Source organism: Pseudomonas yangonensis (assembly GCF_009932725.1).
GTDB classification, from domain to species: Bacteria; Pseudomonadota; Gammaproteobacteria; order Pseudomonadales; family Pseudomonadaceae; genus Aquipseudomonas; species Aquipseudomonas yangonensis.
Map to the genome: position 1 here is coordinate 1 of NZ_BLJU01000027.1, position 111,656 is coordinate 111,656.

The 111,656-nt window shown below is 63.0% G+C and carries 104 protein-coding genes, 4 tRNA genes and 2 pseudogenes (1 of these 110 running past the window's edge); 48 read left to right on the forward strand and 62 right to left on the reverse strand.

From position 1 onward, the window contains the following. Positions 1-23: 23 nt before the first annotated feature. The 13 genes from nuoN to GYB81_RS21975 form a co-directional block, all read right to left on the reverse strand. Positions 24-1,508, reverse strand: a complete 1,485-nt coding sequence (gene nuoN / locus GYB81_RS21915) for an NADH-quinone oxidoreductase subunit NuoN (RefSeq protein ID WP_161866764.1) — start codon at positions 1,506-1,508, stop codon at positions 24-26. A gap of 19 nt (positions 1,509-1,527) precedes the next feature. Continuing rightward, entirely contained in the window at positions 1,528-3,057 is a 1,530-nt protein-coding gene (gene nuoM, locus GYB81_RS21920; RefSeq protein ID WP_161866765.1) for an NADH-quinone oxidoreductase subunit M, read from the reverse strand. A gap of 271 nt (positions 3,058-3,328) precedes the next feature. Further along, on the reverse strand, positions 3,329-5,188 hold the full coding sequence (gene nuoL / locus GYB81_RS21925) for an NADH-quinone oxidoreductase subunit L (RefSeq protein WP_161897948.1): 1,860 nt from the start codon (positions 5,186-5,188) through the stop codon (positions 3,329-3,331). Beyond that, positions 5,185-5,493 (reverse strand): NADH-quinone oxidoreductase subunit NuoK, encoded by a 309-nt coding sequence (gene nuoK, locus GYB81_RS21930; RefSeq protein WP_003460477.1) that lies wholly within the window; start codon positions 5,491-5,493, stop codon positions 5,185-5,187. The genes nuoL and nuoK overlap by 4 nt, the downstream gene beginning before the upstream one ends. Further along, positions 5,490-5,999 (reverse strand): NADH-quinone oxidoreductase subunit J, encoded by a 510-nt coding sequence (gene nuoJ / locus GYB81_RS21935; RefSeq protein WP_161866767.1) that lies wholly within the window; start codon positions 5,997-5,999, stop codon positions 5,490-5,492. The genes nuoK and nuoJ overlap by 4 nt, the downstream gene beginning before the upstream one ends. 67 nt (positions 6,000-6,066) lie before the next feature. After that, positions 6,067-6,615, reverse strand: coding sequence for an NADH-quinone oxidoreductase subunit NuoI (gene nuoI / locus GYB81_RS21940; protein ID WP_013715472.1), 549 nt, complete (start codon positions 6,613-6,615; stop codon positions 6,067-6,069). Between the two features lie 11 nt (positions 6,616-6,626). Further along, positions 6,627-7,619 (reverse strand): NADH-quinone oxidoreductase subunit NuoH, encoded by a 993-nt coding sequence (gene nuoH / locus GYB81_RS21945; RefSeq protein WP_161866768.1) that lies wholly within the window; start codon positions 7,617-7,619, stop codon positions 6,627-6,629. Continuing rightward, a complete protein-coding gene (nuoG, locus tag GYB81_RS21950) occupies positions 7,616-10,324 on the reverse strand; it encodes an NADH-quinone oxidoreductase subunit NuoG (RefSeq protein ID WP_161866769.1) in 2,709 nt (902 codons plus the stop codon). The genes nuoH and nuoG overlap by 4 nt, the downstream gene beginning before the upstream one ends. A gap of 59 nt (positions 10,325-10,383) precedes the next feature. Then, positions 10,384-11,745 carry an NADH-quinone oxidoreductase subunit NuoF gene (nuoF, locus tag GYB81_RS21955; RefSeq protein ID WP_161866904.1) on the reverse strand — a complete coding sequence of 454 codons (1,362 nt, stop codon included), beginning with the start codon at positions 11,743-11,745 and terminating at the stop codon, positions 10,384-10,386. Positions 11,746-11,759: 14 nt separating this feature from the next. Next, positions 11,760-12,260, reverse strand: a complete 501-nt coding sequence (gene nuoE, locus GYB81_RS21960) for an NADH-quinone oxidoreductase subunit NuoE (RefSeq protein WP_161866905.1) — start codon at positions 12,258-12,260, stop codon at positions 11,760-11,762. Continuing rightward, positions 12,257-14,038, reverse strand: a complete 1,782-nt coding sequence (nuoC, locus tag GYB81_RS21965; RefSeq protein WP_161866770.1) for an NADH-quinone oxidoreductase subunit C/D — start codon at positions 14,036-14,038, stop codon at positions 12,257-12,259. The genes nuoE and nuoC overlap by 4 nt, the downstream gene beginning before the upstream one ends. 63 nt (positions 14,039-14,101) lie before the next feature. After that, positions 14,102-14,779 carry a NuoB/complex I 20 kDa subunit family protein gene (locus GYB81_RS21970; protein ID WP_161866771.1) on the reverse strand — a complete coding sequence of 226 codons (678 nt, stop codon included), beginning with the start codon at positions 14,777-14,779 and terminating at the stop codon, positions 14,102-14,104. Between the two features lie 10 nt (positions 14,780-14,789). Beyond that, the gene (locus GYB81_RS21975; protein WP_024308132.1) at positions 14,790-15,203 is read right to left on the reverse strand and encodes an NADH-quinone oxidoreductase subunit A; all 414 of its coding nucleotides are present in this window, start codon (positions 15,201-15,203) and stop codon (positions 14,790-14,792) included. 576 nt (positions 15,204-15,779) lie between these two features. On the opposite strand from GYB81_RS21975, the gene GYB81_RS21980 reads away from it, so the two are divergent. Continuing rightward, a complete protein-coding gene (locus tag GYB81_RS21980; protein ID WP_161866772.1) occupies positions 15,780-17,177 on the forward strand; it encodes a pectin acetylesterase-family hydrolase in 1,398 nt (465 codons plus the stop codon). Between the two features lie 39 nt (positions 17,178-17,216). Here GYB81_RS21980 and GYB81_RS21985 read toward each other — a convergent pair whose 3' ends face one another. From GYB81_RS21985 to GYB81_RS22045, 13 genes are all read right to left on the reverse strand, one after another. Continuing rightward, complete coding sequence (locus GYB81_RS21985) at positions 17,217-17,873, reverse strand: hypothetical protein (protein WP_161866773.1); 657 nt, start codon at positions 17,871-17,873, stop codon at positions 17,217-17,219. Positions 17,874-17,983: 110 nt separating this feature from the next. Continuing rightward, a complete protein-coding gene (locus GYB81_RS21990; protein WP_161866774.1) occupies positions 17,984-19,987 on the reverse strand; it encodes a PhoX family protein in 2,004 nt (667 codons plus the stop codon). A 191-nt stretch (positions 19,988-20,178) separates the two neighbouring features. Then, a complete protein-coding gene (locus tag GYB81_RS21995) occupies positions 20,179-21,774 on the reverse strand; it encodes an isocitrate lyase (RefSeq protein ID WP_090429001.1) in 1,596 nt (531 codons plus the stop codon). A gap of 562 nt (positions 21,775-22,336) precedes the next feature. Then, a complete protein-coding gene (locus tag GYB81_RS22000; protein WP_161866776.1) occupies positions 22,337-23,146 on the reverse strand; it encodes a secretin N-terminal domain-containing protein in 810 nt (269 codons plus the stop codon). Continuing rightward, positions 23,143-23,784, reverse strand: a complete 642-nt coding sequence (locus GYB81_RS22005) for a DUF7931 domain-containing protein (protein WP_161866777.1) — start codon at positions 23,782-23,784, stop codon at positions 23,143-23,145. Before GYB81_RS22005 ends, GYB81_RS22000 begins: the two co-directional genes overlap by 4 nt. 8 nt (positions 23,785-23,792) lie before the next feature. Further along, entirely contained in the window at positions 23,793-24,218 is a 426-nt protein-coding gene (locus tag GYB81_RS22010; RefSeq protein WP_161866778.1) for a GNAT family N-acetyltransferase, read from the reverse strand. After that, positions 24,211-25,377, reverse strand: a complete 1,167-nt coding sequence (locus GYB81_RS22015; RefSeq protein ID WP_161866779.1) for a ribosomal protein uL16 3-hydroxylase — start codon at positions 25,375-25,377, stop codon at positions 24,211-24,213. The genes GYB81_RS22010 and GYB81_RS22015 overlap by 8 nt, the downstream gene beginning before the upstream one ends. A 220-nt stretch (positions 25,378-25,597) precedes the next feature. Beyond that, a complete protein-coding gene (gene purB / locus GYB81_RS22020; protein ID WP_161866780.1) occupies positions 25,598-26,968 on the reverse strand; it encodes an adenylosuccinate lyase in 1,371 nt (456 codons plus the stop codon). A 148-nt stretch (positions 26,969-27,116) separates the two neighbouring features. After that, positions 27,117-27,980: a DMT family transporter gene (locus GYB81_RS22025; protein ID WP_161866781.1), complete on the reverse strand. Its 864-nt coding sequence runs from the start codon at positions 27,978-27,980 to the stop codon at positions 27,117-27,119. Between the two features lie 2 nt (positions 27,981-27,982). Next, positions 27,983-28,603, reverse strand: a complete 621-nt coding sequence (hflD, locus tag GYB81_RS22030) for a high frequency lysogenization protein HflD (RefSeq protein ID WP_161866782.1) — start codon at positions 28,601-28,603, stop codon at positions 27,983-27,985. Then, the gene (mnmA, locus tag GYB81_RS22035; RefSeq protein ID WP_161866783.1) at positions 28,600-29,712 is read right to left on the reverse strand and encodes a tRNA 2-thiouridine(34) synthase MnmA; all 1,113 of its coding nucleotides are present in this window, start codon (positions 29,710-29,712) and stop codon (positions 28,600-28,602) included. The genes hflD and mnmA overlap by 4 nt, the downstream gene beginning before the upstream one ends. A gap of 126 nt (positions 29,713-29,838) precedes the next feature. Then, positions 29,839-30,279, reverse strand: coding sequence for an NUDIX hydrolase (locus GYB81_RS22040; RefSeq protein WP_161866784.1), 441 nt, complete (start codon positions 30,277-30,279; stop codon positions 29,839-29,841). Between the two features lie 150 nt (positions 30,280-30,429). Beyond that, entirely contained in the window at positions 30,430-32,658 is a 2,229-nt protein-coding gene (locus GYB81_RS22045; RefSeq protein WP_161866785.1) for an NADP-dependent isocitrate dehydrogenase, read from the reverse strand. 356 nt (positions 32,659-33,014) lie between these two features. On the opposite strand from GYB81_RS22045, the gene icd reads away from it, so the two are divergent. Further along, positions 33,015-34,271 carry an NADP-dependent isocitrate dehydrogenase gene (gene icd / locus GYB81_RS22050; RefSeq protein ID WP_017677068.1) on the forward strand — a complete coding sequence of 419 codons (1,257 nt, stop codon included), beginning with the start codon at positions 33,015-33,017 and terminating at the stop codon, positions 34,269-34,271. 72 nt (positions 34,272-34,343) lie between these two features. Here icd and cspD read toward each other — a convergent pair whose 3' ends face one another. Next, on the reverse strand, positions 34,344-34,613 hold the full coding sequence (cspD, locus tag GYB81_RS22055) for a cold shock domain-containing protein CspD (protein ID WP_161866786.1): 270 nt from the start codon (positions 34,611-34,613) through the stop codon (positions 34,344-34,346). Positions 34,614-34,844: 231 nt separating this feature from the next. On the opposite strand from cspD, the gene clpS reads away from it, so the two are divergent. Together clpS and clpA are read left to right on the forward strand one after the other, a co-directional pair. After that, positions 34,845-35,207, forward strand: coding sequence for an ATP-dependent Clp protease adapter ClpS (gene clpS, locus GYB81_RS22060; RefSeq protein ID WP_161866787.1), 363 nt, complete (start codon positions 34,845-34,847; stop codon positions 35,205-35,207). 29 nt (positions 35,208-35,236) lie between these two features. Further along, complete coding sequence (clpA, locus tag GYB81_RS22065) at positions 35,237-37,507, forward strand: ATP-dependent Clp protease ATP-binding subunit ClpA (RefSeq protein WP_161897949.1); 2,271 nt, start codon at positions 35,237-35,239, stop codon at positions 37,505-37,507. An 88-nt stretch (positions 37,508-37,595) separates the two neighbouring features. Here the strand turns inward: clpA and infA are convergent, their stop codons facing one another. From infA to trxB, 4 genes are all read right to left on the reverse strand, one after another. Next, complete coding sequence (infA, locus tag GYB81_RS22070) at positions 37,596-37,814, reverse strand: translation initiation factor IF-1 (RefSeq protein WP_002553999.1); 219 nt, start codon at positions 37,812-37,814, stop codon at positions 37,596-37,598. A 136-nt stretch (positions 37,815-37,950) separates the two neighbouring features. Next, positions 37,951-38,658, reverse strand: a complete 708-nt coding sequence (locus GYB81_RS22075; protein WP_161866789.1) for an arginyltransferase — start codon at positions 38,656-38,658, stop codon at positions 37,951-37,953. A 54-nt stretch (positions 38,659-38,712) separates the two neighbouring features. Then, positions 38,713-39,393 carry a leucyl/phenylalanyl-tRNA--protein transferase gene (aat, locus tag GYB81_RS22080; protein WP_161866790.1) on the reverse strand — a complete coding sequence of 227 codons (681 nt, stop codon included), beginning with the start codon at positions 39,391-39,393 and terminating at the stop codon, positions 38,713-38,715. A 47-nt stretch (positions 39,394-39,440) separates the two neighbouring features. Next, positions 39,441-40,391, reverse strand: coding sequence for a thioredoxin-disulfide reductase (gene trxB / locus GYB81_RS22085; protein WP_161866791.1), 951 nt, complete (start codon positions 40,389-40,391; stop codon positions 39,441-39,443). Positions 40,392-40,585: 194 nt separating this feature from the next. Here trxB and ftsK point away from each other — a divergent pair, with 194 nt between their 5' ends. The 6 genes from ftsK (at position 40,586) to cysG (ending at position 48,399) form a co-directional block, all read left to right on the forward strand. Continuing rightward, entirely contained in the window at positions 40,586-42,991 is a 2,406-nt protein-coding gene (gene ftsK, locus GYB81_RS22090; protein ID WP_438810728.1) for a DNA translocase FtsK, read from the forward strand. A 115-nt stretch (positions 42,992-43,106) separates the two neighbouring features. Continuing rightward, positions 43,107-43,733, forward strand: coding sequence for an outer membrane lipoprotein periplasmic chaperone LolA (gene lolA / locus GYB81_RS22095; RefSeq protein WP_115297601.1), 627 nt, complete (start codon positions 43,107-43,109; stop codon positions 43,731-43,733). Positions 43,734-43,736: 3 nt separating this feature from the next. Continuing rightward, positions 43,737-45,062 carry a replication-associated recombination protein A gene (locus GYB81_RS22100; RefSeq protein WP_161866793.1) on the forward strand — a complete coding sequence of 442 codons (1,326 nt, stop codon included), beginning with the start codon at positions 43,737-43,739 and terminating at the stop codon, positions 45,060-45,062. Further along, positions 45,059-45,439: a fluoride efflux transporter CrcB gene (crcB, locus tag GYB81_RS22105; protein WP_161866794.1), complete on the forward strand. Its 381-nt coding sequence runs from the start codon at positions 45,059-45,061 to the stop codon at positions 45,437-45,439. The genes GYB81_RS22100 and crcB overlap by 4 nt, the downstream gene beginning before the upstream one ends. A gap of 122 nt (positions 45,440-45,561) precedes the next feature. Next, entirely contained in the window at positions 45,562-46,842 is a 1,281-nt protein-coding gene (gene serS, locus GYB81_RS22110; protein WP_161866795.1) for a serine--tRNA ligase, read from the forward strand. Between the two features lie 168 nt (positions 46,843-47,010). After that, the gene (gene cysG / locus GYB81_RS22115) at positions 47,011-48,399 is read left to right on the forward strand and encodes a siroheme synthase CysG (protein ID WP_161866796.1); all 1,389 of its coding nucleotides are present in this window, start codon (positions 47,011-47,013) and stop codon (positions 48,397-48,399) included. A gap of 76 nt (positions 48,400-48,475) precedes the next feature. On the opposite strand, the gene GYB81_RS22120 is transcribed toward cysG, so the two are convergent. The 7 genes from GYB81_RS22120 to GYB81_RS22150 form a co-directional block, all read right to left on the reverse strand. After that, the gene (locus tag GYB81_RS22120; protein WP_161866797.1) at positions 48,476-49,474 is read right to left on the reverse strand and encodes a glutathione S-transferase family protein; all 999 of its coding nucleotides are present in this window, start codon (positions 49,472-49,474) and stop codon (positions 48,476-48,478) included. Between the two features lie 74 nt (positions 49,475-49,548). Further along, complete coding sequence (locus GYB81_RS22125) at positions 49,549-50,544, reverse strand: glycosyl transferase family protein (RefSeq protein ID WP_161866798.1); 996 nt, start codon at positions 50,542-50,544, stop codon at positions 49,549-49,551. Next, on the reverse strand, positions 50,541-50,876 hold the full coding sequence (locus GYB81_RS22130) for a TusE/DsrC/DsvC family sulfur relay protein (protein ID WP_161866799.1): 336 nt from the start codon (positions 50,874-50,876) through the stop codon (positions 50,541-50,543). Before GYB81_RS22130 ends, GYB81_RS22125 begins: the two co-directional genes overlap by 4 nt. Beyond that, positions 50,873-51,172, reverse strand: coding sequence for a sulfurtransferase complex subunit TusB (gene tusB, locus GYB81_RS22135; protein ID WP_161866800.1), 300 nt, complete (start codon positions 51,170-51,172; stop codon positions 50,873-50,875). Before tusB ends, GYB81_RS22130 begins: the two co-directional genes overlap by 4 nt. Beyond that, on the reverse strand, positions 51,172-51,531 hold the full coding sequence (tusC, locus tag GYB81_RS22140) for a sulfurtransferase complex subunit TusC (RefSeq protein WP_161866801.1): 360 nt from the start codon (positions 51,529-51,531) through the stop codon (positions 51,172-51,174). The genes tusB and tusC overlap by 1 nt, the downstream gene beginning before the upstream one ends. Continuing rightward, positions 51,531-51,923, reverse strand: a complete 393-nt coding sequence (tusD, locus tag GYB81_RS22145) for a sulfurtransferase complex subunit TusD (RefSeq protein ID WP_161866802.1) — start codon at positions 51,921-51,923, stop codon at positions 51,531-51,533. Before tusD ends, tusC begins: the two co-directional genes overlap by 1 nt. Positions 51,924-52,058: 135 nt before the next feature. Continuing rightward, positions 52,059-52,727, reverse strand: a complete 669-nt coding sequence (locus GYB81_RS22150) for a Bax inhibitor-1/YccA family protein (protein ID WP_161866803.1) — start codon at positions 52,725-52,727, stop codon at positions 52,059-52,061. A gap of 164 nt (positions 52,728-52,891) precedes the next feature. Here GYB81_RS22150 and GYB81_RS22155 point away from each other — a divergent pair. From GYB81_RS22155 to GYB81_RS22185, 7 genes are all read left to right on the forward strand, one after another. Continuing rightward, positions 52,892-52,979, forward strand: a tRNA-Ser gene (locus tag GYB81_RS22155). 164 nt (positions 52,980-53,143) lie between these two features. After that, positions 53,144-53,788 (forward strand): response regulator transcription factor GacA, encoded by a 645-nt coding sequence (gacA, locus tag GYB81_RS22160; protein WP_161866814.1) that lies wholly within the window; start codon positions 53,144-53,146, stop codon positions 53,786-53,788. A gap of 2 nt (positions 53,789-53,790) precedes the next feature. Further along, positions 53,791-55,614, forward strand: a complete 1,824-nt coding sequence (gene uvrC / locus GYB81_RS22165; RefSeq protein ID WP_161866815.1) for an excinuclease ABC subunit UvrC — start codon at positions 53,791-53,793, stop codon at positions 55,612-55,614. Between the two features lie 33 nt (positions 55,615-55,647). Beyond that, complete coding sequence (gene pgsA, locus GYB81_RS22170; RefSeq protein ID WP_161866816.1) at positions 55,648-56,208, forward strand: CDP-diacylglycerol--glycerol-3-phosphate 3-phosphatidyltransferase; 561 nt, start codon at positions 55,648-55,650, stop codon at positions 56,206-56,208. 67 nt (positions 56,209-56,275) lie between these two features. Continuing rightward, positions 56,276-56,351, forward strand: a tRNA-Gly gene (locus tag GYB81_RS22175). Between the two features lie 38 nt (positions 56,352-56,389). Further along, positions 56,390-56,463, forward strand: a tRNA-Cys gene (locus GYB81_RS22180). Positions 56,464-56,582: 119 nt separating this feature from the next. After that, positions 56,583-56,669, forward strand: a tRNA-Leu gene (locus GYB81_RS22185). Positions 56,670-56,837: 168 nt separating this feature from the next. Here the strand turns inward: GYB81_RS22185 and GYB81_RS22190 are convergent. Together GYB81_RS22190 and GYB81_RS22195 are read right to left on the reverse strand one after the other, a co-directional pair. Next, on the reverse strand, positions 56,838-57,533 hold the full coding sequence (locus tag GYB81_RS22190) for an RES family NAD+ phosphorylase (RefSeq protein WP_161866817.1): 696 nt from the start codon (positions 57,531-57,533) through the stop codon (positions 56,838-56,840). Further along, positions 57,533-57,940: an antitoxin Xre-like helix-turn-helix domain-containing protein gene (locus GYB81_RS22195; RefSeq protein ID WP_161866818.1), complete on the reverse strand. Its 408-nt coding sequence runs from the start codon at positions 57,938-57,940 to the stop codon at positions 57,533-57,535. The genes GYB81_RS22190 and GYB81_RS22195 overlap by 1 nt, the downstream gene beginning before the upstream one ends. A 214-nt stretch (positions 57,941-58,154) precedes the next feature. Between GYB81_RS22195 and GYB81_RS22200 the strand changes: the two genes are divergently transcribed. The 4 genes from GYB81_RS22200 (at position 58,155) to GYB81_RS22215 (ending at position 62,439) form a co-directional block, all read left to right on the forward strand. Next, positions 58,155-60,173, forward strand: a complete 2,019-nt coding sequence (locus GYB81_RS22200; protein WP_161866819.1) for a ribonucleoside triphosphate reductase — start codon at positions 58,155-58,157, stop codon at positions 60,171-60,173. Positions 60,174-60,204: 31 nt separating this feature from the next. Then, complete coding sequence (gene nrdD, locus GYB81_RS24980; RefSeq protein WP_013715521.1) at positions 60,205-60,354, forward strand: anaerobic ribonucleoside-triphosphate reductase; 150 nt, start codon at positions 60,205-60,207, stop codon at positions 60,352-60,354. 67 nt (positions 60,355-60,421) lie between these two features. Then, on the forward strand, positions 60,422-61,147 hold the full coding sequence (locus GYB81_RS22210; protein WP_178101869.1) for an anaerobic ribonucleoside-triphosphate reductase activating protein: 726 nt from the start codon (positions 60,422-60,424) through the stop codon (positions 61,145-61,147). A 107-nt stretch (positions 61,148-61,254) separates the two neighbouring features. After that, complete coding sequence (locus GYB81_RS22215) at positions 61,255-62,439, forward strand: NnrS family protein (RefSeq protein ID WP_161897950.1); 1,185 nt, start codon at positions 61,255-61,257, stop codon at positions 62,437-62,439. Positions 62,440-62,505: 66 nt separating this feature from the next. Here GYB81_RS22215 and ytfE read toward each other — a convergent pair whose 3' ends face one another. Next, on the reverse strand, positions 62,506-63,189 hold the full coding sequence (ytfE, locus tag GYB81_RS22220; RefSeq protein ID WP_161866822.1) for an iron-sulfur cluster repair protein YtfE: 684 nt from the start codon (positions 63,187-63,189) through the stop codon (positions 62,506-62,508). 137 nt (positions 63,190-63,326) lie between these two features. Here ytfE and norR point away from each other — a divergent pair, with 137 nt between their 5' ends. After that, a complete protein-coding gene (norR, locus tag GYB81_RS22225; RefSeq protein WP_161866823.1) occupies positions 63,327-64,856 on the forward strand; it encodes a nitric oxide reductase transcriptional regulator NorR in 1,530 nt (509 codons plus the stop codon). Positions 64,857-64,899: 43 nt separating this feature from the next. On the opposite strand, the gene GYB81_RS22230 is transcribed toward norR, so the two are convergent. Beyond that, entirely contained in the window at positions 64,900-65,136 is a 237-nt protein-coding gene (locus GYB81_RS22230) for a DUF3079 domain-containing protein (protein WP_161866824.1), read from the reverse strand. A gap of 192 nt (positions 65,137-65,328) precedes the next feature. Here GYB81_RS22230 and ubiU point away from each other — a divergent pair, with 192 nt between their 5' ends. From ubiU to ubiT, 3 genes are read left to right on the forward strand one after another with little or no spacing between them, the layout of a single operon-like run. Beyond that, positions 65,329-66,318 carry a ubiquinone anaerobic biosynthesis protein UbiU gene (gene ubiU, locus GYB81_RS22235; RefSeq protein ID WP_161866825.1) on the forward strand — a complete coding sequence of 330 codons (990 nt, stop codon included), beginning with the start codon at positions 65,329-65,331 and terminating at the stop codon, positions 66,316-66,318. Between the two features lie 7 nt (positions 66,319-66,325). Then, entirely contained in the window at positions 66,326-67,213 is an 888-nt protein-coding gene (locus GYB81_RS22240; protein WP_161866826.1) for a U32 family peptidase, read from the forward strand. Continuing rightward, positions 67,210-67,671: a ubiquinone anaerobic biosynthesis accessory factor UbiT gene (gene ubiT, locus GYB81_RS22245; protein ID WP_161866827.1), complete on the forward strand. Its 462-nt coding sequence runs from the start codon at positions 67,210-67,212 to the stop codon at positions 67,669-67,671. The genes GYB81_RS22240 and ubiT overlap by 4 nt, the downstream gene beginning before the upstream one ends. A gap of 22 nt (positions 67,672-67,693) precedes the next feature. On the opposite strand, the gene GYB81_RS22250 is transcribed toward ubiT, so the two are convergent. After that, positions 67,694-68,590: a DUF72 domain-containing protein gene (locus GYB81_RS22250; protein WP_161866828.1), complete on the reverse strand. Its 897-nt coding sequence runs from the start codon at positions 68,588-68,590 to the stop codon at positions 67,694-67,696. A 185-nt stretch (positions 68,591-68,775) separates the two neighbouring features. On the opposite strand from GYB81_RS22250, the gene GYB81_RS22255 reads away from it, so the two are divergent. From GYB81_RS22255 to ligD, 3 genes are all read left to right on the forward strand, one after another. After that, complete coding sequence (locus GYB81_RS22255; protein ID WP_115291611.1) at positions 68,776-69,000, forward strand: PLDc N-terminal domain-containing protein; 225 nt, start codon at positions 68,776-68,778, stop codon at positions 68,998-69,000. A gap of 93 nt (positions 69,001-69,093) precedes the next feature. Further along, a complete protein-coding gene (gene ku, locus GYB81_RS22260) occupies positions 69,094-69,954 on the forward strand; it encodes a non-homologous end joining protein Ku (RefSeq protein WP_161866829.1) in 861 nt (286 codons plus the stop codon). 15 nt (positions 69,955-69,969) lie between these two features. Next, positions 69,970-72,498 (forward strand): DNA ligase D, encoded by a 2,529-nt coding sequence (ligD, locus tag GYB81_RS22265; RefSeq protein ID WP_161897951.1) that lies wholly within the window; start codon positions 69,970-69,972, stop codon positions 72,496-72,498. A gap of 8 nt (positions 72,499-72,506) precedes the next feature. Here ligD and GYB81_RS22270 read toward each other — a convergent pair whose 3' ends face one another. From GYB81_RS22270 to fapA, 9 genes and pseudogenes are all read right to left on the reverse strand, one after another. Next, positions 72,507-73,481 (reverse strand): SDR family oxidoreductase, encoded by a 975-nt coding sequence (locus tag GYB81_RS22270; RefSeq protein WP_161897952.1) that lies wholly within the window; start codon positions 73,479-73,481, stop codon positions 72,507-72,509. 17 nt (positions 73,482-73,498) lie between these two features. Next, the gene (locus GYB81_RS22275) at positions 73,499-75,292 is read right to left on the reverse strand and encodes a thiamine pyrophosphate-requiring protein (RefSeq protein WP_161866832.1); all 1,794 of its coding nucleotides are present in this window, start codon (positions 75,290-75,292) and stop codon (positions 73,499-73,501) included. A 363-nt stretch (positions 75,293-75,655) separates the two neighbouring features. After that, the gene (gene fnr, locus GYB81_RS22280; RefSeq protein ID WP_161866833.1) at positions 75,656-76,405 is read right to left on the reverse strand and encodes a fumarate/nitrate reduction transcriptional regulator Fnr; all 750 of its coding nucleotides are present in this window, start codon (positions 76,403-76,405) and stop codon (positions 75,656-75,658) included. Positions 76,406-76,473: 68 nt separating this feature from the next. Continuing rightward, positions 76,474-77,364, reverse strand: a pseudogene (locus GYB81_RS22285) (hypothetical protein); the annotation flags it as partial. A 132-nt stretch (positions 77,365-77,496) separates the two neighbouring features. Continuing rightward, positions 77,497-78,225: a fibril amyloid subunit FapE gene (gene fapE / locus GYB81_RS22290; protein ID WP_161866835.1), complete on the reverse strand. Its 729-nt coding sequence runs from the start codon at positions 78,223-78,225 to the stop codon at positions 77,497-77,499. A gap of 36 nt (positions 78,226-78,261) precedes the next feature. Beyond that, positions 78,262-78,954: a fibril amyloid maturation endopeptidase FapD gene (gene fapD / locus GYB81_RS22295; protein WP_161866836.1), complete on the reverse strand. Its 693-nt coding sequence runs from the start codon at positions 78,952-78,954 to the stop codon at positions 78,262-78,264. A 63-nt stretch (positions 78,955-79,017) separates the two neighbouring features. Further along, complete coding sequence (gene fapC, locus GYB81_RS22300) at positions 79,018-79,809, reverse strand: amyloid-like fimbrin subunit FapC (RefSeq protein ID WP_161866837.1); 792 nt, start codon at positions 79,807-79,809, stop codon at positions 79,018-79,020. A 43-nt stretch (positions 79,810-79,852) separates the two neighbouring features. Beyond that, a complete protein-coding gene (gene fapB / locus GYB81_RS22305) occupies positions 79,853-80,422 on the reverse strand; it encodes a fibril amyloid subunit FapB (RefSeq protein WP_161866838.1) in 570 nt (189 codons plus the stop codon). A gap of 1 nt (position 80,423) precedes the next feature. Next, complete coding sequence (gene fapA, locus GYB81_RS22310; RefSeq protein ID WP_161866839.1) at positions 80,424-80,864, reverse strand: functional amyloid chaperone FapA; 441 nt, start codon at positions 80,862-80,864, stop codon at positions 80,424-80,426. Positions 80,865-81,396: 532 nt separating this feature from the next. On the opposite strand from fapA, the gene GYB81_RS22315 reads away from it, so the two are divergent. Both GYB81_RS22315 and galU (GYB81_RS22320) read left to right on the forward strand, forming a co-directional pair. Continuing rightward, positions 81,397-82,758, forward strand: a complete 1,362-nt coding sequence (locus GYB81_RS22315; RefSeq protein ID WP_161866840.1) for a UDP-glucose dehydrogenase family protein — start codon at positions 81,397-81,399, stop codon at positions 82,756-82,758. Positions 82,759-82,800: 42 nt separating this feature from the next. Then, positions 82,801-83,640, forward strand: a complete 840-nt coding sequence (gene galU / locus GYB81_RS22320) for a UTP--glucose-1-phosphate uridylyltransferase GalU (protein WP_161866841.1) — start codon at positions 82,801-82,803, stop codon at positions 83,638-83,640. Positions 83,641-83,876: 236 nt separating this feature from the next. Here the strand turns inward: galU (GYB81_RS22320) and GYB81_RS22325 are convergent, their stop codons facing one another. After that, positions 83,877-84,299, reverse strand: a complete 423-nt coding sequence (locus tag GYB81_RS22325; protein WP_024308197.1) for a VOC family protein — start codon at positions 84,297-84,299, stop codon at positions 83,877-83,879. A 69-nt stretch (positions 84,300-84,368) separates the two neighbouring features. On the opposite strand from GYB81_RS22325, the gene gorA reads away from it, so the two are divergent. The 8 genes and pseudogenes from gorA to GYB81_RS22365 all read left to right on the forward strand — a co-directional run bounded on the left by gorA (position 84,369) and on the right by GYB81_RS22365 (position 89,904). Next, positions 84,369-85,727, forward strand: coding sequence for a glutathione-disulfide reductase (gene gorA, locus GYB81_RS22330; RefSeq protein WP_161866842.1), 1,359 nt, complete (start codon positions 84,369-84,371; stop codon positions 85,725-85,727). A 7-nt stretch (positions 85,728-85,734) separates the two neighbouring features. Further along, a complete protein-coding gene (locus tag GYB81_RS22335) occupies positions 85,735-86,358 on the forward strand; it encodes a trimeric intracellular cation channel family protein (RefSeq protein ID WP_161866843.1) in 624 nt (207 codons plus the stop codon). A 108-nt stretch (positions 86,359-86,466) separates the two neighbouring features. Beyond that, the gene (locus GYB81_RS22340) at positions 86,467-86,916 is read left to right on the forward strand and encodes a DUF421 domain-containing protein (protein WP_161866844.1); all 450 of its coding nucleotides are present in this window, start codon (positions 86,467-86,469) and stop codon (positions 86,914-86,916) included. A 118-nt stretch (positions 86,917-87,034) separates the two neighbouring features. Then, a complete protein-coding gene (locus GYB81_RS22345; protein ID WP_161897953.1) occupies positions 87,035-87,202 on the forward strand; it encodes a con-10 family general stress protein in 168 nt (55 codons plus the stop codon). A 144-nt stretch (positions 87,203-87,346) separates the two neighbouring features. Further along, positions 87,347-88,210, forward strand: coding sequence for a UTP--glucose-1-phosphate uridylyltransferase GalU (gene galU / locus GYB81_RS22350; protein WP_024308203.1), 864 nt, complete (start codon positions 87,347-87,349; stop codon positions 88,208-88,210). Between the two features lie 27 nt (positions 88,211-88,237). Further along, positions 88,238-89,092, forward strand: a complete 855-nt coding sequence (locus GYB81_RS22355) for an SDR family oxidoreductase (RefSeq protein ID WP_161866845.1) — start codon at positions 88,238-88,240, stop codon at positions 89,090-89,092. 110 nt (positions 89,093-89,202) lie between these two features. After that, positions 89,203-89,355: pseudogene (locus tag GYB81_RS22360) on the forward strand (con-10 family general stress protein); the annotation flags it as partial. Positions 89,356-89,433: 78 nt separating this feature from the next. Then, positions 89,434-89,904: a PA2171 family ribosome-binding persister protein gene (locus GYB81_RS22365; RefSeq protein WP_161866847.1), complete on the forward strand. Its 471-nt coding sequence runs from the start codon at positions 89,434-89,436 to the stop codon at positions 89,902-89,904. A 43-nt stretch (positions 89,905-89,947) separates the two neighbouring features. Here the strand turns inward: GYB81_RS22365 and GYB81_RS22370 are convergent, their stop codons facing one another. After that, on the reverse strand, positions 89,948-90,916 hold the full coding sequence (locus GYB81_RS22370) for a methyltransferase (protein ID WP_161866848.1): 969 nt from the start codon (positions 90,914-90,916) through the stop codon (positions 89,948-89,950). Positions 90,917-90,931: 15 nt separating this feature from the next. Next, entirely contained in the window at positions 90,932-92,332 is a 1,401-nt protein-coding gene (locus GYB81_RS22375; protein ID WP_161897954.1) for an iron-containing redox enzyme family protein, read from the reverse strand. A gap of 159 nt (positions 92,333-92,491) precedes the next feature. On the opposite strand from GYB81_RS22375, the gene GYB81_RS22380 reads away from it, so the two are divergent. The 5 genes from GYB81_RS22380 to GYB81_RS22400 all read left to right on the forward strand — a co-directional run bounded on the left by GYB81_RS22380 (position 92,492) and on the right by GYB81_RS22400 (position 96,007). After that, positions 92,492-93,628: a carboxylate-amine ligase gene (locus tag GYB81_RS22380; RefSeq protein WP_161866850.1), complete on the forward strand. Its 1,137-nt coding sequence runs from the start codon at positions 92,492-92,494 to the stop codon at positions 93,626-93,628. A 56-nt stretch (positions 93,629-93,684) separates the two neighbouring features. After that, positions 93,685-94,851, forward strand: a complete 1,167-nt coding sequence (locus tag GYB81_RS22385; RefSeq protein ID WP_161866851.1) for a zinc-dependent alcohol dehydrogenase — start codon at positions 93,685-93,687, stop codon at positions 94,849-94,851. A 118-nt stretch (positions 94,852-94,969) separates the two neighbouring features. Next, a complete protein-coding gene (locus tag GYB81_RS22390) occupies positions 94,970-95,314 on the forward strand; it encodes a YgaP family membrane protein (RefSeq protein ID WP_161866852.1) in 345 nt (114 codons plus the stop codon). Between the two features lie 73 nt (positions 95,315-95,387). Beyond that, positions 95,388-95,810 carry a hypothetical protein gene (locus tag GYB81_RS22395; protein WP_161866853.1) on the forward strand — a complete coding sequence of 141 codons (423 nt, stop codon included), beginning with the start codon at positions 95,388-95,390 and terminating at the stop codon, positions 95,808-95,810. Then, on the forward strand, positions 95,807-96,007 hold the full coding sequence (locus tag GYB81_RS22400) for a metallothionein (protein ID WP_161866854.1): 201 nt from the start codon (positions 95,807-95,809) through the stop codon (positions 96,005-96,007). The genes GYB81_RS22395 and GYB81_RS22400 overlap by 4 nt, the downstream gene beginning before the upstream one ends. 84 nt (positions 96,008-96,091) lie before the next feature. On the opposite strand, the gene GYB81_RS22405 is transcribed toward GYB81_RS22400, so the two are convergent. Next, entirely contained in the window at positions 96,092-96,472 is a 381-nt protein-coding gene (locus GYB81_RS22405; protein WP_161866855.1) for a Rho termination factor N-terminal domain-containing protein, read from the reverse strand. A gap of 177 nt (positions 96,473-96,649) precedes the next feature. Between GYB81_RS22405 and GYB81_RS22410 the strand changes: the two genes are divergently transcribed. From GYB81_RS22410 to glgB, 4 genes are all read left to right on the forward strand, one after another. Next, positions 96,650-97,174, forward strand: a complete 525-nt coding sequence (locus GYB81_RS22410; protein WP_161866856.1) for an MgtC/SapB family protein — start codon at positions 96,650-96,652, stop codon at positions 97,172-97,174. A 141-nt stretch (positions 97,175-97,315) separates the two neighbouring features. Next, complete coding sequence (locus tag GYB81_RS22415; protein ID WP_161897955.1) at positions 97,316-99,298, forward strand: alpha-1,4-glucan--maltose-1-phosphate maltosyltransferase; 1,983 nt, start codon at positions 97,316-97,318, stop codon at positions 99,296-99,298. A gap of 16 nt (positions 99,299-99,314) precedes the next feature. Next, the gene (gene treS, locus GYB81_RS22420; RefSeq protein ID WP_161897956.1) at positions 99,315-102,620 is read left to right on the forward strand and encodes a maltose alpha-D-glucosyltransferase; all 3,306 of its coding nucleotides are present in this window, start codon (positions 99,315-99,317) and stop codon (positions 102,618-102,620) included. Then, positions 102,617-104,779: a 1,4-alpha-glucan branching protein GlgB gene (glgB, locus tag GYB81_RS22425; RefSeq protein ID WP_161866859.1), complete on the forward strand. Its 2,163-nt coding sequence runs from the start codon at positions 102,617-102,619 to the stop codon at positions 104,777-104,779. The genes treS and glgB overlap by 4 nt, the downstream gene beginning before the upstream one ends. A 155-nt stretch (positions 104,780-104,934) precedes the next feature. Here the strand turns inward: glgB and GYB81_RS22430 are convergent, their stop codons facing one another. The 4 genes from GYB81_RS22430 to GYB81_RS22445 all read right to left on the reverse strand — a co-directional run bounded on the left by GYB81_RS22430 (position 104,935) and on the right by GYB81_RS22445 (position 107,699). Further along, positions 104,935-105,348, reverse strand: coding sequence for a CBS domain-containing protein (locus GYB81_RS22430; protein WP_161866860.1), 414 nt, complete (start codon positions 105,346-105,348; stop codon positions 104,935-104,937). Positions 105,349-105,415: 67 nt separating this feature from the next. Continuing rightward, entirely contained in the window at positions 105,416-106,186 is a 771-nt protein-coding gene (locus GYB81_RS22435; RefSeq protein ID WP_161866861.1) for an alpha/beta hydrolase family protein, read from the reverse strand. After that, entirely contained in the window at positions 106,183-107,271 is a 1,089-nt protein-coding gene (locus tag GYB81_RS22440; protein WP_161866862.1) for a DUF3182 family protein, read from the reverse strand. The genes GYB81_RS22435 and GYB81_RS22440 overlap by 4 nt, the downstream gene beginning before the upstream one ends. Next, positions 107,271-107,699: a hypothetical protein gene (locus GYB81_RS22445; protein WP_161866863.1), complete on the reverse strand. Its 429-nt coding sequence runs from the start codon at positions 107,697-107,699 to the stop codon at positions 107,271-107,273. The genes GYB81_RS22440 and GYB81_RS22445 overlap by 1 nt, the downstream gene beginning before the upstream one ends. Positions 107,700-107,883: 184 nt before the next feature. Between GYB81_RS22445 and GYB81_RS22450 the strand changes: the two genes are divergently transcribed. Next, the gene (locus GYB81_RS22450) at positions 107,884-110,349 is read left to right on the forward strand and encodes a glycogen/starch/alpha-glucan phosphorylase (protein WP_161866864.1); all 2,466 of its coding nucleotides are present in this window, start codon (positions 107,884-107,886) and stop codon (positions 110,347-110,349) included. A gap of 59 nt (positions 110,350-110,408) precedes the next feature. Here GYB81_RS22450 and GYB81_RS22455 read toward each other — a convergent pair whose 3' ends face one another. Both GYB81_RS22455 and GYB81_RS22460 read right to left on the reverse strand, forming a co-directional pair. Next, positions 110,409-110,630 carry a hypothetical protein gene (locus GYB81_RS22455; RefSeq protein ID WP_161866865.1) on the reverse strand — a complete coding sequence of 74 codons (222 nt, stop codon included), beginning with the start codon at positions 110,628-110,630 and terminating at the stop codon, positions 110,409-110,411. 168 nt (positions 110,631-110,798) lie between these two features. Then, a protein-coding gene (locus tag GYB81_RS22460; RefSeq protein ID WP_161866866.1) for a lysylphosphatidylglycerol synthase domain-containing protein crosses the window boundary here: on the reverse strand, positions 110,799-111,656 show its 3' portion. The gene runs 117 nt beyond the window's last position; only the last 858 of its 975 coding nucleotides appear in the window; its start codon lies beyond the right edge, outside the window — the gene reads right to left on this strand; the stop codon is at positions 110,799-110,801.

The following is a 111,656-nucleotide window of genomic DNA, read 5'->3' on the forward strand; positions in this document are numbered from 1 at the left end:
GTCTGCATTGCGGGGCTTTTCGTTCAGTACGCCAGGGCAACCAGTCCGGCGTGCTGGACCAGCTCCAGCAGTGGCTGCGGGTACACGCCGATGATGAAGGCGAGCAGGGCGACCACCAGCAGCATGATGCCGCCGGCGCGCTGACCCCAGTCGAAGGGGGCGTCGTGGCGATGCATGTTGGGTTCGCGCATGAACAGGGTGACCATCACCCGCAGGTAATAGAACACGCCGATGGCGCTACCCAGCACCATGGCTCCGAGCAGCCACCAGAGTTGCGCCTCGACACCGGCGGCGATCACGTAGAACTTGCCGATGAAGCCTGCGGTGAGGGGAATGCCGGCCAGCGACAGCATCATCACCGTGAGCACGGCAGTCAGGTACGGACGCCTCCAGAACAGGCCACGGTACTCGTACAGCGCATCGGCATCGCGGCCGCTGTAGGGCGTGGACATCAGGGTGATCACGCCGAAGGCGCCGAGGCTGGTCAGCACGTAGGTGGCCAGGTACACGCCCACTGCTTCGACCGCCAGGCCCTTGCTGGCGATCAGCGCCACCAGCAGGTAGCCGAAGTGGGCGATGGAGGAGTAACCCAGCAGGCGCTTGAGGTTGTTCTGCAGCAGGGCCAGCAGGTTGCCGAACAGGATCGAAGCGATGGCGATCAGGGTCAGCAGGTCGCTCAGCCAGCCGCCGGTCATGGCCGGAGATATCTGGTACAGGCGCAGCAGCACGGCGAATACCGCCACCTTGCTGGCGGTAGCCAGGAAGGCCGCCACCGGCGCCGGAGCGCCTTCGTAGACGTCCGGTGTCCACAGGTGGAAGGGCACCAGCGACAGCTTGAAGGCCAGGCCGATCAGCATCATGCCGATGCCGATCTGCACCAGTTGGCTGCTTTCGCGCATCAGGCTGGCGCCGATATCGGCGAAGGCCAGGTTGCCCGACTCGGCGTACAGCAGCGCCATGCCGAACAGCAGGAAGGCGCTGCCTGCGGCCGACAGCACCATGTACTTGATGCCGGCTTCCAGCGAGCGCTTGTTGAAGAAGGCGTAGGCGATCATCCCGTAAGTGGGCACTGACAGCAGTTCCAGGCCGATGAACAGGCCGGCCAGATGCTGCGCGCTGACCAGCACCAGACCGCCGGCAGCCGACAGCAGCACCAGCAGGTAGAGCTCCTCGCGGTTGCGTGGGTAACCCTTGCCCGACTCACCTCCCAGGTAGGCATGGATGAGCGTGATGCAGGCCAGGCTTGCGGCCAGCACCAGCGCCATGTAGTAGCAGGCGAAGTTGTCGATCAGCAGCAGCGGGGTGACTTCCAATGGTGCCACGTCCAGCGTTGGAATGAGCGACAGCAGCGCGAGGTTCAGGCCCGCGACCGAGAGGATGAAGGTCACCGTGTGATTACGCTTGGCGGCGATCGCCAGCATCACCACGACAGCGGTGAGGCTGGTCACCAGCAGCGGCAGCAGGGCGATCAGGTGTTGCAGGGTGAATTCGACAGCGTGATGTTCCATGAGTCTCTAATCCTTACCCTTACCGGCCCGAGGCGAGTTGATAGAGGGCGCCAGCCATCCACTGCTGCACGCCATGCATGCTGGCAGCGGAGGTGTCGAGCACCGGTTGCGGGTAAACGCCAAGCAGAATCAGCAGCACGCCAAGGCCGAGCACCATGGCCAATTCGCGGGCTTTCAGCCCGGGCAGCGGCGCTTCCTGCTGCACCGGGCCGAAGTAGGCGCGGTGGATCATCGCCAAGGCGTACACCGAGCCGAGCACCAGGCCGCTGGCGGCGATCACCACGACCCAGGGCGCGCCGGGGAAGCTGCCGATCAGGATGAGGAATTCACCGACGAAGTTACCGGTACCGGGCAGACCCAGCGCGGCAGCGGCGAAGAACAGGCTGATGGCCGGCAGCCAGGGCATGCGCGCCCAGATCCCACCCATCTGACGCAGGTCACGGGTGTGCAGGCGCTCGTAGAGCTGGCCGCAGAGGATGAACAGCGCGGCGGCGGACAGGCCGTGGGCGACCATCTGCACCACCGCGCCCTGCAGGGCGATCTGGCTGCCCGAATAGATGGCGATCAGCACGAAGCCCATGTGCGACACACTGGAATAGGCCACCAGGCGCTTGATATCGGTCTGCGCGAACGACAGCAGCGCGCCGTAGACGATGGCGAACACGCCGAGCCACTGGGCGATGGGCGCGAACTCCGCCGAGGCGTTGGGGAACAGCGGCAGGGCGAAGCGCAGCAGGCCGTAGGCAGCGGTCTTCAGCAGGATACCGGCCAGGTCCACGGACCCGGCGGTGGGCGCCTGGGCGTGGGCATCCGGCAGCCAGGAGTGCACCGGCACCACCGGGAACTTCACCGCGAAGGCGACGAAGAAACCGAGCATCAGCAGGTATTCGGTGCCCGGTGCCAGCTCGGTCTTCAGCAGGTCGGCGTAGTTGAAGCTGAGCACGCCGGTCTGGTTGAAGTGCACGAACACCAGGGCCAGGATCGCCAGCAGCATGATCAGACCGCTGGCCTGGGTGAAGATGAAGAACTTGGTGGCGGCGGTGATGCGCGTGCGTCCGTCGCTGCCGCTGTGCCCCCAGAGCGCGATGAGGAAATACATCGGCACCAGCATCATTTCCCAGAAGAAGAAGAACAGGAACAGATCGACGGCGAGGAACACGCCGACCACGCCACCAAGAATCCACATCAGGTTGAGGTGAAAGAAGCCGACGCGGTTCTGGATCTCGTTCCACGAGCACAGCACAGACAGCACACCGAGCAGGCCGGTAAGCACCACCATCAGCACCGACAGGCCGTCCATCGCCAGGTGGATGGTGATCCCCATGCGCGGGATCCAGTCGATGACGAACTCGTGGGCCCAGCGCGGGCCGCCGTCCGGGGCCGGCGCCAGGGTGAAATCACCGCTGACCCACAGCCACAGGCTCAGGCCGAACAGCAGGCCCATGGTGAGCAGGGCGATCCAGCGCGGCAGGACGTGGCCAAAGCGCTCGCCTTGCCAGCACAGCAGGCCGCCGATGAAGGGAATCAGGATTAGCCAGGGCAGAATCATGACAGGCTGTTTTCCTTGGGGTCTATTGACGTTTCGACACGAGCCGCGTTGCTGCGCGAAATAGCGCCAGGCAAGGCGTAGGACGCCGGTAATGGTGTTCCCTTGCCAAGTCCTGCAACGCAGCGTGGCGCTATTTGGCGCGCAACCCGAAGGGCCGGGCCCGTTTTTGCGCGCTGCTGCGTTACTCGTCGTTCATTTGGAGCGACCAAACTTCTCTCCTCGTGCCTTGCCCCGCGCAAAAACGGGCTCCGGCGCGGCCGTGTGCGAAACATCAATAGACCCCACCAAGAAAGAGGATGGCGGCGAGCACCAGCACGGCGCCCCCGGCGATCGAAGCGGCGTACCAGCGCACCTGGCCGGTTTCGCTGCGCACCAGTGCGGCGTTGCCACCGCGCGCAAGCAGCGGAATCAGGCCGATGCTGCGGTCGATGGGGTCGCGGCGCAGCAGGTGGCAGAGCGCAAGGTAGGGGCGCACGAACAGCTTGTCGTAGAGCCAGTCGAAGCCCCAGGCGGCGAACCACAGAGCGCTCAGCAAACGACCCGGCGCGCTCTGCGCCACGGCGCTGGCAACGCGCCGCTGGCCGAGGAAGAGCAGGGCGGCGATGACGATGCCGCTCACCGCGATCAGCCCCGACAGCAGTTCCAGGCTGTGCTTGGCCTCGCCGCCGGCATGGCCGGCGCTTTGCGGCAGCACGCCGGCCAGCGGCGGGGTGATCCAGGCGCCGATGAAGGTGGACAGCACGATGAGCACCATCAGTGGCAGGTTGTGGGCAATGCCATGGCCGGCGTGTGCCTCGGTCTTCTGCTCGCCGTGGAAGGCGATGAAGATCAGGCGGAAGGTGTAGATCGAGGTCAGGAAGGCGCCGACCAGACCCGCATAGAGCAGCTCGCTGTGGCCGCTGGCGAAGGCTTCCCAGAGGATTTCGTCCTTGGAGTAGAAGCCGGCGGTCAGCAGCGGCAGGGCGGCCAGGGCAGCGCCGCCGACGACGAAGCTGGCGTAGGCCAGTGGCAGCTTCTTCCACAGCCCGCCCATCTTAAAGATGTTCTGCTCGTGGTGGCAGGCGTGGATCACTGCACCGGAGGCGAGGAACAGCAGGGCCTTGAAGAAGGCGTGGGTCATCAGGTGGAAGATCGCCGCATCCCAGGCGCCGACACCCAGGGCCAGGAACATGTAGCCGATCTGGCTCATGGTCGAATAGGCGAGGATGCGCTTGATGTCGGTCTGCACCAGCGCGGCGAAGCCGGCCAGCACCAGGGTCACGCCGCCGACGATGCCGACCAGTTCGAGAATCTCCGGGGTCAGCACGAACAGACCATGGGTACGGGCGATCAGGTAGACGCCGGCGGTGACCATGGTCGCGGCGTGGATCAACGCCGACACCGGGGTCGGGCCGGCCATGGCGTCGGCCAGCCAGGTCTGCAGCGGCAACTGGGCGGACTTGCCCACCGCACCGCCGAGCAGCATCAGGGTGGCCAGCCACAGCCAGCCGTCGCCGGCCGCGTACTGCTGCGGCGCCAGCACCATCAGCTCCTGGATGTTCAGCGTGCCGAGGTTGATGAACAGCAGGAACATGCCGATCATCAGGAACACGTCGCCCACGCGGGTGACGATGAAGGCCTTGAGCGCCGCGTTACCGTTGGGCACGTGCTTGTAGTAGAAGCCGATCAGGAGGTACGAGCACAGGCCCACGCCTTCCCAGCCGAAGAACAGCACCAGCAGGTTGTCGCCGAGCACCAGCAGCAACATGCTGAAGATGAACAGGTTGGTGTAGGCGAAGAAGCGCGAATAGCCTTCCTCGCCGCGCATGTACCAGCTGGCGAACAGGTGGATCAGAAAACCCACGCCGGTGACCACGCCGAGCATGGTCACCGACAGGCCGTCCAGGTGCAGAGTGAAGCTCGGCGCCAGGCCTTCGACGCTCATCCACTGCCACAGGGTCAGGCTGTAGGCGCCGCCGGCCGACGGATTGCCGAGAAAGGCGGCGATGACCCAGGCTGCGCTGGCCGCCGCCAGGCCAATGGAGCCGACACCGATCACTGCGCTGGTATTTTCCGAGAAGCGCCCGCGCGAGAAGGCCAGCAGCAGCCAGCCGAGCAGCGGGAAGAATAGAGTCAGGGCTAGAAGGTTCATCCGCGCATCTCGCTGGCAGCGTCGATATCCAGAGTGTTGAAGCGGCGATACAGCTGCAGCAGGATCGCCAGGCCGATACTGGCCTCGGCGGCTGCCAGGGTGATCACCAGAATGAACATCACCTGGCCGTCAGCCGCGCCCCAGCGGGCGCCGGCGACGACGAAGGCCAGTGCAGCGGCGTTCATCATCACTTCCAGGCTCATCAGGATGAACAGGATGTTGCGCCGCACCATCAGGCCGACCAGGCCGATGCAGAACAGCACGCCGGCCAGGGCCAGGCCGTGTTCGAGTGGGATGCCGGTCATAGGGTGGGCTCCTTGGCGTCATGGCGGCCCAGGTGGTAGGCAGCGACCAGTGCGGCGAGCAGCAGCATGGAAGCCAGCTCCACCGCCAGCAGATAGGGGCCGAACAGGCTGATGCCGACGGCCTTGGCTTCCACTGTGGTGTGGCCGATATGGGCGTCGCTGACGTGGTTCAGCAGCACATAAAGCAACTGGCCCAGCAGCAAAGCGCTGAGAATCGCCGGGCCGACCCAGATGCCGGGCGTCAGCCACTTGCGCTCCTGCTCGGCGGCAGCCGGGCCGAGGTTGAGCATCATCACCACGAAGACGAACAGCACCATGATGGCGCCGGCGTAGACGATGATTTCCAGCGCGCCGGCAAAGGGCGCGCCGAGGGCGAAGAACACCATCGACACCGCCAAGAGCGAGACGATGAGATAGAGCAGGGCATGCACCGGGTTGGTGTTGGTGACCACCCCAACCGTCGATGCCACCGCCACACCGGCGGCGAAGTAGAACGCGAATTCCATCAGAAGCTCCTCATTGCTCCCCTCTCCCGCTTGCGGGAGAGGGGCTGGGGGAGAGGGTAAGAACGGGTCATGGCAGCAGGCTCTTGACGTTGATCGGCTCGGCCTCGTTCTGCGCGGCGCCCTTGGGCTTGCCGGCGATGGCCATACCGGCAACGCGGTAGAAGTTGTAGTCCGGGTTCTTGCCGGGGCCGCTGATCAGCAGGTCTTCCTTCTCGTACACCAGATCCTGACGCTTGAACTCGCCCATCTCGAAATCGGGAGTGAGCTGGATCGCGGTGGTCGGGCAGGCTTCCTCGCACAGGCCGCAGAAGATGCAGCGCGAGAAGTTGATGCGGAAGAACTCTGGGTACCAGCGCCCGTCGTCGGTCTCGGCCTTCTGCAGCGAGATGCAGCCCACCGGGCAGGCCACGGCGCACAGGTTGCAGGCCACGCAGCGCTCCTCGCCGTCGGGGTCGCGGGTCAGGACGATGCGGCCACGGTAGCGCGGCGGCAGGTAGACCGGTTCTTCCGGGTATTGCAGGGTGTCGCGCTTGCGAAAGCCATGGCTGAAGACCATGGCCAGGCTGCGCAGTTGGGTGCCGGTACCGACCAGCACGTCCCAGATGTACTTGAACATTGCTTTTCTCCTTACTGGGCCGTGGCCAGCACGACGGCGCCGGTCACCAGCAGGTTGATCAGGGTCAGCGGCAGGCAGAACTTCCAGCTGAAGGCCATGACCTGGTCATAGCGCGGGCGTGGGATCGACGCGCGCAGCAGGATGAAGATCATGATGAAGAAGGCCGTTTTCAGCGCGAACCAGAAGAACGGAATCTGCGGCAGGATGCCGAACGGGCCGTGCCAGCCACCGAAGAACAGGGTTACCAACAAGGCCGACACGGTGACGATGGCCACGTACTCGCCAACGAAGAACATGCCCCATTTCATCCCGGCGTATTCGATGTGGTAACCGTCGGCCAGCTCCTGCTCGGCTTCCGGCTGGTCGAACGGGTGACGGTGGGTCACGGCGACGGCGGCGATGAAGAAGGTACAGAAGCCGAAGAACTGCGGAATGATGAACCACAGGTTCTGCGCCTGGTAATCAACGATGTCGCGCATGTTGAACGAGCCGACCTGCGCCACCACGCCCATCAGCGCCAAGGCCAGGAACACCTCGTAGGAGATGGTCTGGGCCGAGGCACGCAGGCTGCCGAGCAGGGCGAACTTGTTGTTGCTCGACCAGCCGGCGAACAGCACCGCGTAGACCGAAAGCCCGGCCATGGCGAAGAAGAACAGGATGCCGATGTTCAGATCCGCCACGCCCCAGGTCGGGGTGATGGGGATGATGGCGAAGGCCATCAGCATCGCCGAGAAGGCGATCATCGGCGCCAGGATGAAGATGAACCTGTCGGCGAATGGCGGCGTCCAGTCCTCCTTGAAGAACATCTTGATCATGTCGGCGGCGATCTGGAACATGCCGAACGGCCCCACGCGGTTGGGCCCGTAGCGATCCTGCCACCAGCCGAGCAGACGGCGCTCGATGAAGCTCAGCAGCGCGCCGCAGACCACCACCACCAGCAGGATGACGATGGCTTTGAGTACCGCGACGACGATCTCGATCAGTTCGGGCGTCAACCAGCTCATTGCGCGGCCTCCTGCAGCAGGGTCACGCTGGCACCGGCGATGACCGCCGGAATCCCAGGCAGGCCAAGCGGCAAGCCGACCAGGCCGATGGCCAGGTCATCGCGCACCTTGAGCGGCAGGCGCAGGGCCTGGCCATTGACGCGCAGGGCCAGCAGCGCACCGTCGTTCACCCCCAGGCGTGCCGCTTCATCGCGGGCCAGGGCCACGTAAGGTTCGGGCATACGTTCCTGAATCGGTTTGGCGCGCGCGGAGTTTTCCTCGCTGCCGAACAGGTGGTGCAGCGGCGCCACCTGCCAGGTGCCGGCTGCCGGATTGAAGGCAGCGTTCACGCTGAACCAGGGCAGGGCGTTACCGGCGGCTTCGAGCAGGCGCACGCCGGGGTCGCCGGCACGCAGATGACCACCGACCTCGTCCTGGAACTTGTTCCAGGCCTGCGGCGAGTTCCAGCCCGGCGACCAGGCGAACGGAATCTGCTGACGGTCTTCCTTGCTGCCGGCGTAGCCTTCCATGGAGAAGGCGAAGGCAGTGTCCTGATCCTGCGGCTGACGTGGCTCGTGCACGCTGATATTGGCGCGCATGGCGGTGCGGCCGCTGTAGCGGTGCGGCTCGCGGGCGAGCTTGAGGCCCTTGATGCGGAACGAGGCGCTCGGCGCGGCATCCTTGATGCCGGACAAATGCGGGTTACTGGCGGCGCAGGCTGCGGTGACCTGATCCAGTTGCGTCCAGTCCACGGCCTTGCCTTGCAGGGTGCTGTGCAGCGCGTGCAGCCAGCGCCAGCCTTCGCGGATCAGAATGTTGCTGTCGTAGTAGCTCGGCTCATAGACCTGGAAGAAGCGCTGGGCGCGGCCTTCGAGGCTGACCAGGGTGCCGTCGCCTTCGGCGAAGCTGGCCGCCGGCAGCAGCAGATGGGCGCGTTCGCTGGTGGCGGTGCGCTGGTGATCGGCGACGATCACCGTCTGTGCGGCGCTGAGTGCGGCATCGACCTTGGCGGTATCCGCGCGGCGGTACAGGTCGTTTTCCAGTACTACCACGGCATCGGCCTGGCCGTTGCTCAGAGCATCGAGTGCGGCATCGACGGAATCACCACCGAGCAGTGCCAGGCCCAGGCTGTTGGCTTCGGGCACCACCAGGCTCAGCGAGCCGTTCTTCTCACGATTCTTCAGCGCGTTGGCGATATTGGCGGCGGCTTCGATCAGGGCCTTGTCGCCCAGGGAGGCGCCGGAGACGATCAGCGGGCGCTTGGCATTGATCAGGGCATCGGCGATGCGCTGCACCAGTTCGCCGGCTTCGGCGTCCAGGCCGTCGACGGCCGGGGCGTTCGGGTCGATGGCGTGGGCCACGGCGAAACCGATACGGGCCAGGTCGGCCGGCGCGGCGTGCACGCACTGCTCGGCGATATCGTCGAGGCGGGTTTCAGCGACGCTGGCGATGAACAGCGGGTGCAGGGCGTGCTGGGCAACGTTCTGCACCGCCGCCATGTGCCAGTCCTGAATGCGCGCACCGGCAGCGATTTCGGTGGCCTTGCCCTTGACTGCCTGGCGCAGGGCCAGGGCCAGGCGCGCGGCGGTCTGGGTCAGGTCTTCGCCGAGGACGAAAATCGCGTCGTGCAACTCCACGTCGCGCAGGGTCGGGGTCGGCAGCGGGCCGTTTTGCAGGATGTCGCGGATCAGGCGGATGTTGGCCAGTTCGCTGGCGGCGATGCCGCTATAGAAGTTGCTGGCGCCGACCAGCTCGCGCAGGGCGAAGTTGGATTCCAGGCTGGCGCGCGGCGAGCCAATGCCGATCACGCGCTTGCCCTTGAGCAGCTCGGCGGCCTTGTCCAGCGCGGCGTCGATGCCGATGGCCTGGCCGGCCAGCAGTGGCTGACGCGGGCGGTCTTCGCGGTTGACATAGCCATAGCCGAAGCGACCACGGTCGCAGAGGAAGTACTGGTTCACCGAGCCGTTGAAGCGGTTCTCGATACGGCGCAGCTCGCCGTAGCGCTCACCGGGGCTGATGTTGCAGCCGCTGGAGCAGCCATGGCAGATGCTCGGGGCGAATTGCATGTCCCACTTGCGGTTGTAGCGCTCGGAGTGGGTCTTGTCGGTGAATACACCGGTGGGGCAGACCTCCACCAGGTTGCCGGAGAACTCGCTTTCCAGCGTGCCGTCCTCGACGCGGCCGAAGTACACGTTGTCATGCGCGCCATAGACGCCCAGGTCGGTGCCGCCAGCGTAATCCTTGTAGTAGCGCACGCAGCGGTAGCAGGCGATGCAGCGGTTCATCTCGTGGGCGATGAAGGGGCCAAGTTCCTGGTTCTGGTGGGTACGCTTGGTGAAACGGTAGCGACGGGCGTTGTGCCCGGTCATCACCGTCATGTCCTGCAGGTGGCAGTGGCCGCCTTCCTCGCACACCGGGCAGTCGTGCGGGTGGTTGGTCATCAGCCATTCGACGACGCTGGCGCGGAACGCCTTGGATTCCTCGTCGTCGATGCTGATCCAGGTGTTGTCGGTGGCAGGCGTCATGCAGGACATGACGATGCGACCACGAGTGTCGTTCTCGTCGTTGTACTGCTTGACCGCGCACTGGCGGCAGGCACCGACGCTGCCTAGCGCCGGGTGCCAGCAGAAGTAGGGGATATCGAGTCCGAGGGACAGGCAGGCCTGCAGGAGGTTGTCTGCCCCATCGACTTCGAAATCTTTGCCGTCTACGTGGATAGTGGCCATTTCTTTGAGTCTTCGTTTACCCGCTTCATAAAAGCGGCTGGCTAAGGGAATTCGTCTGTTCAGCTCGCACTTGCCGGCATGCGGGGCGTGATCGCCACCTTGGCCACACCGGCCTGGGCCATTCCGGCCTCGAACTCTTCACGGAAATATTTGATCGCGCTGCCCAACGGCTCCACGGCACCCGGTGCGTGAGCACAGAAGGTCTTGCCCGGGCCGAGGAAGTTGACCAGCCCCAGCAGGGTGGCGATGTCCTCGCGGGTGCCTTCGCCACGCTCCAGGGCGCGGAGAATCTTCACGCTCCACGGCAGGCCGTCGCGGCATGGCGTACACCAGCCGCAGGACTCGCGGGCGAAGAACTCTTCCATGTTGCGCAGCAGAGAGACCATGTTGATCGAGTCGTCCACCGCCAGCGCCAGGCCGGTGCCCATGCGCGTGCCGACCTTGGCGATGCCGCCGGCGTACATCTGCGCCTCGAGGTGCTCGGGCAAAAGGAAGCCGGTGCCGGCACCGCCCGGCTGCCAGCATTTGAGCTGGTAACCATCGCGCATGCCGCCGGCATAATCCTCGAACAATTCGCGTGCGGTGATGCCGAACGGCAGCTCCCACAGGCCGGGGTTCTTCACCTTGCCGGAGAAACCCATCAGCTTGGTGCCGTGGTCTTCGCTGCCCGGGCGGGCGAGCCCCTTGTACCACTCCACGCCCTGGCCAACGATGGCCGGCACGTTGCACAGGGTCTCGACGTTGTTGACGCAGGTCGGTTTGCCCCACACGCCGACGGCAGCGGGGAAGGGCGGCTTGGCGCGCGGGTTGGCGCGGCGGCCTTCCAGCGAGTTGATCAGCGCGGTTTCTTCGCCGCAGATGTAGCGGCCGGCGCCGGTGTGGACGAACAGCTCGAAATCGAAGCCTGAGCCGAAGATGTTCTTGCCCAAGAGGCCTGCGGCCTTGGCTTCCTCGATGGCGAGGTTGAGGTTGGCGGCGGCGTCGACGTATTCGCCGCGCAGGAAGATGTAGCCGCGGTAGGCCTTGAGCGCGCGCGCGGAGATCAGCATGCCTTCCACCAACAGGTGCGGCAGCTGCTCCATCAGCATGCGGTCTTTCCAGGTGTTGGGCTCCATTTCGTCCGCATTGCACAGCAGGTAGCGGATGTTCATGGATTCGTCGGCCGGCATCAGGCCCCACTTCACGCCCGTGGGGAAGCCTGCACCGCCACGGCCTTTTAGGCCGGATTCCTTGACGGTCTGCACGATGTCGGCCTGGGCCATCTCGGTCAGTGCCTTGCGCGCGGCCGTGTAGCCGTTCTTCTGCTGGTATTCCTCCAGCCACACCGGCTGGGCGTCGTCACGCAGGCGCCAGGTCAGCGGGTGGGTTTCTTCGCTGCGGGCGATGCGGTTGGCTGGGCCAATGGAGGTCAGGGTTTTCATAGCGGTGCGCCGACTCATGGATAATCCTCCAGCAGCTTGGCGACGCCGCCCGGTTGAACATCGCCGAAGGTGTCATCGTCGATCATCAGTGCCGGGGCCTTGTCGCAGTTGCCCAGGCAGCACACCGGCAGCAGGGTGAAGCGGTTGTCGGCGGTGGTCTGGCCAAGGCCGATGCCGAGCTGCTTCTGCATCTCACCGACCACCGATTCATGGCCGCCGATGTAGCAGGTCATGCTGTCGCACACGCGAATCACGTGGCGGCCCACCGGCTGGCGGAAGATCTGGCTGTAGAAGGTGGCCACGCCCTCGACGTCGCTGGCCGGGATGCCGAGGACTTCGCCGATGGCATCGGCGGCGCCGTCCGGCACCCAGCCGCGTTCTTTCTGAACGATCTTCAGCGCCTCGATGCTGGCGGCGCGCGGGTCTTCGTAGTGATGCATCTCGTGCTCGATGGCCGAGCGCTCGGTTTCGCTGAGGGTGAAACGGTCGGTCTGAATTAGCGTGCTCATGATCAGCGGTCCACATCGGCCATGACGAAGTCGATACTGCCAAGATAGGCGATCAGATCCGCCACCATGCTGCCGCGGATCACCGAGGGGATCTGCTGCAGGTGGGCGAAGCTGGGGGTGCGAATCCGGGTGCGGTAGCTCATGGTGCTGCCGTCGCTCGTCAGGTAGTAGCTGTTGATGCCCTTGGTCGCCTCGATCATCTGGAAGCTTTCGTTGGCCGGCATGACCGGGCCCCAGGAAACCTGCAGGAAGTGGGTGATCAGGGTTTCGATGTGCTGCAGCGTGCGCTCTTTCGGCGGCGGCGTGGTCAGCGGGTGATCGGCCTTGTACGGGCCTTCCGGCATGTTCTTCAGGCACTGGTCGATGATGCGGATGCTCTGGCGCATCTCTTCCACGCGCACCATGCAGCGGTCATAGGCGTCGCCATTGGCGGCCAGCGGCACCTCGAACTCGAAGTGCTCGTAGCCGGAGTAGGGGCGCGCCTTGCGCAGGTCGAAGTCGCAGCCGGTGGCGCGCAGACCGGCACCAGTGGTACCCCATTCCAGCGCTTCCTTGGTGTTGTACTGTGCCACGCCGATGGTGCGGGCCTTGAGGATGCTGTTCTTCAGCGCTGCCTTCTCGTATTCGTCGAGGCGCTTGGGCAGCCAGTCGACGAACTCCTTGACCAGCTTGTCCCAGCCGCGCGGCAGGTCGTGGGCGACGCCGCCGATGCGGTACCAGGCCGGGTGCAGGCGGAAGCCGGTGATGGCTTCGATCACCTTGTAGGCGCGCTGGCGGTCGGTGAAGGTGAAGAACACCGGCGTCATGGCACCGACGTCCTGGATGTAGGTGCCGAGGAACAGCAGGTGGCTGGTGATGCGGAAGAATTCGGCGAGCATCACGCGGATGAAGTCGACACGGGCCGGCACCTTGATGCCGGCGAGCTTTTCCACCGAAAGCACGTAGGGCAGGTTGTTCATCACCCCGCCGAGGTAGTCGATGCGGTCGGTGTAGGGGATGAAGCTGTGCCAGCTCTGGCGTTCGGCCATCTTCTCGGCGCCACGGTGGTGGTAGCCGATCTCCGGTACGCAATCGACGATCTCTTCGCCGTCGAGCTGCAGGATGATGCGGAAGGCACCGTGGGCAGACGGGTGGTTCGGGCCGAGGTTGAGGAACATGTAGTCCTCGTGCTCGCCGCCGCGTTTCATGCCCCAGTCTTCGGGGCGAAAGCGCGCGGCTTCTTCTTCCAGCTGCTGCTTGGCCAGGGTCAGGCTGAACGGGTCGAATTCGGTGGCGCGCGCCGGATAGTCCTTGCGCAGCGGGTGACCTTCCCAGGTCGGCGGCATCATGATGCGGCTCAGGTGCGGGTGACCGGTGAAGGTGATGCCGTACAGGTCCCAGACTTCGCGCTCGTACCAGTTGGCGTTTGGCCAGATACCGGTGGCAGTGGGCAGGTTGAGGTCGCTCTCGGACAAGGCGACCTTGACCATTACGTCACTATTACGCTCCAGCGACATCAGGTGATAGAACACCGTGAAGTCGGCGTCCGGCAGGCCGCGACGCTGGGTACGCAGGCGCTCGTCGATGCCGTGAAGGTCGTAAAGCATCACGTAGGGGCGCGGCAGGTTGCGCAGGCAGGTGAGCACTTCGATGAGGCGCTCACGGGCGACCCAGAGAACCGGCATGCCGGTGCGGGTCGCCTGCAGGGTGAAACTGTCTTCGCCAAAGCGGGCTTGAAGTTCGGCGACGACGTCCTGGTCGTCAGCCTTGTAAGGCGGTATGGACACAACGGTGTCTTGAGTCATGGTCTCGGTCGCTGTCGATCAACGTAGAAAGTGGGCTTGACGCTTGCGCAGGCAAGCATCGGCTCAGACTTCGTCGGGGCTACGCAGGTTGGTAACGGCGATTCGCTGCTCGCGTCGCTGTTCCTTCTGCGAAGGCATTTCGGCACGGTAGATGCCTTGATCGCCAACGACCCAGGAAAGCGGGCGGCGCTCCTGGCCGATGGATTCCTGCAGCAGCATCAGGCCTTGCAGGAACGCCTCCGGACGGGGCGGGCAGCCAGGAATGTAGACGTCCACGGGGAGGAACTTGTCCACGCCCTGAACGACCGAGTAGATGTCGTACATGCCGCCGGAATTGGCGCATGAACCCATGGAGATGACCCACTTGGGCTCCAGCATCTGCTCATAGAGACGCTGGATGACCGGCGCCATCTTGATGAAGCAGGTGCCGGCGATGACCATGAAGTCTGCCTGGCGGGGTGATGCGCGAATGACTTCCGCACCGAAACGCGCCACGTCGTGCGGGGCGGTGAAGGCGGTGGTCATTTCCACATAGCAGCAGGACAGGCCGAAGTTGTACGGCCACAAGGAATTCTTGCGCCCCCAGTTGACCGCGCCGTTGAGCACGTCCGAGAGCTTGCCCATGTAGATGTTCTTGTGAACCTGGTCCTCTAGCAGCGGGTCGGAGACGACCTCCCGCTGGCCGATCGGATACGCCTCGTGGGGCGCATTCGGGTCGACCCGAGTAAGTTTGTATTGCATCGCCAAAGCCTCATTGTTTCAGCTTCGCCTGCCGTTCGCGACGTCCCTGCGGTGCCCAGTCGAGCGCGCCGATACGCCAAAGATAGACAAGACCTGCCAACAGAATTGCTATGAAAACTGTAGCTTCGATCAGGCCCGCCCAGCCGCTTTCGCGCACCGAGACTGCCCAAGCGAAGAGATAGAGGGCTTCAACGTCGAAGATCACGAAGAGCATCGCGACCAGATAGAACTTGGCTGACAGGCGCAGACGCGCGCTACCGGTGGGAAGCATGCCCGACTCGAAAGGCTCGTTCTTGCTGCGTCCCCAGGCCTTGCTGCCGAGCAGGCTGGAAAGGCCGAGCATGAAGGCGATCAGCCCGCAGACACCCAGCAGGAAAACAGCGAAAGCCCAGTTCTGGGACATGGTCGTTACCGCATCAGGCATGCCGGTACTCCTTGAACTAAGGAACGGCTTTTAATTTGTTAGTGGCCAGGCGCCGGAAAGGGCGCTGACGCAAAGTGTGTACACAATACTATGTGCAAGGTAACTGTAAGTAAATTTTTCAGAGAAAAATTATTCCTGCCGCTTGATCGTTTCTGTCGGACTTCTGATTGACTTGTCGCTTCGCTGCAATTTTTCAGCGAGGCGTTTGGCACGGTGCTTCAGGACTATAGCTGAGGGTTTTGATCTGGCAATTGCCTAGACATTCATCCGACTAATTTGCCTCATTTCACGGCGTGATTGGCCTCGGCTAAGTGAGCAATTCACTGCCACTTTGGTGTTAGGGCCAAAGCAGCAAGGCGCCTCACCAAATTCCTCCACTGCATAGCGCGCGCTGGTTATATAACCAATTGTTATCCGAACTATGGTGCCATTCAGCTGATCTTGTACTAGCGTGCATGAATCGCCGTAGAGCGATGCCTCGCTGATCGAGCAGTACCCACCATTCGCTGGGTCTGCGCAGTTGCCCTGCCTGGGTATGCCGACCCTTCAAACGCATTACACATTAGGGGGGTTGCCATGCCCGTCGTCCGTTCCTTGCCGCGCGCCGTTTCCGCTGTTCTCCTGCTGGCTCTGAGTGCGCCCGCTAGCGCCGAGCCGGGCGATTACAACTTCTGGCAAAGTCTGAGCAACCTGGTCTCGCCGCCAAAGGCCGACAACCCGGTCACACCCGCGCAGCGTGTCGGGCCATACCCGCTGCTGGCCAACCCGGCAGGTTTCAACAGTGGCTTCAATCCCGGCAACTACTACGGCTGGCAAACGATCCAGATGGCGCCGCAAACCGGTGCGGTGTGCGGCAATGGCTCGCCTTACAAGTTCTTCATCAACCGCGTGCCGAACACACGCAACACCATCATTTATCTGGAAGGTGGCGGTGCCTGCTGGGATTACGCCAGCTGCAGTGGGCAGAGCGGCATCCGCGGTGCGCGCAATCCCGACGGCATAGCCGATGACTACATGTCGTTGCTGAACCCTGGGGCCAGTCTGGTGAGCCCCTTCGTCGTACGCCTGCACCCATGGACGCGGGTAAAGACGCAGAACTGGAACATGGTCTATGTGCCGTATTGCACGGGTGATATCTACTCCGGCGACAAGGTGGCGATCTACGAGGATCCACAAGGGGAAAATCCTCCGCTGGTGTGGCACCACAACGGCTTGCGCAACATGCGCGCGGTGGCCGGGTGGTTGAAGGACAATCTGCCGCGACCGACCCAGATGCTGACCACGGGCTGCAGTGCAGGTGGCGCCGGGAGCCTGACCAACTACGCCAATCTGCGTCAGGACATCGCCCCGGATCGCGGTTTCCTGATCAATGACTCCGGGCCGGTGTACACCGCCCTGGCCGGCGACAATCAGGCGTATCCGTCCTATCCATTGCAGGCCTTCATTCGCCAGGCCTGGGGGCTGGATGCCGCTCAAGGTCCGCTGCAGTATCTGCAGGCACGTCTGCCAGGCTTCAACCGCAACGACCTGGGCAGTCTGTACCCGGCGCTGTCGAGCAACCTGCCGGGCGACCGCATGGGGCACACGCACTTCTGGCAGGACCTGAACTATTCGTCCTATTCCTATGAGCGCTTCTATCCGGAGATCGTCAATGCGCCGAATCAGGCGGCCAAGGAGGAGTTGATCAGGCAGCGCTGGGCCACTGATACCACGCGTCTGCGCAGCCAGTTGGCCAGCCTGGGTAATGTCGGTGGCTATTTCCCGCAGTTCCGCAACGTCAACGAAAGCCACTGCACCAGCATCATCGAGTTCGCCAACTCCGATATTCAGGAGCAGAATCTGCAGCTGGATCACTTCATCAGCAGCGTGCTCGATGGTAGCGGGCAGGTCCTGGATGCTTCGGAAAGCAGCGATGTGGCCGACCGCAACAAACCATTCAATCTGCTGTACTACCTGCTCGATCAACTGCTCTGAGCAGAGCCGGCGCTGCAGCGAGCGGTTTCGCTGCAGCGTTCAGCTGTCCGGATCTTGCCGATAATTGCGCTCGCGTGCCTCCTGCAGGCGTTGCCTGAGGTATTGGTCGCGAGTAAGCCCATCGGGAATGTTCTGCAGGGCGAGTACTTCCTCGACGATGCGTTTTTCCTCGGCCTTGTAGCGCTCGAAGTTTGGGTCGGGCCGTTGCGCCAGTCTGGCTTCGCGCTCGGCGCTGATGGCCTGATAACGGGTGATCAACGCTTGGGCGCGTCTCTTCTGTTCATTTTCGTCAGTGCTGACGGCCTTGATCAGGGCGATCTGCAGCAGCAGTGCTTCGCTCAGTGCCAATTCGCCTCGGCTTTCCATGGTGTCGATGCCCTGACTCAATTCCTGCGCCTGGGCTTCGCGGTCGCTGCGGGGGAGGGTCCTGGCGTGCTCGATAAAGCCTCGGTAGCGCTGATGGAAATCCAGGCGCCGCACTTGTTGTTCGACCTCCGGACTTGCCAGCAGCTGTCGCTGTTCGCGGCTGAGGTCGGTCGAGGCGGGCGGGGCGCTGCCTGGCTCTACGGAAGGTGTGGGCTGTTGTTCCGGCTGAGAACTGACGGGCTCATCTGCAACGGGGCGTTGCCAGTACCAGGTGAGTGCTGCACAGCCAGCCAGAACGCAGCAGCCGAACAGCAGGGCGGAGCGGGGCATGGGCGATCCTTGCGCGGGATGATGCCTTGCAGCATAGAAGTCGCCGCGGAGCCTTGCCTGTCCGCGCATCGAATGGGGCCCTCTCTCGCGCGCGAGAGAGGGCTGGCAGGTCAGAACAGCGGCTTGTCGTCTTCGCGGGTGACGATCACCGTGGCCGAGCGCGGGCGGCGGCCAGGGCCGTCCGGCCAGGTGCTGCGAAAATCGGTCGGGGTCGAGCCTTCACCCGGGTGCTGGATGTTGACGAACAGCGTGCGGAAGTCCGGCGTGGCGGTGATGCCGGTGACTTCGCAGCCCACGGGGCCGACCAGAAAACGTTTCATCTCGCCGGTGGTCGGTTCGGCTACCAGCATCTGGTTGTTGCCGAACGGGCCGCTGGCGAGCTGGCTGCCACTCATGTCGGTCTGGATCCACAGCCGGCCTTCATCGTCAAACCACAGGCCATCGGGGCTGGCCAGGCGATTGTCGGCGGTCAGGGGTTTGCCGTTGGGGTCGATGCTGTCGCTTTCCGGACCGGCCAGCAGGAACAGACTCCAGACGAACTCACGACCGGCATAGTCGCGGCTCTGCTCGCGCCAGCGGATGATGTGACCGTAGGCATTGGCCGGGCGCGGGTTGGCCGCGTCGACGACGGTGCGCGAGCTGTTGTTGGTGAGGGTGAAGTAGACATCACCGTTGTTCGGGTTCACCGCGCCCCATTCAGGGCGATCCATCTTGGTAGCGCCGACGATATCAGCAGCCAGGCGGGTGTTGATCAGCACCTCGCCCTGGTCGGCGAAGCTTACCCCGGCAGCCTTGCATGCCGTCTGGAAGGCCTTGTCTCTGATATCCAGGGCCAGCCATTCGCCCTTGCCGTTGGCCTTGAAGCGCGCCACATAGAGGGTGCCTTCGTCTAGCAGGCTGCCGTTGCTGCGACCCGGTACATACCTGCCGCGGCTGACGAACTTGTAGATGTACTCGTTCTGCGAATCGTCGCCGGAATAGCAAACCACCGGGCGGCCGGGCTTGACCGGGGCGAAGACCAGGCCCTCATGGGCGAAACGGCCCAGCGCGGTGCGCTTGATCGGGGTGGATTCCGGCGCGAAGGGATCGATCTCGACGATCCAGCCGAAGTGGTTGGGTTCGTTGCGGTAATCGCCGCTGGCATTCGCAGCCAGGCGGGTGGCGTTGAAGCGCTGAAACTCGTCGCCGGCCAGGTGATCCCAGCCATAGCGGCTGGCGCTGCCGACACCGTAACGGGTCATTTCACGCGGGCGTTCGGCATCGCCGCTGGCGAAGTAGCCGGCCCAGTTCTCCTCGCAGGTCAGGTAGGTGCCCCAGGGCGTGAAGCCGTTTGCGCAGTTGTTCAGCGTGCCGCGAGTGGCGGTGCCGTCCGGGCTGTAGCGGGTGCTGAGCAGGGCGTGACCACGTGCCGGGCCGCTGATCTGCATCGGTGTGGCGCCGGTGACACGGCGATTGCGCGCGCTGGGCAACACCTCCCATTGGCCGCGCACACGGCGCACTTCCACCACGGAAACACCGTGGGCGTTGATTTCCTTGCGAACCTCATCGGCGCTGCTGCGCTTGCCGTTCACCAGGGTCGGGCCGTTGGGGTGCAGCAGCGGCGCGTCGATGTACTCGTGGTTGAGTACCAGCAGGCCGTGGTCGCTCTTGCGGCCGCCGCCGCGCTGCCCGTCGATGGGGAAGAAGTGCATGCCGTCATGGTGCATGCCGATCTGGTCGGCCTGGTCGGCGGCACTGTTGCCGGCAGTCTCGAGAAAAGCCGGGAAGCTGCCGCGAATCGGCGTACCCCAGGGGATGAAGGTGGTCGCCTTGTAGCCGGCCGGCACGGTGATGGTATCGGCACGGGTTACCGCCACCGGGTTGAATGGCAGACGCTTGCCGCGCTTTTTCAGGCGTTCGAGCAGGTCCTTGAGCGGGTTGCCGGCGGCTTCGGCCGTGCCGGGCATGGCCACGCCGAGGAAACCCATGACGCCCAGCGCAGCACCACCGGCGACGACCTGGCGACGGCTCAGGCCGGCTTCGATAAGGTCATTGATATGGGGGTTGGCCGAGGTGTTGCTGAGCGGTTCATCGCCATTGCCGAATAGCACGTCTTGCTCTTGTTGGTTGCGCACGGGAGGCTCCTGATTAGGCGTAATCGACGGAGCTATGACGCTAACCAAGGAAAGCGACGGAATAGTGACAACGCCTGTGCGCTATTGCACAAAACAGCGTGGAGGATCGGCCAAAAAAAGCCCCGGCAGAGCCGGGGCGGATTAGGCAAACAAACTGCTGCAGATGCGTGGTCCGCAGCAGGGAACCGTTCTTAGTGGAACTGGTTCATGGTGTTGTCTTTACCGCTTGCCTTCAGAGCAGCTTCGCCAGCGAAGTACTCCTTGTGGTTGTCGCCGATGTCGGAGCCAGCCATGTTCTGGTGCTTGACGCAGGCGATGCCCTGACGGATTTCCTGACGCTGCACGCCCTTCACGTAGGCCAGCATGCCCTGGTCGGCGAAGTAGCCCTTGGCCAGGTTGTCGGTGGACAGGGCCGCGGTGTGGTAGGTCGGCAGGGTGATCAGGTGGTGGAAGATGCCGGCGTGGGCCGAACCGTCGCGCTGGAAGGTGCGAATCTTCTCGTCAGCCAGCTTGGCCAGTTCGGTCTCGTCGTACTCCACGCTCATCAGCTTGGCGCGGTCGTAGGCGGACACGTCCTTGCCTTCGGCAACCATGGCGTCGAACACCTGCTGACGGAAGTTCAGGGTCCAGTTGAAGGACGGGCTGTTGTTGTAGACCAGCTTGGCGTTCGGGATGACTTCACGGATGCGGTCAACCATGCCCTTGATCTGGCCAACGTGCGGCTTCTCGGTCTCGATCCACAGCAGGTCGGCGCCGTTCTGCAGGCTGGTGATGCAGTCCAGTACGCAGCGGTCTTCGCCGGTGCCAGCGCGGAACTGGAACAGGTTGGACGGCAGACGCTTCGGGCGCAGCAGTTTGCCTTCGCGCTTGATCACGACGTCGCCGTTGCCCAGTTCGGCTTCGGAGATTTCTTCGCAATCCAGGAAGCTGTTGTACAGGTCGCCCAGGTCGCCCGGCTTGTTGGTCACGGCGATCTGCTTGGTCAGGCCGGCGCCCAGGGAGTCGGTACGGGCGACGATCACGCCGTTGTCGATGCCCAGTTCGAGGAAGGCGTAGCGAACGGCAGCGATCTTGGCGAGGAAGTCGGCGTGCGGAACGGTCACTTTACCGTCCTGGTGGCCGCACTGCTTCTCGTCGGAAACCTGGTTCTCGATCTGGATGCAGCAGGCACCGGCTTCGATCATGCGCTTGGCCAGCAGGTAGGTGGCTTCCGGGTTGCCGAAGCCGGCGTCGATATCGGCGATGATCGGGACGATGTGGGTCTCGAAGTTGTCGATCTGGTTCTGGATCTCGGCGGCCTTGGCCTGGTCGCCGGCTTCGCGAGCGGCATCCAGCGCGGTGAACAGCAAGTCCAGCTCGCGGCTGTCGGCCTGACGCAGGAAGGTGTACAGCTCTTCGATCAGGTCGGAGACGGCGGTCTTTTCGTGCATCGACTGGTCCGGCAGCGGGCCGAAGTCGGAGCGCAGGGCGGCAACCATCCAGCCGGACAGGTACAGGTACTTCTTGTTGGTGGTCTTCAGGTGCTTCTTGATCGAGATCAGCTTCTGCTGACCGATGAAGCCGTGCCAGCAGCCCAGGGACTGGGTGTAGAGGGAGGAGTCGGCGTCGTACTCTTCCATGTCCTTGCGCATGATGTCAGCAGTGTACTGAGCGATTTCCAGACCGGTCTTGAAGCGGTTCTGAGCGCGCATACGGGCGACGGACTCGGGGTTGATAGCGCTCCAGCTGCTGCCGAACTTCTCTTTCAGAGCGGCTACAGCCTTGATGTCGTTTTGATATGCGGACATGGTCAATCCTTCAAAAAATTGTGTTGGTTGAGCACCGACTACCCTCGCAATGCGTGCACGGATGCAGTGGCTGCGGGAGGCTTCCGCATGACGGCGAGAAAACGGCTGGGGCGAGGATTGACCGCGAGGAGGGGGGATGTGGCGAGCAGCTCGATTAACGTCGCCTGGGCCGGCCGGCTCGTGGAAACCTTGGGCACCTGCTGCATCTTTCGTTCTGTCTGACGCTAAACGCTTCCCCGTCCCTCAGGACAACTTCGTTCCAGTCGCAACCTCGTCGTACGGCCTTGTGGGCTGTTGGGACACGGACCGTTACGAAGTACTTCGTGAACGATCTGGAGATCCTTTTCAGGACCCCTGGCTAGCGGGAGCGAGGCCATCATGCCTCTGGGAAAATGCTTCGTCAAACGTTTTGTAGTGGTTTTTTCAAACTACTACATATTCATTTAGCGACCGGCTGGTCATGCCTGAAAGCCCATGAGTCGGGCGTCTCAGGGCTTTCAGGCGTGGCGCGACTTGTCCATGCTACTTGCGGCTGGTGAGTATTCGACTTTGGTCGTGGGCCTCAGTCGAGGGCCTCGACCTTCAGGCGCAGCGACATGTCTTCACGCCCCTGGGTGGTGTGCCGACGCAGCACATCGCGCCCGCTGGAGCTGGTTTGCTCGCTGACACCGCCGAGTGTGATCCATTCACCCAGGCGTCCACTGACGCGCGTGTCGGTGCTCTGCACATCAACCACCCCGGGGCGATGGTCATTCATGCGGTCACGCTGGCTGCTGATGGAAACGTGCACCAACTCGCCAGTGAGGCTGGCCGTCACGTAAAAGCCGCGGGTCACGTCGCGGTACTGGGTGTCCTGATAAACCTGGCCGTAAGGGCCGGTACTGGTGGTGGTCAGCGGTACACTCTGGCCGACCTGGATCAGCGCCGGGTAGCCCTCGGTAGCCTGTACCTGCTGGGTGCCGCCGCCGCGACTGTCAGTGCTGCGACGAATGATGCGCACCTGGTCGCGGCCGTTCACTTCGCCACGGCCGACCTGTACCTCGCCATTGCCGGCGCTGAGGGTGCCATCGACGCGATAGCCGCGGTCGTTCTGATAATTGCTGTCGGCACTTTCCACTGTGATGAGCAGGCTACGCGGACGGGTGTCGAGTTGCTGCAAGAGCACGCGAACTTCGCCGATCTTGGCGGGTGATGCATTGATGATCAGCTGGTTGCCGTAGGCGCTGACCTTACCCTCGCTACCGAGCATCGACTGCACAACACCCATCACTTCATCAGCGGTGCGGTAGTTCAGCGGAATTACCTCGGTAGCGGCCTGCAGCGGCAGGCAAAGGCCGAGGAGCAGGGCGGCGAACAGGGTGCGCAGGGTCATAGCAGAAAGCTCCGCAGATCGGGGTCGGTGATGCTGGTGTCCCAGGCCTGGTCGAACTGGGCCTGGCGCTGACGAACGCGCGCCGGGTCGTTGTAAAGGGTGTAGCCGGACTGCTGGTCGAGTTCCGGCCGCAGGAACAGCCCTCTGTCGTCCGCGATCAGGAAGGCCAGCTCATCACTGGCGTAATCCGGGTTGAGTTTGCGGATATGCAGATTCGACGACAAGCGGCGAGACAGGCTGAGTAGCCGGTGACCTTCCTTCACGGCGCGGGTCGGGTCGCGCACCAGGATGCGCAGGCGCGCCCGCGGGCTGCTCAACAGGAAGCGGGTGCAGGCCTGCTGCACGCTGCTGTGGTGATAGAGCCAGGGCTCCAGATCGTCGCTGTACAGACACAGGCTGCGTTGGGCCTGCTGGATCAATGCCAGAACGTGAGCGCGCGCCTCCTGCGGCTGGCCGAAACGCTCCAGGTCCTGATGCTGACCAAGGATGAAGGGCGCCGGCTCCCACTGTGCCGCATCCGGCGTGACGGACTGTGGGTTGTGCACGGCAAAACGCCCCGGCGACTCGAATTCGATGGCTGCCAGCTCGATGGATTCCGGCGTATCGATCGGTTCGACCGGTGCGTCTTTTTCGTTCATCTGGGTCTCTACTGGCTGGTGCGCACCATATCCACGTGCGGTATGCCGGCGTCGAGGTATTCTTCGCTGACAATCCTGAAGCCTAGCCTTTCATAGAACGGCGTGGCGTGCACCTGAGCGGTGAGCATTTGCTGATGCAGACCGCGTTTTTCCGCTTCTGCGATCACCGCCTGCATCAGTTTTTCGCCCACTTTTAGGCCGCGCCAGTCCTTGAGCACCGAAACGCGGCCGATATGGCCGTCCGGCAGCAGGCGCGCGGTGCCAACCGGGTAATCACCTTCCTCGGCGAGAAAGTGCACGGCCTCGGTATCTTCGGCGTCCCATTCCAGTTCCGGCGGCACCGATTGCTCGGCGACGAACACGCTGTCGCGGATACGACGAAGCTCGGCAATGTCCCTATGCCAGTCCGCGACACGGACGGTGATCTCACTCATCGGCAAATCCCAGGCTGCCCTGTTTGACCAGTTCCCATAGCAGGGTACGCCCCTCATCGTCGGCCAGCCAGGCGCCGAGGTTTTCCACATGTAACGCGTCAGCACTGCAGATCAGCTTCAGCAGCTCGCGCAGGCGCGCCGAAACCAGGCGGCTCTGACCGCTGGCGAACAGAACCAGGTCTTCACCGACTTCCGACCAGGCCATGCGCGCGCTGGGGTTGCGGATGAGGATCGCGCCATCTTCCAGGGCGCCGAGGAAATCTTCCTCCTCGATCTCGATGCCGGCGACCAGCTCCGGGTATTTGGGCTCGGTCATGAACTGGCCGAACCAGGTCATCAGCAGGCGCTCGTCGCTCATATGCTCGTTGAGCAGGGCCTTGAGGCGCTCCAGGGCGTCGCGCTGGATCTGATTGGGATCCTCGCTCGGCTGGATGTCGGCGTCGCTGTAACGCTCTTCATCGGGCAGGAACTGGCCGAGGAAGTCGGTGAAATGGGTCAGCACTTCGGCAGCGCTCGGCGCGCGGAAGCCCACGGAATAAGTCATGCAATCATCCTCGGCAATGCCGTTGTGGGCCAGGCGCGGCGGCAGATAGAGCATGTCGCCGGGCTCCAGTACCCACTCATCAGTTGGTTCGAATTCGGCCAGGATCTTCAGATCGGCGTGGGGGAGCAGCGGGCTGTCGGAATCGCACATCTGGCCGATCTGCCAGCGGCGATGACCGTGAGCCTGCAGCAGGAATACGTCGTAGTTGTCGAAATGCGGGCCGACGCCGCCGCCGGGCGCGGCGAAGCTGATCATCAGATCGTCGATGCGCCACTTGGGCAGGAACTTGAAGTCTTCCAGCAGTTCGGCCACTTCCGGGACGAACTGATCGACGGCCTGGACCAGCAGGGTCCAGTCGCGCTCGGGCAGGTCCTGGAAGGTGTCTTCATTGAACGGGCCACGCTGCAGTTCCCAGGGGCGCTCGCCATGCTCGATCACCAGGCGCGACTCGACTTCCTCTTCCAACGCCAGGCCAGCCAGTTCGTCCGGGCTGATCGGGCTCTCGAAGTCGGGAACGGCCTGACGCACCAGCAGCGGTTTCTTCTGCCAGTAGTCGCGCAGGAATTCACGGGCTGTGAGGCCACCCAGCAATTGCAGCGGAGTATCAGGATTCATCAGTAAGCCCTTGAAATGAATAAAAACCTTAAAACAAAAACGCCCGGCTCAGCCGGGCGTCCTCGGCAGTCCGTTGAAAAACGTAGGCGAGGCAGGCAAGACAAGGCAAAAACGACCGAAGAAGCGGAGTTTACAGGCTGTAAATGAGCATTCTGAGGTCGTTTTTAACGCAGTATTGCCAACACAGGTAGTTTTTCGACGGGCTGCCAGGCTGGTGTGCTCAGATACGCTTCGCCTGGGCCACGGCGTTACCGATGTAGCGCGCCGGGGTCAGTTGCTTGAGCTCTTCCTTGGCGGCGGCCGGCATGTCCAGGCCGTCGATGAAGGCCAGCAGGGCCTCGGGGCTGATGCCCTTGCCGCGGGTCAGCTCCTTGAGCTTCTCGTAAGGGTTCTCGATGGCGTAGCGGCGCATCACGGTCTGGATCGGCTCGGCGAGCACTTCCCAGCAGGCGTCCAGATCTTCAGCAATACGCTGAGCATTGAGCTCCAACTTGCTGATTCCCTTGAGGCTTGCCTCGTAAGCGATAACGCTGTGCGCGAAGCCGACACCCAGGTTGCGCAGCACGGTGGAGTCGGTCAGGTCGCGCTGCCAGCGGGAGATCGGCAGCTTGCTGGCCAGGTGCTGGAAGATCGCGTTGGCGATGCCCAGATTGCCTTCGGAGTTCTCGAAGTCGATCGGGTTGACCTTGTGCGGCATGGTCGAGGAGCCGATTTCGCCAGCCACGGTCTTCTGCTTGAAGTAGCCGAGGGAGATGTAGCCCCAGACGTCGCGGTCGAAGTCGATCAGGATGGTGTTGAAGCGGGCGATGGCGTCGAACAGCTCGGCGATGTAGTCGTGCGGCTCGATCTGGGTGGTATAGGGGTTCCAGGTCAGGCCCAGGTCACCTTCGATGAACTGACGGGCGTTGGCTTCCCAGTCGATGCTCGGGTAGGCCGACAGGTGCGCATTGTAGTTGCCCACGGCGCCGTTGATCTTGCCCAGCAGCGGCACGGCAGCGACCTGAGCGATCTGCCGCTCCAGGCGGTAGACGACGTTGGCCAGCTCCTTGCCCAGGGTGGTCGGTGAGGCCGGCTGGCCGTGAGTGCGTGACAGCATCGGCACGTCGGCGAACTTCACCGCCAGTTCGCGGATGGCGTCGGCCAGTTGCTTCATCAGCGGCAGCAGCACTTGGTCACGGCCTTCGCGCAGCATCAGGGCGTGGGACAGGTTGTTGATGTCCTCGCTGGTGCAGGCGAAGTGGATGAACTCGCTGACCTTGTCCAGCTCCGGCAGCTTGGCAGCCTGCTCCTTGAGCAGGTACTCCACGGCCTTGACGTCGTGGTTGGTGGTGCGCTCGATTTCCTTGACGCGCTCGGCGTGCTCGACGGCGAAGTTCTCGGCCAGCTCGTTGAGCAGGGCGTTGGCTTCGGCGGAGAAGGGCGCGACTTCCGGAATGCCTTCGTGGGCCGCCAGACGCTGCAGCCAGCGCACTTCGACCAGTACGCGGCTACGGATCAGGCCGTATTCACTGAAGATGGGGCGCAGGGCGCTGGTTTTACCGGCGTAGCGGCCGTCGACGGGGGAAACCGCGGTGAGCGAGGAAAGCTGCATGTAGGCGTTCTCGGGCTGTCGGGCTGAAAAGCCATCCTGGATCGCTGCGCATCGCGCCGGCTTCGATGAAGCGGGCTCTAGCTCAGGCGCCGGGACGGCCTCTGACGAAAAGGGCGCATATCATACATGAAAACCGGCGCATGACCGCCTATGCCCTGCGTCTTGCCACCGATAACAGACTGGCGGCAAAGATCAGCGCCGCGCCAAGCAGCGAGAGCCTGTCCGGTGTCTCGCCCCAGAGCAACCAGGCGATGATGCCGGCGAAGACGATGGCAAGGTAGGCGACCGGGCCGATCAGCCCGGGCGGTGCCAGGCCGTAGGCGCGCGACATGATCACCTGGCTGGCGGTGGCCAGCAGGCCGATGCCCAGCAGCCAGCTCAGTTGCGTGGCATCGAGCGGTTGCCAGCTCCAGGTCAGCGGGATGGCGGAAAACAGCGCGCTGAATAGCGAGAAATAGAACACGATGCGTGTGGCCGGCTCGCTGTCGCTCATCTCGCGGATGGAGACGAAGGCGAAGGCCGCCAGCAGGCTGGCCGCCAGACCGATCAGGGCAGGGCCTTCGAATAGCGCAGCACTGGGTTTGGCCACCAGCAGTACGCCACACAGGCCGATCAGGCTGCTGATCAGCATGCGTCGGGTCAGCGGTTCCTTGAGCCAGATATGTGCGATCAGCGGAGTGAAGACCGGCGCCGAATAGGTGAACAGCATGGCGTCGGCCAGGGGTAGATGGGCGATGGCATAGAAGAAGCAGTACATCGCCGCCAGGCCGTATGTGGTGCGCCACAGGTGGGATTTCAGGCGGGTCGTGCGCAGCGGACGGACGCCGCGCACCAGCAGCAGCGGCATAAAGAACAGCACGCCGACCAGGTTGCGGAAGAACACCACCGACTCGTTGTTGACGCTGACGGAGATCTCGCGAATGCCGACCCCGGTGAAGGCGAACAGCAGCGCCGAGAGTGCCAGCAGCAGGGCACCCTGAAGGGGTTTGACGCTGCGGCTGGCGGGCTCCATGGTCAGGTTCGCGTCATGTCGTAGAGCGCGTTGAGCAGCTTGCCGCGGCTGAACACCAGCTGCCAGCGATGGCCGCCGAGCTGGCGCCAAAGGCGCGCCGAGCGAATGCCGGCGAGCAGTAGCGCACGAATCTTCGCCGCGTTGTTCGGTTGCTGCAGGAAGCGCATGTCACCGTGTACCTGGATGCGCTGGCGGAAGGTGCTGATGGTGTCCTGGTACAGGCCGCCGCAGGCGGCGATGACGTTGTCGTGCACCAGGCCGAAATGCTCGACCTGTTGCTGGATCTGGTCCAGGCGACTGCCCATCACCTGGAGCATGTCGCTGCGCTTGTCCAGCTGGCGCTCCAGGCCGATCATCGCCAGGGAGTAGCGCAGCGGCTCGCGCTGCAGGGCAGACGGGTTGCGCTCCAGCGAACTGATCAGCGCGCGATAGCCATCACGCAGGTTGAGATCGTCGCCGCCGTAGACGTCCAGCGTGGTTTGCGGATCGCGCACCAGCAGGCTGCCGAGCATGCAGCTCATCGAGGCTTCGCTGACCTGGCCGGTGCGGGCGATCTTGTCGGCCAGCACGGCGGCTTCGAATACCGCGCCGAGCGCGACCAGCTGTTCCTGCATCGGAGTCATCGGGCGTCCTCGTACCAGGCTTGCGCGGTTTCGATCACGCCGCCGCCGAGGCACACCTCACCGTCGTAGAACACCACGGACTGACCCGGGGTAACGGCGCGCTGCGGCTCGTCGAACACGGCGCGATAGCCGTTCTCGGTCTTCTCCAGGGTGCAGGCCTGGTCGCTCTGGCGGTAACGCACCTTGGCCGTGAGGCGGCGCGGCGTGCTCAGATCCACGGGGTTGACCCAGTAGATGTCCGAGGCGAGCAGGGCGCGGGAGAACAGCCAGGGGTGTTCGTTGCCCTGACCGACGATCAGCACGTTGCGCGTCAGGTCCTTGCGCAGCACGTACCAGGGATCGTCGCTGGCGTCCTTGAGACCGCCGATGCCGAGGCCCTGGCGCTGGCCGATGGTGTGGTACATCAGGCCGTGATGACGGCCGATGACCTGACCTTCGGTGGTTTCGATGTCACCCGGCTGCGCTGGCAGGTACTGCTTGAGGAAGTCGCTGAAGCGGCGTTCGCCAATGAAGCAGATACCGGTGGAGTCCTTCTTCTTCGCCGTGGCCAGCTCGTATTTTTCGGCAATGGCGCGTACCTGCGGCTTTTCCAGCTCGCCGACCGGGAACAGGGTCTTGGCGATCTGCTCGTCGCCGACGGCATGCAGGAAGTAGCTCTGATCCTTGTTCGGGTCCAGGCCCTTGAGCAGTTCGGTGCGGCCGTCGATATCACGGCGACGCACGTAGTGGCCGGTGGCGATCAGGTCGGCGCCGAGGCTCAGGGCGTAGTCGAGGAAGGCTTTGAACTTGATCTCGCGGTTGCACAGGATGTCCGGGTTCGGCGTGCGTCCGGCCTTGTATTCGGCCAGGAAGTGCTCGAACACGTTGTCCCAGTACTCGGCGGCAAAGTTGGCGGTGTGCAGTTTGATGCCGATGCGGTCGCATACGGCCTGGGCGTCGGCCAGGTCATCCATGGCGGTGCAGTATTCGGTGCCGTCGTCTTCGTCCCAGTTCTTCATGAACAGGCCTTCGACCTGATAACCCTGCTCCATCAGCAGCAGGGCGGAAACGGACGAATCGACGCCGCCGGACATGCCGACGATCACGCGTTGGGTGCTAGGTGCTTGCATGGGAATCTGCGAGTGAAGCCTGAAAAGTTGTCGAGTCTACCAGAAAGCCTGTACCCGTAGCCCGGATGAAATCCGGGAAGAGCACGACAGGCCCGGATTTCATCCGGGCTGCACTCGGCCGTTCGATCAATCACGCACCAATTCCAGCGGTCCGCTGATGCCGGCCAGATAGTCATCTACGCACTGCAGGACCAGATCGCTGCGCCAGCGCTCCGGCTGGGCGGCCAGCTCGTCGCGGGTCAGCCAGGTGATGCCGCTTATGTCGCTGTCCAGTTCGCGCTCGGGGTCGTGACGCACCGGGCGGGCGCTGAAGCATACGCGCTGGTAGGTGACGCCGTTGCTCGGCGCGGTATAGAGATAAATGCCGAGCAGGGCGGTCAGCTCCACGTCCCAGCCGGTTTCCTCGAGCGTTTCGCGCAGTGCGGCTTCACGTAGCGACTCGTTGGCTTCCAGGTGTCCGGCCGGCTGGTTGAGCACCATACGGCCAGCCTTGAATTCTTCGACGAAGAGAAAACGGCCATCATCTTCGATCACCGTGGCCACGGTGATATGGGGTTGCCAGTCCATTTCGGTGCTCCAAGTGCAGGATTCTGTAGGAGCGAGCTCTGCTCGCGAAAAATGGCTTCGCGAGCAGAGCTCGCTCCTACGGAGATTGTTCGCGCCTATAAATAAAGAACCCCGGCACAAGACCGGGGTTCTTTTGACACTCAAGCTCTATCAGGCATTCAGTGCGGCCAGAGCGGCGTTGAAGGTAGCGCTGGGGCGCATAACCTTGCTGGTCAGCTCCGGGTTGGAGCGGTAGTAGCCACCGATTTCGGCCGGCTTGCCCTGTACGGCGGCCAGTTCGGCGACGATGGTCGCTTCCTGCTCGGTCAGCTGCTTGGCCAACGGGGCGAAGTGCGCCTTCAGCTCGGCGTCGTCGTTCTGCTCGGCCAGGGCTTGTGCCCAGTACAGCGCCAGGTAGAAGTGGCTGCCACGGTTGTCGATCTCGCCGACCTTGCGCGCCGGGGACTTGTTGTTGTCCAGCAGCTTGCCGGTGGCCTGGTCCAGAGTCTTGCCCAGCACCTTGGCCTTGGCGTTGTTGGTCTTGATGCCGGTTTCTTCCAGCGACACGGCCAGGGCCAGGAACTCGCCCAGGGAATCCCAGCGCAGGTAGTTCTCTTCGACCAGCTGCTGCACGTGCTTGGGCGCGGAGCCGCCAGCGCCGGTTTCGTACATGCCGCCGCCCGCCATCAGCGGAACGATGGACAGCATCTTGGCCGAGGTGCCCAGTTCCATGATCGGGAACAGGTCGGTCAGGTAGTCACGCAGCACGTTGCCGGTCACCGAGATGGTGTCCAGGCCGCGGATCATGCGTTCCATGGATACGCGGATGGCTTCGTTGTAGCCCATCATGCGGATGTCCAGACCAGTCAGATCGTGGTCCTTGAGGTACAGCTCGACCTTCTTCTGCAGCTCGCGATCGTGAGCGCGCTCCGGGTCCAGCCAGAAGATCGCCGGGGTGTTGGACTGACGGGCGCGGGTAACGGCCAGCTTGACCCAGTCGCGGATCGGCGCGTCCTTGGTCTGGCAGGCGCGCCAAATGTCGCCGGCTTCGACCTGGTGCTGCATCAGTACGGTGCCATCGGCAGCCACGACGCGCATGGTGCCGTCGGCGGTCATTTCGAAGGTCTTGTCGTGGGAGCCGTACTCTTCGGCTTTCTGCGCCATCAGGCCTACGTTCGGCACGGTGCCCATGGTGGTCGGGTCGAAGGCGCCGTTGGTTTTGCAGAAGTTGATCATTTCCTGATAGATGCGAGCGTAGGTGCTCTCAGGCATGACGGCCTTGGTGTCTTTCTGCTTGCCGTCCTTGCCCCACATCTGGCCGGAGTTGCGGATCATCGCAGGCATCGAGGCGTCGACGATCACGTCACTCGGGATGTGCAGGTTGGTAATGCCCTTGACCGAGTCGACCATGGCCATTTCCGGGCGATGGCTGTAAACCTCGTGAATGTCGTGCAGGATTTCTTCCTGCTGCGAGGCCGGCAGCGACTTGATCTTGTCGTACACGCTGCTGATGCCGTTGTTCGGGTTGACGCCCAGTTCCTTGAACAGCTCGCCGTACTTGTCGAACACGTCCTTGTAGTAAACGCTGACGGCGTGGCCGAAGACGATCGGGTGGGAAACCTTCATCATGGTGGCCTTTACGTGCAGGGACCACATCACGCCGGTTTCCTTGCAGTCCTGCAGGGTCTTCTCGAAGAAGTCACGCAGTTTGCGGCAGCTCATGAACATGCTGTCGAACACTTCGCCTTCCTGCAGGGCGAGTTGCTTCTTGACCTCGACCTTGCCGTCCTTGCCGACGAATTCGATGCGCACGTCACCGGCCTTGGCCATGGTGATCGATTGCTCGCTGGAGAAGAAGTCGCCGCCACGCATGTAGTCGGCGTGGGACTGCGAAGCCATGCTCCACTTGCCCATGCTGTGCGGGTGCTTGCGGGCGTAGGCCTTGACCGCGGCCGGCGCGCGGCGGTCGGAGTTGCCTTCACGCAGAACCGGGTTCACGGCGCTGCCGAGAACCTTGGCATAGCGCGCGCGCACTTCCTTGTCTTCTTCGCTCTGCGGATCTTCCGGGAAATCGGGGATGTTGTAGCCCTGGGCCTGCAGCTCGGCGATGGCGGCCTTGAGCTGGGGTACGGAGGCGCTGATGTTCGGCAGCTTGATGATGTTCGCGTCCGGCTGCAGCGTCAGTTCTGCGAGCTTGGCCAGGTCGTCATCGACGCGCTTGTCAGTGTCCAGGCGGTCGGCAAAGCTTGCTAGGATCCGTCCAGCAAGAGAGATATCGCGGGTTTCAACGGAGATGTCAGCCGAGGCGGCAAAGGCTTCCACAATGGGCAGAAGCGAATAGGTGGCGAGGGCCGGGGCTTCGTCGGTGAAGGTGTAGATGATCTTCGAAGGGGTGGACATTTAGCGTTAACTCTCTTCTTTGCTGAGCGCGCACAGAAACTCGACCTGCGCGTGTGGCGCGAACTCCAGGATGGTGGAGCCGGGTCGAGGACTCGCCGCGGTGATGTTGGATGCACCCGTAGAGTGTCGAGCATTTCGAACCGATAGGCAGTGTTGCCGTCTACCAATTGCAAGAGGCTGCTGTCTGGTTCCAGTCAGGTCGCCCCTTATGACTCGTTAGTCACCTAAGAAGTATACCACTGCGGCACCTCGCCGCAGAATGCCCAACTGAATAAGACCTTCGCACATGTGCCTCGCCAAGCGGTTTGCGCTACTCTCGGGGATGCACACTGTCTAACCACAAGATGGAGTCCAGCATGGGATACCAAAAGATCCAGGTGCCAGCCAGCGGTGACAAAATCACCGTCAATGCCGATATGTCGCTGAACGTTCCGAACAACCCGATCATCCCGTTCATCGAGGGTGATGGGATCGGCGTCGATATTTCCCCGGTGATGATCAAGGTCGTCGACGCTGCCGTCGAAAAAGCCTATGGCGGCGCCCGCAAGATCTCCTGGATGGAAGTTTACGCCGGTGAGAAGGCCACCCAGGTTTACGATCAGGACACCTGGCTGCCGAAAGAAACCCTTGAGGCCGTGCGTGATTATGTGGTCTCGATCAAGGGCCCGCTGACTACGCCCGTTGGGGGTGGCATCCGTTCGTTGAACGTGGCCCTGCGTCAGGAGCTGGACCTCTATGTCTGCCTGCGTCCGGTGCGCTGGTTCGAGGGCGTGCCCAGCCCGGTGAAGAAGCCGGGTGACGTGGACATGGTGATCTTCCGCGAGAACTCCGAAGACATCTATGCCGGCGTCGAGTGGAAGGCCGGCAGCCCTGAGGCCGAGAAGGTCATCAAGTTCCTCACCGAGGAAATGGGCGTCAAGAAGATCCGCTTCACCGACATGTGCGGTATCGGCATCAAGCCGGTTTCCGAAGCCGGCACCAAGCGCCTGGTGCGCAAGGCCCTGCAGTACGCCGTCGATAACGACCGCAGCTCGGTGACCCTAGTGCACAAGGGCAACATCATGAAGTTCACCGAGGGCGCCTTCAAGGAATGGGGCTACGAGATCGCGCGCGAGGAGTTCGGCGCCGAGCTGCTCGATGGCGGCCCGTGGATGCAGTTCAAGAATCCGCGCACCGGCAAGAACATTGTGGTCAAGGATGTGATCGCCGACGCCATGCTCCAGCAGATCCTGCTGCGCCCGGCCGAGTATGACGTGATCGCCACGCTCAACCTCAATGGTGATTATCTGTCCGATGCGCTGGCAGCCGAGGTGGGTGGCATCGGTATCGCGCCCGGCGCGAACCTGTCCGACTCAGTGGCCATGTTCGAGGCGACTCACGGCACGGCGCCCAAATACGCCGGCCAGGACAAGGTCAATCCGGGCTCGGTCATCCTCTCCGCGGAAATGATGTTGCGTCACATGGGCTGGGCCGAAGCCGCCGACCTGATCATCAAGGGCACCAACGGCGCCATCGCCGCCAAGACCGTGACCTACGACTTCGAGCGACTGATGGAGGGGGCGAAGCTGATGTCCTGCTCCGAATTCGGCGATGCGATGATCAGCCATATGTAATTGAGCGTTTCAGCGTGTGAAAAAAAAGGCCGGTCATATGACCGGCCTTTTCGTGGCAATTTGCCAGGATGCTCAGACTTCGACAGTGCTCGCGATATTTTGCGCCTGGGGTGCGGCCACGGGGGCATCCTGGGTCGCGGTAACCGCGCTGATGTTGACCGCATGCAGTCCTTTGGGGCCTTGCACGATCTCGAAGCGGACCGGCTGCCCGGCCTTGAGCGTTTTATAACCGTCCATCTGGATGGCCGAGTAGTGGGCGAACAGGTCCTCATCTCGGCCGTCGGCCAGGATGAATCCATAGCCTTTGGCGTTGTTGAACCACTTGACCTTACCACTGAGCATGCTGATATCCCTCTGCAAAGGACTCCATCTCTGGAGTATCATCCACTTCGATTCCGCGCGATCACCAACCAGGCTGGGCGAAGGTGTGGAATCCCTGATACCCGCTAATGGGTATTCTTTCGTTGTAACACCCTTTTGCCGTTAGTCAAGGCTATACGGCGGATGGCTGCGAAGTCAGTCAAAATCCCTCTAGCATCCCCGTTCGCCCAGCCTTGAACCTCAGATTTCAGCATGCATGCAAGTAGCCAGATTCGACTAACATTCAATCAGGATCACCCGGCAGAGCATGAGGACGACTCCTCTGGTATCGCTGTTGAGGAATCCAAGCCAGCATTGCAGGCACCACCGATGTACAAGGTGGTCTTATTCAATGACGACTACACCCCGATGGATTTCGTCGTCGAAGTGCTTGAAACATTTTTCGGCATGAACCGGGAGCTGGCGACCAAGATCATGCTGACCGTCCATACAGAAGGGCGTGCAGTGTGTGGTGTTTACACCCGTGACATTGCAGAGACCAAGGCGATGCAGGTCAATCAGTACGCGCGGGAAAGTCAGCATCCGCTACTCTGTGAAATAGAGAAGGACGGTTAACGCCGGCCACTTGGGTATGAGGTGAAGCTATGTTGAATCGAGAGCTCGAAGTCACCCTCAATCTGGCTTTCAAGGAGGCCCGTGCCAAGCGTCATGAGTTCATGACGGTCGAGCATCTGCTGCTCGCCTTGCTGGACAACGAGGCGGCCGCCAGTGTGCTACGGGCTTGTGGGGCCAACCTCGACAAGCTGCGCCATGATCTGCAGGAGTTCATCGACTCCACCACGCCATTGATTCCTCAGCACGACGAAGACCGCGAAACCCAGCCGACCCTGGGCTTTCAGCGTGTGCTGCAGCGTGCGGTCTTCCACGTGCAGAGCTCCGGCAAGCGCGAAGTGACCGGCGCCAACGTGCTGGTGGCGATCTTCAGCGAGCAGGAAAGCCAGGCGGTGTTCCTGCTCAAGCAGCAGAGCGTCGCCCGTATCGACGTGGTCAACTACATTGCCCATGGTATCTCCAAGGTGCCGGGGCACGGCGAGCAGCACGAAAACGACCAGGACATGCAGGACGAGGAAGGCGGCGAGTCTTCCACTTCCGGCAATCCGCTGGACGCCTATGCCAGCAACCTCAACGATCTGGCCCGCCAGGGGCGTATCGACCCGCTGGTCGGGCGCGAGCACGAGGTCGAGCGCGTCGCGCAGATTCTCGCTCGCCGGCGCAAGAACAACCCATTGCTGGTAGGTGAGGCCGGGGTCGGCAAGACCGCTATCGCCGAAGGCCTGGCCAAGCGCATCGTCGACGAGCAGGTGCCTGATCTGCTCGCCGACAGTGTCGTGTACTCGCTGGATCTCGGTGCATTGCTGGCCGGCACCAAGTATCGCGGCGACTTCGAGAAGCGTCTCAAGGCGCTTCTCAACGAGTTGCGCAAGCGCCCGCATGCCATCCTTTTCATCGACGAGATTCACACCATCATCGGTGCGGGGGCGGCTTCGGGCGGAGTCATGGATGCCTCCAACCTGCTCAAGCCGATGCTGTCGTCTGGTGAGATTCGCTGCATCGGCTCCACCACCTTCCAGGAATTCCGTGGCATCTTCGAGAAGGACCGTGCGCTGGCACGGCGCTTCCAGAAGGTGGACGTGGTCGAGCCTTCGGTAGAGGACACTGTCGGCATTCTCAAGGGGCTCAAGGCGCGCTTCGAGCAGCACCACCACATCGAGTACAGCGACGAGGCCCTGCGTGCAGCGGCCGAGCTGGCTGCGCGTTACATCAACGACCGGCACATGCCGGACAAGGCCATCGATGTGATCGACGAGGCTGGCGCCTACCAGCGCCTGCAGCCGGAAGACAAGCGCGTGGCGCGTATCGACGTCGCGCAGGTCGAGGACATCGTTGCCAAGATCGCACGGATTCCCCCGAAACACGTTTCCAGCTCCGACAAGGAGTTGCTGCGCAATCTGGAGCGGGATCTGAAACTCACCGTATTCGGTCAGGACGCAGCCATCGATTCGCTTGCAACCGCGATCAAGCTGTCGCGTGCTGGTCTCAAGGCGCCGGACAAGCCGGTCGGTTCCTTTCTCTTCGCCGGCCCGACTGGCGTGGGTAAGACCGAGGCTGCGCGGCAGCTGGCCAAGGCGATGGGCATCGAGTTGGTGCGCTTCGATATGTCCGAGTACATGGAGCGCCATACCGTGTCGCGTCTGATCGGGGCGCCGCCCGGTTACGTCGGTTTCGATCAGGGCGGTTTGCTGACCGAGGCGATCACCAAGCAGCCGCATTGCGTGCTGCTGCTCGATGAGATCGAGAAGGCGCACCCGGAGGTCTTCAATCTGCTGCTGCAAGTGATGGACCACGGCACGCTGACCGACAACAACGGGCGCAAGGCAGACTTCCGCAACGTGATCCTGATCATGACCACCAACGCCGGTGCGGAAACCGCCTCGCGCGCATCGATCGGTTTCACTCAGCAGGATCACTCCACCGATGCCATGGAAGTCATCAAGAAGAGCTTCACGCCGGAGTTCCGTAACCGCCTGGATACCATCATCCAGTTCGGCCGCCTGAGTCATGAGGTTATCAAGAGCATCGTCGACAAGTTCCTCACGGAGCTGCAGGCGCAGCTTGAAGACAAGCGTGTCACGCTGGAAGTCAGCGACGCGGCGCGCGGCTGGCTGGCCGAGCGTGGCTACGACGTGATGATGGGCGCGCGACCGATGGCGCGTTTGATCCAGGACAAGATCAAGCGTCCGCTGGCGGAGGAAATCCTCTTCGGCGAACTGGCCGAGCATGGTGGCGTCGTGCACGTCGACATCAAGGATGGCGAACCCAGCTTCGAGTTCGAGACGGCGGCGGAGGTCGCCTGATCGAATGGTCGCTCACTGAAAGCCGTGGCTTTCGGTGAGCCAACGAAAACGCCCGGCATAGGCCGGGCGTTTTCGTTTGGTGCTTGGCTTAACGGGCGCGGTAGGTAATGCGGCCCTTGCTCAAGTCATAAGGCGTCAGCTCAACGCGCACCTTGTCACCAGTGAGAATGCGGATGTAGTTCTTGCGCATCTTGCCGGAGATGTGCGCGGTAACGACGTGCCCGTTTTCCAACTCCACGCGGAACATGGTGTTGGGCAGGGTGTCGACGACAGTGCCTTCCATTTCGAAGCTGTCTTCTTTCGACATGCAGTAAAGCCCTCGGTATCCAGGAAATGGCCCGGTGCAACTGGCGCCAGGCAAAAGCGGCGTGCATTGTGCCCGAAAACAGGGGGCTGCGCCAAGGGGCTTGGATTGTTGAGCTGACCGGACGGTGTTGGCAGGGCTAGGTAAGGAGGGTCCAGCGCTGATTGACGAAGAGTTCGATCGGGCGATATTGAGTCTTGTAGTTCATCTTGCGGCAGTTCTTAATCCAGTAGCCGAGATACACCGCGCCCAGCCCCAGGCGCGCGGTCTCGCCAATCTGCCAGAGAATGGCGAAGCGGCCCAGGCTGCGGCGTTCTTCCGCCGGATCGTAGAAGGTATAGACCGCCGACAGGCCGTTCGGCAGAAGGTCGGTAACGGCAATCCCCACCAGGCGGTCCTGTAGACGGAATTCGTAGAAGCGCGAGAAGGGCAGGTCGCGCACCAGGAAAGTGGAAAACTGATCTCGGCTGGGTGGATACATGTCACCGTCGGCGTGGCGCTGCTCGATGTAGCGCATGTAGAGGTCGTAATACTCCTCAGTGAATGCCGGGCGTACGCAGCGAACGACGATGTCCTCATTGCGCTTGAGGATGCGTCGCTGTTGCCGGTTGGGCGTGAAACGCGCGGCCGGGATTCGCGCCGGGATACAGGCGGTGCAATGCTGGCAATGCGGGCGGTAGAGGTGATCGCCGCTGCGTCGAAAGCCCAGCTCCGACAGTTCTGCATAGACCAGCACATCCATGGGCTGACTGGGGTCGAGGAACAGGGTGGTGGCCTGTTCTTCCGGCAGATAGCTGCATGGATGAGGTTGAGTGGCGTAGAACTTCAGGCGGGCCAGCTCGGTCATGGCGAAATCTCGAAAAAGCCTGACTAAGAGTGTATGTCAGCCTTGGCCGCTCGACTAGGCGAGCCAGTCAGCTCGGCTGGGCAGGTCGAGATGGCGCTGCAGATACTCGACAAAACGGGCGCGCGGTATGGCTCTGGCGCCGAAGCTGTGCAGGTGCTGGGTGGGCATCTGGCAGTCGATGAGCACGAAGCCCCATTGCTGCAGCTTGCCTACCAGAGTGGCGAAACCGACCTTCGACGCATTGTCGGCGCGGCTGAACATGGACTCGCCGAAGAACAGCTGGCCCATGGCCAGACCGTAGAGTCCGCCAACCAGCTCGCGTCCCTGCCAGACTTCGACAGAATGAGCGATGCCGCGCTCGTGCAACTGCTGGTACGCGTCCCTCATTTCGCGAGTGATCCAGGTGCCGTCGGCGTAAGCGCGCGGCTCGGCGCATGCGCCTATGACGCCTGAGAAATCCTGGTCGAAGGTGACTCGGTAGCGTTGCTGTCGCAGCAGCTTGGCGAGGCTGCGGGAGACGTGCAGCTCATCGGGAAAGAGAACGGTGCGGGGATCTGGCGACCACCAGAGAATCGGCTGTCCGTCCTGAAACCAGGGAAAGCAGCCGTGGCGGTAAGCCTGTACCAGGCGCGTTGCGCTGAGATCACCGCCGGCCGCGAGCAGGCCATTTGGCTCGCGCATGGCTTTGCTCAGGGATGGGAAATCCAGTGAATCGCGTTGCAGCCAGGTCAGCATTCGTCAGAGCCCGAAGAGGGGAGGGCGGACGTCGTCCGCCCCGGGTATCAATGGTCTTCGAGGAACTTCTCGACGTCCAGTGCGGCCATGCAGCCGGCACCAGCCGAGGTGATGGCCTGGCGGTAGACGTGATCGGCCACGTCGCCAGCGGCAAATACGCCCTCGATGCTGGTGGCGGTGGCATTGCCTTCGCTGCCGCCCTTGATCTTCAGGTAGCCGTCATGCATGTCCAGCTGACCGACGAACAGCTCGGTATTGGGCTTGTGACCGATGGCGATGAAAACGCCGGCCAGGTCTAGTTCCTTGGTGCTGCCATCGAGGGTGCTCTTCAGGCGTACGCCTGTCACGCCGCTCTGGTCGCCCAGCACTTCGTCGAGGGTGTGATTCCAGTGCAGGCGCATGTTGCCGTTCTCGACCTTGTCGAACAGCTTGTCCTGGAGGATCTTTTCTGAGCGTAGCTTGTCGCGGCGGTGCACCAGGTGCACTTCCTTGGCGATGTTCGACAGATACAGCGCTTCTTCAACGGCGGTATTGCCGCCGCCAATCACGGCGACCACCTGGTTGCGATAGAAGAAACCGTCGCAAGTGGCGCAGGCCGAAACGCCCTTGCCGGAGAAGGCTTCTTCCGACGGCAGACCGAGATACTGGGCGCTGGCGCCGGTCGCGATGATCAGCGCGTCGCAGCTGTAGGTGCCGCTATCGCCCTTGAGAACGAAGGGGCGGCTTTGCAACTCGGCGGTATGAATGTGGTCGTAGATGATCTCGGTGTCGAAACGCTCTGCGTGCTTCTGCATGCGCTCCATCAGCGCCGGGCCGGTGAGGCCTTCGACGTCACCCGGCCAGTTGTCCACTTCGGTGGTGGTGGTGAGCTGGCCGCCAGGCTGGATGCCGGTGATCACGACGGGTTTGAGATTGGCGCGCGCGGCGTAAACCGCTGCGCTGTAACCGGCGGGGCCGGATCCCAGGATGATCAGGCGGGAATGCTTGACTTCGCTCATAAAAAAACCCCATAAGCCTTTGTCACAAAAGAGAATGCGTGCTCCAATTGAGCCGCATGGAAGCTGCTGGCGGCTATGCTACACCGAAGCAGGGTAGGTGCGGGAGCGCGCTGATTGGCCTACTCGTCAGGCTGACCCTACAATAGGCCGCTTGTGCGGTTAACCATCAGATGGACGCGCCAGGGGCGCAGGAAATGGCTGTTTTGAAGAATTCCACCACCCAGATCACCGATTGGCGCCAGAAACTTCAGTATCGACTGAAGGAAGGCGCATTGATCGCCCTGGGTGCGATGTGCCTGTACTTGCTGATGGCGCTGTTGACCTACAACGTTGCCGATCCGGCCTGGGACAACAGCGTCCAGGTCGAGCGCATCATCAATGCCGGCGGCAGCATTGGCGCCTGGCTATCCAGCGCGCTGTTCGGTGCTCTGGGTTACTTCGCCTATATCTTTCCGCTCTTGCTGGCTGCCAAGACGTGGCAGGTCTTCCGCACCCGCAATCAACCCTGGCACTGGAATGGCTGGCTGTTTTCCTGGCACAGCATCGGCCTGGTTTTCCTGATTCTTTCCGGCGCCGTATTGGCGCACATCCACTTCGATCCGGCTGCCGGAATGCAAGGCTCCGGCGGCGGCATGCTGGGCGCGAGCCTGGGTGAGCTGGCGAAGGATGCGCTCAATATCGAGGGCAGCACGCTGCTGTTCCTGGCGCTGTTCCTGTTCGGGCTGACCGTATTTACCGACCTGTCCTGGTTCCGTGTAATGGACCTGACGGGCAAGATCACCCTCGATCTGATCGAGCTGATTCACGGCGCCATCACCGGTTGGTGGAACGCCCGCAACGAGCGCAAGCAGATGAAAATCCAGCTGCGCGAGCTGGACGAACGGGTCACCGAGGTGGCTGCACCGGTGGTGTCCGATCGCCGTGAACAGGCCAAGGTCAAGGAACGCCTGATCGAACGCGAAGAGTCGCTGAGCAAGCACATGAGCGAGCGCGAGAAACGCCCGGCTCCAGTGATCACCCCACCGGCACCGCCCAAGGCGGCCGAGCCGAGCAAACGTGTGCTCAAGGAAAAACAGGCGCCGCTGTTCGTCGATACTGCTGTCGAAGGCAGCCTGCCGCCGATCTCCATCCTCGACGTCGCGGAGAAAAAGCAGAAGCAGTTCTCGCCCGAGTCGCTGGAGGCCATGTCGCGCCTGCTGGAGATCAAGCTCAAGGAGTTCGGTGTCGACGTGGTGGTCGAGTCCGTGCATCCCGGCCCGGTGATTACCCGTTTCGAAATTCAGCCCGCTGCCGGGGTGAAGGTCAGCCGCATCTCCAACCTGGCCAAGGACCTGGCGCGTTCGATGGCCATGGTCAGCGTGCGCGTGGTCGAGGTGATTCCCGGCAAGACCACCGTGGGTATCGAAGTGCCCAACGAGGACCGGCAGATCGTGCGTTTCTCCGAGGTGCTGTCTTCGAGCGAGTATGACGATGCCAAGTCGCCGGTGACCCTGGCGCTGGGTCACGATATCGGCGGTCGCCCGGTCATCGCCGACCTGGCCAAGATGCCGCACCTGCTGGTGGCCGGTACTACCGGCTCCGGTAAGTCGGTGGGGGTCAACGCGATGATCCTGTCGGTCCTGTTCAAGTCCACGCCGGAAGAGGCGCGGATGATCATGATCGACCCGAAGATGCTCGAGCTGTCGATCTACGAAGGCATCCCGCATTTGCTGTGCCCGGTAGTCACCGACATGAAGGAGGCGGCCAACGCGCTGCGCTGGTCGGTTGCCGAGATGGAGCGCCGCTACAAGCTGATGGCGGCCATGGGCGTACGTAACCTGGCGGGCTTCAACCGTAAGGTAAAGGACGCCATCGAGGCCGGCACGCCGTTGCATGACCCGCTCTACAAGCGCGAGTCCATGGACGACGAGCCACCGCACCTGAAAACGCTGCCTACCATCGTCGTGGTCGTCGACGAATTTGCCGACATGATGATGATCGTCGGCAAGAAGGTCGAAGAACTGATCGCACGTATCGCGCAGAAGGCCCGTGCCGCCGGTATCCACCTGATCCTCGCCACCCAGCGCCCATCGGTGGACGTGATCACCGGTCTGATCAAGGCCAATATCCCCACCCGTATGGCCTTCCAGGTATCGAGCAAGATCGACTCGCGCACCATCCTCGATCAGGGCGGCGCCGAGCAGCTACTTGGTCACGGTGACATGCTCTATTTGCCGCCCGGCACGGGCCTGCCGATTCGCGTGCATGGCGCCTTCGTCTCTGACGATGAGGTGCATCGCGTGGTCGAGGCGTGGAAGCAGCGCGGTGCGCCGGATTACATCGAGGACATCCTCGCCGGCGTGGAGGAGAGCGGCAGCGGCTTCGAAGGTGGCGGTGGCGAAGGCGGTGAGGGCAGCGAGGAAGACCCGCTGTACGACGAGGCGGTCAATTTCGTGCTGGAAAGCCGCCGCGCCTCCATTTCCGCGGTGCAGCGCAAGCTGAAGATCGGCTACAACCGCGCCGCGCGTATGATCGAAGCGATGGAAATGGCCGGCGTAGTCAGTTCGATGAATACCAACGGTTCGCGCGAGGTGCTCGCGCCCGGCTCATCGCGCGACTGATCGCGGATAAACCGCCCGATCGGCGGTCTACAGGATTCACGGCAGCTCAGATGCTGCCGAGCAGTGCGGGGTGCGGAGTCGCCTCGTCATTCTCATACGGACTCAAGGGGTTTATATGCGTGTTATTCGCCTGCTGATGCTGGCTGCTCTGAGCTTTACCCTGCTAACCGCCCAGGCTGACGAAGAGGCGGCCACCAAGCGCCTGACCGAACTGCTCAATCAGGCGCAAACCATCAACGCCCGTTTTTCCCAGCTGACCCTGGATGCCAGCGGCACCCAGCTGCAGGAAACCGCCGGCGAGCTGGTACTCAAACGCCCTGGCCTGTTCCGCTGGCATACCGACCAGCCGATGGAGCAGTTGCTGGTGTCCAATGGCGAAAAGGTCTGGCTGTACGACCCGGATCTGGAGCAGGTGACCATCCAGACCCTCGATCAACGCCTGACCCACACCCCGGCCTTGTTGCTCTCCGGCGATGTGTCGCAGATCCGCGAGAACTTCGAGATCGACTACAAGGAAGGTGGCAGCGTGGTCGACTTCATCCTCAAGCCCAAGGCCAAGGACAGCCTGTTCGACAGCTTGCGCCTGTCTTTCCGTAACCGCGTGCTCAATGATATGCAGCTGATCGACAGCATTGGCCAGCGCACCAACATCCTGTTCCTCAATGTGAAGATGAACGAGCCGGTCGATGACGGCCAGTTCACCTTCGACATTCCGGAAGGCGCGGACGTCATCCAGGAGTAGCGCGTGGATCTGTTCGGTCGCCAACCCGTCGCGCAGCCCCTGGCTGCGCGTCTGCGTGCTACCACCCTGGATGAATACGTCGGCCAGGAACACGTGCTGGGGCCGGGTAAACCGCTGCGTGAGGCGTTGGAGCAGGGCGCCTTGCATTCGATGATCTTCTGGGGGCCGCCCGGTGTGGGCAAAACCACCCTGGCACGTCTGCTGGCCAAGGTCACCGATGCCCATTTCGAGACCATTTCCGCCGTTTTGTCCGGTGTGAAGGAAATCCGTCAGGCTGTCGAAGTGGCTCAGCAGCATGCATCGCAGTACGGCCGTCGCACCATCCTCTTCGTTGACGAGGTGCATCGTTTCAACAAGAGCCAGCAGGACGCATTCCTGCCTTACGTTGAAGACGGCACGCTGATCTTCATCGGTGCCACCACCGAGAATCCCTCGTTCGAGCTGAACAACGCACTGCTGTCGCGCGCCCGCGTCTACGTGCTCAAGAGCCTGGACGAGGCTGCGATGCGCAAGCTGATCAATCGCGCCTTGACCGATCCGAAAGGATTGGGCGATCGCCATCTCAACCTGCCGGACGAGGCTTTTCAGATCCTTCTGGCTGCCGCCGATGGCGATGGTCGCCGTCTACTCAACTTTCTCGAGAATGCCGCCGACCTGGCGGAAGACGATGGCGAGATCGGCGTCGAACTGCTGCAGAATCTGCTGGGCGACAGCCGCCGTCGTTTCGACAAGGGCGGCGAGGCCTTTTATGACCAGATATCCGCGCTGCACAAATCGGTGCGTGGCTCCAGCCCGGACGGCGCGCTTTACTGGTACGCGCGCATGCTTGACGGCGGCTGCGACCCGCTCTATATCGCCCGGCGTGTGGTGCGCATGGCCAGCGAGGATATCGGCAACGCCGATCCGCGTGCCCTGACCCTGTGCCTCAATGCCTGGGACGTGCAGGAGCGTCTCGGCAGTCCGGAAGGCGAGCTGGCCGTCGCGCAAGCCATCGTCTACCTGGCCTGCGCGCCGAAAAGCAATGCGGTGTACACGGCCTTCAAGGCAGCGATGCGTGATGCTGTCGAGCAGGGCTCGCAGGAGGTGCCGCTGCACCTGCGCAATGCCCCGACCAAGCTGATGAAGCAGCTCGGCTATGGCGATGAGTACCGCTATGCCCATGACGAGCCGGATGCCTACGCTGCGGGCGAGGATTACTTCCCCGAGACTCTGCAGCCGCGTCAGTACTACGATCCAGTGCCACGCGGCCTGGAGCTGAAGATTCGCGACAAGCTGCAGCATTTGCGCAATCTGGATGCCAAAAGCGCCAGGCAGAGGCGGAAACCATGATCCGAGTGGCGCTTGCCGTAGCCGCAGGGGGAGCGGTTGGCTCGGTCATGCGGTTTCTGGTTTCCAGCTGGGTCGCCGGCAACTGGCCGCGGCACTTCTATCTTGGGACCTTTGCCGTCAATGTCCTGGGTTGCCTGTTGATCGGCCTGCTGTCCGGCTTGTTTCTGACGCGCAGCGACTTGCCCCTGGAGCTGCGCACCGGGCTGATCACCGGCGTGCTCGGCGGTTTCACCACCTTTTCATCCTTCAGCCTGGAAATCATGAAACTGATCGAGGGTGGTCGCGCCGCCGAAGCCCTCGGCTACCTGGCATTCAGCATCATCGGCGGCCTGCTGGCGGCCTGGGCAGGTTTGAGCCTGGCTCGTTTGGCTGCCTGACCTGCGGCAGGCTGTTGAAAAGAGCGCAGGTGGTTTTTCAACAGCCTGCTAAGGCTTTACACTCCACAACCCGCGCCACAGTGCTGGCCATCACCATTTCGCCGTTGTCTTGAGACCCGAACATGCTCGATTCCAAACTCGTCCGCACGCAACTCTCCGAAATCGCCGAACGCCTCGCTACCCGTGGCTTCGCCCTCGATGTCGCTCGCTTCGAGGCCCTGGAGAGTCAGCGCAAGTCGGTGCAGGTGCGCACCGAGCAACTGCAGGCCGAGCGCAACAGCCGTTCCAAGTCCATCGGCCAGGCCAAGGCGCGCGGTGAAGATATCGCGCCCTTGCTGGCGGAAGTCGACCAGATGGGCAGCGACCTGGAAGCCGGCAAGCGTGAGCTGGACGCCATCCAGAACGAGCTGGACAACCTGCTGCTGAACATCCCAAACCTGCCGCACGAGTCCGTGCCTGTCGGCGCGGATGAGGACGGCAACGTCGAGGTGGCGCGCTGGGGCACCCCGCGCAGCTTCGACTTCGAAATCAAGGACCACGTAGCCCTGGGCGAGCAACACGGCTGGCTGGACTTCGAAACCGCCGCCAAACTGTCCGGCGCGCGTTTCGCCTTGCTACGCGGCCCCATCGCCCGCCTGCATCGCGCCCTGGCGCAGTTCATGATCAACCTGCACACCGGCGAGCACGGCTACGAAGAGGCCTACACGCCTTATCTGGTGCAGGCCCCGGCACTGCAGGGCACCGGCCAGCTGCCGAAGTTCGAGGAAGACCTGTTCAAGATCCGTCGTGAAGACCAGGCCGATCTGTACCTGATCCCGACTGCCGAAGTCTCGCTGACCAATATCGTCGCCGGCGAAATTCTCGATGCCAAGCAACTGCCGCTGAAGTTCGTCGCCCATACCCCGTGCTTTCGCAGCGAGGCGGGCGCCTCCGGCCGCGATACCCGCGGCATGATCCGCCAGCACCAGTTCGACAAGGTGGAGATGGTGCAGGTCGTCGATCCGTCCAAGTCCTTCGAGGCGCTGGAAGGTATGACTGCCAACGCCGAGCGCGTGCTGCAACTGCTGGAACTGCCGTATCGCAAGCTGGCGCTGTGCACCGGCGACATGGGTTTCTCTGCGGTGAAAACCTACGACCTGGAAGTCTGGGTGCCGAGCCAGGACAAGTACCGCGAGATTTCCTCGTGCTCGAACTGTGGCGACTTCCAGGCTCGCCGCATGCAGGCGCGTTACCGTAACCCGGAAACCGGCAAGCCGGAACTGGTGCACACCCTCAACGGCTCCGGCCTGGCGGTCGGGCGTACCCTGGTGGCCGTGCTGGAGAACTACCAGCAGGCTGACGGCAGCATCCGTGTGCCCGAGGTGCTCAAGCCCTATATGGGCGGCATCGAAGTGATCGGCTAAGTCTGATCGTTTTGCACGATACGGGGTGGCAGTAGCCGCCCCGTTTTTTGGGCGGCAGGCTGGCGATGGGCGCCGCAATGACAGCGCGCCCATTGCCGGCGTCCATCAGTGCCGCTTACAGGCACCTTGCGAGCCAGCCGCTCACTCTCCGCTTACGAGGCATGACTCATGCAATTCCTTCCGCTGTTCCACAAGCTGCAGGATCGCCCGGTACTGGTGATCGGTGGTGGCGAGGTCGCGTTGCGCAAGGCACGCCTGCTGAGCGATGCCGGAGCACGTCTGCGCGTCGTGGCACCCGATATTCGTAGCGAGCTTCAGGAGCTGGCCGGGGCCGAGGGCTGTTTCCTGCGCGGCTATGTGAGCGGCGATCTGCAGGGCGTCGCCCTGGTCATTGCTGCGACTGATGACGTACCGCTCAACGCGCTGATTTCCGCCGAGGCCCAGGCATTGGGTATCCCGGTCAACGTGGTGGATGCGCCGGCGCTGTGCAGCGTGATCTTCCCGGCTATCGTCGATCGCTCGCCGTTGATCGTCGCAGTCAGCAGCGGCGGCGATGCGCCGGTGCTGGCCAGGTTGATTCGCGCCAAGATCGAAACCTGGATTCCGGCCACCTACGGTCAGCTGGCCAACCTGGGTAAGCGCTTCCGTGAGCGGGTCAAGCAGCTCTTTCCCGATGTACAGCAGCGCCGGGTGTTCTGGGAGGACGTCTTCCAGGGGCAGATCGCCGAGAGCGTGTTTGCCGGCAAGCCGGAAGAGGGCGAGCGCCTGCTGGAGGAGCGTTTGGCCGGTGCGGCGCCACGTGCGCTGGGCGAGGTCTATCTGGTCGGTGCCGGCCCGGGCGATCCCGATCTGCTGACCTTTCGCGCCCTGCGCCTGATGCAGCAAGCCGATGTGGTGCTCTACGACCGCCTGGTGGCACCGGCCATCATCGAGCTGTGCCGGCGCGATGCCGAGCGCATCTACGTCGGCAAGCGCCGCGCCGATCATGCCGTGCCGCAGGAGCAGATCAACCAGCTGCTGATCGACCTGGCGCGCCAGGGCAAGCGCGTGCTGCGCCTAAAAGGGGGCGATCCGTTCATCTTCGGTCGCGGTGGCGAAGAGATCGAACAGCTGGCCGCCGAGGACATTCCATTTCAGGTGGTGCCGGGTATTACCGCGGCCTCCGGTTGCGCGGCCTATGCCGGGATTCCGCTGACCCACCGCGATCATGCGCAGTCGGTGCGTTTTGTCACCGGTCACCTCAAGGATGGCAGCAGCAACCTGCCCTGGAAGGATCTGGTGGCGCCTGGGCAGACGCTGGTGTTCTACATGGGCCTGGTCGGGTTATCCGGCATCTGCGAGCAATTGATCGCGCACGGCCGCTCGGGTGCAACACCCGCGGCGCTGGTGCAGCAGGGCACCACGCAGAATCAGCGAGTATTCACCGGTACTCTGGAAACCCTGCCGCAGCTGGTGGCGCAGCACGAAGTGCATGCGCCCACTCTGGTGATAGTCGGGGAAGTGGTCACCCTGCGTGACAAGCTGGCCTGGTTCGAGGGTGCGCAGGGCAGCGTCTGACGCAGGTAGGGTGGATCGCGCTTCATCGATCCACCGCGGCCGGGCATCAAGCGTCATCCACCCTACGACCTAGCTCTCAGCTTTTTGCCACACCCTTGCCCGGCAGGCGCTGGCGGTCATGCGCGCGGGTGAAGTCCTGCTGCGGCCCCTTGGGAATGACCCCGGTCGGGTTGATGGTGGCGTGACTGGCGTAGTAATGCGATTTGATATGGGTGAAGTCCACCGTCTCGGCGATCCCCGGCCACTGATACAGCTCGCGCAGCCAGTTGGACAGATTAGGGTAGTCCTCGATGCGCCGCAGGTTGCACTTGAAGTGCCCGTGGTAAACGGCATCGAAGCGGATCAGCGTGGTGAACAGGCGGATGTCGGCTTCGGTCAGGTATTCACCGGCCAGATAGCGATTGCTGTCCAGAAGTGATTCCAGCTCATCGAGCATGGCGAACAGCTCGTCGAAGGCTTCTTCGTAGGCTTCCTGGGTGGTGGCGAAGCCGGCGCGGTAGACGCCGTTGTTCACCGCCGGGTAGATACGCTCGTTGAGCTGGTCGATACGTTCGCGTAGCGGCTCCGGGTAGAAGTCCAGGTCATTACCGGTCAGGCCATCGAAGGCGCTGTTGAACATGCGGATGATTTCCGCCGACTCGTTGCTGACGATGCCGCCGCTGTGTTTATCCCAGAGTGTTGGCACGGTGACGCGGCCGCTGTAGTGGGGATCGTCGGCCGTGTAGCGCTGGTGCATGTAGCTGAGGTTGTCGAGACGGTCGCCGCTGGAACCGAAGTTGCGGTCGAAGGTCCAGCCATGCTCGCGCATCAGCCAACTGACCACGGATACGTCGATCAAGGATTCCAGACCCTTGAGCTTGCGCAGGATCAGGGTACGGTGAGCCCAGGGGCAGGCCAGCGAGACGTACAGGTGATAGCGCCCGGCTTCGGCCTTGAAGCCGCCGTCGCCACTCGGGCCGGCGCTGCCGTCGGCGGTTACCCAGTTGCGGCGTTGCGCGCTTTCGCGTTGGAAGCGGCCACTGTCGCCAGTGTCATACCACTGGTCATGCCAGCGTCCATCGATCAGCAAACCCATAACGCTTGCCTCCGTTCTTGAGTGAACTTGGAGTCTAGCGCTGCAGGGTCGATAGAAAGGTGGAAAAAATTGGCTTAACCAATCGGCTGGATAGATTGTAACCGTGCTTCCCAGCGTTGCCGGGCCTGTTCAAAAGCCTGCTCGCGCGGCATGCCCAGCCCTCGCAACGCGACCGCCATGGTGGCGACAACGGCGAGCTGGCCGTAGGCATCCTCGCGTTCGCCGCGCCAGAAGCCGTTCAGGGCCGTCGGGTCGAGCTGCTCCGGTTTGACGTGGCGCTGCGCCGAAAGGGCTGGCCATTCCTCATCCCAGTTCTCGCCGAGGCGGGTGCCGTGCAGGTGGCAGGATACGTCCGGGTTGACCTCTATCTCGCCGCCTTCACCCTTGATCACGATGGCAGCGTCACCGAGCAGGCGGCTGGCTTCGCGGTGCACGACCTGGTAGCCGGGATGGAAAATACTCTGCAGCCCGCAGCCGGCCGCCAGCGGGTTGATGATGCGCGCCAGGGAGTGTATCGGCGAGCGCAGACCCAGCGTGTTGCGCAGATCGATCATGCGCTGCAGCGCCGGCATCCAGTCGCCCAGGTAACTGTAGGCCAGGCCCTGTTGATCGAGCGCCGATGCCACGCTCTGCCAGTCGCGGCAGCAGGGGATATCCAGGGCTGCCAGCAGCTGCTCGCTATACAGGCGTCCTGCGGTGTGAGCGCCGCCGCCATGCATGAAGATGCGCACGCCACTGGCGGCCAGCGCCTTGGCCGCCAGCAGGTACCAGGGCAGGTGGCGCTTCTTGCCGGCGTAGCTGGGCCAGTCCAGATCGACCTGAATACGGGGAGCCGCCAGTCGTGGGCGGATGGCTTCGGTAAAACCGGCAAGCTCCTCCGCGCTTTCCTCCTTGTGCCGCAGCAGCATCAGGAAGGCGCCGAGCTGGGTGTCCTCGACCTTGCCGTCGAGCAGCATACCCATGGCTTCACGGGCTTCCTCGCGGGTCAGGCCGCGTGCACCGCGTTTGCCTTTGCCGAGAATGCGCACGAACTGGGCGAAAGGATGTTCTTCAGGCGTGATCAGGTTCATAGGCAGTTGGTCGGTTTCGGCAGGCCGGCGAGCTTGGCGGCGAGTTTGGCGGGCGTGCCCTTGAACAGACGGTTGAGGTGCAGGCTGTTGCCCTTGTCGGGGCCGAGCTTGAGCGCCACGTACTTGATCAGGGGGCGATTGGCCGGCGACAGCTGGAACTCATCGTAGAAGGCACGCAGCAGGTCGAGAATTTCCCAGTGCTCGTGGCTCAGTTGCAGCTCCTCGGCGGCAGCCAGTGCTTCGGCAACCGGGTGCGACCAGTCCTGCAGGTCGACCAGGTAGCCATCCTTGTCCAGGGCGATTTCGCGGCCGGCGACGTCAAGAGTACTCATAGCCAACTGTTGACCTTGGCGTAGCGGGTGCAGAGCTCAACGAACGCCGGGTAATCCACGGTCCTCACGCGCTCGGGTGCCTGCAGGCCGCGTGCGGCGAGGTCTTCGTCCAGGGCATAGAGCGCAACGCTGGCGGGCATCAGCTGCAGCGCCTGCAGGTTGGCGGTATCGGGCTGCAGGGCATAGACCGCATCACCGCTGAGCAGCAGCGCGTCGTCGGCGCCCAGCAGGCGCAGGCAACTGGCCAGGCGGCTGTCGGCGAACGGCGAGTGGGAAAGGATATGCAGGGTGGCCATCAGAGGGTGATCACCTGGTCGTAACGATCGAGGAGGGCGGCCAGCGCGCTGTCGTCGAGGCGCTGTACCGCGATATTCAGGTCGGCGGCGCCGAGTCCGCGCTCGGCCAGGCTGCGCTGGCTGGCGTACAGATCGTCCACGCCGAACATCGGCAGGGCCTGCAGGTTGGCGCCGAGGTCCTTCTGTTGCAGAGCATTCGGCTGCTGGACCTTGCTCAGCTGGAACACGCCGTCATCAAGAAACAGCATGCCGATGGGCAAGTCGAAGGCGCCACCGGCCAGGGCGATGTCCAGTGCCTCGCGCGCGCCGGGACCGCTCCAGGGTGCCTGACGGCTGATGATCAACAGCGACTTGCTCATCAGTGGCCTCCGAAGCAGATCAGGCGGTCGGCCTGCTGCGCCGCTTCATGCAACTGGCCGAGGCCGGAAAGCTCCCACGGGGCCTGCAGATTGGCCGCCGGGCGCGCATAGCGCTGCGCCTCGTCGGCATTGAGTACGCCACGACGCAGGGCGGCAGCGATGCAGACTACGGCATCCAGCCCATTGGCCGTGACGAACTCGCGCCACTCTCGGGGCAGATCCAGCTCGTCCTGAGGGCTCACGACATTGCTGGCAGCGCTATGCACGCCGTCCTGGTAGAAGAACAGGCGAACGATTTCGTGGCCGCCCGCCAGCGCCGCCTGGGCGAAACGCAGGGCGCGTCGCGAGGCAGGCAGATGAGGAGCGGCGAACAGGGCGATGGCAAACTTCATGGAGCGTCCGGTGAGGCAAAACTGGGGCAATGATAAGGCCAGGGTGCCCGGCAAACAAAGAATCACTGCAGCGAGGCAAAACAGGCGCGCAAGAAAAAGCCCGCCGAAGCGGGCTCGAAGGGGGACGAACCTTGATCAGTCGTCGCCGCCCATGATGCCGAAGATCTGCAGCAGGCTGACGAACAGGTTGTAGATCGACACGTACAGGCTGATGGTAGCCATGATGTAGTTGCGCTCACCGCCATGGATGATGGCGCTGGTCTGGAACAGGATGCAGACCGAGGAGAACAACACGAAGCCGGCGCTGATCGCCAGTTGCAGGCCGCTGATCTGGAAGAAGAAGCTGGCCAAAACGGCGGCGAGCAGGACGAAGAAGCCGGCAGTGATGAAACCGCTGAGGAAGCTCATGTCCTTGCGGGTGGTCAGCACGTAAGCGGACAGACCGAAGAACACCAGTGCGGTCATGGAGAACGCCGAGCTGATCACCTCGGCACCGTTGGCCATGCCCAGGTAGCGGTTGAGGATCGGACCGAGGGTGTAGCCCATGAAACCGGTCAGGGCGAGGGTGGAAACCAGGCCCCATGCCGAGTCACGCAGCTTGTAGGTGAGGAAGAACAGGCCGTAGAAGCCGATCAGTACCACGAAGAAGTTCGGGTAGGGCACGTTGGCGCGTTGGCTGAGAAAAGCGACCAGGCCACTGAAGGCCAGGGTGATGGCCAGCAAACCGTAGGTGTTGCGCAAAACCTTGCTGACTTCCAGCTGATCGGCCTGCGAATGGTTTAGTACGTAGTCTCGCTCTTGCATGGCGACGCTCCTGTGGCACGAGGATCCGTTATTCGATTGGACCGGATCATAACAGAGCTAGTCGAAGTGCCAAGACAGAGAGTTTGACAGTGTGTTGCGTTCCGGTAAGATTGCCGCCCGCACTGCAGCGGAGGTTGAAGCCTCATCCTCCGCCTCCAGAGTTTGGAAGCGTGGCCGAGTGGTTTAAGGCAACGGTCTTGAAAACCGTCGATGGGCAACTATCCGTGAGTTCGAATCTCACCGCTTCCGCCAATTCCCCATATTGCCTTGATGCGTTATCTAACCTTAAATCTGGCGTTGGCTTTTTGACTGCCGTACGCCAAGCTAGGTCAGCCCCTGGCTTTTTGCTAAGGTGGCCGGCAGGTTCAATCTCACCGTCGTTGCACGGTGGCTGACACGGTGCAACGAGGTGGCGATTGATTAGGGTCCTGGTAGTCGACGATCACGATCTGGTTCGCACGGGCATTACCCGCATGCTGGCCGATATCGATGGTCTGCAAGTGGTGGGCGAAGCCTGCACCGGCGAAGAAGCCCTGCTCAAGGTCCGCGAACTCAAGCCCGATGTCGTCCTGATGGACGTCAAGATGCCCGGTATTGGCGGCCTGGAAGCCACCCGCAAACTGATGCGTAGCCATCCCGACATCAAGGTCGTTGCGGTCACCGTATGCGAAGAGGATCCGTTCCCGACTCGTCTGCTGCAGGCCGGCGCCGCTGGCTATCTGACCAAGGGTGCCGCGCTGGATGAGATGGTGCAGGCCATTCGCCTGGTGTTCGCCGGTCAGCGCTACATCGACCCGCAGATCGCGCAACAACTGGCGCTTAAGTCCTTCCAGCCGCAAACCAGCGGCTCGCCGTTCGATCTTTTGTCCGAGCGTGAAATCCAGATTGCCCTGATGATCGCCAACTGCCACAAGGTGCAGAACATCTCGGACAAGCTTTGCCTTTCGCCGAAGACGGTCAATACCTACCGTTACCGCATCTTCGAGAAACTCTCCATCAACAGCGACGTAGAGCTGGCCCTGCTTGCGGTACGCCACGGCATGGTCGACGCCGTCAGCTGAAGATGTCTGCCAACTTCGATTCGAGTGCCTTCCTGGCGACCTGCAGCGGTCGCCCTGGCGTTTATCGCATGTTCGACGCCGAGGCGCGTCTGCTTTATGTAGGCAAGGCAAAGAACCTCAAGAAGCGTCTCGCCAGTTATTTCCGCAAGACCGGCCAGGCGCCCAAGACCGCCGCCCTGGTTGCACGCATCGCGCAGATCGAAACCACCATCACCGGCAACGAGACCGAGGCGCTGCTGCTGGAGCAGACGCTGATCAAGGAATGGCGGCCGCCGTACAACATTCTGCTGCGCGACGATAAGTCCTATCCCTATGTATTCCTCTCTGACGGCGAATTTCCACGGCTCGGCATCCACCGTGGCGCGAAGAAGGCCAAGGGGCGCTACTTCGGTCCTTACCCCAGCGCCCTGGCGATTCGCGAGAGCCTGAGCCTGCTGCAGAAAACCTTTCTGGTTCGTCAGTGCGAGGACAGTTATTACAGGAACCGCACGCGCCCCTGCCTGCAGTACCAGATCAAGCGCTGCAAGGGGCCCTGCGTCGGCCTGGTCAGCCCCGAGGAATACGCCGAAGACGTGCGCCACTCGGTGATGTTTCTCGACGGCCGCAGCAATGCGCTGAGCGAGGAACTGTCCGCCAGCATGGAAAAAGCCTCCATGGCGCTGGAGTTCGAACGCGCCGCCGAACTGCGCGACCAGATTTCCATGCTGCGCCGTGTGCAGGATCAGCAGAGCATGGAAGGTGGCAGCGGCGACGTCGATGTCGTCGCCGTGATGCTCACGCCGGGCGGCGCCTGCGTGCACCTGATCAGCGTGCGTGGCGGCCGCGTGCTGGGCAGCAAGAATTTCTTCCCGCAGGTGGCGATCGAGGAGGAGGGCGGCGATGTGCTGATGGCCTTCCTCGCTCAGTACTACCTGGGCAATGCCGAACGCGATCTGCCCAGCGAGCTGATCGTCAATGTGCAGCATGAAGACTTCGCCACCCTGGTCGAGGCCATCGAATCATTGCGTGGCCGCAGCCTGACTATCAGTTTGCGTGTACGTGGCACCCGCGCCCGCTGGCAGCAACTGGCCGTTACCAATGCCGAACAGGCACTGGCCGCGCGCCTGGCCAATCGACAGCACCTGGCCGAACGCTTCGAGGCACTGGCCGCGGTGCTGGAGATGGACGAGCCGCCGCAGCGCATGGAGTGCTTCGACATCAGCCATTCCAGCGGCGAGGCGACGGTCGCTTCATGCGTGGTGTTCGGCCCCGAAGGCCCGCTGAAATCCGATTACCGCCGTTTCAATATCGAGGGCGTGACTGCGGGTGACGATTACGCGGCCATGCACCAGGCCCTGACCCGTCGCTTCAGCAAGATAAAGGATGGCGAAGGCAAACTGCCTGACGTGCTGTTGGTGGACGGTGGCAAAGGCCAACTGGCCATGGCCCGCGAGGTGCTGCAGGAGCTGGCGGTGCCGGATCTGATCCTGCTCGGCGTGGCCAAGGGCACGACGCGCAAGCCCGGTCTCGAAGTGCTCTACCTCAACGATGCCGAGCACGAGTTCACCTTGCCCGGCAATTCGCCGGCGTTGCACCTGATCCAGCAGATCCGTGACGAGTCGCACCGCTTCGCGATCACCGGGCACCGTGCGCGCCGCGGCAAGACGCGGCGTACTTCGACGCTGGAAGAAGTCGCCGGAATTGGCCCGAAGCGGCGGCGTGAACTGCTCAATCACTTCGGTGGTCTGCAGGAATTGTCCCGCGCCAGTGCCGAAGAAATCGCCAAAGCGCCCGGAATCAGTAAAAAGCTCGCCGAGTTGATTTATGACACTCTGCACAGTGAGTAGAATGCCTGTTCACTTCGCAGCCTAGTTGTGCCGATGAATATCCCCAACTTGCTTACCGTGCTCCGGGTCGCGCTGATTCCGGTCTTCATCCTGCTGTTCTATATGCCGTTCTCCTGGAGTTACTGGGCCGCCAGCGGCGTCTTCGCCGTTGCTGCCGCGACCGACTGGCTGGATGGCTACCTGGCGCGTCGCTGGGAGCAGGGCACACCGTTCGGCGCCTTCCTCGATCCGGTCGCCGACAAACTGATGGTGGCGGTAGCGCTGGTGCTGCTCGCTGCAGAGCATTCCAATCTCTGGCTGACCCTCGCGGCAGCGACCATCATCGGCCGAGAGATCGTCGTGTCTGCCTTGCGTGAGTGGATGGCCGAGCTTGGCGCTCGGGCGCATGTGGCGGTCTCCAACCTCGGCAAATGGAAAACCGCGGCGCAGATGCTGGCGCTGGTCATTCTGCTAGGCAATCCGCCTGTATTCACCTTCTGGGTGGTGGTCGGATACATCCTGCTGGTGATCGCAGCGGTGCTGACGTTGTGGTCGATGCTGCAGTACCTGCTGGCCGCCTGGCCGCACCTCAGCACCACCTCGGAAAAGAAATAAGTATTTTTGAATCAAAGGGTTGACGGCGCGGTTCGATTCTATAGAATGGCGCCCGTCGACAAGACAAGCGGGAATAGCTCAGTTGGTAGAGCACGACCTTGCCAAGGTCGGGGTCGCGAGTTCGAGTCTCGTTTCCCGCTCCAGTTTTACACGAGTCGCCAAGGCGGCTCGTTTGCTTCATGGCTGAGTTGCAGAGTGGTTATGCACCGGATTGCAAATCCGTGAACGCCGGTTCGATTCCGACCTCAGCCTCCAATCAAAAGGCCTCGTAGATCAATGATTTACGAGGCCTTTTTCATTCTCGCTAGTGCGCTTTGCATGCCTTGCGAGGACGCGGAGGGCTGTATATAGTCCGCCCTTCGCACAGCGCTACCGCCCGAATGGCGAAATCGGTAGACGCAGGAGACTTAAAATCTCTCGCCAGCAATGGCGTGCCGGTTCGAGTCCGGCTTCGGGCACCATTCATCTGTTTCTAGCTGGCCTACAAGTCTACGAAACTCATCCAATCGGCACTCTGGCCGGTTTTGTCATTTATGGCTGTCTCTTATTTCCCATCCTGAAATCGGCGAAAAGTGTTTGGCGCGGGTTAATGACGGCCAAGGCGTTCTGCTCGTCTATATCCGGCAAACCTAGGTGCCAATCAACGTCGTGATCTGATTGACGCTGATCACCTGGCCGCTCCAGATCATTTCGTAATGCGCGCTCTGGATGATTGAAGCCACTGGCCGCGGCGTCATCAGTGCCCAGCAGATATTGCCGGCAGAGCGCACCGAGTGATAGCGCAGGCCCGTGCATCCCGACGCTTTCACCTCGGCTCCCAGCTGGTTGGAGTGGGCATAGTCACCTGGCGCATAGATGGGGTCGGATAGCGGTACGACCGTGGCGTCTCTCAACCCTGCTTCGCTGAAGTTGGCGGTCAGCCCGCGGAAGACGAAGCGCTCATAGTTGAGGTTCGGCACCTTCGACCAGTAGTTTTCCTGGTGGTAGCACACCTCGGCAATCGCGGTATCCATTCTGTCCGCCAGGTACAGCACACCGAAGCTGCCGTTGCTGAAGCGCGAGCCAGCCGGGTTGACGTGAGTGAAGGGGGCCGTCGCGTACGAGCAGCCGACAATGCCGAAGGGAATCTGGTCACGCGATATCAGCTCCAGGCGACCAATCTCGTTCTGCAGCCGTGGATTGGTCAGCGCCTGGATCTGATAGAGGGCTTCGAAGTCCTCTGCGTCGGCGACATCATCGAATAGGGCGATGGGCGGGAACTTGGAGTTGACCAGGCGGTAGGCCTGTACCGGCTCATCTTCCAGCAGTGGTAGGTCGCTGAGCATTACCACTGAGCACCTCGCAGGGTGTCAATGCGCCGGAACGTTTCGTACAACGAGATCATGTCGCCTTGCGCCATGACTTCCATTGGCGTGCGGCCGTTGAAGAACTCGTTGTGGTTTTCCATCAGGGCAAAGCCGTAAACATTATCGGGGTTATCGAACACCACACGTAGTGCGGCATGGATGTTCAACACCAGGCTGATGCGCTGCATCTGGTCGGAGTCCAGGCTTACCGTCCATGACGAGTCCTTCTGGCTGGCGCGGGTGTAGGTGCTGCGGGAGATCCGTAGCACTCGGCAGGCCTGTTCGGCTGACGCCTTCCACTTGTCGAGAATGTTCAGCGCAGCGCGCAGACCGGCTGCGCACTGGCTTTTCGAGAAGTCCTGAACCTGAAGGGCTGTAACGGTCATATAGAACTCTTCTTTGCGTCTGTAGATTTATTTATAGCATGTTTTGGTCTGCAGATTAAATTTAGCTAGCTTCTCTAACGGGAAAAGAGCTAACCGCCAGCCCAGACAAACTTGATCACGATCAATTCTAAAACGGCCCTCAAAGCGTAGATTCCACATCATCTTGTGTTCTTGCTCTGATTTTGAAACTAGATGATGTGCCAGGAGGTGCTGAGTGTATAAGGAGCGTGTCGCTAATCGGCCGCAGTCGCTGTTCAAGCGCGACGGCCAGGAGGTGCCTTTCGAAGGCGCCAAGATAGAGCGTGCGATCACTGCTGCGGGTCAGGCCACGGGGGAATTCGCGGCGACCGAGGCCAGGGCGCTCACCGACGCGGTGCTGGCACGCTTGGTGGAGTTCCGCAGCCTGGAAGTGGAGCAGGTTCAGGACCGGGTCGAGCAGGTGCTGATGGAGGCCGGTTACTATCAGACCGCGCGCGCCTATATCGTCTACCGCGAGCGGCATGGCCGTCTGCGACGCGACCGCAAGCACCTGATAGACGTGGCCGCGTCGATGAACGAATACCTGTCGCGCGAGGATTGGCGTGTGCAGGCCAACGCCAACCAGGGTTATTCGCTGGGCGGGCTGATTCTCAACGTATCCGGCAAGGTGACGGCCAACTACTGGCTGGACGAGGTCTACAGCGAGGAGGTGGGCCGGGCGCACCGCGAGGCCGACCTGCATATCCACGACCTCGACATGCTGGCCGGATACTGCGCTGGCTGGTCGCTACGCACGCTACTGAATGAGGGGTTCAATGGCATCGCGGGGCGGGTCGAGGCGGGGCCGCCCAGGCATCTGTCCAGTGCCCTGGGGCAGATGGTCAACTTCCTTGGCACCTTGCAGAACGAATGGGCCGGGGCCCAGGCGTTCAGCTCGTTCGACACCTACCTGGCACCCTTCGTGCGCAAGGACGGCCTGGGCTACGACGAAATCCGCCAGGCCATCCAGGAGTTCATCTACAACCTCAACGTGCCGTCGCGCTGGGGGACGCAGACGCCTTTCACCAACCTGACCTTCGACTGGGTCTGCCCCGAGGACCTGCGCGAGCAGGTGCCGGTGATCGGTGGCCAGGAGATGCCGTTCTGCTACGGCGATCTGCAGGGAGAAATGGAGCTGATCAACCGCGCCTATATCGAGGTAATGATGGCCGGCGATGCGAAAGGGCGGGTGTTCACCTTCCCGATCCCGACCTACAACATTACCCACGACTTTCCCTGGGACAGCGACAATGCCACGCGTCTGTTCGACATGACTGCGCGCTATGGTCTGCCGTACTTCCAGAACTTCCTCAACTCGGACATGCAGCCCAACCAGGTGCGCTCGATGTGCTGCCGTCTGCAACTGGACGTGCGTGAGCTACTGAAACGCGGCAACGGCCTGTTCGGCTCGGCGGAGCAGACCGGTTCTCTTGGCGTGGTGACCATCAACTGCGCGCGCCTGGGCTATCGCCATCGTCAGGATTTGCCCGGCCTGCTGCAGCGCCTGGACGTGTTGCTGGAGATGGCCTACGAAAGTCTGGAGGTCAAGCGCAAGGTCATTCAGCACCACATGGATGCAGGGCTCTATCCCTACACGCGGCGCTACCTGGGCACCCTGCGCAATCACTTTTCCACCATCGGTGTGAACGGCCTGCACGAGATGCTGCGCAATTTCACGGACGACCAGGAGGGGATGCAAACCGAGGCGGGTCGTGCGCTGGCGCTGCAGGTGCTCGATCATGTACGTGTGCGACTGGTGCAGTTCCAGGCGCGTAGCGGTCACCTCTACAACCTCGAAGCGACGCCGGCCGAGGGCACTACTTACCGCTTCGCCAAGGAGGACCAGAAACGTTTCCCCGATATCCTCCAGGCTGGCACGGTCGAGGCGCCTTACTACACCAACTCCTCGCAACTGCCGGTCGGTTTCACCGACGATCCCTTCGAGGCCTTGGCTCTGCAGGACGAGCTGCAATGCAAGTACACCGGCGGCACCGTGCTGCACCTGTACATGGCCGAGCGGATTTCCTCGGCGCAGGCCTGCAAGCAACTGGTGCGCACGGCGCTCTCGCGCTTCCGCCTGCCGTACCTGACCATTACCCCGACCTTCTCCATCTGCCCGGTGCACGGTTACCTGGCTGGTGAACATGAGTTCTGCCCGAAGTGCGACGAGGCTCTGCTGCAGAAACAGCAGTGCTGCGGCGCCTGCGGCGGCTGAAGACCTATTACCCACCACAAGGAGCGACACCATGAATGCACAGCTGAAACTTCCCGAAGCCCAGCGTCAGCGCTGTGAGGTCTGGACCCGGGTGATGGGTTACCACCGCCCGGTGACGGCCTTCAACCTGGGCAAGCAATCCGAGCATCGCGAGCGCCGTCATTTCGTCGAGCCGCGTTGATTGCGTCGTGAGTCCGGACCATCGCGATGGCCCGGACTTCGCCATCTTCATTCCCGGAGTGACGGCCATGCCTCCATCTCCCTTGCATCCAGCCCGCCAGGCCTTGCGCATTGGCGGGCTGCAGCCGATGACGACACTCGATTACCCCGACCATCTGGCCTGCGTACTGTTCTGCCAGGGCTGCGCATGGCGCTGCCGCTATTGCCACAACCCGGAGCTGATTCGCTGCGGTACAACGAGCGCCGAATGGAGCTGGGCCAGGGTGCTGGATTTCCTGCAGCAGCGCCAGGGACTGTTGCAGGCGGTCGTGTTTTCCGGTGGCGAGGCCACGCTGCAGCTGGCCTTGCCCTCGGCCATGCGTCGGGTGCGCGAGCTGGGTTTCAAGGTCGGCTTGCACAGCGCCGGGATCAAACCGGCTTCGTTCGGACGCGCACTGGCGCATTGCGACTGGGTCGGATTCGACGTCAAGGCATTGGAGGAGGAGGCGGCGCTGATCACCGGCGTCAGCGGTAGCGGCCAGGCCAACTGGAAAAGCCTGGAGCTGCTGCTGGCAAGCGGCGTGAGCTACGAATGCCGCACCACGGTGCACTGGGACCTGCTCGATTGCCGGCACCTGCGACGTTTGGGTGAACGCCTTGCGGCTCAAGGGGTGCGCCGCTTCGCAGTGCAGCTGGCTCGCTCGCAGCGGATGCTCGACGAGCAGTTGAGCGCTGCTGCCACGCCACCGCAGGCGGCAGAACTCTGGCCTTATTTCGAGCAACTGTTCGAACGTTTCGAACTGCGCGCGGCCTAGGCCAATGGCTGACGGCGTGCCGGAAAGACCACGGGGACCGCCCGACTACCAAGGCCCCGACATTCTAGTAACCCCTGCGCCTCGATCCGCGCGGGGGAGGAGACAACATGCTGATTACCGATAAGCGCAAGGCCCTGGCCATCCCGGCGATCCTGCGCCTGGGGTTTCGCCCCTTCTTTCTGTTTGGTGCCGGGCTTGCGGCGTTGGCGGTTCCGCTCTGGGTCTTCGCGCTCTACGGCGGTCCTGTCGCCGAGCCACAGGGTGGTTGGCTGGCCTGGCACCGTCATGAGCAGACGTTCGGTTTCGCCGGGGCCATCATCGCGGGCTTTCTGCTGACGGCGGTGCAGACCTGGACGGGGCGACCGAGCCTGTCGGGCAAGCCGTTGGCCTGGCTGGCCGCGCTATGGCTGCTGGGGCGTCTGAGTTGGTGGCTGCCTTCAGCATGGTTGCTGCTGGTGGTCAACGTGGCGTTTCTGCTTGCGGTCGCGGTGATCATGGCCCGGCTGCTCTGGGCAGTGCGCCAGCGACGTAATTACCCGATCGTGCTGGTGCTTGCATTGCTGGCTGCGGCGGATCTGCTCAGTCTGCTCGGCGTGGCGTTCGGGCATGAGGCTTGGCAACGCCAGGGCTGCCTGGCAGCCATCTGGCTGGTGGCAGCGATGATGACGGTGATCGGCGGGCGGGTGATTCCCTTCTTCACCCAACGCGGCCTGGGCCGGACCGAGGCGGTGCAGCCCTGGATCTGGCTGGATGTGGCCCTGCTGGTCGGCAGTGTGCTAATGGCAGTGCTCACCGCTGCGGGGCTGCTGCTGCAACCTCATTGGTTCGGCGCGATCCTGCTGCTGGCTCTGGGGCTGGGTCACGGTATTCGCCTGTACCGCTGGTTCGATGCCGGTCTGCTGCGGGTGCCGCTGCTGTGGTCGCTGCACCTGGCCTATGCCTGGCTGGTGCTGGCTTGCCTCGGGCTCGCAGCGGCGCAGTTGGGCGCGCCGCTGTCCTTCAGCCAGGCATTGCATGGGCTGACCGTCGGTGCCATGGGCGGCCTGATCCTGGCCATGCTGGCACGGGTCACGCTGGGCCATACAGGGCGTGCGCTGCAGTTGCCACGCGGCTTCGCCATCGCCTTCGTCGCGCTCAATCTGGCCGCGCTGGTCAGGGTCTTCGGCGTGTCCTTCGCGTACCAACCGGCGCTCTGGCTGGCAACTCTGGCCTGGAGCCTGGCCTTTGCACAGTATCTCTACTGCTACGGGCCCATGCTGTGTCGGCCGCGTGTCGATGGTCATCCGGGCTAGGGGCAAGAAAACAAGTGACCTCACTGCCGCCGCGCGCTCCTGGTTGGGGCGCGCGGCGGCAGGCGCTTATTGATAACCGACCGATTCACCCAAAGCGCGGGGGAACAGCAGGTTGTTTTCCAGGTGGATGTGCTGCATCAGGTCGCGGCGCAGTTCATCCAGGCCGCCGTAGAGCGCTCGCCAGGTGTTGCAGGCGTTGGCGGGCGGCTGCATGCCGTTGGTCAACGCCACCAGGCGCTCCAGCGCATCGCCATGCTGGTCATGCTCATAGCGCATCACCGATATCGGTGCGCCCAGCATCACACCCGCGCCGCGCTGGATCATCGGGAAGAGTATCTGTTCCTCCTTCTGCATATGGCTTTCCAGTTCCTGCAGCAGATTCATCAGCAGGTCCGTCAGGCCCAGCGGGCAGTGTTCACGACCGCCATGCACCTGTTCGACGCGGGCCGCCAGGCGGATCAGCTCCGGCAATTGCTGGCGATGGACGTCGTGGTAGCGCTCCAGGATGTGTTCGATAAGTTGCTCCGGCGGAGCCGTGCGCCAATCTTCTTCATGCCCGATTTCGCCCTCGAGCGATAGCAGGTGCCGTTGTACCTGTTCGGCATCGATGCCGCGCTCCTGTGCTGCCTGGCGCAGGCTCTTCTGGCCGCCGCAGCAGAAATCGAGGTGGAATTCATGGAGAACCCGGGTCGCACCGGGGATGTTGCAGGCGATGTGGCCCAGGGTGTGGTCGAGCAGTTGGCTGGCCATGCATGGCTCCTTTCAGGCTGGTTTGTGCCTGTGCCCATCGCAAACACCGTGCCGGGGCAAGACTTGACGGCAATCAAGGGCTCGCGCGGCTTACAGGTCTAATCTACCCGCCACGAATCAGGTCCGGGGCACCCGAAATGGTAGATTTCACTCCCTTGCAGAACACCTTGCTCGCCGACCTGACAGGCGAGTTGCCCAGCGCTGTACGCCTGCAGCGGCTGGTGGTCAGCCTGCGCGAAGTCTTTGCCTGCAGTGCGGTGGTGCTATTGCGCCTGGATGGCGACAACCTGCGACCTCAGGCTGCGGTCGGGCTGAGCCACGAAACCCTGGGGCGCAGCTTCGTAGTTGCCAGGCACCCGCGTCTGGCGCGGATCATGGAGCAGCGCGCGCCGGTACAGTTTCCGGCGCATAGCGAGCTGCCCGATCCTTACGATGGCTTGTTGCAGCACAGCCCGGACGAGCCGCTGCCCGTGCATGATTGCATGGGCATGAGCCTGTGGGTCGATGGTCGTTCGTGGGGCGCGGTGACGCTCGACGCCTTGCGCCCCGGCACTTTCGACCGACGCGCCGGCGAACGTCTGCAACGCTATGGTCTGTTGATCGAGGCGGCGCTGCGGACCTGCCGACTGGAGAACGAGATTCGCAGCCTGCGTCTGGTCCGCACCGAACCCGGCGAGGAGGGTGACGAGGCGGCGAGCATGATTCTGGGCGACAGCCCAATCCTCACCCAGTTGCTCGACGAGCTCGGCGTGGTGGCTGAATCCGAATTGCCGGTGTTGCTGCAGGGCGAAACCGGCGTCGGCAAGGAACTGTTCGCCCGTTGGCTGCATGCCCATTCGCCTCGTGCGCGCAAACCGCTGGTGTACGTGAACTGCGCAGCGCTGCCAGAGACATTGGCGGAAAGCGAGCTGTTCGGGCATGTGCGCGGCGCGTTCTCCGGCGCCACGCAGGATCGTCCCGGGCGCTTCGAGGCGGCCAACGGCGGCACGCTGTTTCTCGACGAGATCGGCGAGCTGCCGCTGTCGATCCAGGCCAAGTTGCTGCGTGCCCTGCAGAATGGCGAGATCCAGCGCCTGGGCTCGGACCGCACGCGACATGTCGATGTCCGGGTGATCACTGCAACCAACCGACGGCTGTGGGAAGAGGTGCGTGAGGGGCGATTCAGGGCCGACCTCTATCATCGTCTGTCGGTCTACCCGGTGCATATCCCACCTTTGCGCGAGCGGGGCAGAGACATCCTGCTGCTGGCCGGACATTTTCTCGAGCTCAACCGCGCGCGCCTGGGCCTGCGCTGCCTGCGCCTGTCAGCCGATGCCGAGCAAGCGCTGCTGGGCTATTGCTGGCCAGGCAACGTGCGCGAACTGGAGCATGTGATCAGCAGGGCTGCGCTCAAGGTATTGAGCCAGGCCGAGTCGCGCACCGCCTTGCTCAGTATCGGTGCTTCCTGGTTGGGGCTGGAGGGGCCGGTCGCGCTGCAGGCAAGCGCCCCAGCAACGCCAGCGCTGATATCCAGCGAGAGCCTGCAGCAGAGTGTGGATCGCTATCAGCGAGAGCTGATCCGCAACGCGCTGGACGAGCACGGCGGCAAATGGGCCGCCACAGCCCGGGCGCTGGCTGTCGACCCCAGCAACCTGCGCAAGCTGGCGCGGCGTTTGAACCTGATCTGACCGTGAGCAGCGAACGCGATGCCTTCCTATGGGCAGCGGCCGTCTATTGCGCGGAGATCAGGCGTACCGGACAGGTATCGTCAGCCAGGTTCTCCTTTGGCTCCGCTATGTCCATTCCCCAGTCGCCATGCTCATACCAATCATCGCCGAGCATCTCGACCGGGTGCATGGTGCGGTCAGCGCCATTGCCGCAGGCCAGCGAATCAGCCGGGCAATAGCGATCACAGCCCCAGCAGATGCGATCGGGGCGGCTCGGGTGCAAGGGAAATTTCTTGGCCATTTCAGCCTTTCCTGTCTGGTCTGTCGTTCTCTCCAAGCCTAGTGCTGCCGGTCGTGCTGGCCTTGATCGATATCAAGTTCTGGCGCATTCGCCGTCGTGAGGCACCGGCTGGACCGACTTGATCGCAGTCAAGGCGACCGCTGTGATGCGTCGCCTAGAGTGGCGCCTCGCTGTCGAAGCAGGAGTCGAATCATGCATCTGGTCTGTCCCGCGGGGAGTCTTCCCGCTCTCAAGGCCGCGTTGAATCAGGGGGCGGATGCCATCTACGTGGGCTTTCGCGATGACACCAACGCCCGTCATTTTGCCGGCCTGAATCTGGATGAGCGCCAGCTGGACACGGGCTTGCAACTCATCCGCCAGCGCGGCCGCCAACTCTATGTTGCGGTCAATACCTACGCCCAGGCGCAGGGCTGGCAGCGCTGGCAACGCGCGGTGGATCAGGCCGCTGCGCTCGGAGTGGACGCGCTGATTGCCGCCGACCCAGGCGTGCTGGCCTATGCCAGTCGCCATCATCCCGATCTCAACCTGCATCTCTCTGTGCAGGGCTCTGCCACCAACGCTGCTGCGCTGGCGTTCTACCAGCAGCGCTATAACATTCGCCGGGCCGTGCTGCCGCGGGTACTGTCGCTGGCCCAGGTGCGCCAGGTTGCGGAAAAGAGCAGCGTGCCGCTGGAGGTATTCGCCTTCGGCAGCCTGTGCATCATGGCCGAGGGGCGCTGCCACCTGTCGTCCTACGTTACCGGCGAGTCGCCCAATCTGTGCGGCGTCTGCTCGCCGGCCAAGGCCGTGCGCTGGCAGGAAGATGCCCAGGGCCTGAATTCGCGTCTGGGCGGCGTGCTGATCGACCGTTATGCGCCGGGCGAGCCGGCAGGCTATCCGACCCTGTGCAAGGGACGGTTCCTGGTCGAGGGCCAGCGCTTCCACGCCCTGGAGGAACCCACCAGCCTCAACACCATCGATCTGATCCCGCAGTTGGCCGAAATGGGCATCGCCGCGGTGAAGATCGAGGGACGGCAGCGCAGTCCGGCGTATGTCGAGCAGGTAACCCGGGTCTGGCGCGAAGCGCTGGATGCCCATGCCGCAGGCCATTTCGTCGTCCAGGAACGCTGGCGCGAGGACCTGGCGCGACTGTCCGAAGGCAGCCAGACCACGCTTGGTGCCTATCATCGATCCTGGCAGTGAGGAAACCATGAAACTGAGTCTTGGCCCTGTCCTGTTCTACTGGAGTCGCAGCAAGTTGCTGGACTTTTATGCCGAAATGGCCGAACAACCGCTCGATGTCATCTACCTGGGCGAAACGGTTTGCTCCAAGCGCCGCGCGCTGTCGTTGGACGACTGGCTGCAACTGGCACGCGAGCTGCGCACATGCACCGGCGCCGAGCTGGTGCTGTCCGGCCTGGCGCTGGTCGAGGCGGCCTCCGAGCTGGCCAGCCTGCGCCGCCTTTGCGACAACGGCGAATTGCGGGTGGAGGCCAACGACATGGGAGCGGTACAGCTACTCGCCGAGCGGCGTCTGCCTTTCGTCGCCGGGCCGGCGCTGAACCTGTACAACGCCCATGCCTTGCACGAACTGATGATGTGCGGGCTGCAACGCTGGGTTCCACCCGTGGAGTGCTCCGGGCAACTGCTGCACGATTGCCTGCGACAACTCGATGCCCTGCAGATCGAACGCCCCGAAGTCGAGTTGTTCGCCTACGGCCATCTACCGCTGGCCTACTCGGCGCGCTGCTTTACGGCGCGGGCGGAGAACCGGCCCAAGGACGACTGCCAGTTCTGCTGCCAGAACTATCCCGAGGGCATCGCGCTGCTCAGCCAGGAGGCGCAGCCGTTGTTCATCCTCAATGGCATCCAGACCATGTCTGCAGAGGTCAGCAATCTCCTGGCCGACTACCCGGCCCTTGCCGACAGCGGGGTGGATATTCTGCGCCTGAGCCCGCGCCCCGAAGGCATGGCGCGAGTCATCAGCGACTTCGCCGCGGTGCGCGACGGAGGCCTGCCGCCCCTGGCAGTGAGTGGTTGCAATGGCTACTGGCATGGCCTTCCGGGCATGCTGACGGCGCAGGGGCTGAACTCATGACCCTGACTCGTCGGCTGGTGAAACTGGGCACGCCGCTATTGCCACTCGGGCAATACCTACCCTTTGCCGTACAGCGCCGGCTTATCGAAAGCGCGGCGGCCCGATTGTTGGCCAAGCCGTTGGCCGAGGGCGCGTTCGATCTGCTGGCGGGCCGTTGGCTGCGCATCGAAATCAGCGACCTGGGCCTGGCCTGGTGCGTGAGCTGCGTCGGTACCCGGCTGCTGTTACGGCGTCGCCAGACAGTGGACGTGACCATTCGCGGCAGTTGGCGCGACTTCCTTCTGCTGGCCAGCCGCCGGGAAGATCCGGATACCCTGTTCTTTCGCCGTCACCTGGTGATCGAGGGCGACACCGACCTGGGGCTGGCCGTGAAGAATCTGCTGGACGCGCTTGAACCGCAGGAGCTTTCACCCAGAGCCTGGCAGCTGATCCAGGCGATTGGCGAAGCCGTGCACTGAGTGAGGATGACCGCCCGCTGAGTCAGCCTGAGTCCTGGCCAGCTCCTGCGCTTCGCTCCAGCCGTTGCTGGAGATCGCGCGCATCGTAGGGCGCTCGCACCTTCACGTCGTTATCGAAGTAGCAGTAAAGATCGCGCGGCGTTCGGCGGGGTTTGTGTGCCTGGTCGATCAGCCGGGCATCGTGGGGTTGGCCTCCGGCTGTCCAGGTTTCGATGCGCTGCTGCCAATGCTGCAGGGCTTCAGGCGAATACCCGCTGACATAGAGTTCGGCATCGCCGTGCAGGCGCAGATAGAGGAAGTCGGCGGTAATGTCCTCCGCATAAGGCCATTTACCCGCTGTGTCCGCCACCACCAGGGCGATGCCGTGCTGGCGTAGCAGTTTGATGAACGCCGGATCGCAGAAACTGGCATTGCGGATTTCCACGGCATGGCGTAATGGGCGATCCGCTGCCGCGTCCAGGTAGCCGGCAACATGCAGACGGGCGGAGGCATGACGGGCAAGGCTGCGGGCCTGGTCGGTATCGGCCGGCAGCTTGGCGACGAACTCGGCGAAGAGCGCTTCGTCGAAGCGGAAGCTGGGCGGGAACTGCCAGAGGATGGGGCCGAGTTTTTCCTTAAGGCTCAGCAGGCCGGACGCGAAGAAGTTGGCCAGCGGTTCGTCGATGTCGACCAGACGACGCACATGGGTGATGAAACGCGGCGCCTTGACGCTGAAGACGAAGTCCTCCGGCGTCTGCGCTGCCCACTTGCTGTAACGCTCGGGTGTCTGCAGGCCGTAGAACGAGCCGTTGATCTCGATGCTGTTCACCTCGCGCGAGGCAAATTCCAGTTCGCGCCGCTGGACCAGGCCCTTGGGGTAGAAGTCGCCGCGCCAGGGCGCGTAACGCCAGCCGGAAATGCCGATGCGAATATCGCTCATGGCGCTATCTCCCGCAGGCGGGGGCGGTGCTGTGGGGATAGGAAGAAAAAGGTCATGGCATCACCTCGCAGCTGGCATCTGTCTTTCGATACCTGGCCGATGCCGGTCATTCGAGTGAATTTTCTCTGAACCGCAGGCTTTGGGCGCGGCCACAACTGTATGGACCTGCGCGGAGGAATTTCGAGATGTCCGGTGAACTCAGTCTGCTATTCATTGCACTTGGCGTGATCATCATCCTGCTCGACCTGTGGGCCATCGTCAGCGTCTTCCGCAGCGACAAGGGGGTAGAGACGAAAGCCCTTTGGTCGCTGCTGATCGTACTGTTCCCGATACTGGGATTGGGCCTGTGGGGCCTGTTCGGGCCGCGCGGCATGAGCCCGCCGCCGTCCTCGCCGGAGCACAGCAAGTAAAAGCAAAGGCGAGAAGAGGAGGTCAGATGACCGTTGAGAGTTCGACGGGGCCAGCCATATGCGCCGGCCCCGTCCAGTACGGAGAGGAACGCCATGCCTAGGGCTATCTGGAAAGGCGCCATCAGCTTCGGTCTGGTTCATATTCCTGTTGCCCTGGTGACGGCGACTTCGACCCAGGGCGTGGACTTCGACTGGCTAGACAAGCGCAGCATGGACCCGGTCGGCTACAAGCGGGTGAACAAGGTCACCGGCAAGGAAGTGAGCAAGGAAAACATCGTCAAGGGTGTGGCCTACGAGAAAGGCCGCTATGTGGTGCTCAGCGAGGAGGAGATTCGCGAAGCGCACCCCAAGTCGACGCAGACCATCGATATCTTCGCCTTCGTCGACAGCGTGCAGATACCTCTGCAGCACATCGACAAGCCGTACTACCTGGCCCCTGACCGCCGCGGGGAGAAGGTCTATGCGCTGCTGCGCGAAGCGCTGAGCAGCACCGACAAGGTGGCCCTGGCTCATGTGGTGCTGCACACCCGACAGCATCTCGCGGCGCTGATGCCGATCGACTCGGCCATGGTGCTGGTGATCCTGCGCTGGCCGAGTGAAGTGCGCGGGCTGGAAACGCTGGAACTGGATGACTCGGTAACCAAGCCCAAGCTGGCCAAGAGCGAGCTGGACATGGCCAAGCGCCTGATCAAGGACATGAGCGCCGACTGGCAGCCCGAGGAGTATCAGGACAGCTTCCAGGACCGCATCATGGCGCTGGTGGAGAAGAAGGCCAAGGCCGGCAAGATCGAGAACGTCGAGCGGGTTGAAGGCGAAGAGCAGCGGCGCAGTGCCGATGTCATCGACCTCACCGAACTGCTCAAGCGCAGCCTGGGTGGCAAGCCCGACAGCAAGTCGAAAGCCAAGCCCAAGGCCAGCACGCCCCGCAAGAGCCCCAAGACTGCACGCAAATAAGCCGGGATCCCGACCATGGCCAGAGCGCAGAGCGAATACAACCGCAAACGCAATTTCGAGCAGACCAGCGAACCGCGCGAGCAACCGCGCAAGCGCCGCATCAAGGCCGGTGCGCTGCGCTTCGTGGTGCAGAAGCACGATGCGCGTCGCCTGCACTACGACTTTCGCCTGGAGCTGGACGGCACCCTGAAGAGCTGGGCGGTGCCCAAGGGGCCGAGCCTGGACCCGACGCAAAAGCGTCTGGCAGTGCACGTCGAAGACCATCCGCTGGATTACGCCAGTTTCGAGGGCAGCATCGCCGAAGGTAACTACGGCGCGGGCGACGTGATCGTCTGGGACCATGGCATCTGGCAGCCCCAGGGCGACCCGGCGGCTGCCTACCAGGCCGGCAAGCTCAAGTTCACTCTGGTGGGCGAGAAACTGGCCGGTGACTGGACGCTGGTGCGCACCCGGCTGCGCGGCAGCGGCGACAAGGAGCAGTGGCTGCTGATCAAGGAGCGCGACGACACCGCGCGCCCCGGCGACGAATACGACATCATCGAGGCACAGCCGCAAAGCGTGATCAGCGGCGCTCTGGTCGGAGGCCCGAGCAAGGTGACCAAGCGCAAGGCGGCCGCCAAGCCGGCAAAAATTCGCAAGGCCCAGACGGCGTTCCCAGACAGCCTGGCGCCGCAACTGGCGACCCTGGCCGAGCGTCCGCCCGAAGGCGACTGGCTGTATGAGGTGAAGTTCGACGGTTACCGCATCCTGGCGCGGGTGCGCGGCGATGAGGTGCGTCTGTTCACCCGCAATGGCCATGACTGGACGGAGCGCCTGCCGCAGCAGGCCAAGGCTTTGGCCAAGCTGGGCCTGAGCGATAGCTGGCTGGACGGAGAGGTCGTGGCACTCAATGAGCAAGGTCTGCCGGACTTCCAGCAACTGCAGAATGCCTTCGATATCGGCCGCAGCCACGATCTCATCTACTACCTGTTCGATGCGCCGTTTCTCAACGGCGAAGACATGCGCGAGGTGCCCCTGGAAACTCGGCGCGCCCAACTCAAGACTGCATTGGGCAGCACGCGGCGCAGCCCGCTGCGTTTTTCGGAGGCCTTCACCGCGCATCACCGGGACATCGTCGAGAGCGCCTGCGCCATGTCGCTGGAAGGCGTCATCGGCAAGCGCTCGGGCAGCCTCTACGTGTCGCGCCGCAGCGCCGACTGGATCAAGCTCAAATGCCGTCTGCGCCAGGAGTTCGTCATCGTCGGTTACACCAAGCCGCAGGGCAGTCGCAGCGGCTTTGGCGCGCTGCTGTTGGCGGTGAACGAGGCGGGCGGGCTGCGCTATGCCGGGCGGGTCGGCACCGGGTTCGGGGAAGCCTCGCTCAAGGCCCTGCATGAGCAGTTGCGCAAGCTGGGGCGAGAGGAGTCGCCACTGGAGCGGAAACTGACCGCCGCCCAGGCCCGCGGTGTGAGCTGGGTCGAGCCGCAACTGGTCGGCGAGGTCGAGTTCGCCGAATGGACGCGTGAAGGCATCGTGCGCCAGGCCAGCTTCATCGCCTTGCGTAGTGACAAGCCGGCGGCGCAGATCGTTCGTGAGCATCCGCGTGCGCCAGGCGCTGCAGCGGAGAAACAGACCAAGAAGGCCAAAAGTTCGCGCAAGTCATCCACCAAGCCGGTAGTGTCCGGGGTGCCGATCAGCAATCCGCAGCGGGTGATCGACCCGGACAGCGGCACCACGAAACTGCAGCTCGCTCAGTTCTACGCGGATATCGCCGTGTGGTTGCTGCCGTATCTGCGCAAACGGCCAGTCTCGCTGGTGCGGGCGCCGGACGGGGTAGAGGGAGAACAATTCTTCCAGAAGCATGCCGAGCGCCTGGCGATCCCCAACATCAAGCATCTCGATCCCAAGCTGGACCCCGGCCACGCGCGGTTGATGGAAATCGACAGCGTGCCGGCCCTGGTCGGTGCAGCGCAGATGGGCTGCATCGAGTTCCACCGCTGGGGCGCTACCAGCGACCGCATCGAAACGCCCGATCATTTCGTGCTCGATCTCGACCCGGACCCGGCGCTGCCGTGGCGCAGCATGCTGGAGGCGACCCGGCTGACCCTGAGCGTGCTCGACGAGCTGGGTCTGCAGGCATTTCTCAAGACCAGCGGTGGCAAAGGCATGCACATCATCGTGCCGCTTGCCCGGCACGCCGATTGGGATACGGTCAAGGGCTTCGCCAAGGCCCTGGCGCAGTTCATGGCCAGGCAGCTACCCGAGCGCTTCACCGCGACCTCGGGGCCGAAGAATCGGGTGGGGAAAATCTTCATCGACTATCTGCGCAACGGCCGCGGTGCCAGTACGGTATCGGCCTATTCGGTGCGCGCGCGGCCCGGCCTGCCGGTTTCGGTGCCGATCGCCCGGGACGAACTGGACGGCCTGCGCAGTGCCCAGCAGTGGACGGTCGCCAACCTGCAGCAACGCCTGGACGGGCTGCGCCAGGACCCCTGGACCGGCTACGCCAACCGCCAGCGCCTGACGCGCGCCATGTGGGACCGGCTCGGCGCCGAGGCGCCATGATTGACGGATCAGATAAGCAGCAGGACCAGCAAGACCGCGCAGGTTCCCCGCAGGGCGGTCACCCGCGCTGAACTCAACGCCAATGCATGCCCGCGCGACCTGCGGGTAAAGCGTCCTTGCACCTCATGCAGGCCATCGACGCTGTGAAAGAGGTTGTCGCCTGCAGGATCTGTCTGGCCCTCGCTTAGCTGGCCTTGCCAGGCACGCCGCGCCAGGAGTCGGTCGAGCAGGCCCGGAAAGAACTGATTGCCGATGATGGCCTTGAGGGTGGGCAGGCCGACCCAGAGTTCCCGTGGAGGTGCGCTCGCGACGCTGAGAATGGCGCGCGCTGCGACACCGGGGTCATGAATGGGCGGCACGGGTTGCATGCGTTGACCCAGTTTGTTGCGCGCCCAGTCGAACTGCGGCGTATTGATCGCCGGCAGCTGCACCATGCAGACCTTGACCTCGCTGCGCTGGTGAATGAGTTCGCAGCGTAGCGAGTCGGTAAAACCGCGCAGCGCGAACTTCGCTGCGCAATAGGCCGACTGCAGAGGGATGGCGCGATAGGCGAGTGCCGAACCGACCTGGATGATCACGCCGCGATTCCGTGCGCGCATCAGGGGCAGCGCCGCCAGGGTGCCATGTACGGCGCCGAGGTAGGTCACCTCGGTAACGCGCCTGATCTCCTCCGGCGTCAACTGCTCGATCGCAGCGAACACCGTGACCATCGCCGAATTGACCCAGACGTCGATGGGGCCGAGCTCGGCCTCGAAACGTTGCGCCGCCAGCGCCAGGGCATTGGCATCGGCCACGTCCGCGCTGATCGCCACGGTCGGCGTGGCATAGGCTTCCAGCTCCGATGTCGCCGCTGCCAGCCCTTCGTCGCTGCGGGCCAGCAAGCCGACGGCATAGCCCGCGGCAGCGAAAGCATGCGCAGTGGCCCGGCCGACACCGGCGCTGGCCCCGCAGATCACCACCACCGGGCAATCGTCTTTTTTCATTCAAACAGCCTCGAGGATCACTTCTTGTGCTTACCCGGCAGCAGCGAACCGAACAATTGCTTGGCGGTTTGCGCAAGGATGCCGCGCTGGTCCGGGTCGACCTGCAGCAGGGTGGAGGCGAACTGCTTGGCCTGCTCCAGGCTGATATGCGGCGGCAATGGTGGGACATCCGGGTCGGTGCGAAATTCCAGCAACACCGGGCGATCTGCAGCGAGAGCCTGCTCCCAGGCCGGGCCGACATCCTCTTCACGCTCGATCAACAGGCCGAGCAGGCCGATGGAGTTGGCGAAAGCGTGGTAGGGCACGTCGGGGATGTTCTGCGAAGCCTCGAATTTCGGGTCGCCTTCCATCACCCTCTGCTCCCAGGTGACCTGATTGAGGTCCTGATTGTTGAACACTGCGAGCACCCATTGCGGGTTCTCCCACTCGCGCCAGTACTTGGCCACGGTGATCAGCTCAGCCAGGTTGTTCATCTGCATGGCGCCGTCACCCACCAGGCCGACCACCGGACGGTCCGGGTGGGCGAACTTGGCGGCGATGGCATAAGGCACCGCCGCGCCCATCGAGGCCAGGCCGCCGGACAGCGAGCAGAGCATGTCGCGGCGAATCTTCAGATCGCGGGCATACCAGTTGGCGCAGGAGCCGGAGTCGCAGGTGACCACGGCGCGCTCCGGCAGCCGTGGCGACAGCTCGTAGACCACCCGCTGCGGGTTGATCGGGTTGGCCGAGACCATGGCGCGGCTTTCCAGAGTCTGATCCCAGTCGCTGCGCCACGCCTCGATGGTGGTGCGCCAGCTGTCGTCCTGCTTGGCCTCCAGCAGGGGCAGCAGGGCACGAAGGGTCTCGGCGGCATCGCCCTGCAGATTGACCTCCATCGGATAGCGCAGGCTGAGCATGTCGGGCTGGATGTCGATCTGCACGCCACGCGCCTGTCCTTCTGCGGGCAGGAACTCGGAGTAGGGGAAGCCGGAACCGATCATCAGCAGCGTGTCGCATTCCTCCATCATCTTGTAGCTCGGCACCGTACCGAGCAGGCCGATGGAGCCGGTGACCCAGGGCAACTCGTCAGGCAGCACGGCTTTGCCCAGCAGCGCCTTGGCCACCCCGGCGCCGAGTTTCTGCGCCACTTCGAAGACCTCATCACTGGCATTCAGCGCCCCGGCGCCTACCAGTATGGCGACCTTCTTGCCGCTGTTGAGCACTTCGGCAGCGCGCTGCAGATCCGCTTCATAGGGCACGACGCGCGGGTGGCTGTAGCCGATGCCGCTGTGCACGGTGCCGTGCTTGTGCGGTGGCTCGGCGTACTCGGCCTCCTGCAGATCATTGGGCAGGATGATCGCCGTCACCCGGCGCTCACCGATGGCGGTGCGGATGGCGCGGTCGATCAGATGACGCACCTGCGCCGGTGCGCTGGCCTGCTGGACGAAGGCGCCGGCGACGTCCTTGAACACCGAGACCAGGTCCAGCTCCTGCTGGTAATGCCCGCCGAGTGCGGTACGCGCCTGCTGGCCGGTAATTGCCAGCACCGGCATATGATCCATACGTGCATCGTAGAGGCCGGTCAGCAGATGGGTCGCGCCGGGCCCCGAGGTAGCGATGCAGACCCCCAGCTGGCCGGAGAACTTGGCATCGGCCGCAGCCATGAAGGCGGCCATCTCTTCGTGGCGGGCCTGGATGAAACGGATCTTTCCATCGGCCCGGTTGAGTGCGCCGAACACACCGTTGATGCCGTCCCCGGGATACCCGTAGATACGCCGTACACCCCACTGGTAAAGCCGCTCGACGATGAAATCTCCGACTGTCGTGGCCATGGATACCCTCCGTTGCGATCAGACTGTGGACCAGGCAGGACGAGCGTGTGCGCGTCAGAGGCGACAAGCCACGCTAGCGCTCTGCATGACCGCTCGAATAGGGTGGACGTGAGGAAGCGGCGGGAAGTTTCTACTGATTGACCTGCGGTCATGCAGGTAAGGCGCGAATGATTAAAGTGCAGCGATGTGGCAAACAGGCGTAGCACCACGTGGCAGCACGTACTGCTGCGGCGCACCGGGGGAGTCGTTTGGTGGCTCCGATCCAGGCGAGCGAGCCCAGCAAAAACGTAGAAGTGTCACTTCGTTTAGACCGTTTGAACGCCACGTGCCCAACTTGCCGTGAGGTCTACCGGTAAGCAGCTTCTAGAGAGAGGCTACGCCTTCGGTCTTTCCCTGCTGGCGCAATGCACGAATATCCTGCAACTGCACCTCATGCCCGTTGCCAGCAATCAGGTTCAGATCACGAAAACGCGTGAATAGCCGGCTGACCGTCTCGGTAGTCAGGCCCAGATAGTTGGCTATGTCTCGGCGGCTCATCGGTAGGGCGAAGGTGGCAGCAGAAAGTCCGCGCCTGCTGTAACGCTCCGAGAGGTTGAGCAAAAAGGCGACCAAGCGCTGTTCAGCGCTTTCGCGCACGCGGCCGTAATGCTCGTGCTCCTCGTGGATTTCCCGGCCAAGTGTTCGCAGTAGCTGTTTGCGCAGGACTGGGATTTGTCCGGCCAGTTCTTCCAGTTTGTTGATTGGAATGGCGCAGATCATCGAGGTTTCCAGCGCCACCGCGTAGCTGGGATGTCGCTGTCCACCCAGGGCGTCCAGGCCTATGAGCTCGCCGGGAAAATGAAAACCGGTGACCTGGTCGATACCGTCCGGGCTCAGCAGATAGCTTTTCAAGGCACCGGAGCGCAACGCATAGACGTGCTGCACCGGATCACCAGCACGAATCAGGTACTCGTGCTGGTGCAGCGGCCGGGCACGCTTGACGATGCCGTCGAAGCGGCCGAGGTCGTTCTCGTCGAGATTGAATGGAAGACACTGGCGGGTCAGGGCGCAACCCTGACAGGTAACGTGAATGGAGCGCGACGCGTGAGCGCCATCGATCTGACTGTCAACCATCACAGAAGCCTTTCTGAAGACGGAGGACGCTAAATGTATAAGAAGATGTTACAGACGTCCTGGCATTTCGACATGCTGGCACGCTCGTTCAGGGCGAAAGCCACACCAACACCCAGCTGGAACCAGTTGCCGAGTCGTACTTCGCCCGGCACCTTCGCGCCGCGCTGCGGGCTTATGTCGTCGAAGCTTTCCTTGAGGTTGTAGGTGTAGGAAAGATTGCCGAAAACCACCGCAGGATCCATGGTCTTGACCAGGGCAATACCGGGTGTCACCGACCAGACGCCGTTACCGGTGGGCAGGTCCTCGGGCACGTTGAGGTTGTTGTTGCCCGGCACCGGATCGAGCTTGATGCCATAGGGCTCCACCCCGGTCGGCGCTTTGACTCTGAGGCTGAGCACTGCATCGGGGCGTCCGAGGAACTTGTAGGAAATGCCGGCACTGACATCCCCAAGACGTGGCCCGGTATTCACCGTGGCTTCGCTGATCTGGGCCGATGAGCCGCCTGCACCAGCCGACTGGTAGGTGGTTTCGCGATAGATCCAGGGGGTGTTGACGTCCAGCTGCCAACGGTTGCCCCAGTTGTAGCGACCAGTGAGATCGAAGGTATAGGTGTCGGCATTGATCTGGTCCACGCCCAGGTTGCCCAGGAAGATCGCGTCCAGGGCGAGGAAACCGTTCAGGAAAAGCTGGCGTGAGTCGTAATGGCTATAGGTGATGCCCGGTTCGATGCTGAACGTGCCACTGCCGAAGAAGCCACTGGCCTCCTGATACAGGGCCTCGACACTCGCAGGCGGCTCGGCGTTTTCCCGCAGCTGGGTGCCGTAGCCGCTGCCGGCACTGCCAGCCTGGGCGATCTGCGTGCCGGCGCCGCCGCTCTGGCCCCGTTCCTCGATCTGTCGCAGGCGTTGTTCCATCACCATCAGTGCGTTCTGCTGCACCTGATAGCGCTCCTTGAGCATGCGCAGCTCATCGAGCAGGGCCTGTACCTGAGGATCATCGGAGGCCCCCAGCGCCGGCAGGCTCAGAGCCACAGCTAGTGGAAGCAATGCGAGCTTTCTGCATGGAACCATGTGCCTTGTACTCCTCATGAATCAGCGGGTTGGATTCAGGACCCGAAGCTGGTCCAGGCAACCGCGCAGGTCGACCGAGCCGGACAGGTCGCGCAGGCGGATATCGAGGCTGGCGAGGTTGCGTACGGTGTTCAGATTGCCGCCGATGGCGCTGTGCTGCCCCATGCCGCCGGCACCGAGCTGCTGGTTAGCGATACCCTGGCCATTGCCGGCCTGGATGGCGATGGCCAGGCCGCCGTTCTGGCTGGAAAGGCGCACGGTTCCGGCGTCGTTGCTCCACACCTGACCGTTGCTCCAGGCCTGCGCGCCACTGGGCACTTCGCCGCTGGGGCCGCTGGAAATACGAATTTCCATACCGTTCTCGCCCTGATTGCCATCGCCGGCCACGCGTACGCTCTGGACGATGCCCCTTACGCCATCCAGGCCGGCCCCACCCAGGACCTGGCCGTTGCCTGCAACTACCGTCCCACCGTTTCCGGCTGCCTCGATGGGCATGGCGTAGAGCACCGGTTGTGGCTGGCCGGCAGACATGCTCATGCCAACTTGGGCGCCGATGACCTGGCCGGCGGCGTTTTCCCAGGTGGAGGTCATCACCACGCCGAAACTGATGATGCGGTCGGGGAGAACGTAGCGGCCGCGCAACTGCGCCAGCTCGCCATCGCTCAGCTCGGTTGGTCTGAACATCTCGCTGGCACTGAGTGGCAGGCTGAGTGCCAGAAGTGCCGATAGGCACCAGGTTCGCTTTTTCATCGCCGCCCGCCTTGGGTCAGTCTCGCCCGTCTTGATCTAGAAGAAATCGCTCTGGATGAAGCCGAAATCCATCAGCTCGGCGTCTTTGACCGGGCTGAAGGTGTGAATCCGGGTTCTCGCCGTCAAAGGTTCCGGCGGCGAGAGCAGCGCGTTGTTGCGGTCGTAGCCAGGGCCGATGAGGGCGAAGATGATGCCGTTCCAGCCCCTGGTGAATTCGTCGAGCGGCATCTTCTTGTGCCCGAGCACCGAATCGCCGAGATAGACGTAGCCCTTGAAGGTCCGCTGCAGAATGACGAAGTGTTTGTAGCCGCGTACATCGAGCAGAACGATGCTAGGCACCCTGAGGCCCTCAAGTTTGTCCGGCTCGATACGGTAACCACGGGCGCGCAGGCCAAGGCTTTCGGCGTAGCGCTTCATGTCGAGCATGGAGAAACCCTGGGTGCGCACGACCTCCGGGTCGGCGTTGGCGAGCATGCCGCGAATCACATCGTCTTCTTCCAGATTCCAGCCATAGGCCTTGTTGAGGATGGTGGCCATGGCGGCGGCACCGCAGGAAAAGTCGGTCTTCTGTTCCACCAGATCCTGAAAGCGGCGTTCGCGAATGCTGACGACCTGCTTGTAGGCGAGGTTGCCACCGGGTAGCGCGGCGAAGCGGATTTCCGCAGCGTATGCCTCGTGTACGTTGCTCAGCAGAAGGATGATGCTCAACAGCCAGGCCAGGTTGTTCATGGCGTCGATCTCGAAAGATGGACGGGGCTCGGCGGCGCCGGCCCCGTCCGTTTCAACCGCTGCTTAGCGACAGGCATTGCATCCTGCGGCGATCGCCAGAGCATTGCTCTGCTGGTTGCCACCGCCGGCTGCTACGTTCACGCCGACGTTGCCGGACGCGTTGTTGAGCGAGGCACTGATCGACGCAGTGTTGACCACCGGGGTTTGCGGTTTCTGCGGGACAGGGAACCAGCCCAGGCCGCTGGATACGCCCTTGAGATCGGCTGCGACCTCATAGACGTCGCCGATCTTGTTCTCGGTGAAGTTGCCGTGGGACTCCTGCAGCATGTTCACTGACGCGGTGGCGGTGGTGGCCTGCTCGGAAGAGGCGATCGACAGGTCGTTCTTCTGCTGGTTGAAGTTGCCAGCGGCGACGTTCATCCCTACGTTGCCCTGCGCGCCATTACCCGCGTCGTTCAGGCTGGCCGAGTTGGGGTTGCCATAGTTGACCAGATCGTTGTCATGGGCTTTCTGGGTCACACCGATGCTGGCGCTGGCTTCCTGCCCCAGGTACTGGCCGAAGACGAACAGTGCATCGGCGGTGGCGATTGCCGCAGCGTTGGCCTGCTGGTTGTTGTCGCCGGCAGCCACGTTCGCACCTACGTTGCCGGTAGCGCCGTTGAGCGAGCCTTCGATAGACGCGGTGTTCTTGGTTTCCTTGTTAAGCACCTGGTTGTTGTAGTTGTGCTGCGTGTCGTTGACGCTGGCGGTCGAGCCACTGGCATGGGTGCCGGGCAGGCCGGCGGCGTATGCACCTGAGGCCATTACTGCTGTCATCGCCAGGGCGAGAGGGCTGAAGATCATCGATTTTTTCATGGTCTTTCTCCTATCGGATTTTGAGGTGTCGTCTACAGCAGGGTCACTCCGCGACCCGTATGCTCAGGCTGTTGGTCGTTCTATTACCAACGCCGGCACTCTGGTTCAGCTGCACCACGCCACGGCTTCCCGAGAAGGCCTGGTCGCTGATCTCGACGATCCTTTCCCCGTCTACCGTGGCGCCGCTGAGCGTTGCCGAGGTGATAGCCGTGCTCTGAGAAAGAACGCGGTCGTCGAGGCTTTCCGGGATGACGCCGACTGCCATCCGGAAAGCGTTGATGTTCTGGTTGCCGATGCCGGCGCTCTGATTGATGCCACTGATCCCGCTGGCCTGGCTGAAGGCCGGCCCCTGGATACGGGCAGCGGCATCGAGACCTTCGGGCAGGACGATGACGCCGCGGACCTGCTCGACCCGCAGGCTGGTGGTCGGTTGATCGCCAATGCTGATCATCCGCACGTTGGTTTGCTGGTGGCCGTCACCGGCTGCCTGGTTGAGGCTGGCGTTGCCGCTGAAGCTCCTGAAGCTGTCGTGCAGCTCCACCTGGGAACGGGTGCCCGGTTCGGCGGCGAGCAGCGGCCCGCAGGCAAGCAACAAGAGTGCGAAGCTGCGCATGTCAGCGTCCTCCCAACTGTTGCAGTGGACGCAGCCCTTGCTGCAGTGGCCGGTTCACTTGGCCGGAAATCCCTCCTTCCGAACCTCGGGCGCCGCCATGCATGGCGCCCATGCCCGGCAGGTTTTGCGAGGGCATTCGCTCGATCTGCAGTGGACTGCCGGTCTGCGGATTACCGACCATGAGCCCCGGCAGGACCGAGCCGGTGGAGACACCGGCGAAGTCGCCATCGCTCAACTCGACCATTGCGCCCGTAGTGATGGCGCCCGGGTTCACGGTTTTGGGACTGGGATCGGGAACGACCGCCGGCCGTGTGGCGCTGCGAGGCTGCACGTCGCGATTGATGATGATCTGCCCCGGCTCTGCCAAGGCCAGCGGCGCTGACAGCGCGACTGCTGTGCACACCAGAAGCACCTTGCTGCCATAGCGAGTGTAAAGGCGCATGACTTACCTCCCCCGAGACCTGTGAACCTGCTTCAAGCGCTGGCACTGTGTTAATGCGCTTCACGTGCCAAGAATGAAAAGTTCTTTGTTTTCAATGGGTAAGATATTTGCGCGGGGCGCAAAGGGCTTGGGTTGTTGCAGTCGCGAGACAATTGCTAGATAGGATCCGGGCTTGGATTAACGGGCGGAGCGCTTGCCCACGGGCTTTGCAGCCGTTTGCGCGACAGTCTCAGGATTGAGACAGGGAGGCAGAGCAGGGCGTCGCAGACACCCGCCATGCAGGTCATGCTGTCAGGCGTTACCAGCACGCTTGGCATAAGGGTACCGCCAGTGCCTCCGGCAAGCTGCCACGGAACACCATTTCTGCCATTGATGTTTCAAAGGCGGACAGCGTGCCTGCCCTTTTTGCGCAGAGCGGTAGACGATGCGCGGCTGGGGACCTGTGTCGGCTGTCATTATTCCTTCGCAACTCCTTCACATCGCTGCCACGACCATTGGTTGCAATCGCAGCAAACGCCAGGAGGATGCTGCGATGCAGATATGTGTGATAGGAGCGGGCTACGTGGGCTTGGTGACGGCGACCTGCCTGGCGGAGATGGGCAATCAGGTGGTCTGCGTCGAGCGCGACCCGCAGCGCGTTGCCAAGCTTGCGCAAGGTGAGGTACCGATCTACGAGCCGGGCCTGGAGGCGCTGCTCAGGGCGCAGCTGGCGGCGGGGCAGCTCGGTTTCACCTCGCAGCTCAAGGCCGGCATCCGCCGCGCCGAAGTCATCTTCATCGCGGTGGGCACGCCCAGTGGCGAGGACGGTTCGGCAGACCTTTCACACGTGCTGGCGGTCGCCGATGAACTGGGCGAGCGGCTGGAGCACGCCTGCCTGATCGTCGACAAATCCACCGTGCCGGTGGGCACCGCCGAACGCGTCGAGCAACGCATCAACGCCGGGCTCGCACGTCGAGGCAAACGCGTACGGGTGGGCGTTGCCAGCAATCCGGAGTTTCTCAAGGAGGGCTCGGCGGTCGAAGATTTCATGCGCCCCGACCGGGTCATCGTCGGCTGCGATGACGAGCGCGGGCGTGAGCTGCTGCGCAGACTGTATGCGCCGTTCCTGCGCAATCATGACCGCCTGCTGTGCATGGGTGTGCGTGCTGCCGAGTTCAGCAAGTACGCGGCCAACGCCTTCCTGGCGACCAAGATTTCCTTCATCAACGAGATGGCCGGCATCTGCGCGCGCCTGGGTGTGGATATCGAGGAAGTGCGCCGCGGCATCGGCAGCGACCGGCGCATCGGCACGCACTTCATTTATGCCGGCTGCGGCTACGGCGGTTCGTGCTTCCCCAAGGACGTCAAGGCGCTGATCCGCACCGCCGAGCATGAGGGTATCGAGCCGGGTATCCTGCGCGCGGTCGAGGCGCGCAATGCGCTGCAGAAGACGCTGCTGTTCCAGGCCCTGCGCGAACACTTCAATGGCCACCTGCAGGGTCGGGTCGTCGCGCTCTGGGGGTTGGCGTTCAAGCCCGGTACCGATGATCTGCGTGAAGCACCGAGTCTGGTGCTGCTCGAGGCGCTGCTGATGGCCGGGGCCAGGGTGCAGGCTTGCGATCCGGCGGCCACCGCTGCCGTCGCCGCGCGCTACCCTGAGGCCGTCCAGTCAGGGCAACTGGTGCTGAGCGAATCGCCTTATGCCGTTATCCAGGGCGCCGATGCACTGGTGCTGGTGACCGAATGGAAGCAGTTCCGCCAACCGGATTTCCCGCGCATTCGCGGCGCCATGCGTATGCCGGTGCTGTTCGACGGGCGCAATATCTATGACGCGCAACACCTGGCGGAACTGGGTTTTCTCTATCGTGGCATCGGCCGGCCTGCAAGCGGCAGTTGTAAGGCCAGCGCGGCTTGATAGACTGAACGCGCATTCCAACCATCCCCATCTGGGAGTCCCATGATCAAGAAATGCCTGTTCCCCGCTGCCGGTTACGGCACCCGCTTCTTGCCAGCGACCAAGGCAATGCCCAAGGAAATGCTTCCGGTGGTGAACAAGCCACTGATCCAGTACGGTGTCGAAGAGGCGCTGGAGGCCGGCCTCAACCAGATCTCCATCGTCACTGGCCGCGGCAAGCGCGCGCTGGAAGACCATTTCGACGTGAGCTATGAACTCGAGCACCAGATCAAGGGCACCGACAAGGAGAAATACCTGGTTGGTATCCGCCGTCTGATCGACGAGTGCAGCTTCTCCTACACCCGTCAGGTCGAAATGAAAGGCCTGGGTCACGCCATCCTCTGCGGTCAGCCGCTGATCGGTGACGAACCCTTCGCCGTGGTCCTGGCCGACGACCTGTGCCTGAACCTCGAAGGTGACAGCGTGCTGGCGCAGATGGTCAAGCTGTACAACCAGTTCCGCTGCTCCATCGTCGCGATCCAGGAAGTGCCGCGAGACGAAACCTCCAAGTACGGTGTGATCGCCGGCGAGATGATCCGCGAGGACATCTACCGCGTCAGCAACATGGTGGAAAAGCCCAAGCCCGAGGACGCGCCGTCGAACCTGGCGATCATCGGTCGCTACATCCTCACCCCGGACATCTTCGACCTGATCCGCAGCACTCCGCCGGGCAAGGGCGGTGAGATCCAGATCACCGACGCGCTGATGCGCCAGGCCCAGCAGGGCTGCGTGATGGCATACAAGTTCAAGGGCCAGCGTTTCGACTGCGGCAGCGCCGAGGGTTACATCGACGCGACCAATTTCTGCTTCGAGAATCTGTACAAGACCGGCAAGGCGTTCTGATACGCCCCAGGTCAACGAAACGCCACCCTCGGGTTAATGCTGTTCACTTAAGGTTGCACAAGTTTGGCTCCCCTCTCCCATTTATGGGAGAGGGGCTGGGGGAGAGGGCTGAAAGCACCGCAAACCTGCCAGTTTTCCCCTCTCCCTAACCCTCTCCCCAAAGGGGCGAGGGGATTAATCGCGTCCGACCATTTCTGATGTGAACAGCATTACACCTTCGGGTGGCGTTTTGCATTTCAGGGGATGGGCATGTCCTCGGAGCCAGGCCCTAATGGCTGACCGTAGCTGAACTCCACGTAATTGCCGGCCGGGTCACGCAGGCCACAGTAATAACCGACCGGATAGGGCTCGTCGCGCGGCGCCCAGATCAGGCAGCCTTCGCGCTCGGCCAGAGCGGCGATGCGGTCGACTTCCTCGCGACTGCCCAGGGCGAAGCCGAAGTGGCTGTAGTCGTTGGCGGCCAGGTTGCGGTCCTGGCCGCCGGGCATGATAACGAAGATGAACTGATGCTCCTTGCCCGGTTCGGCCATCCAGACGATACGCGTGCCCTTGCCGGGGCGTTCGTGGATCACCTGCATGCCGCAGAACTGCGCGTAGAAGGCGATGCAGGCATCGAGATCGGGAACATGCAGGGCGAGATGAGTCAGAGTAGGGCGCATATCCACCTCCTGCTTTCAGCTTAGCGCTAGCCTTTACGGTATGCTCCCCATCTGCCAAGGAGATACCTCATGAGTTACGACTTCGACCTGTTCGTGATCGGCGCCGGTTCCGGCGGCGTACGTGCGGCGCGTTTCGCCGCTGGTTTTGGTGCTCGCGTCGCGGTCGCCGAGAGCCGCTACCTCGGCGGCACCTGCGTCAACGTCGGTTGCGTACCGAAGAAACTGCTGGTGTACGGTGCACATTTCGCCGAGGACTTCGAGCAGGCCGCAGGTTTCGGCTGGTCACTGGGCGAAGCGAATTTTGACTGGACAACGCTGATCGCCAACAAGAACCGCGAGATCGAGCGCCTCAATGGCATCTACCGCAATCTGTTGACCAACAGCGGCGTCAGTCTGTTCGAAGGTCATGCGCGCATCGTCGATGCCCACACCGTCGAGGTCAATGGCGAGCGCCATAGCACCGAGCGCATTCTCATCGCGACCGGAGGCTGGCCCCATATTCCGGACATCCCCGGGCGCGAGCACGCCATCAGCTCCAACGAGGCGTTCTTCCTCAAGCAACTGCCCAAGCGCGTACTGGTGGTCGGCGGTGGCTATATTGCCGTGGAATTCGCTTCGATCTTCCATGGCCTGGGCGCGCAGACTTCGCTGCTGTATCGCGGCGACTTGTTCCTGCGAGGCTTCGACGGCGCGGTGCGTGAACACCTGCGCGACGAGCTGAGCAAGAAAGGCCTGGATCTGCAGTTCAATGCCGACATCGCCAGCATCGAACGCCAGGCCGACGGCAGCCTCGCAGCCACGCTAAAGGACGGCCGGGTACTGGAGGCCGATTGCGTGTTCTACGCCACCGGTCGCCGACCGATGCTCGACAACCTCGGCCTGGAGAATGTTGAGGTCAAACTGGACAAGCGTGGCTACATCGAAGTCGATGATCTGTTCCAGACCTCCACGCCCTCGATACTCGCCCTTGGCGATGTGATCGGCCGCGTGCAGCTGACCCCGGTCGCGCTGGCCGAAGGCATGGCCGTGGCGCGCCGGCTGTTCAAGCCCGAGCAATACCGGCCGCTGGATTACCGCATGATCCCTACCGCGGTATTCAGTCTGCCGAACATCGGCACCGTTGGCCTCAGCGAAGAACAGGCCATCGAAGACGGCTACAAGGTGACGATCTTCGAGAGCCGCTTCCGCCCGATGCAACTGACGCTGACCGAGAACCCGGAGCGCACTCTGATGAAGCTGGTGGTCGATGCCGACAGCGACCGCGTGCTTGGCTGCCATATGGTCGGCCCGGAGGCGGGCGAGATCGTTCAGGGCCTGGCCATCGCGCTCAAGGCCGGTGCGACCAAGCAGATCTTCGATGAAACCATCGGCGTGCACCCGAGCGCCGCCGAGGAATTCGTCACGCTACGTACGCCGGTCAGCCGCTGAGGGCCTCATGGAAACGCTGTTCTACGTCGCCGACCTGTTCGGCGTGGCAGTGTTCGCCATCACCGGTGCGCTGATGGCCGGACGCAAATCCATGGACCTGTTCGGCGTGCTGGTGATGGCCATCGTCACCGCCCTCGGTGGCGGGACGCTGCGCGACCTGATTCTGGACAACCATCCGGTCAGCTGGATTCGCGACGACACCTACATCCTCGTCGCCTCCCTGGCGGCATTGGGCACCGTGGCCTGGGTGCGCATGACCCGGCCGATACATGAGAAGGGCCTGCTGATCGCCGATGCCTTCGGCCTTGCCGTGTTCACCGTGTACGGCACCGAGCTGGCCTTGCAGAACGGCACGCCGATCAGCACTGCGGTGATCATGGGGGTGATGACCGGCGTGGTAGGCGGGGTGATTCGCGACGTGCTGTGCAACGAGATTCCGCTGATTTTCCAGAAGGAAATCTACGCCACGGCCTGCATCGCCGGGGCGCTGACCTTCATCGGTCTGCGCGCTCTGGACACACCGCACTGGCTGGATACCGCAGCGGCGATGTTCGTGGTGCTGGCCGCCCGACTGGCCGCGATTCATTGGCACCTCGGGCTGCCGCGCTTCCATTTGCTGGACCGGCAGTAAGCCTCATCGCTACGCCTTGAGGGGGGCGGGGCGCTTATCACTCGAGGCTCCACGCAGCCGGCCAGCAGGTCGAGCTGGCCCAGTTCATCTACCCCTGAGGAGACGGTCATGGATGCGGTACTGCGTGCCGGCGCCATCTACCTGGTGCTGCTGATCCTGTTCAAGCTGTCCGGTCGACGTTCATTGGCGCAACTCACCACCTTCGATTTCGTGCTGCTGCTGATCATCGGTGAGGCCACCCAGCAGGCGCTGCTGGGCGATGATTTTTCGGTGACCAACATGGTCCTGGTGGTCACCACCCTGATCGTTCTGGACATCGGCGCCTCATTGCTCAAGCGCCGTAATGACTGGCTGGCGCGCCTGCTCGACGGCTCGCCGACCATCATCGTCGAAGACGGCGTGCTCATGCAGTGGCGTATGGACAAGGCGCGCCTGACGCTCGACGACATAATGGAGTCGGCGCGCGAAAACGGGCTGGAGCGGCTGGACCAGATTCGCTACGCGATCATCGAGCGTAACGGCAAGATTTCCATCATCCAGCGGCCCGAGGGGAAATGAACACGACCGCTCGTCAGCGATTGCCGAGCGAGGCGGAGAATTAACCTGAACGTCCTCGCCGGGCCTTTTCTCCAAGTCAGTGCACGGGCAATTTTGCCCATCACAGAGGAGAAACGACATGAGCAACAAGAACCCTGGCAACTTCGCCAACGATCGTGAAAAAGCTTCCGAAGCAGGCAAGAAGGGCGGCCAGAACAGCGTCGGCAATTTTGCCAATGATCGTCAGAAAGCCTCCGAGGCTGGCCGCAAGGGTGGCCAGAACAGCCACGGTGGAGGCCGCAGTTGATTGATTGCGTAGCCTGGGGGAGGCCCGCTACGGGCCTCCTTTCCCTCCTGTTCAACGAAACGGCAACCGCGCGAAATTCCTTGAACCGCAAGCGCTTCAGATAGGTCAGGTTCTATTACCGAATCACTCAACTGGTATAGAACCATGATCAAGAAATGTTTGTTCCCCGCCGCCGGTTACGGCACCCGTTTTCTTCCCGCTACCAAGTCGATGCCCAAGGAAATGCTCCCGGTGGTCGACACCCCGTTGATCCAGTATGGCGTCGAAGAAGCATTGGAAGCCGGGCTGCATGAAATCGCCATCGTTACCGGTCGTGGCAAACGTTCACTGGAAGACCATTTCGATATCAGCTACGAGCTGGAGCACGAAATTTCCAACACCGGCAAGGAGAAATCCTTGAGCGGCGTGCGCCACCTGATCGATCAGTGCACCTTTTCCTACACGCGCCAGATCGAGATGAAGGGCCTCGGCCACGCCATCCTCACCGGCCGTTCGCTGATCGGCGACGAGGCCTTCGCCGTGGTGCTGGCCGACGACCTGTGCCTGAACCTGGAAGGCGACGGCGTGCTGACCCAGATGGTCAAGCTCTACGAACAGTTCCGTTGCTCCATCGTTGCCATTCAGGAAGTGCCGATGGAGGAGGTGTCGCGTTACGGCGTGATCGCCGGCGAAGCATTGCGTGACGACATCTTCCGCATCGAGCGGATGGTGGAAAAACCCAACCCGGAAGACGCGCCGTCGAACCTGGCGATCATCGGCCGCTACATTCTCACGCCGGATATCTTCGAGCTGATCGAGCAGACCGAACCGGGCAAGAGCGGCGAGATCCAGATCACCGACGCGCTGATGAAGCAGGCCCAGCAGGGCTGCGTGCTGGCCTACAAATTCAAGGGTCGCCGCTTCGACTGCGGCTCCGCAGAGGGCTACGTGCAGGCCACCAACTTCTGTTTCGATAATCGCCATAAAACTCACCCAGTGACGGCCAGCCCGCGTCTGCAGGCCGTCTGAACGCTTATCCGCAGGGAGGAGTGAAAGATGAATGACAAGACACTGCCCGCTCAGCATCAGGAGCGGCAACCTGGCGTCGAACACGCCATGCATCCCGAACCCATCTACCTCGCCGACGATTACCGCGCCGCTGGCAAGCTGACCGGCAAGGTGGCGATCATCACCGGTGGCGACAGCGGCATCGGCCGCGCCGTCGCCGTGCACTACGCGCTGGAAGGCGCCAAGGTCGCGCTGGTCTATCTCGACGAAAACGAGGATGCGCAGAAAACCCTCGACGAAGTGAACCGCCATGGCGGCGAGGCCACCGCCCTGGCGGGTGACGTGGGCGACGGCAGTTTCTGTCAGTGCGTTGTCGATGCGGTGATCGCCAAGTGGGGACGCATCGACATCCTCATCAACAATGCCGGCGAGCAACATCCCGAGCACAACCTGGAAGCACTCGACGAGGCGCAGTGGGAGCGAACCTTCCGCACCAACATCTTCGCCATGTTCCACCTGACCAAGATCGCGTTGCCGCACCTGCAGCCGGGCTCGAGCATCATCAACACCAGCTCGGTCACGGCCTACAAGGGCAACCCGATGCTGCTCGACTATTCCTCGACCAAAGGTGCGATCACCTCATTCACCCGGTCTTTGTCGATCAACCTGGCGCCGCGTGGCATACGCGTCAATGGCGTTGCTCCGGGGCCGATCTGGACGCCTCTGATCCCGTCCACCTTCAGCGCCGAGAAGGTTTCCGAATTCGGTGCCGATACGCCGCTGGGCCGTCCCGGCCAGCCGTCGGAAGTCGCGCCGGCTTTCGTCTATCTGGCCAGCAACGACGCCTCATATGTCACCGGGCAGATGATCCATGTGAACGGCGGCAGCGTGGTCAATGGCTGATGAAAAAATGCCTGAACGAGTCGGCCAAGCGCCTGCCTGAATTTAAGTAGAGGCAATAACGCCTCGCGAAAAACTCTCAGGAGGCACCAGCAATGGCGACCAACAAAAATCCGGGTAACTTCGCAAACGATCGTCAAAAGGCTGCCGAAGCCGGCCGCAAAGGCGGCAAGAACAGCGGCGGCAACTTCGCCAATGACCGCCAGAGAGCATCCGAGGCCGGGCGCAAGGGTGGTCAGAAAAGCCACGCCGCTCGCGACTCGTGATGCTCGCGCCTGGGCCCGCTGCTAGCGGGCCCAGGCCTTTCTAACGATGTGATTAGTCGACCTGAGGAGAGCAAGACGATGAACGCCATCGAACTGCTGAAGAAGGACCACGAAACCGTCAAAGACCTGCTGAGCAAGCTCGAGGAAACCACCGAGCGAGCGGTGCAGACGCGCAAGAAACTGCTGGCCAAGATCGAGCAGGAACTGAAGATCCATACCGAGCTCGAAGAGCAGATCTTCTACCCGGCCTTCAGGCAAGCGGGCAGCAAGGACGAGGCCGTTCTGGCCGTCGAGGCCAAGGAGGAACACCGCGCCGTGGAGGCACTGGTACTGCCCGACATCAAGGAAACGCCGCCGTCGACGATCGAGTTCTCCGGTCGGGTCAAGGTGCTCAAGGAATTGCTCGAACACCATATCGAGGAAGAGGAGCGCGACATGTTCCCGCAGGCCCGCAAGCTGCTGAGCAAGCAGCAGCTGGAGCAGCTGGGCGAGTCGATGGAAGTGCTGCGCAAGTCGCTGAAGAGCAGCGCTCAGACCAAGGCAGCCTGAGTCCTGGAGGCCGGCGCGGCGCCTGCGTGGTGCAGGCGCCGGTCTAGCGCTGGCGCTGATTGGGCTGGTAGGTCAGCCGCAACGCCACGCAGGCAATGCGCTCGGCCTCGGCATATTCGGGTTTCTGCAGGTCCTCACCGAACACATCCGGATCGATCTCCTGATAGTCCCAATCCCAGCCGGTGTCGCGCAGAGACAGGCGGATGGCATTGAGCAACGGATCCTCGCCGGCAAAGATCGCCACGCCGGTATAAAGCAGCAGCGTACCGCCGGGCGCCAGTCGCTCCATCGCCGTATCGAAGATCGCCAACGACAGCCCTGCGCCATGCCTGCCACCTCCGTGACGATAGGTTCGCTGTTGTGGATCGAGCATATAGGGCGGGTTGGCGATGATCAGATCGAACTGGCCCTGCACGTCCCGCAGCAGGTCGCTGCTCTGTACATGCAGGTTGCCGACACCGGCCTGGCGCGCATTCACCGCGGTCATGGCCAATGCTTTGGGGTTGATGTCCAGTGCCGTGACCTTCGCGTCGGGGCGCAGCTGCGCCGCGGTGATTGCACCAGGACCAGCGCCGCAGCCGATATCGACGATGCTTCGCAGCGGTTGATTGGCATGCGCCAGGTATCCGCGCAGCAGGCGGACGAAGCGGTAGGTGTCGGGGCCGAAGAACACCGCATCGCTTTCCTCGGTAGGGAAACGTGAGTGGACGTAGAGTTCGTCGCCCAGGCTGGAAAAGCGTACCTGGCTGATCCAGCCCAGGGCATGAGGCTGCAGCACCTGGGCGTCACGCATGGCCTGGGTGATTTCCTCATCCAGCGTCCCGTCGGCGAAGGGACGGCTCCAGCCGAATACGTCGCGCAGGTTTTCCGCCCGCGCGTTGTCCGGACGCTGATTGATCCGCTGGTGGGTAAGGGGTGTCGGAGTGACGAAGTGGTAGTCACGTTCGCGCAGCAAACTGCCCAGGCGCTGCAGGGCAAGGGTTTGCGGAGCATCGAAGAGCTGTTCGAGCATGGGTGAGTTCCTGGGTCAGCGCGGCTGTCGCATCAGCGCGGTGAAAGTGCGGGTGGCAGCCAGCCCGGCGCTGGTCCAGTGCTGGGCCGGGGATTGCAGTTCGATCAGCCGGCATTCGCGTCGATAGGCATCCAGGCCCTGCAGTTGCCGGAGCATGTCGCGTCGCTCACGATCCAGCTCGCCATGCTGCGCAGCTGTAGGGGACGACATGGCGGCCTGACTCATCCGCCGTGCACGAAAGGCCGGACGCTGTTCGGCCGGTTGCCAGTCGCCAGCGATCCAGTCGTGCAACAGTTGACGTTCATATGGGCTGAACACACCGAACATGGCCGCGCCCTGGCCTTCCACCAGGCGCCAGAAACGGCTGTCGGCCGGGTCTTTGCCGTGTCTTATCCAGCCGTTGCGTTGCAAGGCCTCGAGAAAGCCTGCCACGTTGCCGGAGCTGCCCAGCCACTGATTCACCGTGCGACCCTCGATGCGGCAGTAGTCGGAATGCACCTGGCTGGCCACCGTGCGCTTGCGTTCGAGCATGTGCAGCACCTGCTGCTGCAGATCGAAACCGTCAATCACGGCGTTGGAGCCGATGCCCAGATCATTGAGCAGATAGCCGCGCATCACGCGCTCGTAGAAGGCCTGTGCATCGCCGACCCGCGGCAGGTTGTCCAGCACGCTTTGCACGGCCTTGGCAGCGTGGCCACTGGAGCCGTTGTCGATGGTTACGTGCAACTGGAAGTAATAGGGGTCGATGTCCAGCTCGTTGAGCTCGAAGGCGCTGATCAGCAGGTGCAGCGGCAACTGCTCGTAGCCGAGGTTGTAGCCGATCACCTCAGGCAGAAACTCGTCGACCAGCAGCCCAAGGGCCAGCTGGATCGCACCCTGGCGATACAGCGCATCGTCCAGTTCCAGGGCATCTTCACAGCCCTGGCTGGCCAGCAGTTGTCGATAGAGCAGCACATGATCCTGCGCGGGCACCCCTTCGCCAAGTTCTTCCAGGTACGTCTGCACCAGTGGATACACGCGGTAATCGCGCCAGTGGGGCAGGGTGCCGTAGAGCCAGGCACCGTCCACCAGTTTGGTGGGTGCCACCGCGCGGAGAAAATGCAGGGCATGAGCCTTACGGGGGAAGAAGCGGCGCCCCTTTCCCGAACGGCGTCCCTCTAGGTAGCGGGCGTATTCGGCGGTCACGCTGTGATGCCGACGCAGCGACCAGGCGGCCAGTTCATAAGGGCTGGCCGGCAGTTCACAGGACAGCTGCGCGACCTCACCCAGGCACTCCTGGATGAATTCCCGTGCCTGCGGGTGTCCCGGCTCGGGCTCGTCCAGCAATTGTCGATAGAGGCCTTGCCAGGGACCGGTGGCGGGAACGAAGGAAATGCGTTGCGCGGCAGGCGTGTCGATGAAACTGGCGATCGACATGGGTCAAGTCTCCTGAAAACGGGGCCATGTTCTGTTTAGGAGGGCCATGCGCGAATAAAGATTCCACCTAAATTCGCCTCGTCCGGGGCTGCCGCAAAGAGGTTGAACCCAAACCGCCGGCACGCTTTCAACTGCAGGAATTCCGGGAGTAGGTAGGGCATGACCGCGAGCACGTTCGGCATCGAGGAGGAGTACTTTCTGACCGACCTGGCAGGTCGCTGCGTAGCGCAGCAGGGGGTCGAGGCCTTTGCCGTAGCCAGCCGCCGCGCGTTGGGCCAGTGCGTCACGCGAGAGATGTTCGCCGCGCAGTTCGAAGTGGTGACGCCAGTACTGCACCGCCTCGACGAAGCATACGACTTTCTCAGCCAGGCGCGCCGCACCATGGCCGAACTGGCCAGCGAGTTCGGCTGTGGCATCCTCGCCGCCGGGACTCATCCGCTGGGGCAATGGCGCAGCGTGCAGGCGACCAACATGGCGCGTTATCAGGCCATTTTCGACGATTACCGCATCGTCGCCAGCCGCAGCGTGCTGGCAGGCTTGCACGTGCATGTCGGGGTACCGGATGGCATCGACCGCATTCGCCTGATGAACCGGCTTACGCCCTGGCTACCCCTGCTGCTGGGGCTAAGCGCGTCCTCACCCTTCTGGGACGGCCGGCCCAGCGGTTTGATGAGCTATCGCCAGGCCGTGTGCGACGAGTGGCCGCGCATGGGCATTCCCGATCACTTTCGCGACGAAGCCGAGTATCAGCGCTACGTGAAGGTGATGACCGATACCCATTGCATCGGCTCGGCCGTCAATCTGTGGTGGAACATTCGCCCGTCGTTGCGCTTCCCCACCCTGGAGCTACGTATCGCCGACGCCTGCCCGCGGCTGCAGGACGCCCTGTGCATCGCCGGGCTGTTCCGCGCCATGCTCGATCATGCGCTGACCTGCGCGCACCATGACTGGTTCGATGACCCGCTGACGCGCATCCTCACCCTGGAAAACCGCTGGCGCGCCAAGCGCCGCGGTCTGCGCGGTCTGTTCATCGAGCCACGCAGCCAGAGCACCTTGCCGTTCGCGGCCTGGCTGGATCAGGTACTGGCTTGCATAGCCGACCAGATCGCCCCCGGGGAACGCTGGATCATGGCCCATGCGCGCAAACTGGCCCGCCTTGGCGGTAGCGCCGAAGCCCAACTCGGCCTCTACCGGCGTGCCCGGAGCGGCGGCGCCGAGCACCGCGGCGCCGTGCATCAGGTGGTCGATACGCTGATGCAACAGACGGCTCTGCAGGACGTTCGGCAAATAGCCTGAACGTCTGCCCGGCAGCGATTTCGGAATAGGAACACGCCTTATCCGGGAGAAGCCTCATGCAAGCATTGACCTATCATGGCAGTCACGACGTGCGGGTGGAGCGGGTACCCGACCCGGTCATCGAGCAGCCCGACGACATCATCCTGCGGGTGACCGCCACGGCGATCTGCGGCTCGGACCTGCACCTGTACCGCGGCAAGATCCCGCAGGTAAAGGGTGGCGACATCTTCGGCCACGAATTCATGGGCGTGGTCGAGGAGGTGGGGCCGCAGGTCACCGCGGTGAGCAAGGGCGACCGGGTCATCGTGCCCTTCGTCATCGCCTGTGGCGACTGTTTCTTCTGCCAGATGGACCTGCATGCGGCCTGCGAAACCACCAATCCGGGGCGTGGGGCGATTCTCAACAAGAAGCAGATTCCCTCGGGCGCCGCACTGTTCGGCTACAGCCATTTGTATGGCGGTGTGCCGGGCGGGCAGGCGGAACTGGTGCGCGTCCCCAAGGCCAATACCGGGCCGTTCAAGGTGCCGGACGTGCTCGACGACGAGCAGGTGCTGTTTCTCACCGATATCCTGCCCACCGGCTATCAGGCCGCCGTCAATGCCGGGGTCGGGCCGGGCAGTCGCGTAGCCATCTATGGCGCCGGCCCGGTCGGACTGATGAGCGCAGCCTGCGCGCGCATGCTCGGTGCCGAGCAGATATTCATGGTCGATCATCATGACTACCGCCTGGCCTATGCCCAGCAGACCTACGGCGTGATCCCGATCAACTTCGACGAAATCGATGACCCGGCCAGCGCCATCATCGAGCAGACGCCGGGGCACCGCGGCGTGGACGCAGTCATCGATGCGGTGGGCTTCGAGGCCAAGGGCAGCCTCACTGAAACGGTATTGACCACGCTCAAGCTGGAGGCCAGCAGCGGCGTGGCGCTGCGCCAGTGCATCGCGGCGGTTCGCCGCGGCGGCACGGTCAGTGTGCCGGGCGTCTACGCCGGCTTCATCCACGGATTTCTGTTCGGCGATGCCTTCGACAAGGGGCTGACTTTCAAGATGGGCCAGACCCATGTTCACCCGTTGCTGCCGACGCTGCTGGAACACATCCAGCGCGGCGACCTGAACCCTGAAATCATCATCAGCCACCGCATGCCACTGGCCGACGCGGCGGAAGGTTATCGCCTATTCGAGTCGCGGCGTGACCAATGCCGCAAGGTGATTCTGCGCCCCTGAAGCACGCTCGCCAGTCGGCCGCTGGCCCGATTCTCTGAACCTTTGGTGCCTGGGAGGCTTTCTAAATCTCACGGGCGCCGCAATCGGCCTTCGTCATGCAACCATCAGGAGAAACGCCATGTCATTGACCCAAAACGTCCCTCGTATTGAACGTGCCATCTCGCTGGCCACAGGCGCTACTGCCATCGTCGCCGGTGTCTGCCAGGGCGGCACTTCGGGTGTGCTCAAGGCCCTCGGCGGTGCCGCGCTGCTGCAGCGAGGCCTGAGTGGGCACTGTGTGGTCAAGGGGTTGATCAGCGACCCCAAGGCCGAACTGGAGTGCCTGCGCGAGCGCGTGGCCGAACTGCGTGCCGCACTGCCGCGCCTGCAGAAGGAAGTGGATAACTTGAAAGGGCGCCAGGATAGCCGTCTGGATCATGCCGTCGAGGAAACCTTCCCGGCCAGCGACCCGATCTCGCCATGAGCCGAACGCACGAGCGATGGCGCGAGTGCGCCGTCGCCTCGCGTGATCCTAATCGATCGAAGGAGGCATACTCATGAAAGACAGCATCCCGGGTCCCAATCCGGACAGAATCGATGAACAGGCACTGGACTTCACCGATGACGAAGACAGCCTCGGCACCGGAGAGCCTTCGCTGCAGCAGACCGCGCGCCCTACGAGCAGCGGCGACGATGAGATCGGCCTGACCGGCGCCGCGACGCTTGGCGAAAGCGAGCACGAGGACAACGTTAGTCTGGACGATCTGAGCCCGGATACCCTGATCGACGACAGTGGCGCTCGCTCACCGCTGGAGCGTGGTGATGACGGCGCCAACGATGAAGAGCTCAGCGTGGTGGACGAGACTCAGGTGGGCGGTGGCTTCGGCCTCGACGAAGCCGAACTGGCACGCTCGGCGCCACTCGACGGCGAGCCATGGAGCGACGACGTGGTACCCACCGATGAGGAACCCAAGCCATGAGCACGCAAACCTGTGCGTGCCCGCACTGTGATTGTGCGGTGCAGTCTCGGCAGTGGGTACATGAAGTCGCAGGCGATGATCTGCTTTATTGCTGCGAAGCCTGCATGCAGCGCCATCCCAAGGGCATGGTGCAGTGCCAGAGCGCCGGCTGCGATTGCGGCGAGCGCGTGGCACGTGAAAGAGAGCAGGCGCCTTAGGCGTTGACGAGGTTCACTGGAGGTACGCGTTTGCTCCCTCTCCCAATTACGGGAGAGGGGCTAGGGCACTGACAGCAGGCTCCCTCAGTCGCTGTCCTTGCGCAGCGCCTGCAACAGTTCATCCTTACGCATGCGCGAACGCCCGGCGATATCGCGCTTGCGCGCCAGATTCATCAGCTCGGTCTTGTTCATCGCTTCCAGACGCTGGCCAGGCCTGGGGGTGCCTTCGCGGGTGGCGGCCGCGCGCCGTGCCGACGACTTGCGTGCGGCTTCCTTACTGTCTGCGCTGGTCGTCTTCCCGGAGCCGCCGGCCGTGTCTCCGCCGCCGGACTGCTTGTTGACCGTAGCCCAGGCCCGCGCCTCGGCTTCGTCCTGAGAAACGCCGCGTTCCTTGTAGCTGTCCTCGATGTGTTCGGCCTTGCGCTTCTGCTTGGCGGTGTATTTGTCTTTGCTGCCTCGGGGCATGAGCGTTCTCCCGGTTGACCAAGGGGCCGGATTGCCTCTGGCGCCTAAAGCGCCTAAAGGGGATGAATGCCTGAACGTGGATTGGTTCCCCGTTTCGGATAACCGGAGCTCGCATCCGGCGAACCTCTTCGCCTGTTCACTGCTCAGAAGAAAAGCGTCTCAGGAGATTGAACGACGATGGATGTACTCGAGCGAATTCTCACCACCCTGGTGCAGGAGTTCTCCGACCTGGGCCAGGTCGAGCACATCACCCGCGCCACACTGCGCCTGGTCCTGGCCATGCTCCTGGGCGGTCTACTGGGCTACGAGCGCGAGGTCATGGGCAAGGCCGCGGGCATGCGTACGCACATGCTGGTATGCCTTGGCGCGGCGATTTTCGTCATGGCGCTGGAGCAGGACGGCGCCGAAGCCGATGCCATGAGCCGGGTGATTCAGGGCATCGCCGCCGGTGTCGGTTTTCTCGGTGCCGGCACCATCCTCAAAGGGCAGAGCATCTCCGACGTCAAGGGCCTGACCACCGCAGCCGGCCTGTGGGCTTCGGCAGCCATCGGCGTGGCGGTCGGCCTCGGGCGCGAGGCCACGGCCGTGCTGTCCACGGTGATCGTGCTGGTGGTGCTGCACCTTATGCCGCTTCTGGTCGACCCGCGTGTCAAGTTCAGGCCGGATGACCAGGATGATGACAACTCGGGTGACAAGCCCTAGGTCACTGCCTAGACAAAAACTGCCTGAACTTTTCCTGCCGCAGCAGCCTCGGAATTTTCACAGGCATAGCGTCTCACGCGCTGCCGCAGACCTCCGCCAACCCTTCGAACACGTCTGCCAGGCGTAGAGGAGCCAGGAAAGATGCCATCCCAGCAGCATGCCGACCAGACCATTGCCCACGCCATTGCCCAGCCGCGCCTGGCCATCGAAGCGATACAGCCGATCGTTGAAGGCGGCCGCTTCGCCAGCAAATGCCTATGCGGTCGACCGGTGCCGGTCAGCGCCGTGATTTTCGGCGATGGTCACGAACAACTGGCCGCCGACCTGTTGTGGCGCGCCAACGACGAGGCCACCTGGCAGCGCGCGCCCATGCAGGCCCTGGGTAATGATCGCTGGAGTGCGACCCTGTGCATCGACCAGCAGGGACTTGGCGAATTTGCCATCGAAGCCTGGCTGGACGTTTACGCCAGCTTCCGCCAGGAGCTGGTGAAAAAACTCGGTGCCGGCGTGCCGGTCGAGCTCGAACTGCAGGAGGGTGCGCAACTGGTTCGGCGCATTGCCGCGCAGGCGCCCGAGCAGTTGCGCGGCGAGCTGGCCGCACTGATCGAACGCATGGAGGCCTCGCAATCGCAGGCCGAACGTGAAGCCGTGCTGATCGATCCGTCCGTCAACGAGCTGATGCGCCGCGCCGAATACCGCCCGCATCTGCTACGTACCCCGAACTACCCGCTGGACGTCGAGCGCAGCCTGGCCGAATTCGCCAGCTGGTACGAGCTGTTTCCCCGCTCGCTGGGCGATGAGCAGCGCCACGGCACCTTCGCCGACGTGCACGCACGCATCCCGGAAATCGCCCGGATGGGCTTCGACGTGCTGTATTTCCCCCCCATCCATCCCATCGGCCGGGCGCACCGCAAGGGGCCGAACAACAGCCTCAAGGCCGGCCCCAACGACCCAGGCAGTCCCTATGCCATCGGCAGCGAGGAGGGCGGTCACGAGGCCGTGCACCCGGAGCTGGGCAGCCTCGAGGATTTCCGCCAGCTGGTCCGTGTGGCCCGCGAACACGGCCTGGAAGTGGCGCTGGATTTCGCCGTGCAGTGCTCGCCGGATCACCCCTGGCTCAAGCAGCATCCCGGCTGGTTCAGCTGGCGGCCGGACGGCAGCATTCGCCATGCCGAGAACCCGCCGAAGAAGTACGAAGACATCGTCAACGTCGAGTTCTATGCCGAAGCGGCCATGCCTGATCTCTGGCTGGCATTGCGCGACGTGGTGCTGGGCTGGGTGGAGCAGGGCGTGACGCTGTTTCGCGTCGACAACCCGCACACCAAGCCGATGCCGTTCTGGGAATGGCTGATCGCCGACGTGCGTGGACGCCACCCCGAAGTGATCTTCCTTTCCGAGGCCTTCACCCGCCCGGCGATGATGGCGCGCCTGGGCAAGCTCGGCTTCAGCCAGAGCTATACCTACTTCACCTGGCGCAACACCAAGGCCGAGTTGCAGGCCTACTTCGAGGAGCTCAATCAGCCGCCATGGCGCGATTGCTACCGGCCGAACTTCTTCGTCAACACACCGGACATCAACCCCTATTTCCTGCAGCGCAGCGGCCGCCCCGGTTTTCTCATTCGCGCCGCGCTGGCGACCATGGGCTCGGGGCTGTGGGGCATGTATTCGGGCTTCGAGCTGTGCGAGGGCGAACCTGTGCCGGGCAAGGAGGAGTACTTCGATTCGGAGAAGTACCAGCTGCGCCCGCGCGACTATCAGGCGCCCGGCAACATCAACGCCGAGATCGCCCGGCTCAACCAGATCCGCCGCGAGAACCCGGCGCTACAGACTCATCTGGGCTTTCAGGCCTACACCGCGTGGAACGACAACATCCTCTACTTCGGCAAGCGTACCGCGGACCTGAGCAACTTCATTCTGGTCGCTGTCAGCCTCGATCCGCATCACGCCCAGGAAGCGCACTTCGAATTGCCGCTATGGGAGCTGGGCCTGCCAGACGATGCCGACCTGCAGGGGGAAGACCTGATGAACGGCCATCGCTGGACCTGGCACGGCAAGGTGCAGTGGATGCGCATCGAACCCTGGCACCTGCCATTCGGTATCTGGCGAATCCAGACCGTCCGCTGAACAAGGGAGTAGCACCATGGCCAAGCGCAGCGCCGGCAAGACCTTCCTCAACGACCCGCAGTGGTACAAGGACGCGGTGATCTATCAGGTCCACGTGAAGTCGTTCTTCGACGCCAACAATGACGGCATCGGCGATTTCCAGGGCCTGATCGACAAGCTCGACTACATTGCCGAACTCGGCGTCAACACCCTCTGGCTGCTGCCGTTCTACCCGTCGCCACGGCGCGACGACGGCTATGACATCGCCAAGTACAACGACGTCCACCCGGACTACGGCTCGCTGAGCGATGCCCGGCGCTTCATCGCCGAGGCGCACCGGCGCGGCCTGCGCGTGATCACCGAACTGGTGATCAACCACACCTCGGACCAGCACCCCTGGTTCCAGCGCGCCCGTCATGCGAAGAAGGGCTCCAAGGCGCGCGACTATTACGTCTGGTCCGACACGGACGAGAAGTACGCCGGTACGCGGATCATCTTCATCGACAGCGAGAAGTCCAACTGGACTTGGGACGCGGTAGCCGGCCAGTACTTCTGGCATCGTTTCTATTCGCACCAGCCGGATCTCAACTTCGACAACCCCAAGGTGCTCGAAGCCGTGCTCGGGGTGATGCGCTTCTGGCTCGACATGGGCGTCGACGGTCTGCGCCTGGACGCCATTCCGTATCTGATCGAGCGTGACGGCACCAGCAGCGAGAACCTGCCGGAGACCCACGCGGTGCTCAAGCGCATCCGCGCCGAACTGGATGCACGCTACCCGGATCGCCTGTTGCTGGCCGAAGCCAACCAGTGGCCGGAAGATACCCGTCCGTACTTCGGCGAAGACGACGAGTGCCACATGGCCTTCCACTTCCCGCTGATGCCGCGCATGTACATGGCCATCGCCCAGGAAGACCGCTTTCCGATCACCGACATCCTGCGCCAGACCCCGGAAATTCCGCCCAACTGCCAGTGGGCGATCTTCCTGCGCAACCACGACGAGCTGACCCTGGAAATGGTCACCGACGACGAGCGCGATTACCTGTGGAACTACTACGCTGCCGACAGCCGTGCGCGTATCAACCTCGGCATCCGCCGGCGACTGGCGCCGCTGGTGGGACGTGACCGCCGGCGCATCGAGCTGCTTAACAGCCTGCTGCTGTCGATGCCCGGCACGCCGACGCTGTATTACGGCGACGAGATCGGCATGGGCGACAACATCTACCTCGGCGACCGCGACGGCGTGCGCACCCCGATGCAATGGTCGGTGGACCGCAACGGCGGCTTCTCCCGCGCCGACCCGGCCAGCCTGGTACTGCCGCCGATCATGGATCCGCTGTACGGCTACCAGACCATCAACGTCGAGGCGCAGGCGCGCGATCCGCATTCGCTGCTCAACTGGACGCGGCGCATGCTCGCCATCCGCAACCAGCACAAGGCCTTCGGCCGGGGCTCGCTGACGATGTTGACGCCGAGCAACCGGCGCATCCTCGCCTACCTGCGCGGCTACACCAACGAGCAGGGTCATGAAGAGCAGATTCTCTGCGTAGCCAATCTCTCCAGCGCGGCTCAGGCCGTCGAGCTGGAACTGGCCGACTACTGCGACCGGGTGCCGGTGGAGATGATCGGCGGCGCCTCGTTCCCGCCCATTGGCCAGCTCACCTACCTGCTGACCCTGCCGCCGTATGGTTTCTACTGGTTCTACCTGGCCGATGCCTCGCAGATGCCTAGCTGGCACCTCAAGCCGGTGGAGCGCATGCCGGAGCTGCAGACCCTGGTGCTCGGCCGTGCCCTGAGCGAAGTGATGGGTGAGCGCTCGCGACAGACCCTGGAGCGCGAATCGTTGCCGCTCTATCTGCCCAAGCGCCGCTGGTTCGCCGGGGAGCAGCGACCGTCCGGCGCAGTGAGCCTGCTTTACGTGATGCCGTTGGCTGACGGAGCGAACGCCCCTCTGCTGGCCGAGGTGCAGGTCAAGGGCGCGGCCGGCGTCGAGCATTACCGCGTGCCTCTGGCAGCAGTGCCCGAGCGCGCCGAGGGCAATGATTTGCCGCAACAACTGGCGCTGGCCCGACTGCGCCGGGGGCGGCATGTCGAACTGCTGACCGATGCCTTCAGCCTGCCGCAGTTCAGCCAGCAGGTGCTGCGCCTGTTGCGGGAGCAGGCGGTGCTGCGTAGCGCTGCCGGTGAACTGCAGTTCCGCGCGGAGGCGGCGCTGTTGGCGCTCGAAGACCTCGACGGGAACGATTTCAAGTTGCTCTCGGCCGAGCAGTCCAACAGTTCGGCGCTGATTGGCGGGCAACTCCTGCTCAAGCTCCTGCGCCGCGGCTTCCCCGGTATCCACCCGGAGGTGGAGATGGGCCGTTTCCTCAGCGATCACGGCTACGCCAATGTCGCGCCGTTTCTCGGCGAGGTGGTGCGGGTCGACGAGAGCGGCCAGCCCCATACCCTGATGGTGGTGCAGAGCTATCTGGACAACCAGGGCGATGCCTGGCAATGGACGCTCAACACCCTGGACCGGGCGATCCGCGATGAACTGGCCGGCGGCACCGCCGACCCTGATGTCGATGCGCTGGGCGAACTGGAACGATTCGCTGGCGTGCTGGGCAGACGCGTCGGTGAAATGCATGCGGTACTGGCGCGGCCGGTGGAGAATCCGGACTTCGGTTACCAGCTCAGCGCCGAGCAGGACAGCGCCCGCTGGGCCGAATCCATCACTGCGCAACTGCAGGAAGCCTTGCAGGCCCTGAGTCGCCAGCGTGACGCTCTAAGCCCGGCGACTGCCGAGCAAGCCGACTGGCTGCTGGCCAGGGAAAAACCCTTGCTGCAAGCCGTTGCCCGCCTGGCCACCCAGGCCGCTGGTGGCCTGCGTATTCGCGTACATGGCGACCTGCATCTGGGCCAGGTGCTGGTGGTGCAGGGCGATGCCTACATCATCGATTTCGAGGGCGAGCCCAACCGTTCGCTGGAGGAGCGCCGCCAGCGCCACAGTCCATTCAAGGACGTCGCCGGCATGCTGCGTTCCTTCGACTACGCCGCCGCCGTGGCGCAGCGCAACGGCGGCGGCGTGGAGGGCGCCGTGGATGCCCAGCAGGTGGTACGGGGCGTGGTGGCGCGCTACCGCGAGCAGTCGTGCACTGCCTTCCTCGACGCCTATCGCCTGGCCGCCAACGGGCTACCTCACGAGTGGCATGAACGCGACGGTGAGGGCGCTGCCCTCGACCTGTTCTGCCTGGAAAAGGCTGTCTATGAAATCGTTTACGAAAGCGGCCACCGCCCCGACTGGATCGATGTCCCGCTCCAGGGGCTGGTGGATCTTGCTCATCAATTGCCAGGAGTACGAACGTGAATCAGAACAGAGTGCAGCGCCTGCAGCGCGCAGAGGACGGCGATCCGTTCAGTTTCCTCGGCCCCCATGCCCAGGGCGACGAAACCCTGGTACGGGTCTGGCTGCCCGGTGCCGATGCCGTGGACCTGCTGGGCAGCGATGGCTCGCCGCTGGGGCGCATGCACTGCAGCGACCCGGACGGCCTGTTCGAGCTGCCCCTGCCTCAGGCGCAGCGCTACCGTTTGCGCATCCACTGGCCGGGCAGCGTGCAGGAGACGGAAGATCCCTATGCCTTCGGCCCGCTGCTGGGTGATACCGATCTCTACCTGTTCGCCGAAGGCAACCACCGCCAGCTATGGCGCTGCCTGGGCTCCGCTGCGGTGGAGCATGAAGGCGTACCTGGCGTGCGCTTCGCCGTCTGGGCGCCCAACGCACGGCGGGTTTCGGTGGTCGGCGACTTCAACAGCTGGGACGGCCGTCGTCATCCCATGCGCCTGCGCTACCCGGCGGGCGTGTGGGAACTGTTCATTCCGCGCCTGCAGCCGGGCGAATGCTACAAGTATGAGATTCTCGGCCCGCAGGGCGTACTGCCGTTGCGCGCCGACCCCATGGCGCAGGCCACCGAGATGCCGCCGGCCACAGCGTCGCGCGTCCCTCAAAGCGAGGCTTTCGCCTGGCAGGATCAGCAGTGGATGAGTGAACGCGAGCAACGGCATGCGCCGCAGGCACCGCTGGCGATCTATGAGCTGCATGCCGGTTCCTGGCAATGGCAGGACGATCGGATGCCGGACTGGGACGAGCTGGCCGAGCGGCTGATTCCGTATGTGCAGGATATGGGCTTCAGCCATATCGAGCTGATGCCGATCATGGAGCATCCCTTCGGTGGCTCCTGGGGCTATCAGCCGCTGTCGATGTTCGCACCCACCGCACGTTTCGGCAGCCCGCAGCGCTTCGCCGCCTTCGTCGACCGCTGCCACCGCGCGGGCATCGGCGTGATCCTCGACTGGGTGCCGGGACACTTCCCCAACGATGCCCATGGCCTTGCCGAGTTCGACGGCACCGCACTGTACGAGTACGCGCATCCGTTCGAGGGTTTTCACCCGGACTGGAATACCTGCATCTACAACCTCGGCCGTACCGAGGTGCACGGCTTCATGCTGGCCAGCGCGCTGTACTGGCTGCGCGAGTACCACGTCGACGGCCTGCGCGTGGATGCGGTGGCGTCGATGCTCTATCGCGACTATTCGCGCGAAGCGGGGCAGTGGATTCCCAACCGTCACGGCGGGCGCGAGAACCTGGAGGCCATCGAATTCCTCCAGCATCTCAACGAGGTGGTGCGTAGCGAAGTGCCCGGAGCACTGATGATCGCCGAGGAATCCACTGCCTGGCCCGGCGTCAGCCGTCCGGTGCAGCAGGGCGGCCTGGGTTTCAGCCACAAGTGGAACATGGGCTGGATGAACGACAGCCTGAGTTACATCCAGCAGGACCCGCTGTACCGCCTGCACCATCACCACCAGATAACCTTTGGCTTGCACTACGCTTTTTCCGAGCGTTTCATCCTGCCGATCTCCCATGATGAGGTGGTGCACGGCAAGCGCTCGCTGCTTGGGCGCATGCCCGGCGATCGCTGGCAGCAGTTCGCCAACCTGCGCCTGTTCCTTGCGCTGATGTGGAGTCATCCGGGCAAGAAGCTGCTGTTCATGGGCTGCGAGTTCGGCCAATGGCGCGAGTGGAACCATGACCAGCAACTGGATTGGTACCTGCTGCAGTATCCCGAACATACGGCCGTCCAGGCGCTGTTGCGTGAGCTGAATCGTCTGTATCGCGAAGAGCCGGCGCTGCACCGACTCGATGATCAGGACAGCGGTTTTCAATGGGTGATAGGAGATGATGCGCGCAACAGCGTATTCGCCTGGCTGCGCCAGGGCGGCGAGGGCTGCGCGCCACTGCTGGTGGTGCACAATTTCACCCCGCAGGTACTCGATGGCTACCGTATCGGTGTGCCTCGCGCCGGGAAATGGCAGGTACTGCTCAATACCGATGAGCGCCGCTGGAGTGGCTCGGGCGCAGGTAGCGAAGGTGAGCTGCACACGGAGCAACTGGCCGCTCACGGCCAGTCCGATTCGCTGAATCTGCAGTTGCCGCCGTTGGGGGCACTGATTCTGCGACCTGCCCAATAGCATCGCCGCTGAAGCGCCTCCCACAAAGGGCGCTCTCATAGTGGGAGGGGCTTTCGGCTTGGGCATCCTGCTTCGCTCTACCTCCTGCATCCCTGCAGTCGTAGCCGCGAGCAGCACTGCCGAAGGCCCCCTCCCATGGAGGTTTTGATTATCGGTCAGTGCGCGGAGGTGACGCCGCGCAGCACGGTATCGTTTGCCATGCGGCTGTGACCGGAGGCGATATTGCCCAGCGAGACCACGCCCACCAGGCGTTTCTCGCGATTGAGTACGGGCAGCCTGCGTACCTGAATGTCGGCCATGTTGGCGGCCACATGTTCGACATCTTCGTCATCGAAGCAATAGCGCACGTTGCTGCTCATCACCTGACGCACCGGGGTGTTGCCGTCCAGACCGGCGGCTACCGCGCGCACGGCGATGTCGCGGTCGGTGATCATCCCGATCAGGCGGTCGCCTTCGTTGATCAGCAGCGCGCCGCTGTCGATATCGGCCATCAGCGTGGCGGCCTCACGGATGCTGCGCTCGGGGTCGAGAGTGCGGACGTTACGAGTCATGATCTTGCTGATTTTCATCGGTGTCTCCTGTTGCAGTTGAGGGGCGAATGCCCATGGCGAACCGCGGCGAGCAGAGCACGGCGATTCAGGAATAGCGCACCAGGTGGTGCGGGTAGTTGCCTACCCGTGCGCCTACCACCATTTCGCTGACCCAGTCGATCAGGATGCGCGTGTAGGCTTGCTGATGGCGGTCCTCGCTGAGCCCATGGTCGGCGTCGGCCATGATGCGGTGGGTCAGCGAATGCGCCTTGTCGAAGGCACTGCGGTAACTCATCAGCGTGGTGTGCGGGACGAAATCGTCGTGCTCGGATTCCACCAGCAACACATCACCGTGAAATTCGGAACAGGCGGCCAGCGCCAGGTTGTCCTGCGGGCGCAGCGGTGTGCGGCGATACTCGGCCAGGCGGGCGACGTCCAGCTGACGCTTGGGCAGCTGCCATTGGTCATCCCAGTAGAGCGCTGGCACCCGCAGGGCCAGCCAGCGCACCGGGCGACGCACGCTCAGCAACGTGGCGAGATAGCCGCCATAGCTGGTGCCGATGACCGCGATGCACTCGGGGTCGACCGCTTCGTGCGCGGCCAGCAGGTCATAGGCGGCGAGAATGTCGGCCAGGTTGTCCTCTCGAGATACCTGCTCCTGCGCTTCGATGTTGCGTTCATGCCCGCGCAAATCGAAGGTCAGGCACACGCACCCCAGCCCGGCAATACCGCGGGCGCGCGCCAGGTCACGTTGCTGGCTGCCGCCCCAGCCGTGCACAAAAAGCACACCGGGAACCTTGTTGGGTGGCGTCACCAGGGTTCCGGCGATGTGCTGATCACCCACCAGAATGTCCAGGCCCTGACTGCAGGCACTCATAACGGCCCCACCTTGACGTATTTGGCCAACGGGCCGTCCTCACTGTCCTGACCTTGATACAGGCAAATGGAGCCTGCCGGCGGCGGTACATCCTGATAGAACTCATGGGTCGAGGCCTGCAGCGTTTGCAGCTGCGCGTCGTTCATGAACGCCTCCAGGGCGAAGATTTCCGCCGCACTGGCGCCACCGACGCGCCAGGATTGTTCCAGCACGCCGCTGCGAGACTGTCCCCGCGCATTCAATCCTTGAGCGACATCGTAGTTGCGCCGCGACGCCTGAATCGACGGGAAGACCTCCAGTGCCGCCAGCTCGAAGATGCGCGCCTGCTGCACGGCCAGGCGTACGGGGCGCGGAAGATCGAGAGTCATCAAAGCCAGATAGTCACCGCGCACCAGTGTCAGTCGCGAGCCGCCATAAACCTGGTTACCGTGACCGTCGTCGGTCAGCTGCTGGGTGCCGTGGTAACTCAGAGTTACCCCAGCCACACGGATCTGGCCGACGCTGAAGGTGCTGGGCTGTTGCAGGTCTTCTTCCAGCACCAGGCCCTGATCCGTCACACGGTCTTCATCGAGCGCCGCCAGCGCGTTGTCCAGCTCGGTGGGCGTCCGCACCACTTGCTGGCCTCGGCCGCCGGTACCGTCCACCGGTTTCAGGCGAATCGGCCCTTCGCGCAACAGGCGTTGCCCGGCCTCGGCAGCATCCTCCAGATCGAAGACGCTGAAGCCCGGTAAGGTGACGCTCTCGACTTGCTGGGCGAAACGTTCGGACCAGCCCACAGGCAGGTGGCGAGGGGCGTCGAGACTCGGGTGGCTGATGGCCTTGGTGGCGAGAAAGGCATGCTCGACCTGGCCGCCGAAGAAATCCTCCGGCCCTTCGATGCCCAACGAGCCGGCGTCGCCGACCAGGGTGTCCTCGGGCAGGAAATAGTGGCGCCCGCGAATCTGGGTGCCTGGCTGATGAGGCCCCAGGAAGGGGCAGCCGAGCAGCACGGCCAGCTTCTCGCCGAGCTGACGTTGCACCATGCGCTCATGGGTCATGTGTGGAACGGTGCCAGGTAGCAATAGCAGGCCGTTATAAGCAGCCATCATCGATCCCGCCAAGTGCCGCCGGCACTTTCGCAGTCGATACGCACCTGCTTCAGGTCGCCCGCCTGGTAATAGTGAGTGACCACCTTGGCCTGGTTGGGTACGGACGGGCGCGGCTCGCCCTGATCATCGTCACCGGAGCGGTAGTTGGCCAGGGTTTCCTGAGTCAGTGCGGCTTCGCATGTGCCCAGCTTGGCCTCGGCACAACTGGCCACCTTGCGTTGGTCGGTGTTGAGCATGTCATCGGCTTCGTTGTGACACGACCAGTCAATGGCGCCCTCGTCCGTGCCGGTGAATTCGTAACAGAACTCCTGCGCGACCTCGGCAATGGCATCGCTGGAAGTCCGGGCGCTGACGTAGCAGGCTTCGGCCAGGGCGTCGCCGGCTGCCAGCGCGCCGACCAGAAGGCCGGGAATGATGGCTCGCATGATTTTCTCCTCGACAATGGCGTTCTTGAGTTGTGAGGGGAGCCGCCAAGTCGAAGTTCAGGCTTTTTGATCAGTGGGTGCAGGGCAGAAAACCTGAACTCATGGACGCTGCGAAGGCCACAAAGAAAAGCCGAACCCATCGCTTCGGCTGTAATCAACGCGACGCGCGCGTAAGGGGATCGATATGAGCGAATCGCACGGCGAGACCGAAAGTGCCGTAACACAGTTCAAGGCGGCCATTCTGGCCAAGCTGCGCTACGCAGTGGGCAAGGACCCAAGTACCGCCTTCGACCATGACTGGTTCGAGGCATTGGCTCTGGCCACCCGCGACCACATGATCGACCGCTGGGAAGAATCCTCCGCTCAGGTCGAGCGCCAGGGCGCCAAGCGTATCTATTACCTGTCTCTGGAATTCCTGATCGGCCGGCTGTTGGTGGATAACCTGAGCAATCTCGGTCTGCTCGACACGGCCCGCCAGGCCATGGCCGAACTCGGTGTCGAACTCGAGCGCATCCGCGTTGTGGAACCGGATGCGGCGCTGGGCAACGGCGGGCTCGGCCGTCTCGCCGCCTGCTTCATGGAGAGCATGGCGACCCTGCGCCTGGCCGCTCATGGTTACGGCATCCGCTATGAACATGGCCTGTTCCGCCAGGCCATAATCGATGGCTGGCAGGCCGAACAGACCGAAACCTGGCTCGACTTCGGCAACCCTTGGGAATTCGAACGTCCGGAGGTGGCCTATCGCATCGGTTTCGGTGGTGGAGTGACGACTCTGGACGATGGCTCCGGTACCACACGGCTGCAGTGGCAGCCGCAGGAGACGGTGCGCGCCATTGCTTACGATACGCCGGTGGTGGGGTGGCGCGGCGCGTCGGTCAATACCTTGCGGCTGTGGCGTGCGCGCGCCGAAGAGGACCTGCAGCTGGACCGCTTCAACGCTGGCGATCATTTCGGCGCCGTAGCCGGAGAGGTCCGCGCTGAGAGTATCTCGCGCGTGCTCTATCCGGCCGACGATACCGAGGCCGGCCAGGAGCTGCGCCTGCGCCAGGAGTACTTTCTGGTCTCCGCCTCGCTGCAGGATCTGCTCGAGCGCCATTTGCGCCTGCACCAGGACCTGCAAAGGCTGCCGCAACACGTGGCGATCCAGCTCAACGATACCCATCCGGCCATCGCCGTGGTCGAACTGATGCGCCTGCTGGTGGATGAACATCGCATGCCCTGGGCACAAGCCTGGCAGCTGACGGTGGCGACCACCGCCTATACCAACCACACCCTGCTGCCGGAAGCACTGGAGTCCTGGCCGGTGGCGCTGATGGAGCGTCTGCTGCCGCGGCATCTGCAAATCATCTATCTGATCAATGCCGAACATATCGACGCGTTGCGCGCGAAAGACATTCACGACTTCCGTCTGCTGCGTGCTGTGTCGTTGATCGAGGAGGATCATGGCCGTCGCGTACGTATGGGCAACCTGGCGTTTCTCGGTGCGCACAGCATCAACGGGGTTTCCGCGCTGCATACCCGGCTGATGCGCGATACGGTGTTTCGCGACTTGCACCGGCTGTACCCCGATCGGGTGAACAACAAGACCAATGGCGTGACCTTCCGCCGCTGGCTGTTTCAGGTCAATCCGGGGCTTACTCATTTGCTGGTGGACGCCTTGGGCGAGCCCGTGCTGCAGCGCCCCGAGGAGCACCTCAGGGAGCTGGAGCCTTACGCCGAGCGTCAGGACTTTCGCGATGAGTACGCGCTATGCCGCCAGCGCAGCAAGGAAGCCTTGGCCGAGCGGGTGCGGCAACTGCTGGGGATCAATCTCGACACCACCGCCATCTTCGATGTGCACGTCAAACGCATTCACGAATACAAACGTCAGCTCCTCAACCTGCTGCATACCGTGGCCTTGTACCAGGCCATCCGCAACGATCCGACCACCGACTGGGCGCCGCGGGTGAAGATCTTCGCCGGCAAGGCAGCGGCCAGTTATCGCCAGGCCAAGCTGATCATCAAACTGGCCAATGACATCAGCCGCACCATCAATGACGATCCCACCGTACGTGGATTGCTCAAGGTGGTGTTCATTCCCAATTACAACGTCAGCCTGGCCGAATCCATCATTCCCGCGGCCGACCTGTCCGAGCAGATTTCCACTGCAGGACTGGAAGCCTCGGGCACTAGCAACATGAAGTTCGCCCTCAACGGCGCGCTGACCATCGGTACCCTGGACGGTGCCAACGTGGAAATGAGCGAGCAGGTCGGCGATGAGCATATGTTCATCTTCGGCATGACTGCCCAGCAGGTGGCTGCCCGTCAGCGCCTGGGCCTTGACATGGGCGACGTGGTCGCCGATTCCGAGCGGCTGGAGGCCGCGCTCGGCGCCATCCGGGCCGGCGTATTCTCGCCGGACGATCCGTCGCGTTACGTGGGGTTGGTCGATTCGTTGCTGTACGAAGACCGCTTCATGGTCTGCGCCGACTTCGATGCGTACTGGAAGGCGCAGCGCCATGTCGATCAACGCTGGCAGCGGCCCGAGCATTGGTGGCGTTCGGCTGTGCTCAATACCGCGCGCATGGGCTGGTTCTCCTCTGATCGCACCATCGCCGAATACGCCCGGGACATCTGGCAGGTGCCGCTGCCGCCTCGTGAAGGGGACTGAGGCCTGCAGCCGGTTCAACCTCTGCTGCTCAAGATGCGCAGCAGAGGTTGAACGGGTACTCAGCGCTGCACGCGGTGCGCGGGTGTCGTGCCGCTTTTCTTCGGGTGCAGGATGCGCGTGACCTGCACGTCGGTGAACTCATTGGGCCACTCGAAGGTGTGCAGGGCACTGAGGTAGTGGCGCGCCTGGTCTGGCGTGAGCTGCTCGCGGTCCGACTCGACTTCGACGCTGTGTGGCTGGTTATGCAGGATGTAGCTGATCAGATGCAGTGGCTTGGCCATGGTATGCCTCCGGTTTTGCTGAGTAATGTGTGATAGACCAGACCTTCACGCTCGCAAGTTCCCGCTATCCGCCAGATGGTGCTTCCCCGGGCCTGCTTATGCGCACCAGCCTCGCGCCTTGACCGGGTGGCGAAGGCACAGGCTGCGTCGGTACGGGCTTTACTGGCGCTAACCGGGCTGGGTTTCGGCCGTTTGCTCACCGCGCTTGCGCAGGGTTTTCGCGCGTTTCTCCAGCACCAGATAGGTGACGCTGGCCACCAGCAGCGGCAGCAGGTAATAGAGCACGCGATAGGCGAGCAGGGCGGCGATCAGGCTGGCCTGGCTGTACTGGTGTTGCAGCAGGGCGAGAAACACTGCTTCAAGCACGCCAAGTCCGGCAGGAATGTGCGCCACCACTGCCGCCATGCAACTGATCAGCAGCACGCCGAGCACGGAAGGGTAGGAGGCGCCGTCCGGCAGCAGCCAGAAGATCAAAGCCGCCATCAGCGCCCAGTTGCTGGCACCCAGGCACAGCTGCAGCAGCGCCATCTTCAACGAGGGCAGGGTGATCGCACGTTCGCGCAGGTGCCACACGCGTTGCCGGGCAAAGGCGCAGATGCCGATGTAGGCGCTTACCACCCCCAGCAGAGCGAATCCCAGCAATTGCAGGCCGGTGACGCCCAGCCCCCAGTTGTCGGGTAGCTGCACCAGGCGCAGGGAGAAGATCACTCCGGCCAACGCCATATAACCAGTCCAGTTGGTCAGCAGGCTGAGGCTGAGAATGCGCGTCACCGTCGAGGCGCTCAGGCCCAGACGCATGTACAGCCGGTAGCGCATGGCTACGCCGCCGATCCAGGTGGTGAAGTTGAGGTTGAAGGCGTAACAGACCATCGCCACCGGCATGACCTGACGCGCCGGCAACTGATGCCGGCTGTACCGGCGGCCGAGTAGGTCATAGCCGCTGAACACCACATAACTGGCGAAGGCGATCAGCACTCCAACCAGCAGAGTCTGTGCACTGTAATCACTGAGCGACTGGCGTACTTC

What these genes read in the sequence shown, in the direction of transcription:
- galU (WP_161866841.1), top strand. Translation starts at nt 82,801, where the DNA reads ATGATCAAGAAATGCCTGTTCCCCGCTGCCGGTTACGGCACCCGCTTC.
- gorA (WP_161866842.1), top strand. Translation starts at nt 84,369, where the DNA reads ATGAGTTACGACTTCGACCTGTTCGTGATCGGCGCCGGTTCCGGCGGC.
- nrdD (WP_013715521.1), top strand. Translation starts at nt 60,205, where the DNA reads ATGAATGCACAGCTGAAACTTCCCGAAGCCCAGCGTCAGCGCTGTGAG.
- GYB81_RS22370 (WP_161866848.1), bottom strand. Translation starts at nt 90,916, where the DNA reads ATGCTCGAACAGCTCTTCGATGCTCCGCAAACCCTTGCCCTGCAGCGC.
- GYB81_RS22415 (WP_161897955.1), top strand. Translation starts at nt 97,316, where the DNA reads ATGCCATCCCAGCAGCATGCCGACCAGACCATTGCCCACGCCATTGCC.
- GYB81_RS22275 (WP_161866832.1), bottom strand. Translation starts at nt 75,292, where the DNA reads ATGGCCACGACAGTCGGAGATTTCATCGTCGAGCGGCTTTACCAGTGG.
- pgsA (WP_161866816.1), top strand. Translation starts at nt 55,648, where the DNA reads ATGAATATCCCCAACTTGCTTACCGTGCTCCGGGTCGCGCTGATTCCG.
- nuoI (WP_013715472.1), bottom strand. Translation starts at nt 6,615, where the DNA reads ATGTTCAAGTACATCTGGGACGTGCTGGTCGGTACCGGCACCCAACTG.
- GYB81_RS22040 (WP_161866784.1), bottom strand. Translation starts at nt 30,279, where the DNA reads ATGGACTGGCAACCCCATATCACCGTGGCCACGGTGATCGAAGATGAT.
- purB (WP_161866780.1), bottom strand. Translation starts at nt 26,968, where the DNA reads ATGCAGCTTTCCTCGCTCACCGCGGTTTCCCCCGTCGACGGCCGCTAC.
- GYB81_RS22400 (WP_161866854.1), top strand. Translation starts at nt 95,807, where the DNA reads ATGAGCACGCAAACCTGTGCGTGCCCGCACTGTGATTGTGCGGTGCAG.
- GYB81_RS22195 (WP_161866818.1), bottom strand. Translation starts at nt 57,940, where the DNA reads ATGACCGTTACAGCCCTTCAGGTTCAGGACTTCTCGAAAAGCCAGTGC.
- serS (WP_161866795.1), top strand. Translation starts at nt 45,562, where the DNA reads ATGCTCGATTCCAAACTCGTCCGCACGCAACTCTCCGAAATCGCCGAA.
- GYB81_RS22450 (WP_161866864.1), top strand. Translation starts at nt 107,884, where the DNA reads ATGAGCGAATCGCACGGCGAGACCGAAAGTGCCGTAACACAGTTCAAG.
- tusD (WP_161866802.1), bottom strand. Translation starts at nt 51,923, where the DNA reads ATGAAGTTTGCCATCGCCCTGTTCGCCGCTCCTCATCTGCCTGCCTCG.
- GYB81_RS22240 (WP_161866826.1), top strand. Translation starts at nt 66,326, where the DNA reads ATGAAACTGAGTCTTGGCCCTGTCCTGTTCTACTGGAGTCGCAGCAAG.
- GYB81_RS22325 (WP_024308197.1), bottom strand. Translation starts at nt 84,299, where the DNA reads ATGCGCCCTACTCTGACTCATCTCGCCCTGCATGTTCCCGATCTCGAT.
- nuoN (WP_161866764.1), bottom strand. Translation starts at nt 1,508, where the DNA reads ATGGAACATCACGCTGTCGAATTCACCCTGCAACACCTGATCGCCCTG.
- treS (WP_161897956.1), top strand. Translation starts at nt 99,315, where the DNA reads ATGGCCAAGCGCAGCGCCGGCAAGACCTTCCTCAACGACCCGCAGTGG.
- GYB81_RS22385 (WP_161866851.1), top strand. Translation starts at nt 93,685, where the DNA reads ATGCAAGCATTGACCTATCATGGCAGTCACGACGTGCGGGTGGAGCGG.
- GYB81_RS22125 (WP_161866798.1), bottom strand. Translation starts at nt 50,544, where the DNA reads ATGAACCTGATCACGCCTGAAGAACATCCTTTCGCCCAGTTCGTGCGC.
- icd (WP_017677068.1), top strand. Translation starts at nt 33,015, where the DNA reads ATGGGATACCAAAAGATCCAGGTGCCAGCCAGCGGTGACAAAATCACC.
- fapA (WP_161866839.1), bottom strand. Translation starts at nt 80,864, where the DNA reads ATGCGCCTTTACACTCGCTATGGCAGCAAGGTGCTTCTGGTGTGCACA.
- ubiT (WP_161866827.1), top strand. Translation starts at nt 67,210, where the DNA reads ATGACCCTGACTCGTCGGCTGGTGAAACTGGGCACGCCGCTATTGCCA.
- GYB81_RS22230 (WP_161866824.1), bottom strand. Translation starts at nt 65,136, where the DNA reads ATGGCCAAGAAATTTCCCTTGCACCCGAGCCGCCCCGATCGCATCTGC.
- cysG (WP_161866796.1), top strand. Translation starts at nt 47,011, where the DNA reads ATGCAATTCCTTCCGCTGTTCCACAAGCTGCAGGATCGCCCGGTACTG.
- fapD (WP_161866836.1), bottom strand. Translation starts at nt 78,954, where the DNA reads ATGAACAACCTGGCCTGGCTGTTGAGCATCATCCTTCTGCTGAGCAAC.
- GYB81_RS22150 (WP_161866803.1), bottom strand. Translation starts at nt 52,727, where the DNA reads ATGCAAGAGCGAGACTACGTACTAAACCATTCGCAGGCCGATCAGCTG.
- mnmA (WP_161866783.1), bottom strand. Translation starts at nt 29,712, where the DNA reads ATGCAAGCACCTAGCACCCAACGCGTGATCGTCGGCATGTCCGGCGGC.
- GYB81_RS22405 (WP_161866855.1), bottom strand. Translation starts at nt 96,472, where the DNA reads ATGCCCCGAGGCAGCAAAGACAAATACACCGCCAAGCAGAAGCGCAAG.
- GYB81_RS22445 (WP_161866863.1), bottom strand. Translation starts at nt 107,699, where the DNA reads ATGCGAGCCATCATTCCCGGCCTTCTGGTCGGCGCGCTGGCAGCCGGC.
- aat (WP_161866790.1), bottom strand. Translation starts at nt 39,393, where the DNA reads ATGCTGACCTGGCTGCAACGCGATTCACTGGATTTCCCATCCCTGAGC.
- ubiU (WP_161866825.1), top strand. Translation starts at nt 65,329, where the DNA reads ATGCATCTGGTCTGTCCCGCGGGGAGTCTTCCCGCTCTCAAGGCCGCG.
- GYB81_RS21970 (WP_161866771.1), bottom strand. Translation starts at nt 14,779, where the DNA reads ATGCAATACAAACTTACTCGGGTCGACCCGAATGCGCCCCACGAGGCG.
- GYB81_RS21985 (WP_161866773.1), bottom strand. Translation starts at nt 17,873, where the DNA reads ATGCCCCGCTCCGCCCTGCTGTTCGGCTGCTGCGTTCTGGCTGGCTGT.
- GYB81_RS22255 (WP_115291611.1), top strand. Translation starts at nt 68,776, where the DNA reads ATGTCCGGTGAACTCAGTCTGCTATTCATTGCACTTGGCGTGATCATC.
- GYB81_RS22045 (WP_161866785.1), bottom strand. Translation starts at nt 32,658, where the DNA reads ATGTCCACCCCTTCGAAGATCATCTACACCTTCACCGACGAAGCCCCG.
- GYB81_RS21975 (WP_024308132.1), bottom strand. Translation starts at nt 15,203, where the DNA reads ATGCCTGATGCGGTAACGACCATGTCCCAGAACTGGGCTTTCGCTGTT.
- GYB81_RS22120 (WP_161866797.1), bottom strand. Translation starts at nt 49,474, where the DNA reads ATGGGTTTGCTGATCGATGGACGCTGGCATGACCAGTGGTATGACACT.
- GYB81_RS22380 (WP_161866850.1), top strand. Translation starts at nt 92,492, where the DNA reads ATGACCGCGAGCACGTTCGGCATCGAGGAGGAGTACTTTCTGACCGAC.
- GYB81_RS22005 (WP_161866777.1), bottom strand. Translation starts at nt 23,784, where the DNA reads ATGAACGAAAAAGACGCACCGGTCGAACCGATCGATACGCCGGAATCC.
- fapB (WP_161866838.1), bottom strand. Translation starts at nt 80,422, where the DNA reads ATGCGCAGCTTCGCACTCTTGTTGCTTGCCTGCGGGCCGCTGCTCGCC.
- cspD (WP_161866786.1), bottom strand. Translation starts at nt 34,613, where the DNA reads ATGCTCAGTGGTAAGGTCAAGTGGTTCAACAACGCCAAAGGCTATGGA.
- nuoC (WP_161866770.1), bottom strand. Translation starts at nt 14,038, where the DNA reads ATGACTCAAGACACCGTTGTGTCCATACCGCCTTACAAGGCTGACGAC.
- ftsK (WP_438810728.1), top strand. Translation starts at nt 40,586, where the DNA reads ATGGCTGTTTTGAAGAATTCCACCACCCAGATCACCGATTGGCGCCAG.
- GYB81_RS22190 (WP_161866817.1), bottom strand. Translation starts at nt 57,533, where the DNA reads ATGCTCAGCGACCTACCACTGCTGGAAGATGAGCCGGTACAGGCCTAC.
- tusC (WP_161866801.1), bottom strand. Translation starts at nt 51,531, where the DNA reads ATGAGCAAGTCGCTGTTGATCATCAGCCGTCAGGCACCCTGGAGCGGT.
- GYB81_RS21980 (WP_161866772.1), top strand. Translation starts at nt 15,780, where the DNA reads ATGCCCGTCGTCCGTTCCTTGCCGCGCGCCGTTTCCGCTGTTCTCCTG.
- GYB81_RS22210 (WP_178101869.1), top strand. Translation starts at nt 60,422, where the DNA reads ATGCCTCCATCTCCCTTGCATCCAGCCCGCCAGGCCTTGCGCATTGGC.
- GYB81_RS22440 (WP_161866862.1), bottom strand. Translation starts at nt 107,271, where the DNA reads ATGGCTGCTTATAACGGCCTGCTATTGCTACCTGGCACCGTTCCACAC.
- nuoH (WP_161866768.1), bottom strand. Translation starts at nt 7,619, where the DNA reads ATGAGCTGGTTGACGCCCGAACTGATCGAGATCGTCGTCGCGGTACTC.
- GYB81_RS22000 (WP_161866776.1), bottom strand. Translation starts at nt 23,146, where the DNA reads ATGACCCTGCGCACCCTGTTCGCCGCCCTGCTCCTCGGCCTTTGCCTG.
- GYB81_RS22430 (WP_161866860.1), bottom strand. Translation starts at nt 105,348, where the DNA reads ATGAAAATCAGCAAGATCATGACTCGTAACGTCCGCACTCTCGACCCC.
- GYB81_RS22335 (WP_161866843.1), top strand. Translation starts at nt 85,735, where the DNA reads ATGGAAACGCTGTTCTACGTCGCCGACCTGTTCGGCGTGGCAGTGTTC.
- GYB81_RS22130 (WP_161866799.1), bottom strand. Translation starts at nt 50,876, where the DNA reads ATGAGTACTCTTGACGTCGCCGGCCGCGAAATCGCCCTGGACAAGGAT.
- GYB81_RS22250 (WP_161866828.1), bottom strand. Translation starts at nt 68,590, where the DNA reads ATGAGCGATATTCGCATCGGCATTTCCGGCTGGCGTTACGCGCCCTGG.
- GYB81_RS22015 (WP_161866779.1), bottom strand. Translation starts at nt 25,377, where the DNA reads ATGAATCCTGATACTCCGCTGCAATTGCTGGGTGGCCTCACAGCCCGT.
- nuoM (WP_161866765.1), bottom strand. Translation starts at nt 3,057, where the DNA reads ATGATTCTGCCCTGGCTAATCCTGATTCCCTTCATCGGCGGCCTGCTG.
- GYB81_RS22375 (WP_161897954.1), bottom strand. Translation starts at nt 92,332, where the DNA reads ATGTCGATCGCCAGTTTCATCGACACGCCTGCCGCGCAACGCATTTCC.
- GYB81_RS22365 (WP_161866847.1), top strand. Translation starts at nt 89,434, where the DNA reads ATGAACGCCATCGAACTGCTGAAGAAGGACCACGAAACCGTCAAAGAC.
- nuoG (WP_161866769.1), bottom strand. Translation starts at nt 10,324, where the DNA reads ATGGCCACTATCCACGTAGACGGCAAAGATTTCGAAGTCGATGGGGCA.
- nuoF (WP_161866904.1), bottom strand. Translation starts at nt 11,745, where the DNA reads ATGAAAACCCTGACCTCCATTGGCCCAGCCAACCGCATCGCCCGCAGC.
- GYB81_RS22075 (WP_161866789.1), bottom strand. Translation starts at nt 38,658, where the DNA reads ATGACCGAGCTGGCCCGCCTGAAGTTCTACGCCACTCAACCTCATCCA.
- nuoK (WP_003460477.1), bottom strand. Translation starts at nt 5,493, where the DNA reads ATGACCGGCATCCCACTCGAACACGGCCTGGCCCTGGCCGGCGTGCTG.
- GYB81_RS22215 (WP_161897950.1), top strand. Translation starts at nt 61,255, where the DNA reads ATGCTGATTACCGATAAGCGCAAGGCCCTGGCCATCCCGGCGATCCTG.
- GYB81_RS22390 (WP_161866852.1), top strand. Translation starts at nt 94,970, where the DNA reads ATGTCATTGACCCAAAACGTCCCTCGTATTGAACGTGCCATCTCGCTG.
- fapC (WP_161866837.1), bottom strand. Translation starts at nt 79,809, where the DNA reads ATGAAAAAATCGATGATCTTCAGCCCTCTCGCCCTGGCGATGACAGCA.
- GYB81_RS22410 (WP_161866856.1), top strand. Translation starts at nt 96,650, where the DNA reads ATGGATGTACTCGAGCGAATTCTCACCACCCTGGTGCAGGAGTTCTCC.
- tusB (WP_161866800.1), bottom strand. Translation starts at nt 51,172, where the DNA reads ATGGCCACCCTGCATATCCTTTCCCACTCGCCGTTCGCCGACAGCCGC.
- ytfE (WP_161866822.1), bottom strand. Translation starts at nt 63,189, where the DNA reads ATGGCCAGCCAACTGCTCGACCACACCCTGGGCCACATCGCCTGCAAC.
- GYB81_RS22395 (WP_161866853.1), top strand. Translation starts at nt 95,388, where the DNA reads ATGAAAGACAGCATCCCGGGTCCCAATCCGGACAGAATCGATGAACAG.
- nuoJ (WP_161866767.1), bottom strand. Translation starts at nt 5,999, where the DNA reads ATGGAATTCGCGTTCTACTTCGCCGCCGGTGTGGCGGTGGCATCGACG.
- ku (WP_161866829.1), top strand. Translation starts at nt 69,094, where the DNA reads ATGCCTAGGGCTATCTGGAAAGGCGCCATCAGCTTCGGTCTGGTTCAT.
- trxB (WP_161866791.1), bottom strand. Translation starts at nt 40,391, where the DNA reads ATGAGCGAAGTCAAGCATTCCCGCCTGATCATCCTGGGATCCGGCCCC.
- GYB81_RS22435 (WP_161866861.1), bottom strand. Translation starts at nt 106,186, where the DNA reads ATGAGTGCCTGCAGTCAGGGCCTGGACATTCTGGTGGGTGATCAGCAC.
- clpS (WP_161866787.1), top strand. Translation starts at nt 34,845, where the DNA reads ATGCATGCAAGTAGCCAGATTCGACTAACATTCAATCAGGATCACCCG.
- infA (WP_002553999.1), bottom strand. Translation starts at nt 37,814, where the DNA reads ATGTCGAAAGAAGACAGCTTCGAAATGGAAGGCACTGTCGTCGACACC.
- GYB81_RS22355 (WP_161866845.1), top strand. Translation starts at nt 88,238, where the DNA reads ATGAATGACAAGACACTGCCCGCTCAGCATCAGGAGCGGCAACCTGGC.
- fnr (WP_161866833.1), bottom strand. Translation starts at nt 76,405, where the DNA reads ATGGTTGACAGTCAGATCGATGGCGCTCACGCGTCGCGCTCCATTCAC.
- fapE (WP_161866835.1), bottom strand. Translation starts at nt 78,225, where the DNA reads ATGAAAAAGCGAACCTGGTGCCTATCGGCACTTCTGGCACTCAGCCTG.
- GYB81_RS21995 (WP_090429001.1), bottom strand. Translation starts at nt 21,774, where the DNA reads ATGTCCGCATATCAAAACGACATCAAGGCTGTAGCCGCTCTGAAAGAG.
- norR (WP_161866823.1), top strand. Translation starts at nt 63,327, where the DNA reads ATGGTAGATTTCACTCCCTTGCAGAACACCTTGCTCGCCGACCTGACA.
- hflD (WP_161866782.1), bottom strand. Translation starts at nt 28,603, where the DNA reads ATGACTCCGATGCAGGAACAGCTGGTCGCGCTCGGCGCGGTATTCGAA.
- galU (WP_024308203.1), top strand. Translation starts at nt 87,347, where the DNA reads ATGATCAAGAAATGTTTGTTCCCCGCCGCCGGTTACGGCACCCGTTTT.
- GYB81_RS22455 (WP_161866865.1), bottom strand. Translation starts at nt 110,630, where the DNA reads ATGGCCAAGCCACTGCATCTGATCAGCTACATCCTGCATAACCAGCCA.
- GYB81_RS22025 (WP_161866781.1), bottom strand. Translation starts at nt 27,980, where the DNA reads ATGGAGCCCGCCAGCCGCAGCGTCAAACCCCTTCAGGGTGCCCTGCTG.
- crcB (WP_161866794.1), top strand. Translation starts at nt 45,059, where the DNA reads ATGATCCGAGTGGCGCTTGCCGTAGCCGCAGGGGGAGCGGTTGGCTCG.
- nuoL (WP_161897948.1), bottom strand. Translation starts at nt 5,188, where the DNA reads ATGAACCTTCTAGCCCTGACTCTATTCTTCCCGCTGCTCGGCTGGCTG.
- GYB81_RS22340 (WP_161866844.1), top strand. Translation starts at nt 86,467, where the DNA reads ATGGATGCGGTACTGCGTGCCGGCGCCATCTACCTGGTGCTGCTGATC.
- ligD (WP_161897951.1), top strand. Translation starts at nt 69,970, where the DNA reads ATGGCCAGAGCGCAGAGCGAATACAACCGCAAACGCAATTTCGAGCAG.
- GYB81_RS22345 (WP_161897953.1), top strand. Translation starts at nt 87,035, where the DNA reads ATGAGCAACAAGAACCCTGGCAACTTCGCCAACGATCGTGAAAAAGCT.
- GYB81_RS22315 (WP_161866840.1), top strand. Translation starts at nt 81,397, where the DNA reads ATGCAGATATGTGTGATAGGAGCGGGCTACGTGGGCTTGGTGACGGCG.
- clpA (WP_161897949.1), top strand. Translation starts at nt 35,237, where the DNA reads ATGTTGAATCGAGAGCTCGAAGTCACCCTCAATCTGGCTTTCAAGGAG.
- uvrC (WP_161866815.1), top strand. Translation starts at nt 53,791, where the DNA reads ATGTCTGCCAACTTCGATTCGAGTGCCTTCCTGGCGACCTGCAGCGGT.
- GYB81_RS22270 (WP_161897952.1), bottom strand. Translation starts at nt 73,481, where the DNA reads ATGAAAAAAGACGATTGCCCGGTGGTGGTGATCTGCGGGGCCAGCGCC.
- lolA (WP_115297601.1), top strand. Translation starts at nt 43,107, where the DNA reads ATGCGTGTTATTCGCCTGCTGATGCTGGCTGCTCTGAGCTTTACCCTG.
- GYB81_RS22010 (WP_161866778.1), bottom strand. Translation starts at nt 24,218, where the DNA reads ATGAGTGAGATCACCGTCCGTGTCGCGGACTGGCATAGGGACATTGCC.